Source organism: Pseudomonas sp. TWR2-1-1 (assembly GCF_049897045.1).
GTDB classification, from domain to species: Bacteria; Pseudomonadota; Gammaproteobacteria; order Pseudomonadales; family Pseudomonadaceae; genus Aquipseudomonas; species Aquipseudomonas versuta.
The window spans coordinates 580,076-690,015 of sequence record NZ_JAFCVM010000002.1; the positions used below are offsets into that span (position 1 = coordinate 580,076).

The window sequence follows — 109,940 nt, forward strand, 5'->3', positions numbered from 1 at the left end:
CCCCCCCGTGCGCCCTGCGTCCCCCGCTTTTCTTTCAAACCCCGCCCCCCCCACCCCCCGCTCCTACAGGGGGTTCAGGGTTCAGGCCAGCTTTGCGGCCATCGGTACCGGCCGGGGTTTGCGAAACACCAGCACGTTGCCCAGCATCACCAGTACCAGCCCGGCCAAAGCCGGTGCCGTCCATTGGTAACCCTCGGCAAAGGCCGACACGTTGAGTGCCACCAGCGGAAACAATACCGTGCAATACGCCGCACGCTCCGGGCCCATGCGCCCGACCAGGGTCAGGTAAGCGGTAAAACCGATCACCGAACCCGGAATCACCAGATACAACAACGAGCCGATATAACGCGTGTTCCATTCCATGTTGAACGGGATGCCGCTGAACGCGCAGTACATCGCCAGCATGCTGGCGCCATAGAGCATGCCCCAGGCGTTTGTGGTCAGCGGTTTGAGCCCGGCTTTTTGCTGCAGGCTCGAGAGCATGTTGCCCGCCGAAAAACACAGGGTGCCAATCAATGCCAGGCCCAGACCGAGCAGGATTTGCGGGGTTGCGGTATGCCCGCTCAACTCCGGCCAGAACAGCAGCCCCAGCCCGAACAGGCCCAGAGCTCCGCCGGCGATAACGTTGCGGGCGATTTTCTGCTTGAAGAAGATCCGCGCGTTCAGCGCGTTCCATAGCGTGGCGGTGGAAAACACCACGGCGATCAAACCGGTGGTCACCCACTGGCTGGCGGTCAAGAAACACATGAAGTTCACGCAGAACAAACACAAACCCTGTGCCAGGCAAATCAGATGCCCGCGCCGGTTCATGGTTTGCAGCCGCCGCGTCAGCAGCAATAACCCGAACAGCACCAGCGCCGCCAGGCCAAAGCGATACACGATGGACACCGGAATCGCTACCACCCCCAATTGCAGCTTGAGGGCGATCCAGGTCGTGCCCCAGATCAACACGGTCAATAAGTACAGGGATAGGTTCATGGCAAGCTCCTGGAGTTGGCTTGCAGTCTGCGATGCAATGCCGGAGCGCACTTGCAGATTCTTGCGCTTTTGTGGGTTCGGGGCTGGCAGCGGTGATGTGACGGAGTAGGATGCAAAGCGTTGGAGTAATCACCATGTCTGCATTCGATACCCTGCAAGTTTTTCAATCCATGAGCCGCTCGCCCAATGCCCGTCTGGAGCACAGTGCCGAGCTCGGTGACGGCATGGCCGCAGCCTTGTGGACCAACCATCACGATGCCCGCGACTATCAAGCGCCGACTCACCACACCCTGTCGTGCTACATCTCGGGCGGCACCGGGACCTTTCGCCGTGAGCAACCGGGAGCAACGGGGGCGCCGGGCAAACTCTGCGTGCTGCCCGCCGATCATCAGTCGGCATGGGTGATCAATGGCGCCATTCGCCTGGCCCACGTGTATGTCAGCCAGGAGCAATTCGCTCTGGGTTGCGTGACCTTGCTCGACCGCGAACCTCGCGAGCTGCAATTGCGCGAAATCACCTTTTTCGATGACGAGCAGCAAACCCGGCGTTTTCATCAGTTGATCAACCTGAACTGGAACGAGCCCGGCGAACGGCTGCTGACCAGCAGCCTGGCCTGCGAGTTGCTCGATCATGCGTTGCTCAACCAGGTGGGCCTGCGCAGCGGGCTGCAGCTCAAGGGCGGGCTGGCGGCGTATCAACGGCGCCAGTTGGTGGACATGATTGAGCAGCAACTGGCCGATCCGTTGAACATTGGCCAACTGGCCGCGCACTGCGCATTGTCGCCTTACCACTTTGCCCGCATGTTTCGCCAAAGCTTCGGCCTGCCGCCCCATCAATATTTGCTGGCGCGCCGCCTGGCGCGAGCCCGCGACTTGCTGCGCAATAGCGCGCTGGGGCTGGGTGATATTGCGTTGGCCTGCGGTTTTGCCAGCGCCAGCCACTTCGCCAACCGGTTCAAACAGACCGTGGGCGCGACGCCCGGGGAGTATCGGGCGGCGTTCAGGCCTTGAAGCACATGAACCCCGCAACCCATAACTCTGTAGGAGCGAGCTTGCCTCGCGAGCTCTGTGTCATCCGCAAGATTGCTGAAGAGCTCGCGAGCAAGCTCGCTCCTACAGGGGTGGCGTGTCATCCGGGAGAATGTTGAAGAGCTCGCTCCTGCAGGGGGTTGGGCCGGGTTAGAACTCCAGGGTGGTGGAGACGCTCACTTGCCGCGCATCACCCATGGAGACAAACATCCGGCTGGCCGCCGAGGTGTAGTACACGCGGTCGAAGAGGTTTTTGACGTTGAGCTGAACCTTAAGCTTTTGCCCTTCGACGTGGGTGTCGTAGGTGGCAAAGGCGTCGGCCACGGTGTACGACGGCAAGTCGAAATCGTTGAGGGCGTCGCCCGCACGTTCACCGACATAGCGCGCCCCGCCTCCGACCCGCAATTTGTCACCACCCACGATGCTGCCAAAGTCATAAACCGCCGACAGCGATCCGCTGTTTTTGGCCACGTTCTGCAAGCGCATGCCTTGATAAGTCGTGTCTTTGGTGACCTCGGCATCGGTGTAGGCGTAGCTGCCGATCAGGCTCCACTGCTCGCTCAACTGGCCGCTGACATCCAGTTCCAGACCGCGGGAGCTGACCTGGCCCGCTGTCGAGTAGAGGGTGTCATCCCCCACGGTGGTGGACACCAAAACGTTGCGCTTTTTGATGTCGAACAACGCCGCACTGGCGGTGATGCGCCCCGGGATATCCAGTTTGGCCCCCAGTTCCCAGGATTTGGACTGTTCCGGGGCGATGGCCGAGTCCAGCACCACGCCTCCGGTCAGGGGGGCAATGCTGGAGTTGGGTTTGAATGATTCGGTGTAGCTGCCGTAGAACGACAATTCATCGCTGTAGCGATACACCAGACCCGCACGCGGTATCCATTTGACGCCGTTGGTATCGGTGTTGGCCTTGAACGGGATGCCCTTGCCCGCGAGCTGGTCGTACTTCTGGAAACGGGCGCCGGCCACCAGAATCCATTGATCGGTCAGGTGGATGGAGTCTTGTGCGAACAGTGAATCACTGCGCAGCAAGTCAGTCTGGTTGCTGTCACTGGCGCTGACCGTGGTGCCCGCCACTTCGCGGCCATAAACCGGGTCGAGGTAGCTGAAGGGGTATTTGCTGTTCTGGCGAATCAGTTCGGCGCGATAGATTTTGCGGTACTCGTCATCCAGCCCGAACACCAGATCATGCTGCATGCCCGCAGCCTGGACCTTGCCTTGCAGGCTGACCGTGGAAAAGCGGTCAGTGGTGATGGCGCCCCGGGTGCCGTCCATTTTGCGGGTCAGGGTGCCGGTAGACGGGTCGACGGCGGTCACGCGAACCTGGCTGGCGTCGTAGGTTTCGCGGTTCCAGCTGTAGCCGAAATGGGCTTTCCAGTCGTCGTTGAGGTCGTGATCGACTTCAAGGCGGTACAGGTCAGAGCGCCCTTCCATGTTATTGAACGGTTCGTCGAGACGGCGTGTGGCCGGGATATCCAGCGGGTGGTTGGTGGCCGGGTTGATCGCCGTGCCCCGGTCAAAGGGGGTCAGAAACTCGCGGTGTTCGTAGGCCAGCAGCACTTGGGTGTTATCGCCGTACCAGGCCAGAGACGGCGCAATCAGGGTCTCGCGGTGCAGGCCAAAGTTGCGCCAGTAATCTTCATCGTCATGATCGATGATCATCCGGTACGCCAGCCCCGAATCACCCAGCGCGCCGGTGCTGTCCAGCGTCCCGCCGCTACCGTTTTTGCCTGCACCGTAGCTGGAGCCTTTTACGGTCAGTGCGTTGTACTGCTCCAGTTGCGGCTTTTTGCTGACCACGTTGACGACACCGCCCGGGTCCTGGATTCCATAGAGCAAGGACGCCGGCCCCTTGAGCACTTCGACCCGTTCGGTGGCCGCATTCAGCGCCCGGCCCTGCACCAGCGGCATGCCATCGCGCATGATCGAGCCGTCACGGTTGTCGCCAAAGCCGCGTTTCATCACCGAGTCCTGGGTACCGCCCAGGGTGTTGCCCTGGGTGATACCGCTGATGTTGGTCAGCGCATCGTCCAGATTGCGCGGGGTCTGGTCGCGGATGACCTGGGCGGCGACCACGTTGATGGTCTGCGGGATCTCCATCGACGTGCCCGTGCCGCGCATCACCGAGGTGCTGGCCGGGGGTTGATAGCTGGTGTCACTGACGGCCTGCGAGGTGATGCTGGTGGCCCCCAGGCTGAGGGTGCCGGCCTCGGGCCGGGGCTCGAGGGCAAAGGTGTTGGCATCGGTACGGCGGGCATTGAAGCCCGTTTGCGCGAGCATCCGTTGCAAGGCCTGGTCGGCCGGCATGCGGCCCTTGATCGCCGGGGCTTGCAGGCCCAGGGGGGCTTCGTCGGTGTAGACCACGCTCAAGCCGGTCAGGCGGCTGAAGTCGTTGAGGGCCCGGGGCAGCGGCTCGGCGGGCAGATTGAAATCAAACAGTGCGCCGGTTTGCTGCGCAGTGGCCTCGGCGGCCATGGCGACAGACAAAGGCGTTAACACCAGACCGGCCATCAAAGCCGAAACGCTCAACCACTGTTTAACCGAACCGCCTGCCGCTGACGTGGACTTCATGCTCATGACCTGTGTGCCAACCTGATACGGAATGCGAATTTTTCGCATTTTCAAGCACTACACGGATGGCCCCGGGGTTTACCTCACCTGAAAGCAAAAATATTTTGCTGCTGTCGTCAGCCCACTTGTAGGAGCGAGCTTGCTCGCGAGCTTTTGCTTGAGATCAACAGCTCGCGAGCAAGCTCGCTCCTACAGTGATGGTGGTGTTCAACGCAACACTATCACCCGTCCAAACAAGGTGTGCTGTTCAAACCCGAGCACGCCTTGCAGGGAGGCAAGCACTGCTTGCGGGTCCTGGCTGGGGAAGCTGGCGCTGATGCGGCGTGTGCCCAACTGGCTATTGAGCAGCACGATTTGCCCGGGGTAGTAGCGCCTCAGATCGGCCACCACATCGGCCAGCGGCGTCTTGTAGTAGCTCAGCCAGCCGCTGCGCCACGCCAGTCGGGCCTGACTGTCGACCTGTTGCACCGCGTCGCTCACGGCACCATCGACATAGGCCACTTGCTGGTCTGCTGTAAGAATCTGCTGTGGCGCGTGCTCGCCTGCCTTGACGCCTACCCGCCCGGATAACACGGTGACTTGCGCGCCCGCAGGCTGCAGACGCACTTCAAATTCAGTGCCCAACACCCGCGCTTCGCCGCCACTGGCATCGACCACAAACGGCTCGCCGGTATGGGTGACGTGGAAAAACGCCACCCCGCGACGCAGTTCGACATGGCGTTCACCGCCGCTGAAATTCACCGCAATGGCACTGTCGGCATCCAGCGTGACCCGGGATTGATCGGCCAGGGTCAAGGTGCGTACCTGCCCCGGCGCACTGACGTAATCGGCGCCCAGATCATTGAACCAGCGCATGGGCTGCCAGCCCGCAAATACGCCAACCATCAACAGCAGGCACGCCGCAACGGCCAGCCCGCTGGACCAGTACCTCACTGTGCTGCGCCGCGAAACCTTCATCGCCGACAAGTAACGCTGCAACGTCAGCGCCTCTTCGTGCGCCAAGGTGCTGCCCGCCACTTCGCTCAACTCCCATATCACTTGCGCCCGGGCGTAGGCTTCAGCGTGGGCGGGATCGGCCTGCAGCCAACGGCTGAAGGTGGCCTGGTCACCGTTGTCGGGCTGATCGTGCAACACGGCGAGCCACGCCAGCGCAGTGCGTTCCTGTTCGTCAGTGACCGGGACAACCGCACGATTGATCACGGTGCGGTCCCTGCTGGCGGCTCACGCAAACTGGCTTTGCAGGCCTCGAGGGCGCGCATCATGTGTTTTTCGACGGCACTTTGCGACACGCCCATGACCCTGGCGATGTCGGCGTAGGTACGACCGTGAATCCGGTTGAGCAAAAAAATATGCCGGGTGCGCTCGGGCAAGCCACGCAAGGCGGCCTCGACCTGGCGCAGGTCATTGCCCGCCTCCAGTGCCGCCTGGGGCTCGCAGCTTCGGGCGTCCGGCTCGGGCTGCCAGTGCTGATTGACCCGCCCGCGAGCGCCTTCGCTGCGCAGATGGTCAATGGCGATATTGCCCGCGCTGCGCAGCAAGTAAGTGCTGAGTTCTTCGACCTGCACCAGCGGTCTGCGCCAAAAACGCAGGAACAAGTCCTGAACCAGATCGGCGGCCGTAGCCCGGCATCCGACACGGCGGCTGACCAGTGCTTCCATTTGTAAACGCTGAGATAAAAACACCTGCAGAAAATGCGCTCGCCCATGACGGGTTTCACTGCCGGGGCCTTCATTGAGTTCGGGAGAGGTCATGGGAATCGGTATGCAGGCCGCAAAGGAAAGCGATACTAATGATAAATATTCTCATATGCAAAATTAGAAGCCAGAGCCGGACCTCATCCCTGTAGGAGCGAGCTTGCTCGCGAGCTTTTAACCATGATTGCAAACGGCTCGCGAGCAAGCTCGCGCTTACGGAGTGGCGCTCTTTTACATAATCTGATCCGGCAGCCGCCTCCCGACTTCTGTCGCATTTGGATATAAATCGACCATAGCCTGCACACGCGGGCTTGTTCGTCTCATCAAAGACTGACGCCGGTCACGGCTGGGGAGGCTTCCTGAAAATAGTGCTTGAAATATTTGTTCATCGGCCCAAACACTGTAACTGAGGGATGACGATGAACCTTTGAATGCACGAGGCCGTCAGACCTCACACGAGCACGCTATATAAGGGAAGAATTATGCAAACTGAAGTCTTTTCCGATAAGAACATCGCCGTTGACGTACGTACCCAGAACTGGGTAACAGCGACAGTTGAAGTAACGCTCGAACGTCATTTGGAAGACCTGACTCGAGTCATCGTGCATGTCACCGATGAGAACGGTGGCAAGTCAGGTACTAAAGACAAACGTTGCAAAATGGAGGCTCGACCTAAAGGACACCAGCCATTTCTCGTCTCCCACGACGCTGACTCCCTGACAGAAGCGGTAGAAGGTGCCGCGACAAAACTGGAGCACAAGCTGGAACACCTGTTCGGCAAACTGCGTGGAAAGCACACCCCTAAACTGGCCGTTGAAGGCTTTGAAGAAAAAGAGCCAAAACAGAGTGCTGACGATTTGCTTGAAGAAGAGTTTTTGGAAAAAGAAAAAGAACTCGATAAAATCAGCTGATTCAGCGTCCAGAACGCACTAAAAAAGGCGGGCTTACTTCGGTAAGCCCGCCTTTTTTATGGTTTGAAGAAAGCGCAGTGACACACATCGGTGCAAGCCTGGCTTGCCGGCGACGCCATTTAACGGCCAGACCCCACCGATTCAATCGCAGGGAAAGCGGCCTGCTGCAGACTCTCGGTCCGATCTACAACTCGCCCTTCTCCACTTCCGGGTGTTCACCCGAACCTGCCCCGGTCTTGCGACGCGGGTTCTCGATCTTCACCGACGGGAACTGCGACGATGCATAGCGCACCACCAGAATCGCCAGCGCCAGTAACAGAATGGCTCCGGTCAGGTACACCACCCCCATGTCCGGCGGGTTGTGATGCGAGACGTTGGAAATCAGCAAACGGGTCAGGGCCGTTATCGCCACATAAATCAGGAAGCGCACCGGCATGTGGTTGGTCTTGAAATAAATCCCGACCATGGCGCCCAATTCGAGGTAGATGAATAGCAGCAGAATGTCATCGATAGAGATATTGCCCTTCTCCACCATCTGCAAAAATTCCATCACCGCCGCCCAGGCAGTGACGGCACCAATGGCAAACAACGCCATGTAGTGGAAGGTTTCGACGAACAGATTGCCCATCGATTCGGCCAGTTCATGAACCTGGCGACGTAGCTTCTCAGCTTTGTTAACTCTCACGATGCAGCTCCTTGAATCGACTCGAACGGATCATCCGCGATGCTCATGACACTTTCTGCATGCAGAAAAAAGGCCAGTCATTGCCAGTAAGATGATGGCCGACGGCTATTAGACACTTCAGACACCCGTTGCGCACACCAATTGCGGCTAGAGTAAAAAAGCCGCTATTCAAATCCCGGGGATTGGCTTATTCTTTTAGCTGTATATAAATACAGTAATCGTTAGATAATTTACGTGAAGGCATATGAGGTGGTAAATGGCCGTCGAAGTGGTATACCGCAGCAGCCGAGATCTGGAGCGTTTGTTCATGGATAAAGCCGAAGCTGACCGTCATGACAAAATGCTGGAACTTGCAGAGTTGCTGGCTGAGGTGTTGCAAAAGGCTGTGCCGTCACTGAGCGAGCAGCAAGTCGAAGAAGCCGGTATCTACATGGCGAAAAACCGCGATGTGTTTGCCAAGGCATTCAAGAGCCAGCCGGACGCCCTGTCCGAACTGCTGGTCGAGAGCGAGTAATTGCACCGGGTGCTCGCTTGACTCTCCCCCTTGGGGCAGACCCTATCCTGAAAGGCCGTCTTTCAGGTTGGTGTAATGATGAGCAAGCGAGTACTGGTAATTGTGGGTCACCCCTCTACCGACAGTTTTTGTGCAGCCCTGGCAGACAGCTATGTCGAGACGGCCATTGGCGCCGGCCAGGATGTTCGCGTTCTATATCTCGGCGACCTGTGCTTCGATCCGGTCCTTCACGAGGGGTATAACCGGATCCAGCCGCTGGAGCCCGACTTGCTCAAGGCCCAGGTTGATATCACCTGGGCAGAGCATCTGGTACTGATGTTTCCAGTCTGGTGGGGCGGCGTTCCGGCTTTGCTCAAAGGCTTTCTCGACCGCATCCTGCTGCCCGGTTTCGCCTTTTCCTACCGCAAGGGCAAAGCCTTTCCCGAGAAGCTGTTGCTCGGGCGCAGCGCATACCTGCTGGTGACAATGGACACCCCGCCCTGGTATTACAAGTGGGTTTACCGCATGCCGGCACTGCATCAAATGCGCAAAACCACTCTGGCCTTTTGTGGCATAAAGCCGGTCGCAACCATGACATTTGGCCCGATTCTGGATTCAACTGCCAAACAACGGGACAATTGGCTTGGGCAAGCCCGCAAGCTCGCCATCAAGTGAGTACCTGATAGGCGGGCGGCCATAAAAAAGGACTTTTCATGTATATCGGCAAAGCCGCCCAACTCTCGGGCACCACCATCAAAAGCATTCGTCACTATGAAGACATCGGCCTGCTCCCGGCGCCACAACGCCGTGGCAACTATCGCGTCTACTGCGAGCAGAGTGTCGAGCGGCTGATGTTCATCAAATGCGCGCAGCAATTGGGCTTCAAACTCAAGGAAATGCTGGCGATTCTTGATGATCACCGCGGGCAGACCCTGCCGTGGGAAGTGGTAAGGAACGCCGTCACTCATAAAAAACAGGCCGTGATGAATCAGATCCAGGCGCTGCAAAATCAGCACGCGGGCCTGGTCGAGTTTGAGACACGTTTTTTGGGCGCCCATGAACTCTGCCAGCTGCAAAACCTGTAGGCGCGCCGTTTTACGGGTACAACAAGCGCTGCGCCAGTTCGTCCGAGACCCTGGCCGGTGAGCGTTTTTCAGCCTGGGCGTGGGCGTAGATACCGGTCAGGCGCTGGCTGATGCGAAGCAACTGCTCGTTGATGGCCTCCGGCGTAGCCCCTTGATGAGTCAGGGCCATGTAAATCAAGCCGCCCGAATTGATCACGTAGTCAGGCGCATACAGGATTCCCCGGCGTTCTAGCTGGTCGGCCACTTGCAGGTTAGTCAGCTGATTGTTCGCACAGCCGGCCACCGCTGAGCAACGCAGTTGCGCCACGCTGTGCCAGTTCAGCACGCCTCCCAGGCCGCACGGCGCAAGAATGTCGCAGGGCGTACTGAGCAGAGCCTCACAGGCAACCGGGTGAGCCCCCAGCTGATCCATGGCCAGACGCACTTTACCGGGATCGGTATCGCACACCAGCAACTCGGCTCCGGCCGCATGCAGTTGCTCGGCCAGCGCGTAACCGACCTTGCCCAGGCCCTGCACGGCAACCCGCAGCCCTTCCAGGTTGTCACTGCCCAGACGCGACGACGCGGTGCTGCGAATACCGGCAAACACCCCCATGGCCGTATGCGGCGACGGGTCGCCTGCGGCCGTGGTGCTGGTAACGTGCCGGGTGCTCTGGGCAATACAATCCATATCGGCGGTGGAGGTGCCGCTGTCGATGGCAGTGATGTAGCGTCCATCCAGTTGTTCGACACAGCGACCAAAGGCTTCAAACAACGCCGCGCGACTTTCGACATGCGCCGCCCGCATGATCACGGCCTTGGCCCCCCCTACTGCCAGACCGGCCAGCGCAGCTTTATAGCTCATGTCCTGGGCCAGGCGGATGGCGTCATTCACGGCACTTTCATCGTTGGGGTAAGCCAGATATCGGCACCCTCCCAAGGCAGGCCCCAGGCGACTGCTATGAATGGCAATCACCGCCTTGAGCCCCGTAAGAGGATCAACACTGAGGTGCAACGACTCCACATGAGCACTTTGCATGAGAGCAAACATTAACCAGCCCTCGAACGATAAAAGGTAAACGGCAGTATAGGTTGCGTCGGAAAAATCGTCGGAGTGCGCAGGAATAAGCCTGAGCCGATTTCACGGTTTCGGACATAACCTGTCGGGAGCTGAGAGAAATTACCGGCGAATGCACGGAATCAGCAATTTTAAAACCCTGTAGCCGCTGCCGAAGGCGGCGGCCACAGGTTATTTTCAGGCCGGCGTATCGGGTTGCCGCGCCGGGTGCGCAGCGATGAACGCCGGGTGATTGTCTGCCAGGGCCGCGACCCGGGCAATCCGCGGGTACGGCACCAGTGACACCTTGAAACGTTCAGCCGCGTACAGCTGCGGGATCAGGTACACATCCGCCAACCCGGGCTCAGGCCCGAAGCAATAGCCGTTATCGCCAATCAGTTGCTCAATGGCGGCCAGGCCTTGGGTGATCCAGTGACCGATCCACTGCACCACCTGCTCTTCGGTCTGCCCCATCTGACGCAATTGATTGAGCACACTGACGTTGTGCAGCGGATGAATATCGCACGCGACCAAAGCGGCCACCGCCCGTTCATGGGCACGGGTGGCCAGGTCTGTGGACAGCAATGCCACCTGCGGATAGCGCTCTTCGAGGTATTCGATGATCGCCGCAGACTGGGTCAGCACGCTGCCCTCCTCCGTGCGCAAAGCGGGCACCCGGCCTTGGGGGTTGATCGCCAGATACCCCGCCTGCTTGTGCTCGCCGCCAGAGGCGGCAATCAGATTGACCGGCACCGCCTGATAATCCAGACCTTTAAGCGCCAGCGCGATCCGTACCCGGTAGGACGAAGTTGAGCGGTAATAGGTAAAGAGTTGCATGGCTCGCTCCTTTAGCGCGCAGCGACAACCTTGCCGCGGCATTCGCCAAAACCGATGGAGGCATAACCCTCACGCGTGCAACGGGCACGCAGAATGATTTCATCGCCATCCTCAAGGAACTTGCGAACCTCGCCCGAGGCCAGTTCGATCGGGTGTTTACCGCCTTCGGTGATTTCCAGCAGGCTGCCCAGTTGTGAGCGATCCGGACCAGACAGGGTGCCCGAGCCGAACAAGTCACCCGATTGCAGTTGGCAGCCGTTGACACTGTGATGGGCCACCAGCTGCGCGGCAGTCCAGTACATGTTCAGGCTGTTGCTCAAGCCCAGTCGATGGGCGGGCAGGTTCTGCTCGCGCATCGATTCGGTCAGCAGCAACACTTCGAGTTCGATGTCCAGCGCGCCGCCGGCCTGATCCTTTGGATCGAGCAAGTACGCCAATGGCTGCGGATCACCTTCAGGGCGTGCGGGCTGTGCACGGCGGAACGGCTCCAGGGCTTCGGCAGTCACCACCCAGGGGGAAATGCTGGTAATGAAGCTTTTCGACAGGAACGGCCCCAGCGGCTGATATTCCCAGGCCTGGATGTCACGCGCCGACCAATCGTTCAGCAGGCAGAAACCGGCAATATGATCGCCCGCTTCGCTGATCGCGATGGCATCCCCCAGGTCATTACCCTGACCGATCCAGATACCCAGCTCCAGCTCGTAATCCAGACGTGCACACGGACCAAAAGTCGGCTCGGTCTGACCGGCTGGCAAGGTTTGCCCTTTAGGACGACGCACCTCGGCACCCGAGGCGCGAATGGTTGAAGCACGGCCGTGGTAACCGATGGGCACGTATTTATAGTTGGGCAACAAAGGATTGTCAGGGCGAAACAGTTTACCGACGTTCTTCGCGTGTTCGATGCCGACATAAAAGTCGGTGTAATCACCAATCCTGGCGGGCAGGTGTAACTGACAGTCGGCCGCCAGCGGCAACAACTTTGCGCCCTGGGCTTCGATCTTGCCGCGCAGGGTACTGCCCTCGCCCAGCAGTTCCAGCAAGCGCTCACGCAAGGCCACCCGGGCACTGCGCCCCAACGCAAAATAGGCATTTAGAGCACCGCCCAGCGACGCTTCTACGGCGACCTTGGCCTGACCTTCAAACAGACCGCCAGCCAGGGCCGCCTCCAGATCAAAAATATGCTCGCCGATAGCGACACCGCTACGGGGCGCCGATCCATTAAGACTGAAGACCCCCATCGGCAGGTTTTGCAACGGGAAATCACTGTGACCGTTGGCGGAGGCGATCCAGCTGCGGGTTAGTGTGGACTGGGTCATGTTTATCTCCGATTCGGGTTGAAGGTTGCGGGCAGCGAGGCCCAGCAAGCGTCGTAACTGGATTGCAATTGCGGGCATTGAAGGGCGAACTGGCTGGGGCGCAACACCTGGCTGGTTTCAAACATGAAGGCCATGGTGTTGTCGATTTTGACCGGTTGCAGTTCAGCGGCAATGGCTTTGCTACAGGTTTCAGCGTCCGGGCCGTGGGCGCTCATGCAACTGTGCAGCGAAGCACCGCCGGGCAGGAAACCCTCGGCCTTGGCATCGTAGCTGCCCTGGATCAGGCCCATGAATTCGTTCATCAGGTTGCGGTGGAACCATGGCGGCCGGAAGGTGTTTTCAGCCACCATCCAGCGCGGCGGGAAGATCACAAAGTCGAGGTTGGCCATGCCCGGCACGCTGGTGGGCGAGGTCAATACCGTGAAAATCGACGGATCGGGATGATCGAAGCTGACGGTGCCAATAGTGTTGAAGCGGCGCAGGTCATATTTGTACGGCACGTTATTGCCATGCCAGGCGACCACATCGAGTGGCGAATGATCCAGCTCGCAGCCCCACAGCTCGCCGAGGAATTTCTGCACCAGCGTTGTCGGTTGCTGGTTATGTTCGTAATGAGCCACCGGGGCCAGGAAATCCCTCGGGTTGGCCAGGCCATTGCTGCCTATGGGGCCAAGATCGGGCAGACGCAGCGGCGCGCCATGGTTTTCAGCCACGTAGCCCCGGGCTTGCGGGTCGAGCAATTCAACCCGGAATTTAAGACCGCGCGGGATCACGGCAATTTCTAAAGGCCCGAGGTCAAGCACCCCCAACTCGGTCGCAATCCGCAGTCGCCCCTGCTCGGGCACCAGCAGCAATTCACCATCGGCATTGAAGAACACGCGCTGCATCGAGGTGTTCGCGCGGTAGGTGTAAATGCTGATACCCGCAGGCTTTTCCGGGCCGCTGTTGGCAGCCATGCGCACCAGACCGTCAATAAAGTCTGTGGCCTCGTCAGGGATTGGCAACGGGTTCCAGCGCAAGCGATTGGGGGTTACCGGGCCCGACTCGCAGCCGCTGAACTGGCGCTGCAGTTTGACGAACGCCGGGTGGTTGGCTGACGGCTTGATCCGGTACATCCAGGTGCGGCGCGACTCGCTACGCACCATGGTGAACGCGGTACCCGACAACAACTCGGCGTACAGACCATAGGGGACTTTTTGCGGGGAGTTCTGACCAACCGGCAAGGCGCCGGGCAAAGCTTCACTGCTGAATTCATTGCCAAACCCGGATTGATACACGAGATCGGACAAGGACGAGTCGAGGTTCATGGAGCCTCCAGAGTGGAGAATACAGTTGACTGCGCCCGGCCCGGAAACAGCGTGCGCGTCGCTGCGTTATTTTTATCGTAATTCGATTACGCATAACGTAATTTGATTGGTATTAAGCGTCAAGCTATAAAGACGCCCATTCGTCCCGAGACCCAGGCCCCCCATGGAAAAGCCCCGCAGCAGCAACGACAGCACCGGCAAGCAGAAAGTACGCTCCGCCGAGGTCGGTACTGACATCCTCAAGGCCCTGGCCGAACTGTCACCTTCAACGTCACTCTCGCGCTTGGCCGAACACGTACAAATGCCCGCCAGCAAGGTGCATCGCTACTTGCAGGCGTTGATAGCCAGTGGTTTTGCTGAACAGAATACGGCCACCAATCATTACGGGCTGGGGCGTGAGGCATTGCGCGTGGGGCTGGCGGCACTCAACAGCATGGATGTGCTGAAAGTCGCCGCCCTGCCCCTGGCCGAACTGCGTGATGACTTGAATGAAACCTGCTTCCTGGCGGTGTGGGGCAATCAGGGCGCGACCGTGGTGGCTATTGAAGCCGCGGTTCGCGCAGTCACGGTGGTGACCAAGCTGGGCTCGGTGCTGCCACTGCTGAGTTCGTCGACAGGGCTGGTGTTCAATGCCTTTCTGCCTGACCGGGAAACGGCCGCTTTGCGCGAGCTGGAGTTGCAAACCGATAACATTCATCCGCTGAAAAAGCCTGAAGCCTACGCCGCTACAGGCGCACAGATCCGTGAGCGCGGACTGCATTTTGTCCATGGTTTGCTGATGCCCGGCGTCGATGCGTTGTCGGCACCGGTGTTTGATGCCACCGGTCATGTAGCAGGTGTACTGACCGTGGTCGGGCCTGCGTCGCTGTTCCATGCCGATGAAAACGGACCCGCAGCCAAGCGACTGCTGGAAGCGAGCAAGGCCATCAGTTGGCGTATGGGCTATCAACCGGACTGAACCACGCCTGCCCGCGGAAAGCCGCAGCGCCGGCAAACCAGCTCCCACAGGTGAGCTGAGGGCGTGGTTCGGCTATCTACTATTGCCGAAGCTGTAATAGAGATTGTCCAATACCGCCCTTATTCCCCAAGCAGACAGCCCTTATCCTTATCGAACTTTCCGGCACCGGTGCCGGTCACACGCATTGAGTCGTATCGACTCTGCAAACCCCGATTTACCCTGACGTTGATTTGTTGCTCCTTGATGAACGTCTTCCCTTGGCCGCTGTTTTACAGCGGCCTTTTTTATGCCCGGGATTTACCGCCAGTCAGAGCATCATCATCAGCAAGGGCGCCGCAAACAGGTTGAGAATCCCGGTGAGAACCATGACCAGCCCTGCCACTGAGCCTTCCTCACTGCCGACCTCGCGGGCGCGGCTTACCCCCGCGCCATGAGCACCAATGCCAAACAGTGCCCCCCGCGCCAGGCTGCTGCGCAGCGGTAACCACTTGAGCAGAATACCGCCCAGCAATGCGCCAAATACGCCGGTGAACATCACAAACACCGCTGTAAGCTCGGGAACTCCGCCCAGGTGTTGCGCCAGCGGCATGGCAAACGGGGTGGTGATGGAACGCGGGACCAAAGACATCGCCAGCGATGTGTCGAGCGCCAGCGCCCTGGCCAGCCAGAATGAACTGCCGATGGACGCCACACTACCCGCCAGCATCCCCAGCAACAACGCTATCCAATGGCGTGCCAGCAACTTGCGCTGCTGCCAGATCGGTACCGCGAAGGCCACGGTCACCGGCCCCAATACCAGCATCAACCAATGGGTATCGCTTGAGTACTCGGCATAAGCGGTGTGCAGCGGCACGGCCACTGCAAGCAACAATGCCGGCACCAGAATCAGCGGTGACAGCACGTAGCGTCCGGTGCGCCGGTACAGCCAGCGGCTCAGGACGTAAGCGCCAAGGGTGAGGATCAGCCAGAACACAGGCATCCATTCAAACTTCATGACGCGACCTCCAACGGCATACCGCCTCGACGGTGAAGGCGGTCACCACCATGACCAATAAGGTACTGACCCCGATTACCAGCAGAATCCGCCACCCGTCATCGCGCACCAGTGCGCCGTAGTCGAGCAGACTCATCAGGGCCGGGATGAAGAACAGCAGCATCTCGGCCATCAACACCCCGGCGCCCAATTGCAGGGTCGCAGGTTTGATCAGGCCCAGAGCAAATGCCGACAGCAACAAGGCCATGCCAATCACGCCACCCGGTATTGGCAAATGCCACCATGCCGCGATCTGGCAACCGAGAAAGTAAATGGCCAGCAATACCGCAACTTCACTGACCAGACGGGCAAAGCGTTTTACATCAAAGCGTTTCATATGGGTTCCAGTGCAGACTGGACTTCATTTTAATGAGCGGCCTTCCATCCCGAAAACGAATTGTTAGACTGGCATCCATTCCAAAACGGAATCACACACATGGAATTCAAACAACTGCGCACTTTTGTAGAGGTGGCGCACCAGGGCGGGTTTACCCAGGCAGCGCACCTGCTGCATATCAGCCAGTCGGCGGTCAGCAAGCAGGTGGCACAACTGGAGCAAAACCTTGGCACGCCCCTGTTCGACCGTCTGGGTTCGCAGGTGCGCCTGACGGCAGCCGGAAATGTGGTGTTGCAACGCGCCGAAGGCATGCTGCGCTTGCACAAGGAGCTGCTCAGCGAGCTGGACGACCTGAGTCAATTGACCCGTGGCGAGTTGCGGGTCGGCCTGCCATTACTGGGCAGTAACGCACTCTTTGCCAGCCTGTTTGCCGAGTATCGGCGGCGCTACCCCAATATTCAGGTGCAACTGCTTGAAGGCGGCAGCATGCATATCGAGCAGGCGGTGATGAGTGGCGAACTGGAGCTGGGCGGCAGCTTGACCCCGAAAAATCCGCTGTTCGGCTATCAACCGTTTTGCGATGAACCGCTGGATGCGCTACTCCCGGCTGATCATCCGCTGGCGCAAGGAGGCAGCGTGCGCCTGGAGCAATTGGCCGACACGCCGTTTCTGCTGTATCAGCGCAGCTTCATGCTCAACGAGCGCTTATTGCAGGCGTGCCAGCAATTGGGCTTCACCCCCAAAGAGGGTGGCCGCAGCGGGCAATCGGACTTTTTAGTGGCGCTGGTGGCTGCCGGGCAAGGCGTGGTGCTGCTGCCCAGCGTGGTTGCCAGGGAGCTGATACGACCGGGAGTCGTACGTTTGAAGCTGGTCGCGCCGGATTACCTGCGTTGGGATATCGCCTTCATCTGGCGCGACGGCGCTTATTTGTCGCGAGCCGCCCAAGCCTGGCTGGAACTGCTGCGCGAGCGACCGGTTACTGCGTCAGTGCCTTGATAAAGTCTTGCAGCCACGGCTCGGAATCTTCTTCCGGAGTCACGGTGACGCTGGAGTCCAGACGCAACATTGGCAGCACCTCGCGCAGCCCCAGCTCTGCGAACAGTTCACGCATTTGCTCACCGCCGCCGCAGAAAGTGTCGCCATAACTTTCATCGCCCAGGGCGATCACGGCCCCGGGCAGACCACGCCAGGCAGCTGGCAGCAGATCACGGATCTGGCTGTACAACGGCATCAGGTTGTCAGGCAGCTCGCCCATGCCAGTGGTCGAGGTAACGGCCAACAAGGCTTCAGGGCCAAACGCCTGAATCTCGGCCAGCGAGGCGCGGGTATTGAGAAAAACCTCAAAACCGGCATCGGTCAGCAGTTGTCTGGCGTTGCGGGCGACTTCTTCAGCGGTGCCGTACACCGAGCCGGAAAGGATGGCGACTTTCATCAATCTGATCCTGTAACTGACTAAAAGGCCGGGATATTAGCAGGTGAGGCGCAGCTTTCGGTGATGGCCAGTAGACTGCATCTGCGCCAGCCTTAAAATGTATCCACCTTGCCCACTCTTTCCGGAGCCCCACGATGATCAACTCTCGCTTGTTACAACGCATGGTGGACGCGTCTCAGGACGGAATTGTGATCGCCGAACAGGAAGGCGAAGACAACATTCTTATTTACGTGAACAAAGCATTTGAAACGCTTACCGGTTACAGCAGCGACGATATTTTGTATCAGGACTGCCGCTTTTTGCAGGCCGGTGACCGAGATCAAATCGGCCTGCAACTGGTCCGTGAAGCCATTGCCAGCGGCCAGCCTACCCGCCAGGTACTGCGCAATTATCGAAAGGACGGCTCGCACTTCTGGAACGAACTGTCGATCACCCCCGTGTTTAACGAGAACGATCAACTCACCTACTTTATCGGTGTGCAAAAGGATGTCACTGCCCAGGTGAAGGCCCAGCAACGGGTTGCGCAGCTGGAGGCCGAGCTGGCCGAGGTGAAGGCCGAACTGCAGGCGTACAAGGCGACGAACGGATCTAACAAATCGTGTAAATAAAGGTCTCACATTGGCTTGAATGAATTTGTAACCCTAATTTACGAGCCAGATAATGTCGTACGAGACCCTTCTGACTCAGGACGAGTTGGATTTCATCCAGTCGATGCATGAAAGCCCGCTGCTCAATCAGCGGGAGACGTCATCGAGCCTTACGGTTAAAGGTGTCTCACAAATACGCGATCTGCTGACACGCCTGGCAGCACATGAGCAAGTCACGATTCAGGCGCACTTTGCCGACCAGAAAATGAGTTTTCCGCTGAGTCTGGTAGAAGACGAATTCCATACCCAGCATCTGCAGCTGGGAGCGCCCAGCATTTTTGAAGACGGCCCGCTTGGCCGCCCCTGGCGTTTGACCCTGGAAGAACCGGTGGCGCTGGAGAATATTCGGGCAAGGCCGGGCAACCTGTGGATTACCGAGGTGTCGTTCAAGGGCCTGCTGATCGAGGTGCGGAACGAAGGCCGCCCGCCGCGTCAATTTGCGCAATGGTTCAGCCCTGTTGGCTATGAGCGGATTGCGGTGCGCGGCACGCTGGAACGTAAAACCGAATCAGGGCTGTATGCCTACCGGCTGAGCCAAAGCGATAAAGGCGAAACCGAACGTTTGCGCCAATTCATCCTGCAACAACATCGCCTGACACATCCCGCCCTGCACGCTTGATACCACTCAGCTATCGCGATGGCCCAGGAGCTCGGCATCCAGACGCTGACTCACCTCCAGAGCTTCGCGCCCCAAACAGACAATCGATGTGCCCTTCAGCGCCTCATGTGCCATGGATTGGGTTTGCCCCGCCAAAAACGTCGGACAGTTCAGGGTCGGCACCAGCCGCACAAGCCGCCGATGATGCGCGGCTGCCAGGGTACGCTGAGCAAACAGCACAACCGCTGTGGGCCGGACCTTCTCGCAAATCAGCGCAAGCTCATCCAGAGGCTGTGCTGTGGGCAACACCCTGACCACCCGGTCGTGGCGGCTCAGGAGCAAGCCGGCAACCAGCAGCTCCAGCTCATGACACAACTCCGGCACCGCGACCATCAACACACACTGTGACGCCTGTGCTGCCTGCATCTGCAGACGGTGCTGGACCCGCGTGCGCAAGAACCCGTCCAGCAACAACCATTCACTGGTGCGGCCGAACTCATCCCGCGACCTGAACAACTGTTGATACAGCGGCAGGAAGATGTCGTGGAATACGGTTTCGGCCGGGTAACCGGAATAAATCTGCCCGTACAGGCGGTCCAGCTCAGGCTCGTTGAATGTACTCAGGGCGGCCCCTACCCGGGACTGCCACTCGCTGTGTTCAGTGGCAGCAGGTTGCGGGCGGTTATGTGCAGAGTCATTGGCGAGTAACTGCGCGACCTTGCTGACCGCAACTCCCCGCTCAAGCCAGCCCATGACCCGGCGCACTGTCTCAATATCGGTCACTGAGTACAGGCGATGCCCACTTATGGTGCGTATTGGCTGAATCAAGCCGTAGCGCCGCTCCCAGGCGCGCAGGGTCACCGGGTTGATGCCTGTGAGCCGGGCGACTTCCCTGATCGGATACAAGCCTTGCGACTCAGGGCAATCGGCAGACAACGCTACGGGCTCAAGTTCAGTAATCACGGGCATCGGAGGGCAAGGACCAAGAGGATATAGGGGGATTCTACGCCTCATAGCGTCATCTGGTGCTCAAACAGGAGCCGGGATTTTCACAATCAATTGTCGGAGCCGGCTTGCCGGCGATGCAAACGGCCGGATTGCGTAGAGACTGGCGCAAGGAGGAACAATCCTTGCTTGTTTTTCAGAACACGGCCCACCACCCCGGCGCTGCGTTTTGTGACTGCCCTACCCGGGCAGCATTAGCCTTATGGAGATACACAATGTCTACCTCCCCTGTCACCTTGCTGGTTGCGCGTCGCGTCGCTGACGGCCGCTATCAGGAACTGATCGCCTGGCTGCATGAAGGCGAGCAATTGGCCACCGACTTCCCCGGTTATCTGGGTTCCGGCGTACTGGCCCCGCCTGCGGGCGATGATGAATTTCAGATTATTTTCCGCTTTGCCGACGAAACCACCCTCCACGCATGGGAACACTCGGTGTCGCGCAAGTCATGGTTACTGCGCGGCAGTGACTTGTTTGCCCATCCTTCAGAGCGACGTGTCAGTGGCATCGATGGCTGGTTCGGTGCCGGCGGGCAGCGCCCGCCACGCTGGAAGCAAGCGGTGGCCATCTGGCTGGCATTCTTCCCGGTGTCGCTGTTGTTCAATTTTGTGCTGGGCCCGCTGCTTGGCGAGTTGAGCCTGCTGCCGCGAATATTTGTCAGCACCCTGGCCCTGACCCCGCTGATGGTTTTCTGGTTTATTCCGCTCTCGACTCATTTGCTGGCCGGCTGGCTTCACAGCCTGCCGGACAAACCTTTGGGCGGCACAATCGCCCAGCGCCACTAAACCCCGACTCGGGCTTGGCCGTTACGTCGCGGACGCTGGTATAGTTTTGCCATTACGCCGCGACTGTTTCCGGCCTTACTCCACCGAGTCCGCCATGCCCTCTCCTTCTGCACCGATTCTGATCACTGGCGCCGGCCAGCGCGTTGGTCTGCATTGCGCCAGGCAATTGCTGGCCGATGGGCATGCCGTGATCATCAGCTATCGCAGTGAAAAACCCGGGGTGCAAGCCTTGCGCGAACTGGGTGCGACGACGCTGTTTGCCGACTTTTCAAACGAAGACGGTATTCTCGACTTTATCCAGCGCCTCAAAAGCCATACTGATTCGTTGCGGGCCATTGTCCACAACGCCTCGGCCTGGCTTGGCGAGACTGCAGACACCGGCACCTGTGCATTCACACAAATGTTCAGTGTGCACATGCTGGCGCCGTACTTGATCAATCTGCATTGTGCCCAGTTGCTGGAGCGTTCAACGCCGGCGGACATCATTCATATCAGCGACGATGTCACGCGCAAGGGCAGCAGCAAGCATATTGCTTATTGCGCAACCAAGGCCGGGCTCGACAGCCTGACCCTGTCATTCGCCGCTAAACTGGCGCCACGCATCAAGGTCAACGGCATTGCCCCGGCCTTGCTGATGTTCAACCCCGACGACGACGCGGCGTACCGCGCCAAAACCCTGGCCAAGTCAGCACTGGGGATAGAGCCCGGCGCCGAGGTCATTTATCAGAGCCTGCGCTACCTGCTGGACAACCCGTATGTGACCGGCACAACCTTGACCGTCAATGGCGGCCGGCATCTCAAATAGCCGTCCCCGAGGAAGTACTTCATGAGCGCAACACTGCCTGAGCAATACCGCGAGATCCTCATAGGTCTGGGTGAAAACCCCGACCGCGAAGGCTTGCTCGACACCCCCAAACGCGCAGCCAAAGCCATGCAGTATCTGTGTCATGGTTACGAACAAAGCGTTGAAACCATCGTCAATGGCGCCCTGTTTGCCTCGGACAGCGATGAAATGGTGATCGTCGCCGACATCGAGCTGTACTCACTGTGCGAGCATCACCTGCTGCCGTTTATTGGCAAGGCACATGTCGCGTATATCCCGACCGGCAAAGTGCTGGGCCTGTCGAAGATTGCCCGTATCGTCGACATGTTTGCCCGCCGCCTGCAAATCCAGGAAAACCTCACCCGGGAAATCGCCGATGCCATTCAAGGCATTACCCAGGCCGCCGGCGTAGCCGTAGTGATTGAAGCCAGGCACATGTGCATGATGATGCGCGGCGTTGAAAAACAGAACTCGACCATGAACACCTCGGTCATGCTGGGCGCGTTTCGCGAACCAAGCACCCGCATGGAGTTCCTGCAATTGATAGGACGGAGCAAGTCTTAATGCCACAACTTCAGCCAGGAATGGCCCGCATTCGCGTCAAAGACCTGTGTCTGCGCACATACATCGGGATCAATGAGGAAGAAATCCTCAACAAGCAGGATGTACTGATCAACCTCACCATCCTGTATGCCGCCCAACAAGCCGTGCGTGACAACGATATCGATCACGCCCTCAATTACCGGACCATCACCAAGGCGGTGATCCAGCACGTCGAAGAAAACCGCTTCGCCCTGCTTGAGCGCCTGACCCAGGAACTGCTGGATCTGGTAATGGCCAATGGCGCCGTGCTGTACGCCGAAGTCGAAGTCGACAAGCCGCACGCACTGCGCTTTGCCGAATCGGTTTCGATTACGCTGGCGGCAAGCCGCCAGGCTCCCACCCTTTGAATGTCGGTGAACCCCATGACGCCCCAAGAACGCCTTGAACTCGAAGCCGCCGCCTTCCGTCGCCTTGTCGCGCATCTGGACAGCCGCAAGGACGTGCAAAACATTGACCTGATGAACCTCTCGGGCTTTTGCCGCAATTGCCTGTCCAAGTGGTACAAGGCGGCGGCAGACGAGCGCCAGATCGACCTCAGCCTCGATGACGCCCGTGAAGTGGTGTACGGCATGCCTTATGCCGAGTGGAAGTCCCAATACCAGAAAGAAGCCAGCGCCGAACAGGCCGCGGCCTTCGCAACAGGAAAAAAGCATGACTGATTTGAACACCCTGCGCGCCAGCCTCAACAGCGGCGAACACCTGTTCGCCGACACCCTGGCGTTTATCGCAGCGCACTACAATTACCAGCCACAAGCCTTCAACAACGGCGGCGTAGAGAATGCGGCCGGGCAAAATGAGGGTTCTTGCAAAACATTGGGCCTGGCCCTGCTGGAAGGTCTGAGCGATGACGAAGCGCTGCTCGCGTTTGGCGAACACTATCGCTCGGTCGTGGCGACCCCGGATGGCACCGACCACAGCAACATCCGCGCGTTGCTCGCCCATGGTCTGGCAGCGGTTGAGTTCACCGCCCTGCCGCTGACCCCCAAGGCCTGACACCTGCTGCAACTGTGGGAGCTGGCTTGCCAGCGATAGCATCACTTGGGTCTATCAGGTAATTCGTGTTGCCTGCGAGCTCTTCTTTGCTGCTCTGAAAATCTCGCGAGCAAGCTCGCTCCTACAGTTTGCCGCACACAAAAAAACCGGCCGAGGCCGGTTTTTTTTCATGTGCGGCAAACTATCAGAACGCAGCGTTCTGCAGGCCGTCCAGGTAGCGCTCAGCATCCAGTGCAGCCATGCAGCCGGCACCCGCCGAGGTGATGGCCTGACGGTAGACGTGGTCAGCCACGTCGCCTGCCGCAAACACACCTTCAATGCTGGTGGCGGTAGCGTTGCCTTCACGGCCACCTTGCACAACCATGTAACCGTCCTTGAGCTCCAGCTGGCCTTCAAACAACGAAGTGTTCGGCGTGTGGCCGATGGCGATGAATACGCCGTCGACTTTCAACTCGTCAAAGCTGCCGTCGTTGTTTTTCAGACGTGCGCCGGTCACACCCATGTTGTCGCCCAGCACTTCGTCCAGGGTGGCGTTGAGCTTGAGCTCGATCTTGCCTTCAGCCACACGAGCGTGCAGCTTGTCGATCAGGATCTTCTCGGCGCGGAAGGTTTCGCGGCGGTGAACCAGGGTTACTTTGCTGGCGATGTTGGCCAGATACAACGCTTCTTCAACAGCCGTGTTGCCACCACCGACCACAGCCACAGGCTTGTTGCGGTAGAAGAAACCGTCACAGGTCGCGCAGGCGGAAACGCCTTTGCCCATGAAGGCTTCCTCAGAAGGCAGGCCCAGGTAACGGGCGCTGGCGCCTGTCGCGATGATCAGCGCGTCACAGGTGTAAACACCGCTGTCGCCGGTGAGGCTGAACGGTTTGTTTTTCAAATCAACGGCGTTGATGTGATCAAACACGATCTCGGTTTCAAAACGCTCGGCATGTTCGCGCATGCGCTCCATCAGAACCGGACCGGTCAGGCCATGAACGTCGCCCGGCCAGTTGTCGACTTCAGTAGTGGTGGTCAATTGACCGCCAGCCTGCATGCCCGTGATCAGCAGTGGTTTGAGGTTGGCGCGGGCCGCGTAGACCGCGGCGCTGTAACCGGCAGGGCCGGAGCCCAGAATAATCACACGCGAATGACGTACTTCAGACATGACTCACTCCTATGACCGCCCGTGTCGAAACCGGGTCGGAACGCCGGTTCACCGGCTGGAATAAAAAGAAATCGCAAACCTGCTCAGGCAACGCCTGAAACGCGCAGGTCCTGAAAAATGTAGGTGTAGCGTATAGAGGCCGCAGAGAGTAAGGAAATACGCAATAACAATCCAGCTCATAGCAGGTCTCTATGTAGTCCAAGAGATGCCTGGACGTCTTTGTTACAGTAATTGTCGATTCTTAAGCAAGGCTATCGCCCTATAGATAAAGCCGTTAAGGTCGCCCGGTTTTCCACTGCTCGGAGCACACTATGCCCGCACCTGTTCTCTCTGGCCCGCAGTACCTGCGTGAAGGCCTCAAGTTGGTACTCAGCCCCGGCCTGCGCCTGTTCGTGCTGTTGCCACTGCTGATCAACCTGGTGCTGTTCGTCGGGTTGATTTATTTCGCCGGGCACCAGTTCAGCCTTTGGGTCGATACCCTGATGCCGTCGCTGCCCAGCTGGCTCAGCTTCCTGAATTACTTGTTGTGGCCGCTGTTCGTGGTGCTGGTGGCGTTGATGGTGTTTTTTACCTTCACCATGCTTGCCAATATTATTGCCGCCCCTTTTAACGGCTTTCTCGCGGAAAAAGTCGAAGCGGTGGTGCGCGGGGTCGACAACTCACCGCCTTTTAGCTGGGGTGAGCTGATCGCCATGGTGCCCCGCACCCTGGCCCGTGAAATGCGCAAGCTGGGCTATTTTCTGCCGCGCGCGATTGCCCTGCTGATTCTGTCGTTCGTGCCGGTACTCAACTTGATAGCCGCGCCGTTGTGGCTGATTTTCGGGGTCTGGATGATGGCCATCCAGTACATCGACTACCCGGCGGACAACCACAAACTGGGCTGGAACGAAATGCTCGCCTGGCTGCGCGAAAAGCGCTGGCAGAGCCTGAGTTTTGGCGGGATTGTGTATCTGGTGTTGCTGATACCTGTGGTCAATATCCTGATGATGCCGGCCGCTGTCGCAGGCGCGACCCTGTTCTGGGTGCGGGAGCGTGGTGACGAAGCGCTGGCCAAAAGCAGAGCCTGATCATTGCAGGTGCCTCGCGATGGCAGGCCGCGAGGTACCTGCGGGTATTTTTACGCCAGCGTCATAAATCCAACATGGCACTGACACATTGACGACATCGCGCTGGTTAACACTGATGTCATGACAACAGCCCTGCATATCGCCCTGATCACTGAAACCTTCCCGCCCGAAATCAATGGAGTGGCCAATACCCTCGGCCATTTGAGTGAAGGGCTGCGCGCGCGCAATCATCGGGTGGAAGTGGTGCGCCCGCGCCAGACTGACGATGCAAACCAGCGCAGCACCGATGTCCTGATGCTGTGTCGAGGCTGGCCGTTACCGGGGCATCCGGGTTTGCAATGGGGCATGACCTCCACCCACCGGCTGACCAGACGCTGGCAGCAACAGCGCCCGGACGTGGTCTATATCGCGACTGAAGGACCTCTGGGCCTGTGCGCCCTGCGCGTTGCCCGACGTTTGGGGATCCCGGTGGTCAGTGGCTTTCACACCAATTTCCAGCAGTACTTCAATCAATATGGCCTGAGCCTGTTCACTCGCGCCATGACCCGCTATTTGCGCTGGTTTCATAACCGCTCCAACCTGACTCTGGTGCCCAGTGCCAGCCAGCGCCTGGAGCTCACGCGCAGGCATTTTGAACGTCTGGAGTTGCTCGCCCGCGGCGTCGACAGTCAGTTGTTCAACCCGTCAAAACGGCAAACGTCCTTGCGCCAGAGTTGGGGCCTGAGAGAAAACGATATTGCGCTGTTGCATGTCGGTCGGCTGGCCCCGGAAAAAAATCTGGGCGCACTCAAACACTGCCTTGATGCGTTGCAGGCACGCTACCCGGCACGGCGCTTCAAGTTGATTGTGGTAGGTGACGGTCAAAAGCGTGCGGCACTCGAGGCGTCGTTGCCCGAGGCAGTGTTTTGCGGGGTTCAGTGCGCAGAGGCCCTGGCCAGCCACTACGCCAGCGGGGATGTATTTTTATTTCCGAGCCTGTCAGAGACCTTTGGCAACGTGGTGCTTGAAGCCCTGGCTTCGGGACTGGGCGTGGTGGCCTATGACGAGGCCGCTGCCGGCCAGCATATTCGCCATGGCTACAGCGGTGTGCTGGCCATGCCCGGAGATGAATATGCCTGGATCGAAGCGGCCTGCTGGCTGCTCGAAGCCCCCGAAACCCTGCGCACCATTCGCCTGAATGCCCGTTGCCATGCCAGCCGTCAACGTTGGGCCGCGATAGTCGAACAGTTCGAAGGCCAGCTGCTGCGGGCCTTCCATGGCTGCACCGGGAGCGTCGAAGTGCCGGGCTGACGGCATTACGGTTTAAGACAGGGCTTTCTCAATCGCCTGAATCACTGCTGCATCATCCGGTGCGGTACGCGGCGAAAAGCGCTCAAGCACCCGGCCATCCGGCCCGACCAGAAACTTTTCAAAATTCCAGCTGATGTCACCCGGAAACTCGGCGCCTTCACCTGCCAGCAAACGGTAAAGCTGATGGCGCTGCGGGCCATTGACCTCCAGTTTGCTGCTCAGGGGGAAAGTCACCCCATAGTTCAGGCTGCAAAATGCCTGGATTTGCTCTTCAGTGCCCGGCTCTTGCCCGGCGAACTGGTTGCAGGGCACACCCAGCACGCTGAAACCTTGAGCCTTGTATTGCTGATACAGGTTTTCCAGCGCGGCATATTGCGGGGTCAACCCGCATTTCGAGGCAACGTTGACTACCAGCACCACTTGGTCCTTGAAGGCTTCCAAGGGCAGCGGGCTGCCGTCCAGCGCGTCTAGGGTAAGGTCGTGAAAAGCGCTCATGACGAACTCCAAAATTCCCGGCTACATCCAGGCAATCGTTCAAAGTACCGATTGCCATATTATTCAAAAAGCAAAAAGGCGCCCGTAGGCGCCTTTTTCTGGCTAGCTCGCAAGTGAGCGTAGCAGCTGTTATCAGTGCTGATGACCGCCTTCACCGTGAACGTGGCCGTGAGCAACTTCTTCTTCGCTCGCGTCACGCACAGCAACAACCTTGACCTTGAAGGTCAGGCGCTGGCCTGCCAACGGGTGGTTGCCGTCGACAGTTACGTCGTCGCCGTCCAGATCACGGATAGTCACGATCTGCATCTGGCCGTCCGGTGCGGAAGCGTGGAACTGCATGCCCACTTCCAGTTGGTCAACGCCTTCGAACATGCTGGCGCTCAAGGTGCTGACCAGTTCAGCGGAGTACTCGCCGTAAGCGTCTTCAGGTTCAACGGTTACCGTCAGTTCTTCGCCAACGGCCTTGCCTTCAAGAGCCTTTTCCAGACCTGGAATGATGTTACCTGCGCCTTGCAGGTAAACCAGCGGTGCGCCGCCGGTAGAGCTGTCGATGACATCGCCATCGTCGTTGGTCAGGGTATATTCGATGGAGACTGCCTTGTTGGCGGCGATCGTCATGGGGCGAGACCTTTTGCAAAAAAATAAATGAGTTCGCAAGTCTAACCAAGCAAACGCCTGAAAGCGAACACAACAAAGACCAACGGATAACTTTGAAAACTTCAACGATCATTGGCTGGCGTCAAGATGAAGAGGAGCACTGGGTCGCAGTGCTGTCCTGTGGCCATACCCAGCATCATCGTCACCAGCCGCCCTGGCAATCCAGGGCCTGGGTCCTTGATCCTCAGCAACGCCAGAAAAAAATAGGTCAGCCCTTTACCTGTGGCTGGTGTGCTCAAGACGCAGATAGCGCTAATCTTGGCAATTGATTCAGGCACACGTCCCGTTCATCGGACATTGCCCTGCACTGCCACGTCAGGAAGCCCGCATGCAAACTTTCTTTATAGCCCCCACCGATTTTGGTGTGGGCCTGACATCTATTAGCCTCGGACTGGTTCGCACGCTGGAGCGCGCGGGGTTGAAAGTCGGCTTTTTCAAACCCATTGCCCAGCCGCACCCGGGCGATATCGGCCCAGAGCGCTCGACTGAACTGATCGCTCGGACCCATGGCCTCAAGCCGCCAACCCCTTTGGGGCTGGCGCATGTGGAGCGCATGCTCGGTGACGGCCAGCTGGATGAACTGCTCGAAGAAATCATCAGCCTTTATCAGCAAGCAGCCATTGGTAAAGATGTACTGATCGTTGAAGGCATGGTGCCGACCCGCACTGCCAGTTATGCCGCCCGGGTCAACCTGCATCTGGCCAAGAGCCTGGATGCTGAGGTGATACTGGTTTCGGCCCCCGAAAACGAAGTACTGACCGAACTCTCCGGCCGTGTCGAATTGCAGGCGCAGCTGTTTGGTGGCCCCAAGGATCCAAAAGTGCTGGGTGTGATCCTCAACAAGGTGCGCACCGACGAAAGCATGGAGGTATTTTCGGCGCGCCTCAAAGAGCATTCGCCGTTACTGCGCAGTGGTGATTTCAAGCTGCTGGGTTGCATTCCCTATCAGCCCGAGCTCAACGCTCCCCGCACCCGCGACGTGGCCGACCTGCTCGGTGCCCAGGTGCTCAATGCCGGGGACTACGAAACCCGGCGCATGTCGAAAATCATCCTGTGTGCCCGCACCGTACTCAACACCTTGCAACTGCTCAAACCCGGCGTGCTGGTGGTCACCCCCGGCGATCGCGATGACATTATCCTGGCCGTCAGCCTGGCGGCCATGAATGGCGTGCCATTGGCCGGCTTGCTGCTGACCAGCGACACCAAGCCCGACCCCCGCCTGATGGAGCTGTGCCGCGGCGCGCTGCAGGCCGGGCTGCCGGTGCTGTCCGTGAGCACCGGTTCCTACGACACGGCCAACCAGCTAAACCAGTTGAACAAGGAAATCCCGATTGATGACCGCGAGCGCGCGCAAATCATCACCGACTTTGTTGCCAGCCATCTGGATGCCGACTGGCTGCACCAACGCTGCGGTACCCCGCGGGAAATGCGCCTGACCCCTGCAGTGTTTCGCTATCAACTGATCCAGCGGGCCCAGCAAGCCAACAAGCGAATCGTTCTGCCCGAGGGCAGCGAGCCGCTGACCGTGCAGGCTGCAGCTATTTGCCATGCCCGCGGGATTGCCCGCTGTGTATTGCTGGCCAAACCTGAAGAGGTTCTGGCAGTGGCCAAGGCCCACGGTTTCGAACTGCCTGAAGGGCTGGAGATTCTGGACCCGGATCTGATTCGCGGGCGTTACGTGGAACCGATGGTGGCGCTGCGCAAAACCAAAAGCATCAATGCGCCGATGGCCGAGCAACAACTGGAGGACACCGTGGTGATCGGTACCATGATGCTGGCGCTGGACGAAGTGGACGGGCTGGTTTCCGGGGTTATTCACTCGACCGCCAACACCATCCGCCCTGCTCTGCAGCTGATCAAAACGGCGCCGGGCTGCACCCTGGTGTCATCGGTGTTCTTCATGCTGTTTCCCGAGCAGGTGCTGGTATATGGCGACTGCGTGATGAACCCGCACCCGTCCGCCTCCGAGCTGGCCGAAATTGCCCTGCAAAGCGCCGACTCGGCCGCAGCCTTCGGCATCACGCCGCGCGTGGCAATGATCAGTTACTCCAGTGGTGAATCGGCCAGTGGCGAAGAGGTCGAAAAAGTTCGCGAAGCCACCTTGCTGGCCCATGAGGCCCAGCATTCGTTGCTGATCGACGGGCCCCTGCAATACGACGCCGCCGCCAATGAAGCGGTCGCCAGACAACTGGCCCCCGACAGCAAGGTGGCCGGCCGGGCGACGGTCTTTGTGTTCCCTGACCTGAACACCGGCAACACCACGCACAAGGCGGTACAACGCAGCGCCGATTGCGTCAGCCTCGGGCCGATGCTGCAAGGCCTGCGTAAACCGGTCAACGATCTGCCTCGCGGCGCGCAAGTTGACGACATCGTCTACACCATCGCCCTCACGGCGATTCAAGCCGCCAACCGACCTATGGATGTGTAAATGCTGGATTTCTTGCCTGCGCCGTTACGCGGTGTCATCGCTTCATTGCTGCTGGCGATCAACACCATCGTGTGTTGCACGCCGCTGTTCGTGGTTGCCATCTTCAAACTGTGCCTGCCATTTCCGGCAGCGCAGCGTGTCACCGACGAGTTGATGCGGCGGATCCACGAAGCCTGGGTCAGCAACAACTCGCGCTGGATGGATTTACTGCGCAAGACCCGCTGGCACATCGAAGGCCTTGAGGGGCTGGACTACCAGCACTCCTACCTGATCACCAGCAACCACCAGAGCTGGGTCGACATCATGGTGCTGCAATACGTGCTCAATAAACGTATTCGTCCGCTCAAGTTTTTCCTCAAGCAGGAGCTGATCTGGGTGCCGGTGATTGGTCTGGCGTGGTGGGCCCTGGGCTTCCCGTTCATGAAGCGCTACACCAAGGCTTACCTGGCCAAACACCCGGAGAAAAAAGGCGCGGACCTGGCCACCACCCGTAAAACCTGCGCCAAGTTTAAAAACCAGTCGGTAGCGATTTTTAATTTCGTCGAAGGCACGCGCTTTACCGAGGCTAAACACGCGCAGCAGAACTCACCGTTTCGCTACCTGCTCAAGCCTAAGGCCGGCGGCATTGCCTTTGTGCTGGATGCGATGGGCGAACAACTGCAATCAATCATCAACGTGACCATCCACTACCCTGGTGGCAGGCCGGGGTATTGGGACTTGCTGTGCGGCAATGTGCGCGAGGTGGTGGTGGACTTCGAAGAGCTGAAAATCCCGGCCGGGTTTATCGGTAAAAACTACGACCAGGACCCTGAGTACAAGCGGGCGTTTCAGAGCTGGATCAACACCTTGTGGGAAAACAAGGACCGGCTGCTGGACGAGTTGCATCGCAAATACCCCGGAGCCTGAGGCGCCTACAGAGGGGAAATACACGCGCATAAAAAAGCCCGCCACCGAGCACTCGGTGGCGGGCTTTTTCGTACGGCTTAAATCGCGCCGCGTTGACGCAACAGGTCCAGCACCAACTTCACGCTCTCATCCAGCGACAGCGATTGAGTGTTGACCACCAGGTCTGCATTCAACGGCACGTCATACGGGAAGGACTCTCCCGGGATGTTATCGCCGCCGGCTGCATACAGGCCTTGCGGGTCACGCTCGGCACATACGGCCGGCGATGCCTGTACATAAACAGTCAGCAGGCGATCTTCACCGATCAATGCCTTGGCCTCTTCACGGCCCAGGGCATCCGGAGCCACGAACGCAGCCAGGGTCAACAAACCGGCTTCGTTGAACTGACGCGCCACATGAGCGGCGCGGCGCCAGTTTTCGGTACGACCGGCACGGTCCTGGGGCAAGCCCTTGTTCAGGTCGTGACGCAGGTTCTGGCCGTCCAGTACGAACACCGCACGCCCCATATCGAACAGCTTGCGCTCAACGGCGTAGGCCAGGGTGCTTTTGCCCGCGCCGGACAGACCGCTGAACAGCACGGTGGCAGGTTGCTGGCCAAAGCGCTGGGCACGCTCTTCGGTGGTCACGTGGGCCAGTTCGCCATGATGGGTCGCGCTGCCATGACTCAGGGGTTGGGCGACAATCATGCCCGCGCCGACTGTGCCGTTGGTCAGGCGATCGATAATGATGAACGAACCCGTAGTGCGGTTGCTGGCATAACCATCGAGCGCAATCGGTGCGTCGAGGCTGATCTTGACCTTGCCGATCTCATTGAGCTGCAAGGCGCTGGCCGGACCTTCTTCCAGCGTGTTGACATCGACTTTGTTGACGATGCTGGCGATTGAGCCCGGCACATAGCTGGTAGCGCGTTTGATGTCGTACTTCTTGCCCGGCAGCATCGGCTCTTCAGCCATCCACACCAGCATGGCCTCGAAGTTGTCGGTGACCAGCGGCTGGTTGTCGGCATGCACCAACAGGTCGCCACGGGAGATATCGATCTCGTCTTCCATGGTCAACGTCACCGCCTGACCCGGACCCGCGTGTTCCAGCTCACCTTCAAAGGTGACGATGGATTTGACGCGGCTGCTTTTGCCCGACGGCAACACCACGATTTCGTCGCCCTTGCGCACGATGCCGCTGGCCAGCGTACCGGCAAAGCCACGGAAGTTCAGGTTGGGCCGGTTCACGTACTGCACAGGGAAGCGCAGGTCGGTGAGGTTGCGATCGGCCGCCACTTCCACGGTTTCGAGAATTTCCATCAGCGACTGGCCGGTGTACCACGGCGAGCGCTCGCTTTTGTTCACCACGTTGTCGCCCTTGAGGGCGGACATCGGCACAAAGTGCATGCTGGTGGGCTTCATCTTCAAGCCTTCGGCGAACTTCAGGTAATCGGCCTTGATCGACTCGAAAACACCCTCATCGAAGTCCTTGAGGTCCATCTTGTTGATGGCCACCACGATGTGCTTGATGCCCAGCAACGAAGCAATGAAGCTGTGGCGACGGGTCTGGGTCTGCACGCCGTAACGGGCGTCAACCAGGATGATCGCCAGGTCACAGGTCGAAGCCCCGGTGGCCATGTTGCGGGTGTACTGCTCATGGCCCGGAGTATCGGCAATGATGAATTTGCGCTTGGCGGTCGAGAAATAACGGTACGCCACGTCAATGGTGATGCCCTGCTCGCGCTCGGCTTGCAGACCGTCTACCAGCAGCGCCAGATCGATATCGTCACCGGTGGTGCCGCTCTTTTTCGAGTCGCGGGTGATGGCTTCCAGATGGTCTTCATAGATCATCTTGGAGTCGTGCAGCAGGCGCCCGATCAGGGTGCTCTTGCCGTCGTCGACGTTGCCGCAGGTCAGAAAGCGCAACATCTCTTTGCGCTCGTGCTGGCCCAGGTAGGCGAGGATGTCCTCGCTGATCAAATCAGATACATGCGACATGACAACCCCTTAGAAATAACCCTGACGTTTTTTATCTTCCATTGAGCCGGCACCATCGTGATCGATGACTCGGCCCTGGCGCTCGGAAGTTCGCGTCAAGAGCATTTCCTGGATGATGTCGGTCAGGGTTTCAGCCTCAGACTCCACCGCGCCGGTCAGCGGGTAGCAGCCCAGGGTACGGAAACGGACCTTTTTCTTGACGATGCGAGCCTTGTCTTCGTCAGACAGGTGCTCAAGGATGCGTTCGTCGTCGATCATGATCAGCGTGCCGTTCTTCTCGATCACATCGCGTTCGGCCGCGAAGTACAGGGGCACAATCGGGATGCCTTCGAGGTAGATGTACTGCCAGATATCGAGTTCGGTCCAGTTCGACAGCGGGAACACGCGAATCGATTCGCCCTTGTTGACGTTGCCGTTGTAGACGTTCCACAGCTCGGGACGCTGGTTTTTCGGGTCCCAGCGGTGCTTGCTGTCGCGGAAGGAGTACACGCGCTCTTTGGCACGGGACTTCTCTTCGTCGCGGCGCGCGCCACCGAAGGCCGCATCGAAACCGTATTTGTCCAGAGCCTGCTTGAGGCCCTCGGTTTTCATGATATCGGTGTGCTTGGCACTGCCGTGGGTGAAGGGGTTGATCCCTTGCGCCACGCCGTCCGGGTTGACGTGTGTGATCAGGTCCAGGCCCAGCTCGGCAACCATCTTGTCGCGAAAGCGGTACATCTCCTGGAATTTCCACTGGGTATCGACATGCATCACCGGAAACGGCAGCTTGCCAGGGAAAAACGCCTTGCGTGCAAGGTGCAGCATCACGGCGGAATCTTTACCGATCGAGTACAGCATTACCGGGTTATCAAACTCGGCTGCCACCTCGCGGATAATGTGGATGCTTTCCGCCTCCAGCTGTTTCAGGTGCGTCAGTTTGTCGACCATGGCTACTCACGAAAGCTATCTTATGAACGGCCTGCGGGCCGAGTTCGAGGGTCGAATGCTAGCACAGCGCCCTCTTCTATTGAGGGCGCCAACTAGATCGAAACGGTCTAAGAATAGATCGGCGAGTTTGGCTGCCCGGCGAGGGTTATATCGGGCATTACAACTTGTAAAACGACTTAAATCCTGTGGGAGTCTGGCTTGCCAGCGATGGCATGATACGGGCCTTCAGACGATCCGCATCGCTGGCAAGCCAGCTGCCACAGGTTATCCAGCTGACGGTTAAATCGGGTTCGGGCAATCGATGAACAAATGCTCAAGGGCAAAGCGACGGGCCAGGTAGTCACCCAGGGCTTGCACGCCATATCGCTCGGTGGCGTGGTGGCCGGCAGCAATGAAACTGATGTCGTTTTCCCGGGCACTGTGGAAGGTCTGCTCCGACGCTTCACCGCTCAGATACAAATCAACCCCGGCCAGTACGGCCTGATCGATGTAGCCCTGACCGCCACCGGTACACCAGCCCACGCGGCGGATCATTTCGCTGCCTTCAATCAGCAACGGTTCACGCCCCAGGGCTTCTTGCACACGGCGGGCAAAATCACGCGCCGTCACAGGCTCGGCCAATGACCCCACCAGCCCCACCACTTTGGCGTTACTCGGGTCAAGCGGGCCTTCAACAGTGATGTCCAGCTGTCGCGCCAGCTGCACGTTATTGCCAACTTCGGGGTGCAGGTCCAGTGGCAGGTGATACGCCAGCAGGCTGATATCGTGTTTGAGCAACGTTTTGAGGCGGCGCTGCTTCATACCGGTGATGCAAGGGTCTTCGCCCTTCCAGAAATAACCGTGGTGTACCAGCACCAGATCCGCCTGGGCCTCCACCGCCGCATCCAGCAACGCCTGACTGGCGGTCACGCCGCTGACGATTCGCAGCACTTGCGGGCGGCCTTCAACCTGCAGCCCGTTAGGGCAGTAATCGCTGATTGCAGCGCAGTTCAGATAACGATTTGCTTCTTCTACCAGTGTGCTCAGAGCGACAGCCATAAAAGACTCCTAAATATAGCGTTCAGAGGCCTTCGGCCCTCGTATAATGGCCGCCATTATGGGCCGTCAAGATGGCTCTGCAACCTTCAGGACTGAGTTCAATGTTTAAGGCTTTGCGTTATTCCGGCTGGCCACTACTGGCGGGCGTGCTTGTCGCCATGCTGATTATTCAGCGATACCCACAGTGGGTCGGGCTGCCGAGCCAGGACGTTAATCTGCAGCAGGCCCCGCAAACCACTTACGTGCAGCAGGGGCCGGTCACCTATGCCGACGCCGTGACCCGCGCGGCGCCAGCAGTGGCCAACCTGTACACCACCAAAGTGGTGAACAAAAACGCCAAGCCCCTGTTCGAAGATCCGCAGTTCCGGCACTTCTTCGGCAATAACGCGCCCAAGCAAAAACGTATGGAGTCCAGCCTCGGTTCGGCGGTCATCATGAGCCCCGAGGGCTATTTGCTGACCAACAACCACGTGGTGACAGGCGCCGACCAGATTGTGGTGGCGCTCAAGGACGGTCGCGAAACACTGGCCCGGGTGATTGGCAGCGATCCGGAAACAGACCTGGCGGTACTCAAGATCGATTTGAAAAACCTGCCAGCGATCACCATCGGCCGCTCGGACACCCTGCGCATCGGCGATATCGCACTGGCGATCGGCAACCCGTTCGGGGTCGGCCAGACCACCACCATGGGCATCATCAGTGCCACCGGCCGCAATCAGTTGGGGCTGAACAACTATGAAGACTTCATTCAGACGGACGCCGCGATCAACCCCGGCAACTCCGGTGGCGCGCTGGTGGATGCCAATGGCAACCTGACCGGCATCAACACTGCAATTTTCTCCAAGTCCGGTGGTTCACAAGGCATAGGCTTTGCGATCCCGATCAACCTGGCGATGGAAGTCATGAAGTCGATTATCGAACACGGGCAAGTGATTCGAGGCTGGCTGGGCATTGAGGTGCAGCCGTTGACTGCGGAGCTGGCCGAGTCGTTCGGGCTGGGTACACGCCCGGGGATTGTGGTGGCGGGGATTTTCCGTGACGGTCCGGCGCAAAAAGCCGGCCTGCAATTGGGCGATGTGATCTTGAGCATTGACGGTGCACCGGCAAGCGATGGCCGCCGCTCAATGAATCAAGTGGCTCGCATCAAGCCTTCGGACAAAGTGTCGATTGTTGTGATGCGCAATGGCAAAGAGCTGAAGCTCACTGCCGAGGTTGGCCTGCGTCCACCGCAAGAGCAGCCGCCGCAGCAAGAGGAATAACCTGTATTACCTGTATTACCTGTAGGAGCGAGCTTGCTCGCGATCTTTTAGAAGCTCGCGAGCACTCGAGCGTCGACCGGCTGCTCCTACAGAGTGGTGGCGGTGTTTACAGGTCGGACAGGCCTTCAATCAGCGCCGCATTCTGCTCCGGCGTGCCGATGGTTATGCGCAGGAACTGGGCAATGCGCAGTTGTTTGAAGTGACGCACGATCACCCCCTGCCCCCGCAATTTTGCCGCCAGCGCAGCTGCATCATGTTCCGGATGACGGGCGAAGATGAAGTTCGCCGCCGATGGCAGCACCTCGAACCCCAGCGCCTTTAGCTGCCCGACCACTTGCTCGCGGCTGTCGATCACCACTTTGCAGGTGTGTTCGAAATACTCGCGATCCTCGAACGCCGCGGCAGCACCGGCAATTGCCATGCGATCCAGCGGGTAGGAGTTGAAGCTGTTTTTGATCCGCTCCAGCGCCTCGATCAGGTCGGGATGCCCCACTGCCAGGCCCACACGCAAACCGGCCAGCGAGCGGGACTTGGACAGGGTTTGGGTCACCAGCAGGTTCGGGTAGCGATCTACCAGGCTGATGGCCGTCTCGCCACCAAAGTCGATATAGGCCTCATCCACCACCACCACTGAATCCGGGCTGGCCTGGAGTATCTGCTCAATGGCATCCAGCGCCAGCAGGCAGCCGGTCGGTGCATTCGGGTTAGGGAAGATGATCCCGCCATTAGGTCTGGCGTAATCCGCAGGCTGGATCTGGAACTGCTCATCCAGTGGCACTGCGTCGAATTCGATGCCATACAGGCCGCAGTAAACCGGGTAGAAGCTGTAGCTGATGTCCGGAAACAGCAACGGCTTGTCGTGCTGGAACAGACCGTTGAAAACGTGGGCCAATACTTCGTCGGACCCGTTACCCACAAACACCTGGCCGGTCTGCACGCCGTAATACTCGGCCACCGCCAGCTTGAGCTGGTCGCTGTTGGGGTCCGGGTACAAACGCAGGTTGTCGTTTATCTGCGCCTGCATCGCCGCCAGTGCTTTTGGCGAAGGCCCGTAGGGGTTTTCATTGGTATTGAGCTTGACCAGCCTGGCCAGTTTCGGTTGTTCGCCCGGTACGTAGGGCACCAGTTCTTTAACGAACGGACTCCAGAATTTACTCATGCTTATTGCCCCTGTTCACTATCAGCAATGATCCGGTATTCGGCACTACGGGCGTGGCCGGTCAGTGACTCTCCGCGGGCGAGAATCGAAGCCGTCTTGCCCAGGTCGGAAGCGCCCTGCTCAGAACAGAAGATGATCGAGGAGCGCTTCTGGAAGTCATACACACCCAGGGGCGATGAGAAACGCGCGGTACCGGACGTAGGCAATACGTGGTTAGGACCGGCGCAATAGTCGCCAAGAGCCTCAGAGGTGTGACGGCCCATGAAGATCGCACCGGCGTGGCGGATCTGCGGCAGCCAGGCTTGCGGGTCGGCAACCGACAATTCAAGGTGTTCCGGGGCGATGCGGTTGGCAACGTCGATGGCTTGCTGCATGTCATTGACCAGAATCAGCGCACCACGACCATTGATCGAGGTGTTGATGATTTCAGCACGCTCCATGGTTGGCAGCAGTTTGGCGATGCTGGCCGCCACTTTGTCGAGGAACTCGGCGTCGGGGCTGACCAGAATGGCTTGGGCGTCTTCGTCGTGTTCGGCCTGCGAGAACAGGTCCATGGCGATCCAGTCCGGATCAGTCTGGCCATCGCACACCACCAGGATCTCCGAAGGGCCGGCGATCATGTCGATACCGACCTGACCGAACACGTGCCGCTTGGCAGTGGCAACGTAGATGTTGCCGGGACCGACCACCTTGTCGACTTTTGGCACGCTTTCGGTGCCGTAAGCCAATGCCGCAACCGCCTGCGCGCCACCGATGGTGAACACCCGGTCAACCCCTGCGATGCAGGCAGCGGCCAGCACCAACTCGTTAAGTTCGCCACGGGGCGTCGGCACGACCATTACCACTTCGGTAACGCCTGCCACCTTGGCCGGAATCGCGTTCATCAATACCGAAGACGGGTACGAAGCCTTGCCGCCGGGAACGTACAGGCCTGCACGATCCAGCGGTGTGACTTTCTGGCCCAGCACCGTGCCGTCGGCCTCGGTGTAGCTCCAGGAGTCCTGTTTCTGTTTTTCGTGGTAGCTGCGAACCCGCTGCGCGGCTTTTTCCAGCGCTTCACGCTGAGGGGCCGTGATGCGGGTCAAAGCCAGCTCAAGGCGTTCGCGCGGCAGGATCAAGTCTGCCATCGAGTTAACGCTCAGCCCGTCAAAACGCTGAGTGAACTCAACCAGTGCAGCGTCGCCGCGTTCGCGCACGGCTTTGATGATGTCGAGCACACGCTGGTTGACCGAGTCGTCAGACACACTTTCCCAGCTCAGCAGATGATCCAGATGCTGCGCGAAGTCCGGGTCAGCAGCGTTGAGTCGGCGAATTGCAGTGGGAGCGGTCATAGCGAGGGCCTCGGAAATTGGCGAATGCTTAGAGTTTATGGTTTTGCACAGCACAGGCACCGCAAGACTACCAAGCCATCCGCGCGGGTACCTGAGATTTCTGGCTATTACACGGATGGATGGGCGCGACTCAAGGTCGCGCAGGTGAGTCAGCCGCGGTGTCGCGACTCCACTGCTTTGCGCAGGGTGTCGATCAGGGCTTGAATACGGGCGTGCTGCATTTTCATCGAAGCCTTGTTGACCACCAGGCGGGAGCTGATGGCGGCAATGAAGTCCTGAGGTTCCAGGCCATTGGCACGCAAGGTGTTACCGGTATCGACCACGTCGATGATCTTGTCGGCCAGGCCAATCAGCGGAGCCAGTTCCATCGAGCCGTACAGCTTGATGATGTCGACCTGACGGCCTTGCTCGGCGTAATAGCGCTTGGCGACATTGACGAACTTGGTGGCTACGCGCAGGCGGCCTTTGGGCTCGGCGACACCGATGGCACCGGCAGTCATCAGTTTGCACTGGGCAATCTGAAGGTCCAGAGGCTCGTAGAGGCCTTGGCCACCGTATTCCATCAACACGTCTTTACCGGCCACACCGAGGTCGGCAGCGCCATGCTCTACATAGGTAGGCACGTCGGTGGCACGTACGATCAGCAGGCGAACGTCGGGCTGGGAAGTCGGGATGATCAGCTTGCGGCTTTTGTCCGGATTCTCGGTCGGCACAATACCCGCTTCAGCCAGAAGCGGCAGGGTGTCGTCAAGGATACGGCCCTTGGACAGTGCAATGGTCAACATGGGAAACGTAAGTCCTTATCAGGGTACTTATGTCCGGTCACAAGCGGTGCCGGACATGCATCGAGCCTGATAATCAGGCTCGACTTGAACGATTCGAGGCCAGGTAAGGTAACGCTTGCAAGCCATTACGTCACCTGGCGGCTGGACACTATCCCTGTGCCCATGATGCCAGACAGCAAAAACTAGCCCGGAACGCGGCGGATTTTGGCACCCAGCATTTGCAGTTTTTCTTCGATGCACTCGTAGCCACGGTCTATGTGGTAGATGCGATCGATCAGGGTGTCGCCCTCAGCTACCAGTGCCGAGATCACCAGGCTGGCCGAAGCCCGCAGGTCGGTCGCCATGACTGGCGCACCCTTGAGGGTTTCAGTACCGGTGACGATGGCAGTGTTGCCTTCGACCTGGATCTTGGCGCCCATGCGGTGCAGTTCGTACACGTGCATGAAGCGGTTTTCGAAGATGGTTTCGATCACCGCACCAGTGCCTTCGGCAATGGCGTTAAGCGAAATGAACTGCGCCTGCATGTCGGTCGGGAACGCCGGGTACGGTGCTGTACGCACGTTCACCGCTTTAGGGCGCTTGCCGTGCATGTTCAGCTCGATCCAGTCTTCACCGGTGGTGATCTCGGCGCCAGCTTCCTTGAGTTTTTCAAGAACGGCTTCGAGGATGGTCGGATCGGTATCCTTGACCTTGACCCGGCCACCGGTCACTGCCGCCGCTACCAGGTAAGTACCGGTCTCGATACGGTCCGGCATGACCTTGTAAGTGGTCGGGTGCAGCTTCTCGACGCCATCGATGATGATGGTGTCAGTGCCAGCACCACTGACCTTGGCGCCCATGGCGTTCAGGAAGTTGGCCAGGTCGACGACTTCAGGCTCGCGAGCAGAGTTCTGCAAAACACTGCGGCCTTTGGCCAGGGCTGCGGCCATCATGATGTTTTCGGTACCGGTCACACTGACGGTATCGAAGAAGAAGTTGGCACCGCGCAAGCCGCCTTCTGGGGCCTTGGCTTTAATGTAGCCGCCTTCAACGTCGATCTCTGCGCCCATGGCTTCAAGGCCACGGATGTGCAGGTCAACTGGACGCGAACCAATTGCGCAACCGCCTGGCAATGCAACTTCAGCGTAACCAAAACGCGCAACCATCGGCCCCAGTACCAGGATCGACGCACGCATGGTTTTAACCAGCTCGTACGGTGCCACCAGGGTTTTGATGGTATTCGGGTTGATTTCAACACTGAGCTTTTCATCGATCACGGGCTCAATGCCCATACGACCGAACAGTTCGATCATGGTGGTGATGTCGTGCAAGTGCGGCAGGTTGGCAACGGTTACCGGGCCATCGCACAGCAAGGTTGCAGCCAGAATCGGCAGAGCGGAGTTTTTCGCCCCGGAAATGCGGATTTCGCCATCAAGACGAACACCACCAGTAATAATCAATTTATCCATAACAATCTCGACGCCAATGGGCTCAGGGGGCTCAGGTGCGCTCGGCCCAGGCCGCGCTGCTGAAGAATTTCATAGTGACCGCGTGGATGCTGCCATCAGCGATCCAGGGGTTCAAATGGGCATAGATGCTTTGTTGACGCTTAACCGGGCTCAAGGCCACCAGTTCGTCACTAATCACGTTCAGCTGAAAGTTGCAGCCTTCGCCCTCAACTTCTACCTGGGTTCCAGGCAGCTTTCCTTCAAGAAAGCTCTTCACTTCTACGGCCTGCATGCTCAACCTCAATCGGCGCCTAACGCGCGCGGGTCGGCCATCATACAAAAAAGCCCCGCGCCTGCGAACCCCATATCACAGGGCTCTGACGGAGGGCTTTTCTATAAATGGCTATTAATGATTTGCCAGCAATTCGGTCAAACCCGAAACCTGAGCGATTTCGCGCATGTCTTCGGGCATTGCCCGAATGCTCAATGGCTTGTTCTGGGCTTGTGCATCACGGATGTAACAGAGCAGCAATGACAAACCGACGCTGCTTGATTTAGTGACCGCCGAGCAATCCACGACCAAAGCCTTGGCCAGCGCCTTTTTGATCAGGGCCTGGCCTTCCTTGCGCAAGCGAGGACCGGTCTGATAGTCGAGCACGCCGCTCAGGCGCAGCTCGCTTTCGCCGGCCAGTGTCACAGCCGCTTCACTCATTGGCCGGCAGCCTTGGGAGCTGCTTGATCGGTCACTTCCTTGGCCTTGGCAACTTCGCCGGCCCAGTTATCAATGGTCTTGTCCAGATTGTTGCCATTGCGCTGCATGGCGTCGGCGAACTGATCACGGAACAGCTTGCCAATGTTGATGCCATTGATAATCACGTTACGTACTTTCCACTCGCCATTGACCTTGTTAAGGGTGTAGGACAGCGGATAAATCGCGCCATTGTCGCCCGTCACAATCATGTCGACGCTGGTGCGATCGCCACTTTCATCCTTGGCCGGCTTAACTTCGATGCCTTTATTCTTGAACTCGAGCAAGGCATTGCCATAGAACTGCATCAGGCTGCGTTTGAAGTTTTCCTGGAATCGCTGCATTTGCGCCGGTGTGGCGTTGCGCGAGTACTTCACGGTCATGATGCTTTTGGAAATACCGTCGACATCCACCACAGGCCCGACAATGCCATTCAGGGCATCGTAGAACTTGCTCGGATTGGTCTTGTACAGATCTTTATTAGCAGACAGGTCTGCCAATAAACGGGTAGTCGTATCTGAAACGATGTCGTGGGCAGATTGCCCCGGAGCAGCATTTGCCACAATAGGAAGGGCTGCTGCCAGAATTACCAGCAGGCCACGGCGCAAGAGAGAAATCATCTAAAAGCTCCTTATTTGGCTTCTTTGCTAACGGTATTCATCAAAAACTTGCCGATCAGGTCTTCAAGGACCAGTGACGATTGCGTGTCGTGAATGGTTCCACCGTCCTTGAGTACGGTGTCTTCGCCGCCAACGCTGATACCGATGTATTTCTCGCCCAGTAAGCCCGCGGTGAGAATAGACGCTGTCGAATCGGTCGGCAGGTTATCCACGCGCTTTTCCAGTTGCAGGGTGACCCGGGCAGTGTAGTTGTCACGGTCCAGATCAACTGCAGTGACCTTGCCGATGGTCACGCCCGCCATGGTGACTTTGGCACGCACAGTCAGACCGGCAATATTGTCAAAGTAGGCGTAGAGCTTATAGGTATCGGTGCTGGCGGTCGGGGACAGTCCACTGACTCGCAGGGCAAGCAACAATAAAGCCAGGATGCCAGCCAGCAAAAACAGGCCGACACCGATTTCCATGGTGCGGTTTTGCATCAGAAATCTCCAAACATCAAGGCAGTCAAAATAAAGTCCAGCCCGAGGACTGCCAGCGAGGCATACACCACGGTCTTGGTAGTGGCACGGCTGATCCCCTCTGAAGTGGGCTCACAGTCATAACCTTGGAACACGGCAATCCAGGTCACCACAAAGGCAAAAACGATGCTTTTGATGATCCCGTTAAGTACGTCACCACTGAAGGTTACGCTGTTTTGCATGTTGGCCCAGTATGAGCCGTCATAGACGCCCAGCCAGTCAACAGCTACCCAGGAACCGCCCCAGATCCCGACCACACTGAAAATCATCGCCAGTATTGGCAAAGAAATGAAGCCGGCCCACAAACGTGGCGCAATGATGTATTTGAGCGGGTCGACCCCGATCATTTCCAGGCTGGACAGCTGCTCGCTGGATTTCATGTTGCCAATCTCGGCGGTCAAGGCAGACCCCGCCCGCCCGGCAAACAACAGTGCAGTGACCACCGGCCCCAGCTCGCGCAGAAGCGTCAGGGCAACCATCTGCCCGACCGCCTGCTCGGAGCCGTAGCTGGACAGGATACTGAAGCCTTGCAGCGCCAGGACCATGCCGATAAACACACCGGACACCACGATAATCACCAGCGACATGACGCCTACGGAGTGCAATTGTTTGAGCAACAATCCGAAACCGCCACCAATGCCGCCCCGCCCCAGCAATGAATGAAACAGGAATATCGCCGAACGCCCCAGTACCGAGACAATGTCGATCCCGGCCCGGCCGAACAATCCGACGCGGTCCATAATTGAATGCTTGCGCATCAGCGCTTCCCCAGAAGATCGGTTCGGTAGTCCGAGGCCGGAAAGTGGAACGGAACCGGGCCATCCGGATCGCCATTCATGAACTGGCGAATGCGCGGGTTATCGGCGTTCATCAGTTCTTCAGGCGTACCCTGACCCAGCACCTGGCCATCACCGACTACATACAGATAGTCAGCAATGCTCGCTGTTTCAGCCAGATCGTGAGAGACCACGATACTGGTGATGCCCAACGCATCATTGAGCAGGCGAATCAGGCGTACCAAAACCCCCATCGCGATCGGATCCTGCCCGACAAAGGGTTCGTCATACATCAGGATTTGCGGGTCCAAAGCAATCGCCCGTGCCAGGGCAACCCGGCGCTTCATGCCACCGGACAACTCATCGGGCATCAGGTCAATGGCTCCGCGCAGTCCCACCGCCTGCAATTTAAGCAGCACGATGTCGCGAATCATTTCTTCCGGCAACTGGGTGTGAACCCGCAGCGGGAAGGCCACGTTCTCGAACACGTCCAGGTCAGTGAACAGCGCCCCGCTCTGAAACAACACCCCCATGTGCTTGCGGGCATCGAACAGATCGCTGCGCGACAGCGTCGGCAGGTTCTGACCGTTGACCCACACCTCTCCGCTGTTGGGACGCAGTTGCATTCCCATCAAACGTAAAAGGGTGGTCTTGCCGCAGCCGGAAGGCCCCATGATTCCCGTGACCTTGCCACGCGGAATCAGAATATCGACATTATTGAAGATGCTGCGCGTACCGCGCTTGAAGGACACTCCCTTCAGCTCGACCGCGTAGGCGTTATCGGCGCTCATCTAAACTCCTTGCGATGCAGCCTCTGCCTCTCACCCGGACACTTTGCTCCTTGATATAAGGAGCGCGTTCCCTGAGCGGGCCGAACTGGCGGCGAACTATACCACTGCTCATAGTGACCGCCCAAGGCCGAAGGAGTGCCGTATCAGGTTCCAGACAGCGAAATAAAGTCGATTCAGGCAGGAGTTTGTAGCAAGTGACAACAAAGCACGACGATCTAGCGTGAGGGAATGGCGCATAACCGCTATAATCTTTGCCTTTTCTCAGGCTATCCGACTTCAAACATGAGCCAATCCAGCGACCTGATCCAATCTGCCCAACGCACCATCCGCCTCGAACTGGAAGCCGTAGAAGGTTTACTGGCTCATATCGACGCTGATTTTGTACGCGCTTGCGAGATGATTTTGGCCAGTAAGGGCCGGGTAGTCGTGGTCGGCATGGGCAAGTCCGGGCACATCGGCAACAAAATTGCTGCAACCCTGGCCAGTACCGGCACCACCGCCTTTTTCGTCCACCCGGCGGAAGCCAGCCATGGCGACATGGGCATGATTACCCGCGACGACATCATCCTCGCGCTGTCCAACTCGGGATCGACGGCTGAAATTGTCACCCTGCTGCCGCTGATCAAGCGTTTGGGCATCCAGTTGATCAGCATGACCGGCAACCCCGAGTCGCCACTGGCGAAGGCCGCCGATGTCAGCCTCGACGCCCGCGTGGCCCAGGAGGCCTGCCCGCTAAATCTGGCGCCGACCTCCTCCACCACAGCAACCTTGGTGCTGGGTGATGCCCTGGCCATAGCACTGCTCGAGGCGCGCGGCTTTACCGCTGAAGACTTTGCCTTTTCGCATCCGGGTGGAGCCCTGGGCCGTCGCCTGCTATTGAAAGTCGAAAACGTCATGCATTCGGGCGAAGAGCTGCCGCAGGTTGTACGCGGTACATTGCTCAAGGAGGCATTGATGGAGATGACTCACAAAGGCCTCGGCATGACCGTAGTTATAGAAGAAGATGGTCGCCTGGCCGGCATCTTCACTGACGGTGACTTGCGCCGCACTCTGGATCGCGAAATCGATATCCGCAATGCCAGCATCGATGCTGTCATGACCCCGCACGGCAAAACCGCCCGGGCCGACATGCTTGCCGCCGAAGCCTTGAAAATTATGGAAGACCACAAAATCAGCGCGCTGGTTGTTGTCGACAAGGAAGACCGCCCGGTTGGCGCCTTGAACATGCACGACTTGCTACGCGCAGGAGTGATGTAATGACCCTCGAACTACTTAAGCGTGGCAAAGACATCAAACTGGCAATCTTCGACGTTGATGGTGTTTTGACTGACGGTCGCCTGTACTTCCTCGAAGACGGCAGCGAGTTCAAGACTTTCAACACACTCGACGGCCAGGGCATCAAGATGCTGATGGCTGCTGGAGTTCAGACCGCAATTATCAGCGGCCGAAAAACACCCGTGGTTGAACGACGCGCACAAAATCTGGGCATCGGGCACCTGTACCAGGGCCGTGAAGACAAGTTGGTGGTATTGGACGAACTTCTTGGCCAACTCAACCTAAGCTATGAACAGGTCGCCTATTTAGGCGATGATCTGCCTGATTTGCCAGTTATCCGCCGGGTTGGCCTGGGCATGGCAGTAGCCAATGCTGCCAGCTTTGTTCGCGAGCACGCCCATGGCGTCACTCAGGCACGTGGCGGTGAAGGTGCCGCACGCGAATTCTGCGAATTGATTTTGCGCGCTCAAGGCCGCTTAGACGCAGCCCACGCAGCCTACCTATAGAGTTTTCCATGCTGAGCAAAAAGATCCGGAACATCCTGTTATTCACGGTCATTGCTGCGCTGTTCGCATCAGTTGGCTACTGGAATATCAGCCCCGAACGTTTTCTCGATACCCCTAAAGCGGCCGTCGATGAAACCGCTATCGATTATTACGCCCTTAACGCGCGCAGCCTGCAATTCTTGCCGGACGGCAAACTGCAGTATGAAATGACATCCGACAAGATTGAGCATCTGCAGGCATCCGAGGTCACCCTGATGACCAAGCCCGACCTGCAAATGTACCGCGGCACAGCTTTCCCGTGGCACGTACAGAGTGAGCGCGGAGAAGTTAACCCGGACGGCACCGAAGTCGAGTTGATCGACTCGGTACGCGTGGCCCGTACAGATGAAAAAAATCGCACTACGATTATTACCAGTTCCCGCATGACTGTATTCCCCCAGAAGCAATATGCGCAGACCGAGCAAGACGTTAGAATTGACGGCGCTGGCGGCGTAACAACTGGCAAGGGCATGAAAGCATATTTGAAAGACGGCAGGATGGACCTGCTGTCCAACGTAAGAGGACAGTATGAGTCTCGTTAAAACCCTCCCTTTATTGCTCAGCCTGAGCGCAGCACTGGGAAGCGTGAGCGCCTGGGCCCTGCCGAACGATAACGAACAGCCAATCCGCATCCAGGCCAATGAAGCACAGCTGGATGACAAACAAGGTGTCGCGACCTACAAGGGCGATGTGATCATCACCCAGGGTTCGATGAAGATCACCGGCAACACGGTCACTATCACTCGCAACGCTGCGGGTGAAATTGACATCGTGACCTCGGTCGGCAACCTGGCGTATTTCGAGCAGTTGCAAAAAGCCACCGACCCCAAGCCGGTTCAGGCTTATGCCGTAACCATTCAATACCATGCGCCACAAAACCGCATTGTGCTGATCGACAAAGCCAAAGTGATCAACGACGGCAACACCACCGAAGGCGAGAAAATCGTCTATGACACGGTGAAACAGGTCGCAAATGCCGGGCGTGCGAACGGTACCAACGTAACTGCACCGCGCCCACGTATCGACATGGTGATCCAGCCGAAGAAGAAAACCGACCAGCAGAAGGCCCAGTAATGGCAACTCTGAAAGCCCAGCATTTGGCCAAAAGCTACAAGAGTCGCCAAGTGGTGCGTGATGTCAGCCTGTCAATCGACAGCGGGCAAATCGTAGGTTTGCTCGGCCCTAACGGTGCCGGCAAAACCACATGCTTCTACATGATTGTCGGCCTGGTTCAGGCTGACCAGGGACGCGTACTGATCGACGACCTGGATGTCAGCCATCAGCCCATGCACGGCCGCGCGCGCGCCGGCATTGGCTACTTGCCGCAAGAAGCCTCCATCTTCCGCAAGCTGTCGGTCGCCGATAACATCATGGCGATCCTGGAGACCCGCAAGGAGCTCGACAAGGCCGGTCGCCGCAAAGAGCTGGAAAGCCTGCTTCAGGAATTCCACATCAGCCACATCCGCGACAACCTGGGCATGAGCCTGTCCGGCGGTGAACGTCGCCGGGTCGAAATTGCCCGGGCACTGGCAACCGCCCCCAAGTTCATCCTCCTTGACGAACCTTTTGCAGGCGTTGACCCGATATCCGTGGGCGACATCAAGCAAATCATTCATCACCTCAAGGCCAAGGGCATTGGCGTACTGATCACCGATCACAACGTCCGTGAAACCCTCGATATCTGCGAAACCGCCTATATCGTCAATGACGGACAACTGATCGCTGAAGGTGATGCTGAAACGATTCTGGCCAACGAGTTGGTAAGAGAAGTTTACCTGGGCCACGAGTTCCGCCTGTAAAGCCTGCTACATCGCGAACTCCGGGGCGCCAAGGCAGCAGAAAGTCCGCATGATTTTTATTATCTTGGCGCTCTAGGCAAACGCACCGGTTTCAGGCATATAATTTGCTTATGTTTGGCGCTCACGCGCCTTGGTAGTGGATGGCGCCATGCGCGCCGGCGAATAAGGTCTTAAGCCCCAGCCATGAAACCATCGCTAGTCCTGAGAATGGGCCAGCAGCTGACGATGACACCGCAGCTGCAACAGGCCATCCGCCTGCTCCAATTGTCGACCCTGGACCTGCAACAGGAAATCCAGGAGGCCCTGGAATCCAATCCGATGCTCGAACGCCAGGAAGACGGCGACGACTTCGATAATTCAGATCCCCTGGCCGACAATATCGAGCAAAAACCCAACAGCGACATTCAGGAACCTTCCTACCAGGAATCCGCACCGACTGTGGATAACCTGGAGGAAGGCGACTGGAACGAACGCATTCCCAATGAGCTTCCCGTCGACACTGCCTGGGAAGACGTTTATCAAACCAGCGCCAGCAGCCTGCCCAGCAACGATGATGACGAGTGGGACTTCACCACGCGCACCTCTGCCGGCGAGAGCCTGCAAAGCCACCTGTTGTGGCAACTGAACCTGGCCCCGATGTCTGACACCGACCGACTGATCGGCGTGACCCTCATCGACTGCATCAACAATCAGGGCTATCTCGACGAAAGCCTGGAAGAGATCCTTGAAGCATTCGATCCAGAGCTGGATATTGAACTTGATGAGATCGAAGCCGTTCTGCACCGTATTCAGCAGTTCGAACCGGCCGGCATTGGTGCACGCAACCTGAGCGAGTGCCTGCTGTTGCAATTACGTCAGCTGCCTGCAAACACCCCTTGGCTGAACGAAGCCAAACGCTTGGTGAGTGATTACATCGACCTGCTGGGTGCCCGCGACTACAGCCAGCTCATGCGCCGCATGAAGCTCAAAGAAGACGAACTGCGCCAGGTCATCGAACGGGTACAAAGCCTTAATCCCCGCCCTGGATCGCAGATCGAATCCGGCGAAGCCGAATACGTCGTACCCGATGTGATCGTTCGCAAAGACAACGAGCGCTGGCTGGTGGAGCTCAACCAGGAATCAGTGCCGCGCCTGCGGGTCAACCCGCAGTACGCAGGCTTCGTACGGCGTGCCGACACCAGCGCCGACAACACCTTCATGCGCAATCAGCTGCAGGAAGCGCGCTGGTTCATCAAAAGCCTGCAAAGCCGCAACGAAACCCTGATGAAAGTGGCGACCCAGATCGTCGAGCATCAACGCGGTTTTCTGGAGTATGGCGACGAAGCAATGAAGCCACTGGTGCTGCATGACATTGCAGAAGCGGTCGGCATGCACGAGTCCACCATCTCCCGCGTTACGACACAGAAATTCATGCATACCCCACGCGGTATTTATGAATTGAAGTACTTTTTCTCCAGCCATGTCAGCACCTCGGAAGGCGGTGAATGCTCGTCCACTGCAATACGTGCCATCATCAAAAAACTGGTAGCGGCTGAAAATCAGAAAAAGCCGTTGAGTGACAGCAAGATCGCTGGTTTACTGGAGGCACAAGGTATTCAGGTGGCCCGTCGCACCGTCGCCAAGTACCGCGAATCCCTCGGGATAGCGCCTTCGAGCGAACGCAAGCGTTTGATGTAAGCCACGGGTCACAGCGTTTCAGTGGCAGGTAGCTCGGCCTGCCACTTTATGCAATGGCAACAGAAGGAGAAACTGCATGCAAGTCAACATCAGTGGACAACATCTGGAAGTCACCCAAGCGCTCCGCGACTCGATCAATGAAAAATTCGCACGACTGGAACGTCACTTCGACAAAATCACCAATGTGCAGGTGATTCTCTCTGTTGAAAAACTTCAACAGAAAATCGAGGCCACACTCAATATTCACGGTGGCGAAGTTGTCGGTAATGCCGTAAATGAAGACATGTACGCGGCCATCGACAGCCTTTACGAGAAGCTTGATCGCCAACTGAAAAAGCATAAGGAAAAGACCCTAAGCCTGCTCCAGGGCGCAACGGGTCGTTAATACCCCCTACCCATGATTCGACTTGAAAATATCCTGACCCCCGGCCGTTCTTTGGTGAACGCGCCGGGTGGCAGTAAAAAGCGCGCACTCGAACAAATTGCCACCCTGATCAGCCGCGAAGTGCCGGGTCTGGAAATGCAAGATGTCTTCGAGAGCCTTATTGCACGTGAAAAACTCGGATCTACGGGTTTTGGTAACGGCATCGCCATCCCTCATTGCCGCCTCAAGGGCTGCGAGTCGCCTGTTAGCGCCTTGCTGCATCTTGAAGCTCCCATAGATTTCGACGCCATCGATGGCGCGCCGGTCGACCTGCTGTTCGTTTTACTGGTGCCAGAAGCGGCAACCGATGCACACCTGGAACTGCTCCGGCAGATCGCCAGCATGCTCGATCGCAAAGAAGTGCGTGAGAGATTACGCAATGCACCCAGTAACGAAGCGCTGTATCAGGTTGTTCTGGACGTACAGAACGGTTAACTATCATGCGCTTAGTCATTGTCAGCGGACGCTCCGGCTCCGGAAAAAGTACCGCCCTCGCCGTCCTCGAAGATAACGGTTTCTATTGTATCGACAACTTGCCAGCCGGCTTGCTGCCGGAGTTGGCGGAACGTGCACTGATTCATACTGAACTGGCACAACCGCTGGTGGCGGTATCGATTGATGCGCGAAACCTGCCAAGCCACTTGTCACGCTTTCCGCAGTTGCTTGAAGAAGTACGCAACCGGCATATCCAGTGTGATGTGTTGTTCCTCGACGCCGACGAAGAGACCTTGCTCAAGCGCTTCTCGGAAACACGACGGCGTCATCCGCTCAGCAGCGCAAGCCGTTCGCTGGCCGAGGCCATTCGAGACGAGACCCAATTGCTCGGACCGATTGCCGACCTTGCAGACCTGACCATCAACACCACTAACCTGAACCTGTATCAGCTGCGCGATACCATCAAACTGCGCCTGCTGAACAAGCCTGAACCCGGCACCGCCTTTTTGGTCGAGTCGTTTGGCTTCAAGCGCGGCATGCCGGTCGATGCCGATCTGGTTTTTGATGTGCGCTGCTTGCCCAACCCGTACTGGAAGCCTGAACTGCGCGAGTTGTCAGGGCTGGATCAACCCGTCGCGGATTATCTGGCAGCACAACCTGATGTCGAAGAGATGTTCCAGGACATCTCCAGCTACCTGCTTAAGTGGCTACCCCGCTTCGCCGCCAGCAACCGCGCATATGTCACCATCGGCATCGGCTGCACGGGTGGTCATCACCGCTCTGTTTACCTCACCGAACGGCTCGGTCAATGCCTGCAACAAACTCTGAAGAATGTCCAGGTTCGCCACCGCGACCTTACTTGAAAGGATCAACCCCGCAATGCCTGCACTGGAAATTGAAATCATCAACAAGCTGGGCCTGCACGCTCGGGCATCCGCCAAGTTCGTCGGCATTGCAGGACAGTTTCCATGCCAGATCAGAGCAGGACGCACCCCGGAGTCAATGGTAGACGGCAAAAGCATCATGGCCATGATGATGCTTGCCGCCGGCAAGGGCACAAAAATCCATCTCAAGACTGAAGGCGAGCAAGAACAGGAAGCACTGGATGCGCTGGTCAAACTCATCAACAACTACTTTGATGAGGGCGAGTAACCATAGCGGGAATGTTGACCGACCTCCCACTGCCGTTTTCAGCGCCCTACCCCAAGGCCGTATCCATCACCATCATCAAGCAAAACCCGACGCACAATCCCAGGCTTGCCAGCTTCTCGTGACCGTTGCGCCGCGACTCGGGAATCACTTCTTGTGTCACCACCAACAGCATTGCCCCTGCTGCCAGTGCCAGCCCCAATGGCAACAACACCTCGGCCAAATTAACCAGCCAGGCGCAGAGCACCGCAAATACAGGCTCGACCAGCCCTGAGGCTGCACCAATCAGGAACGCCTTGACCCGCGACATCCCGGCACCCGCCAACACTAATGCGATCACCAGCCCTTCCGGAACATCCTGCAGGGCGATGCCCATCGCCAGGCTGTCGGCATCCGGCATACCACCACCCGCCGACACCCCGACCGCCATCCCCTCAGGGATGTTGTGCGCCACAATCGCAATGATAAACAACCAGATACGCGGAGCAATCGCCGGCTCCCCCGGGCGATTGAGAAGCATTTCAGGTCCGGCTGCGCAGACTTTACGGTCAACCAGAAACAGGCTGAACGCACCCAGCATGATACCCGCACTGACCAGCCCACTTGCCCCCCAGGATGACAACCCCAGGCCTTGAGCCGCCGCAATGCCGGGCACAATCAACGAGAACGCTGTGGCCGCCAGCATCACGCCGGCGCCAAAGCCCAACAAGGTATCACTCACCGCCACCGGCATTTTGCGGATCACCAGTACCGGCACCGCGCCCAGAGCTGTGCCCAACGCACAGAGTGATCCGCCTTGAAGTGCCCGTAACATTCTTGGCTCAAGGTCCAGCCAGACCAGTCCTTTGGCCACCAGCAAGGCCGTGCCCGCCAACAGCAAGAGCGTGCCGAGGGCATAACGGAACATCCGCACACCACCGACCGCTAATAGTTGCGTGCCCATAATCGACCTGAATCCTTTTCAGCGTTATCAGGCAACCGCTGCCTGATAACGGCGCGCCACTTCCGGCCAGTTGATCACGTTGTAAAACGCATTAATGTATTCCGGGCGACGGTTTTGATAGCGCAGATAGTAAGCGTGCTCCCACACGTCCAGCCCCAGAATCGGCGTGTTGCCATTCATCAACGGGCTGTCCTGATTACCACTGCTCTCGACCACCAGCGTTTTTTGCGGGGTCACGCTCAACCATGCCCAGCCGCTGCCGAAACGGGTCAGGGCGGCCTTGGTAAAGTTATCCTTGAACACCTCAAGCCCACCCAGCTGCTCATCAATTGCCTTGGCCAATACGCCGTCCGGGCGCCCGCCGCCCTGAGGGCTCATGACTTCCCAAAACAGCGAGTGGTTGGCATGCCCGCCGCCTTGATTGATGACCGCAGCCCGCAGTTTTTCGGGAAGTTGCTGAACACCGGCGACCAGTTTTTCTACTGGCCATTGCGCCCACTCAGTCCCGTCAACGGCGGCGTTGAGATTATTGATGTAGGTCTGGTGATGCTTGGTGTAGTGAATTTCCATGGTTTGCGCATCAATATGCGGCTCAAGTGCATCGTAGGCATAAGGCAACGCAGGCAAGGTAAAAGTCATATCAATGTGCTCCTGAATGATGGCCGCTGACGGTTGAGAACTCGTGACCGGTCTGAGCCACGTTACTTTTGAGCAACAGACTGGACCGCGGGTATTCGCCGTGATCACTGATGAAGTTCAAAAGCTCGACATAGGTTTTGCTGCTCTGGCGCAGCGCGGCTTCGCGCAACGCAGAGGTCAGACGAGGGTTCTGCATGGTTTGCAGCAAGCGCTGGTGAATCGCACAGAGGTACTCGACGCTCTCCTCTGGCTGGTTAAGGCGTAAATGCAGATCCGCCAGGTTGTGGTGTGAAATAACGCAGGCTGCCACTGCTTCGTCGGCATCACTCCAGCGCTCGAACAGTACCTGGGCCAGCGCGAGAGCCTGCAAGTAGTGCTCTCGAGCATCGACCAGCTCGCCCACAGCGAAACAGCGATTGGCTCTTTCGATCGTGCGTCTCCAGTGCTCCATGTGAACCTCCAAAGCAGTGTCCAGGGTTAAACGCCGCCGGCAGTCAGTTTCTCGGGGTCTAGCAAGACCTCAAGCTGACTGCGCGACAGGTCTGTGTATTCAAGGGCAACGTCAATCACCGGCCGCCCCTGTTGATAGGCGGCCTTGGCAATTTCAGCGGCCTTTTGATAACCAATGATCGGATTCAGGGCCGTCACCAGGATCGGATTGCGCGACAGCGCTTCCTTAAGCTTGGCGTCGTTAACTTTGAAGCTGGCGATCGCCTTGTCAGCCAGTAAACGACTGGAATTGGCCAGCAATTCGATGCTGCTCAGCAGGTTCTGGGCAATCACCGGCAGCATCACATTCAGTTCGAAGTTGCCGGATTGACCGGCGATGGTGATCACCGCGTCGTTGCCAATCACCTGTGCTGCGACCATGGCCGTGGCTTCAGGAATCACCGGATTGACCTTGCCCGGCATGATCGAAGACCCCGGCTGCAAGGCCTCAAGCTCGATTTCACCCAAGCCGGCCAGCGGGCCGGAGTTCATCCAGCGCAGGTCATTGGCGATCTTCATCAGCGATACGGCCGTGGCCTTGAGCTGGCCCGAGACGCAAACAGCGGTGTCCTGGGAACCGATCAAGGCAAACAGGTCTTGGCCTGGCGTGAACGGTACATTGGTCAATGCACTGAGCTGCTGACTGAACAAACCTGCGAACTGCGGATGGGCGTTGATCCCGGTACCCACGGCAGTGCCGCCCTGGGCCAGCGATTGCAGCGCAGGCTGCAGGTTGTGCAAGTGCCCGATATTGGCCTTGAGCTGTTGTGCCCAGCCATTGAGGACCTGGCTCATGCGCACGGGCATGGCGTCCATCAAGTGCGTTCGGCCGGTTTTGACATAGACGTGAACCTGTTCAGCCTTATGCTCAATCACCTGCACCAGATGGGTCAGCGCGGGCAGCAGTTGCTCATGCAGGCCCAGCGCCGCGCTGACATGGATGGTGGTGGGAATGATGTCGTTGCTGCTTTGCCCGCAGTTGACATGATCATTCGGATTAACCGCCTCTCCCAATACCCGGGTGGCCAGCGTGGCAATCACTTCGTTGGCATTCATGTTGGAACTGGTGCCCGAACCGGTCTGGAAAATATCCACCGGGAAGTGTTCCATGAAGTCTGCGGCCAAAAGGATTTGCACAGCCTCGACAATGGCGTTGCCCTGCGCCTCGCTGATCTGCTCGAGTTCAACGTTGGCCCTGGCAGCAGCAGCTTTGGCCAGGATCAGGGCGCGAATGAATTGCGCGGGCATACGCTGATGACTGATCGGGAAGTTATCCACCGCACGCTGGGTCTGGGCGCCATACAGCGCGGCCTCAGGTACGTGCAATTGGCCCATGCTGTCACGTTCTATACGCGTATTACTCATCAGGAAATCCTTGCAGCAGTTCTGTTAAAGAAATTGATGGCTCGAGCTCGCAGGTTGCCAATTGCCAGGCAAAGCTTTGCCAGCGCTTGAGGCGGCAGGTACACAGGGCTTGAGTTTCGATATCGCGCAACGGGCGCCACGCGTGGTCCAGGCACAGGGTGCGCCACTGCCAGGGCAGCGCGGTGTCGCTTGCCGTGTCCAGCAGCAGCCGGAAAGTGGTCACGGCAATCGTCCAGGGTGACGTTGACGTGCAGGCGGCCAGATAACGGCCTTCGGCCAGGTAATGCTCAATCAGGCGCGGTTCGTCAGGCGCCAGCCCGCAACGGATCTGACGGCTCATCCAGCGCCAGCTTTCCAGATAAGGCCCTTCATGCAAGGCAGAACTCATGACCCGGGCTCACTCGATAATGAGACTCATTATTAAGCGATATTGATTATCAAAACAAGCCTGCTTGAGGATGTGCCGCACAAGCCTGTTCCTGCGGGTAAAAAAAAGGCGTATCACCGAATAAGTGATACGCCCTGATTAGCAGCACACAGCGTTAACTGCCAGCCACCATCATTCGCTCAATGAGTACTGAACCGGTGCGGATGTTGCTGCGCAACTCCAGGTCATTACCCACGGCAACGATCTGCTTGAACATGTCGCGCATGTTGCCGGCAATGGTCACTTCCTGAACCGGGAACTGGATCTCGCCGTTTTCGACCCAGAAACCTGCGGCGCCACGGGAATAATCGCCCGTAACCATGTTCAGCCCGCTGCCCATCAGCTCGGTGACGAACAGGCCGCGCCCCATGCGCCGGATCAGCGCGGCCTGGTCTTCATCACCATGGGTCACGAACAGGTTGTGCACGCCGCCCGCGTTGGCGGTGCTTGGCAGGCCCAGCTTGCGTCCGGAATAGGTGCTGAGGATGTAGGACACCAGCTCGCCGTCTTTGATGAACGGTTTGGCGTAGGTAGCCAGGCCATCGTTATCAAACGACGAGCTGCCCATGGCACGCATCAAGTGCGGACGCTCATCCAGGGTCAACCATTCAGGGAAAATCTGCTGGCCCATGGCATCCAGCAAGAAGGACGACTTGCGGTACAGGTTGCCCCCCGAGATCGCCCCCAGGAAGCTGCCGAACAAACCACCGGCCAGTTCGGCCGAGAACAGCACCGGCACTTCGCAGGTAGGCACCGGGCGCGAGCCCAAACGACGGGCCGCGCGTTCTGCAGCGCGCTGACCGATGGTTGCCGCATCCATCAACAGCTCGCCCTGGCAGTTAACGTCATACCAGTAGTCGCGCTGCATCTGGCCGTCGCCTTCAGCAATCATCACGCAGCTCAGGCTGTGCCGGGTCGAAGCCGAACCACCGGTAAACCCGTTGCTGTTGCCGTACACACGGCAGCCCTGGTGGGTGCTGAGGGTCGTGCCATCGGCATTTTTGATCCGGCTGTCGGCATCGAATGCCGCAGCTTCACAAGCCAGCGCCTTCTCGATGGCTTGTTCGGGGGTGATGTCCCAGGTATGAAAAACATCAAAGTCTTTCAGGTCACGCGCCATCAGGCTGGCGTCTGCCAGGCCCGAACTTTCATCTTCTGATGTGTGCTTGGCGATGGCCAGGGCTGCAGCAACCGTTTCGCGGATAGCATCAGGGCCGGTAGCCGAGGTGCTGGCCGAACCCTTGCGCTGCCCCACGTAGAGCGTGATACCAAAACCCTGGTCACGATTGAACTCAACGGTTTCAACTTCACGCTGGCGTACAGAGGTCGACAGGCCCTGCTCCAGCGACACTGCAACTTCACAGGCACTGGCACCCTGGCGCTTTGCTTCAGCGATGATTTGCTCGACCTGCTCTTGCAGTGCCGGCAAGGCCTGCGGGCCGACGCTTTGTACTGCACTCATGGTTTTCTCCACTCAAATTCTGTTTTCGGCAGGGCCGCCGAGCGACCGGGCCGGACAAGCGGCCCCCGACTGGTTATCATGGCGGCGTTTCTTTGCGGACTGCCACCATGGTTGATTCTTACGACGACGCCTTCGACGGCGAAAAAAGCAAAACACAGGTCAAAAAAGAGCTGCATGCTCTGGTTGATCTGGGCGAGCGTCTCACGACACTCAAGCCTGATTTGCTGAAAAAACTGCCTTTGACCGACGCCTTGCGCAAGGCTCTGGCAGATGCTCCAAAACACACGGCCAATATTGCGCGCAAGCGCCATATGATGTTCATCGGCAAGCTGATGCGCGATCAACCGATCGACGAAATCCTTGCATTGATTGATCAAGTAGATGCCTCTTCTCGCCAATACAACGAACGTTTCCACGGACTCGAACGCTGGCGTGACCGCTTGATCGCGGGCTCCGACGACGTACTTGAAAAGTTCGTTGCCGATTTCCCCGAGACCGACCGCCAGCAATTGCGTTCGCTCGTACGTCAGGCTCAACACGAACTTGCCCATAACAAGGCGCCGGCCGCAAGCCGCAAATTGTTCAAGTACATTCGTGACCTGGACGAGGTTCAACGCGGTCTGCGTTGATCCCCGACCAATGGGTGGGTTGCATTGCAGCCCACCCAGTCTTTATCACCCGCCCGTACCGCCGACGGTGATCGCGTCAATCTTCAAGGTTGGCTGGCCAACACCCACCGGCACCGACTGTCCATCCTTGCCACAGGTTCCCACGCCGCTGTCCAGCGCCAGATCGTTACCGACCATCGACACCTTGCTCATCGCTTCCGGCCCGTTGCCAATCAGGGTCGCGCCTTTGATCGGGTAAGTGATTTTGCCGTCCTCGATCATGTACGCCTCACTGGTGGAGAACACGAACTTGCCGCTGGTGATATCCACCTGTCCGCCGCCCAGATTCGCGCAATAAATGCCTTTCTTCACCGATGCGATGATTTCTGCCGGATCACTTTCGCCACCCAGCATGTAAGTGTTGGTCATGCGCGGCATCGGCAAATGCGCGTAAGACTCGCGACGACCGTTGCCAGTGCGGGCCACACCCATCAGTCGTGCATTGAGCTTGTCCTGCATGTAACCCTTGAGCACACCATTTTCGATCAGCGTCGTGCACTCGGTAGGGGTGCCTTCGTCATCCACGCTCAACGAGCCACGACGACCCGCCAGGGTGCCGTCATCGACGATGGTGCACAGCTTGGAGGCGACCATCTCGCCCATGCGCCCGCTGTAGGCCGAACTGCCCTTACGGTTGAAATCGCCTTCCAGACCATGGCCAACGGCTTCGTGCAGCAGTACGCCGGACCAGCCGGAACCCAGTACCACCGGCATGGTGCCCGCCGGAGCCGGCACGGCCTCAAGGTTGACCAGTGCCTGACGCAGCGCCTCACGGGCATACCCCATGGCACGGTCTTCAGTAAGGAAGTAGCGGTAATCGGTACGCCCCCCGCCGCCATGGCCGCCGCGCTCGCGACGGCCATTTTGCTCGACGATCACACTCACGTTGAAGCGCACCAAAGGCCGTACATCCGCAGCCAGGCCGCCGTCGGTGGATGCCACCAGAATGCGTTCCCAGACCCCGGCCATACTCACGGTGACCTGTTGAATACGAGGGTCGAGCGCCCGGGTGGCAGCATCGACACGCTTGAGCAGCTCGACTTTTTCTGCGCGGCTGATGACCTCAAGCGGGTTATCCGGCGCATACAGCTGAGCGACATCTTGCGTGGTGAAGGCTTGAACGGTGCCGTTTTGCCCGGCACGCGAGATCGATCGCGCAGCACGTGCAGCCAGACCCAGTGCATCCAGGGTGATGGCGTTGCTGTAGGCAAATCCGGTTTTTTCGCCGGATTGCGCACGTACGCCTACACCCTGGTCAAGGTTGAAGCTGCCTTCTTTGACAATGCCGTCTTCCAGGGCCCAGGACTCGGATATCTGGCCCTGGAAATACAAATCTGCCGCATCAATGCCTGGCCCGGCCAGATCACCCAAAACGCTTTGCAGGCTTTCAATGGTGACACCGCCCGGTGCCAACAGATGTTCGCTGACTGAGGTCAACAAGTCGCTCATATTCACTCCGTCTTGGCCCCTGCTTCAGCATCTTTGAGCGCTGAACCCACGGGCCTGAAAATTACTGCGGGAGCCAGCTTGCTGGCGATGCAGACAACTGGATCTGTCTGGCGCACTGCCGTGCTGCTATCGCTGGCAAGTCAGCTCCCACAAAAAATGCATCTAACCGAAACGGCTCTAAACTTGCTTCTGTGCGCCCTGCGAAAAAAAACGCCGATGGTTCACCACCGGCATGCGGGCCCTGATGGCCGCTTGTTCTACGCTGTCACGCTCGGCCAGCAACACCCCTTCGCCTTTGGCCTGCTCTGCCAGCACCCGCCCCCAAGGGTCGATTATTGCGGCATGCCCCCAGGTTTCACGCGGCCCGGGATGTTCCCCACCCTGGGCTGCGGCCAACAGGTAGCATTGAGTTTCTATAGCCCGCGCACGAATCAGTACATCCCAGTGCGCCTCGCCGGTAACCGCGGTAAAAGCCGAAGGCGCGCTAATCAATTCAGCGCCAGCTGCCCTTAACTCGCTATACAGCTCCGGAAAACGCAGGTCGTAGCAGACGCTAAGGCCCAGTTTGCCTACCGGGGTATCGGCTACTACTACCCGGGTGCCCGGCGCATAGTCATCGGATTCACGGTAACGACCACGACTGTCAGACACGTCCACATCAAACAGGTGCAGTTTGTCGTATCGCGCTGCCTGCTCGCCATCGGCATTGATCAACAATGAACAGGCGTTGACCTTAGCGTTTGGTTGCCCCTCGGGCGGCAGCGGTAAAGTGCCTGCCACTATCCATAAGTTGAGGTCACGAGCAGTCTGTTTCAACCATGGCAGGATCGGCCCCTGCCCCATGGCCTCGGCGCGACCGATATCGACGACATCGCGCCGGCCCATCGCCGCGAAATTTTCCGGCAGTACGGCCAGCTGCGCGCCGCGCTCTGCGGCCTGCTCCAGCAGACGCCGGGCCTGGGCCAGATTGGCCAGCACGTCGCTCTGACTGACCATTTGAATCACTGCAAGCGACATGGCGCACTCCTTGAAATGTCTGACGCCATGCTACTCCTAGTTTTTCTCAAAAGGCTTGTCGAACGTGATCTTCGGATCGATCCACGGGCCCTGGATGCTGTATTGCACACTGGCGAAGCGCGACACCTGATCGCCGATCAGTTTGTTGAGCAAGAACATGGCTCCACCTGCCGCCGGCCCGCCCACCAGCAGGGCCGCCAGTGGCAGGTTGTTGGTCACAGGCAGGGTCACCAGCAGTTTGGCGTTGACCTGGTCGGTGATCATATTCAGCGTGCCACTGAGTTCAAGGTTCGTGGACGGCCCGGTCATCAGCACCGGCCGGGATGTGCTGTAAACACCACTGCTGGCATTGAGCACGCCTTTGACCCGGTCATAGCTCAAGCCTTTGCCGAACAGATCCGAGAAATCCAGACGCAAGCGGCGGCCGATGGCGTTGAAGTTCAACAGGCCAAAAATACGCAACACCTGAGCGCTGCCATCGACCTCGACAAACTGGCCTTTATTCAACGAAGCATCCAGGGTGCCCGAGAAACGCTTGAGGCCGATCCAGGCAGGAGAACCCGGCCAGCGCCCATCAACGTCCACATGGAAATTGTCACTGGTTACACTCGGCGCAAAGCCCCAGTTCTTCAATACGTCAGCCAGATTACGCCCGCCGATACGCCCCCTGTACCAACTGTTGCTCGCACCCGCGACCCCATCCCAACCGCCCGAACCTTCGAGCAGCAAACCCTTGAGCCCCAGGTTCAGATCGTTAAGGTTGATTCCGCGGCTGGTAGGACGCACTTTCAGCGACCATGCGCCCAGCAGGTCCGGCCCTTGATAAAGCTGGCGAATAATGATGTCCAGCGCAGGTATTTTGCGTGGATCGACTGAAGCCAGCGGGTCCGGGGAATTGTCGTCAGTCACGGCCTTGGGATCAGGCGCCGGCAGGCGAATGGTCTGCATCGTGACCACAATCGGAGCGTTCTTGGCATCGGGCAAGGTCACAGAGCCCGTGGCCTGCTTGCTGTCAATCTGTAGCCCCCAGGACGCCGCACTGCGCTTCATCTGCAGGCTGACCTGATCCAGTTGCGTACCGAACGCGGTCAGCTTGCCTACCTTGAAGTCCGCACTGCTGAGCATCTGCTTGGCGCTGCCTCCCGGGTCCTTGCCCGCATAGCGTTCCACCAGAGCCTGCCATGGCGCAACGTCTAGCTCCGACAGTACGCCCCGAATGCGTAACCCTTTGGTGGGCGGCAACACTGGGTCGCCATCCCCCAGGAACAACTCGCCTCGCCCGTCTTCGAATTTGCCGTTGGGCGCAGCGAAGGTCAGGTTTGCCAGATCGCCGTAGTCAAACCAGTACCGGCGCTCGGCCCCCTGCAGGGTCATGCGGAATATGGTATTGCGGGTTTGGCTGGAGGTCAGGCCGAACGGTGCCGGCAGATCGACCACGGCGCCTTTTAGACTGGAACTGACCCGCAACTGGCTGTCGGCTCCATCCAGAGTGAGCTGCAGTTGATAAGGCAAATCCCCGGAGACAGGTATCGGCTGGTTGAACTTGAGCCAGTCAGTGAGTTTCTTGACCCCGACCTGACCGTTTGCCACAACACGGGTGCTCAGCCTGCCTGGTTTGCCATCAGCGAATATCTGCGCCGTAACCGGGCGATCAAAGACCCTTGCACTGATTCCTTTACCACTTAAGCCTTTGGCACTGTCAAAACGAAAGTCACCCTTGAGTTGAGTCAACTCAAGTTCGGGCTCGCTGAGTTTCAAGCGCGCCTTGTCGGTTTTGAAGTCCACCAGGATCTTCGGCTCTACGCTTTTTTCCAGAGGGATATCGAGGTCGACACGGCCTTTGAGCGAACCTTCGCCTTGCCATCCGGCAAAGGTGTCAGCGGTACCGATCGGTGCTTCCTGAAGGATTTTCAGACCGTCGCCCAGGCCACCGTCAAAATCGCCGTCCAGAAACAGGTGGCTGACCTTGCCCGCGGGCACATGGGGAATACTGACCGCGACATTGCGCACCTTGGTGTCGAGCAACTGACCTTGACTGGCCATGATGCGTACACCGCTGTCTTCGATGAATACATCACCCGACACATTGCGCACATGGGGCCAGCCGGGCTGGAAATCCAGCTCGGCTCCATGAACCTTGAAGAACAGGCTGATATTGCGCGCCGCTGCCACCGCATCGTGACTGAGCGAGCCCTGATACTGGAAGAAGCCTTCTTCAACCTTGCCTTTGATAATGGCCGTACTCAGCCATTCGGTGAGCGCCGGGCTCAATACCTCAGGCAAGTATTTGGGGGTAAAGCGCCCATCGCCATCGCTCAGACCTACGCGCAGGTCCATGTAGTCTTCTTCAGAATGATCCATATGAATACGGATCAAGAAGTCAGCGGCAATCTTGCCTTCCTCCCCCAGCACTTTGATGGCAGGCGCTATCAGGGTGAAGCTGTTTTTATCCAGCTTCCAGGTGAGCAAGGCGTTGGCCTGCAGGTATTGCCAGGGCTTGGCAAAAATCGGCTCCAGGTGCAGCGAGAAGTCTTTGCTGTCCAGGCGCAGCTCGCCCTTGCCCAGATCCCCGCTGATCAGACCGCTGACATTACGTGCCGCAGGCGCGCCATGGGTGGCATTGAAACCCACTTGTTGCAGGTTGGCAGCAAAGCTGAGCTTTTGATCGTCGGTTGCATCGGGCCGATAGTCGACCAGCACATTGCGTAATGCCCCGGTCACTTTCAGTTGGTCGATGACTTTAGCGGCGGCCTCTGGTACTGGCGCGAGGGAATCCATCAACGGGGTGATCGGAGTCAGATCCAGGTGATCGGCCTGTAAGTGCCAGCGTTCCTGCTCTTTGTCGGTAGCGGCGAACTGCTGCAACTGCATCCGGGTTTCCCAGCGCTCCTTGCCCAGATTCATCGCCAGTGAATCCAGCACCACTTTGAAGCCTTGATCTGCACGCTGGACCCAGGCATGCAGCGCCAGGTCCTCAACGGCCTCAGGCTTTCGCTCTGCGTAAGCACCGCGCAGTGATGGCGCATTCAAGCGCGCAACGGCACTTTGCACCGAGCCCTTGCTCCAGTTAAACCAGAATTCACCGCCGGCTTTTAGCTCGGACACTTTCCAGGGCTTGATCAGGCTGGCGGGCAACCACTTGGCCCAATCACTTTGCGGCAGGCTCAGATAGGCTTGAACCGCACCGTCGCGCCAGTGGCTGGCCTGGACCTGTGCCTTGAGGCTCATCGCCACAGGCTGGCCATCAGGCAGGGTGAAGCGGGCATCGAGCCGCTGATCAGAGGCTCCCGCATCAAGAGAGAGCCCCACATAGGTCAGGGTCATCGGGGCGTGCGCCCACGGTTCCAGAGTCACCTGGCTATCAAGCAGCGATACCCGGGCCACACGCTGCAATTGATTCAACAGCTGCTCAGGGTCCAGCGGCTGATCGTCCTGTACCGGCAACCCTTCAAGCGCCCAATGACCATTCTGGTCCTGACGCAAGCTCAGTTGCAGGCCATCAAGTTGCACATGGGCAAGACGAATTTCGCGGTTCAGCAGGCTGGCCCACATATCGGGAACCACCTGCACTTGATCCAGACGCAGGGCACTGTTGCCCTCCCCGACCATGACATCGTGGGCCAACAGCACTGGCCTCATGCCACTCCAGCGCCCTTCAAGGCTGCCAATGGTCAGCGGCATATCCAGGGCTTCGCGGGCTTTGTTCTGGACTTCTACGCGATACTCGGCGATCAGGGGTGTCAGTTCACGACCCAGGCTGACGTACAGCGCCGTGAGCACCAGAATCAAGGCGACCGACCCTAGCCCCCAACGGGTCAACGCGGCAAAAAAGCGTTTTAGACGCTCCATGTCAGGCGGCCCCTTCAATGATGATCAAAGGGGCAGGAGTGAGCCCCTTTTTAATGCGGCATGCAGGATACTTCAGAGCAGCACCACGTCGTATTGTTCCTGGGAATACATTGTTTCAACTTGAAAGCGGATCGTACGCCCGATAAATCCTTCCAGTTCGGCGACGTTGCCCGACTCTTCGTCCAGCAAGCGATCGACTACTTTCTGATTGGCCAATACACGATAGCCAACAGCCTGATAAGCGCGTGCTTCCCGGAGAATTTCACGGAAAATCTCGTAGCAGATGGTTTCCGCAGTTTTCAGCTTGCCACGGCCCTGACAGCATACGCAGGGCTCACACAGCACCTGCTCCAGACTCTCGCGGGTGCGCTTGCGGGTCATCTGCACCAGGCCCAGCTCAGTGATACCGATGATGTTGGTCTTGGCGTGATCACGCTCAAGTTGTTTTTCGAGGGTGCGCAATACCTGACGCTGGTGCTCTTCATCTTCCATGTCGATGAAATCGATGATGATGATCCCGCCCAGGTTGCGCAGGCGCAGTTGCCGGGCGATGGCGGTGGCGGCTTCGAGGTTGGTCTTGAAGATGGTTTCTTCGAGGTTGCGGTGCCCCACAAACGCGCCGGTGTTAACGTCGATAGTGGTCATGGCTTCCGCCGGATCAACCACCAGATAACCACCGGACTTGAGCGGCACCTTGCGATCCAGCGCTTTCTGGATCTCGTCTTCGACACCATAGAGATCAAAAATCGGCCGCTCGCCCGGGTAGTGCTCAAGGCGATCCGCAATTTCCGGCATCAGCTCGGCAACAAACTGCGTGGTCCGTTGAAAGGTTTCACGTGAATCGATGCGGATTTTTTCGATCTTGGGGCTGACCAGGTCACGCAATGTGCGCAACGCCAGACCCAAGTCCTCATAGATCACGCTCGGGGCGCCGACGGTTTTGATCTGCGAGCCAATCTGGTCCCACAGGCGCCGCAGGTAACGAATGTCCATGAGGATTTCTTCGGCCCCGGCACCCTCGGCCGCCGTACGCAGAATGAAGCCACCGGCTTCCTTGATCCCCTCTTTGGCCACGCAATCGCTGACCACCTGCTTGAGGCGGTCACGCTCGGCTTCGTCTTCGATTTTCAACGAAATGCCCACATGCGCGGTACGTGGCATATACACCAGATAGCGCGAAGGGATCGATAGTTGAGTGGTGAGGCGTGCGCCCTTGGAGGCAATCGGGTCTTTGGTGACTTGCACCACCAGGCTTTGGCCTTCATGCACCAGCGCACTGATGCTTTCTACGGCCTGGCCTTCGCGCAGGGAAATCTCGGAGGCGTGAATGAATGCCGCACGGTCCAGACCGATATCGACAAAGGCGGCCTGCATGCCGGGTAAAACCCTGACCACCTTGCCTTTATAAATATTGCCGACAATGCCCCGGCGCTGGGTACGCTCGACATGCACCTCTTGCAGAACACCGTTCTCTACCACCGCCACGCGCGATTCCATCGGCGTGATGTTGATCAGGATCTCTTCACTCATGGCTGGGTCTCGTTCAGGCGTCATCACATTAGTGCCACGTCTCGTAGGTGCGGTATTCAGCGCACGTTAAGGTTTTGCCAACAGGGTATGCCGAAATGCCCCAGCAGTTCTGCGGTTTCGCATACAGGTAACCCCACCACGCCCGAATAACTGCCATTAAGGCCTGCAACGAACACTGCGGCCAGCCCCTGAATGGCGTAACCACCTGCTTTGTCCCGAGGTTCACCGCTGGCCCAATACAGGCAGGCTTCTTGTTTACTGATGTTCCGAAAGCTGACCCGGCTTCTCACGACGCGAGTTTCACTGCGCTCGGCATCAATAAGCGCGACGGCAGTCAGTACTTCATGCTCGCGGCCAGATAACGCCATGAGCATAGCCAAGGCATCCACCTCGTCGACTGGCTTGCCAAGAATGTGACCATCAAGCACGACGGCCGTGTCAGCACCCAGCACGCAAAATGTGCTGCCGAGTATCGATTCGAGCAGCCGATCAAATCCCGCACGAGCCTTTTCCAGCGCCAGGCGCTCGACATAGGCCAAAGGGGATTCGTTTGCAAAAGGGGTTTCGTCAATGGCGGCACTGATTGTATTGAACGACACGCCGATTTGAGTCAGCAACTCGCGTCGACGTGGCGAACCAGAAGCCAGATAAAGCGAAAGCATCGTGACATCTCCCTGTCAAAGTGCACAAACCAGGAAATGGCTCGCGCTCCTGTTAATTGATTTTAAAACGCCTGCGCAAGCCGCGCAGACCGTAACTGACCCAAGGCCAAAGCAGTGCGCTGACCAGTGCAGGCAGTATCAGCGCCAGGGTTGGTTGTCGGTTGCCGGTCAAAGCACTTAGCCACAACTGAGCCAGCTGAGCGAGACCGAAGATCACCAGAATCACCAAGCTTTGCTGCCACATGGGGAACATCCGCAGACGCTGCTGCAGCGACAGCACCAGGAACGTAATGAGGGTCAGAATTAATGCGTTCTGCCCCAATAACGTGCCGTACAGCACATCTTCGGCCAGCCCCAGGCACCATGCCGTGACCATGCCCACCTTATGTGGCATGTAGAGCGCCCAGAAAGCCAGTAACAAGGCCAGCCAGAGCGGACGCAGGATTTCCATGAACTGCGGCATCGGCGAAATGCTGAGTAACAGGCCGATGGCGAACGTTAGCCAGATCATCCAGCCATTATTCGAACGGGTACTCGCCATTATTGCCTCTCCCGAGTCGTGGCCGGCGCAGCTGCTGGCGGGTTGGCTGCGGCGGGGGTTGGCGCTGGAGCAGATTTTTTCACCGCACCGGAATGGCTGGCAGCCGGGACCGGAGTAGCAACCGGTGCAGGTGCAGGTGCAACCGCAGGCACTACCGGTTTGGGCACAGTTGCCGGAATGACCGGAGGTGCTTCACCGTTCTGCTCGGCCTCCTGGGCCTTGGCTGCATCGTTGGCCCGCTCTTCCGGGGTGCGGCTGTCGCTGAATACCAGCAGTAAATAGCGACTGCGGTTCAAGGCGGCTGTCGGAACGGCACGCACAATGGCGAACGGCTGACCCGAGTCATGAATCACTTCTTTGACGGTTGCCACTGGATACCCGGCCGGGAAACGCTGGCCCAGGCCCGAGCTGACCAGCAAGTCACCCACCTTGATATCCGCGGTGTCGGCCACATGGCGCAATTCCAGACGCTCGGGATTACCCGTGCCGCTGGCAATGGCGCGCAAACCGTTACGGTTTACCTGCACCGGAATACTGTGGGTGGTATCGGTCAGCAACAAAACCCGTGAGGTATAGGGCATCAGCTCAACCACTTGCCCCATCAGGCCTCGAGCATCGAGCACCGGCTGCCCCAGCACTACGCCGTCGCGTTCACCCTTGTTGATGATGATGCGATGGGTAAAGGGGTTCGGGTCCATGCCGATCAACTCGGCCACTTCAACCTTCTCGTTAACCAGCGCAGAAGAGTTCAACAACTCGCGCAGGCGAACGTTCTGCTCGGTCAGGGCGGCCAGCTTTTGCATACGGCCCTGAAGCAGAAGGTTTTCGGTTTTGAGTTTTTCGTTATCCGCGACCAGCTCGGTACGGCTGCCGAATTGACTAGCCACACCCTGCCACAAGCGCTGAGGAAAATCGGTAATCCAATAGGACTGCATCAGCACCAGCGACATTTGACTGCGCACGGGCTTGAGCAATGTGAAGCGGGCATCCACTACCATTAGCGCGACCGATAGCACGACCAGCACCAACAAGCGCACGCCCAATGAGGGGCCTTTGGCGAAGAGCGGTTTAATAAGCCGCTCCTCCCGGGCAAGTGTTCAATTTATTCATACGGCTTCAAAGCGGCCTGGATGAAGATTGACAGAAGATAAACGCCAAAAGGCAGCACTGCAAAGTGCTACCTTCTGGTGATAACCATAGGACTGCACCACGCGATCTTATTCGCTGGAGAGCAAGTCCATCGTGTGTTTATCCATCATTTCCAGCGCACGGCCACCGCCACGCGCAACACAGGTCAGCGGGTCTTCGGCAACGATTACCGGCAGGCCAGTTTCCTGGGCCAGCAACTTGTCGAGGTCACGCAACAAGGCGCCACCACCGGTCAGCACCAGACCGCGCTCGGCGATGTCCGAAGCCAGCTCTGGCGGAGACTGCTCCAGCGCACTTTTCACGGCCTGAACGATGGTTGCCAGGGACTCTTGCAGAGCCTCAAGCACTTCATTGGAGTTCAGGGTGAAGGCACGTGGCACACCTTCAGCCAGGTTACGGCCACGCACGTCGACTTCACGCACTTCACCGCCCGGGAAAGCCGTACCGATTTCGGTCTTGATGCGCTCGGCCGTCGACTCGCCAATAAGGCTGCCGTAGTTACGACGCACATAAGTGATGATCGCTTCGTCGAAACGGTCGCCACCAACCCGCACGGATTCGGCGTAAACCACACCGTTCAGGGAGATCAGCGCGATTTCAGTGGTACCGCCACCGATATCGACAACCATCGAACCGCGCGCTTCCTCAACCGGCAAGCCGGCACCGATGGCAGCAGCCATTGGTTCTTCGATGAGGAACACTTCACGGGCACCGGCACCAAGTGCCGACTCACGAATGGCGCGACGCTCTACCTGAGTCGATTTGCAAGGAACGCAAATCAGGACCCGCGGGCTTGGTTGCAGAAAACTGTTTTCATGCACCTTGTTGATAAAATACTGCAGCATTTTTTCGCAAACGCTGAAGTCGGCGATAACGCCATCTTTCATCGGACGAATGGCTGCAATGTTGCCCGGTGTACGGCCGAGCATGCGCTTGGCCTCGGTGCCGACGGCAACGACACTTTTCTGATTACCGTGCGTCCGAATTGCCACAACCGACGGCTCATTCAGGACAATACCGCGCTCACGCACGTAAATAAGGGTGTTGGCAGTGCCCAGGTCGATGGAAAGATCGCTGGAAAACATGCCACGCAGTTTCTTGAACATGGGAAAGGGACCCTAGGCAACGCGTGGGTAAAAAAGTGCGGCAAACTCTAACAACGACAGGGATTTTGGGCAAGGCGCCAATATGTTAAATTGGCAGCTTTTCAGAGCACCAACCCCCACAATCGCGGCCATATGACCGTAGAAATGCGGTAGTGTTCCGACAATCTAACACACGGATAGCATCCGTCCTGTTTTCCACTGGAGAATCCCATGGCGCTTGAACGCTCCGACGTGGAAAAAATCGCTCATTTGGCCCGCCTGGGTCTCAATGATGCCGATATCCCACGCACCACCGAAGCCCTTAATAGCATTCTGGGGCTGATTGATCAGATGCAGGCTGTCGACACCACCGGTATCGAGCCTCTGGCCCACCCCCTGGAAGCCAGCCAGCGCCTGCGCGCAGACGTCGTGACTGAAAGTAATCATCGCGAGGCTTACCAGTCCATCGCACCAGCGGTCGAAAACGGCCTTTATCTGGTTCCGAAAGTCATCGAGTAAAGGGAAAGAGCCTGCATGCATCAATTGACTCTGGCCGAGATCGCCCGCGGACTCGCCGATAAAAAGTTTTCTTCCGAAGAACTGACCAAGACCTTGCTGGCGCGTATCGCCCAGCTCGATCCTCAGCTCAACAGCTTCATCACCCTCACCGAAGACCTCGCCCTGGAGCAGGCCAAGGCCGCTGACGCACGTCGCGCCAACGGTGAAACCGGCGCATTGCTGGGCGCACCGATCGGTCACAAAGACCTGTTCTGTACCCTGGGCGTGCGCACCAGCTGCGGCTCGAAGATGCTCGACAACTTCAAGGCTCCGTATGATGCCACCGTGGTCGCCAAACTGACCGCAGCAGGCGCCGTGACCCTGGGCAAGACCAACATGGACGAGTTCGCCATGGGGTCGGCCAACGAGTCGAGCTACTACGGCGCGGTGAAAAACCCGTGGAACCTGGAGCACGTGCCCGGCGGTTCGTCGGGTGGTTCGGCGGCGGCCGTTGCCGCTCGCCTGCTGCCTGCTGCAACCGGCACCGACACCGGCGGCTCGATCCGCCAGCCGGCGGCCCTGACCAACCTCACCGGCCTTAAACCGACCTACGGCCGTGTTTCGCGCTGGGGCATGATTGCGTACGCCTCCAGTCTTGACCAGGGCGGCCCGTTGGCTCGCACTGCAGAAGACTGCGCCATTCTGTTGCAAGGCATGGCCGGCTTCGATCCTCAAGACTCCACCAGCATCGACGAACCCGTGCCGGACTACAGCGCCAGCCTCAATGGCTCGCTGCAGGGCCTGCGTATCGGCGTGCCGAAAGAGTATTTCAGCGAAGGCCTGGACCCGCGTATCGCGCAGCTGATCCACACCAGCATCCAGGAGCTCGAAAAGCTGGGCGCCGTGATCAAGCACATCAGCCTGCCCAACATGCAGCACGCGATTCCTGCGTACTACGTGATCGCACCCGCCGAAGCCTCCTCCAACCTGTCGCGTTTTGACGGCGTGCGCTTTGGCCATCGCTGCGAAGACCCGAAAGACCTCACCGACCTGTACAAGCGCTCGCGCGCCGAGGGCTTTGGCCCCGAAGTACAGCGCCGGATCCTGGTAGGTGCCTACGCCCTGTCGGCTGGCTACTACGACGCTTACTACCTGCAAGCGCAAAAAATCCGTCGCCTGATCAAAAACGACTTCATGACCGCATTCAATGAAGTCGACATCATCCTCGGCCCGACCACACCTAACCCGGCCTGGAAAATCGGCGCTAAAAACAGCGATCCGGTTTCTGCCTATCTGGAAGACGTGTACACCATCACCGCCAACCTCGCGGGCCTGCCGGGCCTCTCGATGCCGGCCGGTTTTGTCGATGGCCTGCCGGTCGGCGTGCAGTTGCTTGCACCCTACTTCCAGGAAGGTCGCTTGCTCAACGTCGCGCATCAGTACCAGTTGAACACTGACTGGCACTTGCGCTCACCTGCCGGCTTCTGAGGAAACACACATGCAATGGGAAGTTGTGATCGGGCTGGAAATTCACTCCCAGCTCGCCACCCAATCGAAGATTTTCTCCGGTAGTGCCACCACCTTTGGTGCAGAACCGAACACCCAGGCCAGCCTGGTTGACCTGGGCATGCCTGGCGTATTGCCGGTGCTGAACCAGGAAGCCGTGCGCATGGCTGTCATGTTCGGCCTGGCCGTTGATGCTGAAATCGTTCAGCACAACGTGTTTGCCCGCAAAAACTACTTCTACCCCGACCTGCCCAAGGGCTACCAGATCAGCCAGATGGAGCTGCCGATCGTCGGCAAGGGCCACCTGGACATCACTCTGGAAGACGGCACCGTCAAACGTGTCGGCATCACCCGTGCGCACCTGGAAGAAGATGCCGGCAAAAGCCTGCATGAAGACTTCAGCGGTTCCACCGGCATTGACTTGAACCGTGCCGGTACGCCTCTGCTCGAGATCGTTTCCGAGCCGGACATGCGCAGTGCCAAAGAAGCAGTGGCCTACGTCAAGGCGATGCACGCGCTGGTGCGCTACCTGGGCATCTGCGACGGCAACATGGCCGAAGGCTCGCTGCGTTGCGACTGCAACGTGTCGATTCGCCCGGTAGGCCAGGCTGAGTTCGGTACCCGCTGCGAGATCAAGAACGTCAACTCGTTCCGCTTTATCGAAAAAGCGATCAACAGCGAAGTACAGCGCCAGATCGAGCTGATCGAAGATGGCGGCAAGGTTATTCAGCAAACTCGCCTGTATGACCCGAACAAGGACGAAACCCGCGCCATGCGCAGCAAGGAGGAAGCCAACGACTACCGTTACTTCCCCGATCCGGACCTGCTGCCGGTGGTGATCGAAGATTCGTTTATCGAAGACGTTCGCGCCACCCTGCCTGAACTGCCTCCGCAAAAGCGCGAGCGCTTCCAGTCGCAATTCGGCCTCTCGGCCTACGACGCCAGCGTCCTCGCTTCGAGCCGTGAACAGGCCGACTACTTCGAGAAAGTGGTCAGCATTGCTGGCGACGCCAAACTGGCGGCCAACTGGGTCATGGTCGAGCTGGGCAGCCTGCTCAACAAGCAAAGCCTGGATATCGACCAGTCCCCGGTCAGCGCCGAGCAACTGGGTGGCATGCTGTTGCGCATCACCGACAACACTATCTCCGGCAAAATCGCCAAGGTCGTGTTTGAAGCGATGGCCAATGGCGAAGGCAGCGCAGACGAAGTGATCGACAAGCGCGGCCTCAAGCAAGTGACCGACAGCGGCGCAATTGAAAAGGTGCTGGACGAAGTGCTGGCAGCCAATGCCGAGCAGGTCGAACAATACCGCGCAGCTGATGAAGCCAAACGCGCCAAGATGTTCGGCTTCTTCGTGGGCCAGGCAATGAAAGCCTCCAAAGGCAAAGCCAACCCGCAACAAGTCAACGAACTGCTGAAAAGCAAACTCGAAGGCTAAGCAAGATTCCCGCGGGAGATCTGTTGAACATGGACCTCTCGCGGGCGCTGGCTAATCACACACTGCAATAAAAGGATTCCCCCCATGAAGCGGCTACTCGGCGCCTGCGCCCTGCTCAGCTTGCTCGCCGGCTGTGCCAGCCATGACGTAGACCCTCGGGGCTATGACAAAACCGGCATTGCCTCGTATTACGGCGCTCGCCACCACGGTAAACGGACTGCCAGCGGCGAACCCTTCAACCAGCATGCCCTCACAGCCGCCCACCCCGGGCTGCCATTCGGCACTCGAGTGCTGGTCACCAACCTTCGCAACGACGAGTCTGTGGTAGTACGCATCAATGATCGCGGACCGCATACTCGAGGCCGGCTGATCGATCTTTCACGCGAAGCCGCCAAACAGTTGGATATGCTGGGCAGCGGTACAGCCAAGGTCCGGGTTCAGGGCCTGAGCGACTAATCGAGGAGTGGTCAACATTTTAGGGTTGAACGCGTTATCACCATGGAGTCTGCTGCAACTGCTCTGCGGCCTGGTTTTACTGATTGCCGGCGCCGAATTGCTGGTGCGCTGCGCCATGCGTATCGCCGCCAACCTGAAGATTCGCCCATTGCTCATCGGCTTGACCGTGGTTGCGCTGGGCAGCAGTGCGCCGCAAATGACGGTCAGCCTGCAAGCCGCGTTCAATGACACCCCGGACATTGCCGTCGGCAGCGTCATCGGCAGCAATATCTTCAACATCCTGGTCACTCTCGGGCTGTCGGCGCTGATTATTCCGCTGCGCGTGTCGCGCCAACTGGTGCGCCTGGATATTCCCCTGATGATCCTGGCCAGCGGCCTCGTGTTCGCCCTGGCATTGAACAAACAACTCGACCGCCTCGATGGCGTCATATTGTTGTGCGGCCTGCTGATCTATTTCGGTCTGCTGCTGCGCCAGTCACGCCACAGCGGCCATCATCACGCCAGCCACGAACTGCCCCCCACTTCAAGCCTGCACAATGGCTTACTGATGCTTGCGGCACTGGCGTTGCTGGGGCTGGCCGGACACTTGCTGCTGGGGGCTGCAGTCAACATCGCCACAGAGCTGGGGCTGTCCGAGCGCATCATCGGCCTGACCATCATCGCCGTCAGCACCTCACTGCCACAGCTGGCCACGTCACTGATCGCCGCCTTGCGCGGCCAGCGCGAGATAGCCGTCGGCAACGTGATTGGAAGTAACGTCTTCAACCTGCTCGGTGTGCTTGGCCTTACGGCCCTTGTGGCACCGCAGCCGCTGTCCGTCTCGCCCAATGCCCTGACGTTCGACCTGCCGGTAATGCTGGGTGTCGCAGCACTGTGCCTGCCGGTGTTCTATGCCGGGTACCGCGTGACCCGCGGCGAAGGTGTGTTGCTTCTGGGGCTGTACCTGGCCTACGGCCTGCACGTAGTGTCATTCACTACCGGCATGCCCTTGGCCGCAAAGCTCGAACACTTGATGCTGTTCTATATCTTGCCGGCGCTGCTGGTGTTTATTCTGTTCAGTACCCTGCGTGCATGGCGTCGGCAACACTGACGCTCCAGCCACCAGGGACTGGCTAAATCCAGCCGCCCCACTGCAACACAAAAATCCCGATATTGGTCGTGATCGCAGCCATCAGGGTGGTGATCACGATAATGGCTGCTGCCAGCTCATGGTTGCCGTTGGCAGCCCGGGCCATGACATAGCTGGCCGCCGCTGTCGGGCTGGCAAAGTACAAAAACAGCGTACCCAGCTCCGGCCCGCGAAAGCCACAAAGCCAGGCGCCCAGGGTCGTCAGCAGTGGCAGGCTGACCATTTTTACCAGACTCGCGCTCATTGCCAGCTCGCCACTTTTGCGCAAGCTGGCCAACGACAGCGTGCCGCCTATGCAAATCAATGCCAGCGGCAAAGTCATTGATGCCAAATATTCGCCCGAGGTTTGCAACCAGTGCGGCAGGCTGAGCTTGAACGCGGCAAACGGGGTCGCCACCAGCACACTGATGATCAGCGGGTTCTTGAACACACTTTTGCAGATGCTCCACGGATCGGACTTGATCACCGGGCTATATACCGCCAGCACGATCGTCGACAACGTGTTGTAGAGCAGAATCACCAGCGCCGCGAGCACTGCCCCCAGCGAAATGCCGTAATCGCCATACATGCTGGCCGCCAGGGCCAGACCGATGACCGCGTTGTTGCCGCGAAAAGCACCTTGAGTGTAAATACCGCGCTCTGCCGGCGGGCAGCGCCAGATCGACCAGCCCCAGGCCAGGGCAAAGCTGGCAAGAGTCGCCACGGTGAAATAACCGAGCACCTTGGGCTGCAAGGCGGCCCTGAGATCGGCATGCAAAATACCCAGAAACAACAACGCCGGCATGGTGACGTTGAACACCAGTGCCGACGCAGTGTGGATAAAGTTGTCATTGATCCAGCCCACGCGCTTGAGCACTACCCCCAGAAACAGCATGGCAAACACGGGAGCAGTGATCGTAAGCGTCTGAAGGAAGATAGCCAGCATGTCGGGTCAGCCTAGTGGCGATCGGAGGGAAGATCGTATGCGCGATCAAACGCGAGAGTAAGCCAGCGTCAACCTGCAGTTTAATCGAACTGGGCACGCATCCAGCGCTGATACTCGGCCACCCCGGGCTCCCCTTCGCGAGGTGCCCACGGTGCCAGTTCGCCATCCCCCACCGGCCGATAAGGACCTGCCTTGCACTCGAACATCAGGCTGTCGGCTTCAAGCACCACCAGGCCATGAAAAACGCCAGGCGGCAAATCAACCCCAAGACTCTCGCCAGCAGCTTGCAACACACGCTTGTCGAGCACCCGGCCTTGCTCATCAAAGATCAGGACCCCAAGCGTACCCTTGAGTACCAACAGGGTTTCAGCCTTGTCACTACCCAGGTGCCGGTGCGGCGGAACATAGGTTGAGGGTTGCAACCCCACCACCATGCGATGGCAGGGCTCTTCCATCTGATGCAAGTTGTGATGCTGGCGACCACGGGGGTTGCCGGCAGCTTTCTCTGCCAGGTCGTTGAAGAGCGATTGATCGAGAAAGCTGTGGCGGGTCATGGTTTCAACGTCCTTTATTACATGCCTTTAACGGCATAAATCCCGGCGGCATTGCGCCAGTAACCTTTGTAATCCATACCGTAACCGAAGAGGTAGCGGTCAATGCACGGCAGGCCAGCGTAGTTGGCTTTCAGGTCCGGACGCGCCTTGCGGTCGTGGTCCTTGTCGATCAGCACTGCAGTGTGCACCTGACGGGCGCCCGCATGTTTGCAGAAATCGACGATCGCACTCAGGGTGTGACCTTCATCGAGGATGTCATCAATGATCAGCACATGACGGTCAATGAACGACACTTCAGGCTTGGCTTTCCAGAACAGATCGCCGCCAGTGGTCTCATTGCGATAGCGCGTCGCGTGCAGATAAGACGCTTCAAGCGGGAACTTCAGATGGGTGAGCAGCTTGCCCGCAAAAATCAGGCCGCCGTTCATCACACAAAATACCACTGGATTGGTCTCGGCCATTTCGGCCGTGATTTGCGCGCCAACGCGGGCAATGGCGGCCTCTACTTCAGCTTCGGTATACAGGCAGTCAGCCTCTCGCATGATTTGACGGATATGCTCGAGATCAGCAGACATGACGCTCTCCAGGGGGGGTTGTGCAAGAAAAGCGGGCAAAGGTACGCACCCGCATGGCTCAGATCAAGCATTTATGGACTAACGTGCAGTAATGTTCTGTAGGACATAGCCCCGGATTAGATTAATCTAGGCCGCTTTTTTTGCCTGCCCACGGAGCCTTTCCCCATGCCCATTCGCGAGATACGCCACCCGCTGATTCGTCACAAGCTCGGCCTTATGCGCCGCGCAGACATTAGCACGAAGAACTTCCGCGAGCTTGCTCAGGAAGTCGGCGCGTTGCTGACCTATGAAGCCACCAAAGACCTGACCCTCGAAACCTACGAGATTGAAGGCTGGTGCGGCACTGTTCAAGTTGAAAAAATCGCCGGCAAGAAAATTACCGTCGTGCCGATTCTGCGTGCCGGCATCGGCATGCTTGAAGGCGTACTCAGCCTGATCCCGGGCGCCAAAGTCAGCGCTGTCGGTGTCGCCCGCAACGAAGAAACCCTTCAGGCCCATACCTACCTGGAAAAACTGGTACCGGAAATCAACGAGCGTCTGGCGATGATTATCGACCCGATGCTGGCCACCGGTTCGTCGATGGTTGCCACCATTGATCTGCTGAAGAAAGCCGGCTGCAAGGAAATCCGCGCCATGGTGCTGGTTGCCGCGCCAGAAGGCATTGCCGCCGTAGAAGCTGCACACCCGGATGTCATCATCTATACCGCTTCCATCGATGAGCGCCTGAACGAGCACGGCTACATCATTCCAGGCCTGGGCGACGCCGGCGACAAGATCTTCGGCACCAAGCAAAAGGACTCATAACATGCAGGACGAGTTCAACGACCCGCTCTGGCGCCAGATCATCTCTGGCGCGCAGATGCTCTTCGTGGCCTTTGGCGCGTTGGTCCTGATGCCTTTGATTACCGGCCTGGACCCTAACGTTGCGCTGTTCACGGCGGGTCTCGGGACTCTGTTGTTCCAGATCGTGACCCGGCGCCAGGTGCCGGTTTTTCTGGCTTCGAGTTTTGCGTTCATTACCCCGATCATTCTCGCCAAAGGCCAGTTCGGTCTTGCCGCGACCATGGGCGGCGTAATGGCAGCCGGTTTCGTGTACACCTTTCTCGGTTTCGCGGTAAAGCTCAAAGGCACCGGTTTTATTGACCGTCTGCTGCCGCCCGTAGTCATTGGCCCGGTCATTATCTCGATTGGTCTGGCGATGGCCCCAATTGCAGCGCACATGGCCATGGGCCGCGCTGAAGATGGCACGGAGTTGATCCACTACCAGACGGCCATGCTGATCTCGATGCCTGCCCTGCTGACTACCCTGATCGTAGCCGTGTTCGGCAAAGGCATTTTCCGCCTGGTACCGATCATTGCCGGGGTGCTGGTGGGTTTTGCGATGGCGTTTTACTTTGGCGTGGTCGACACGGCCAAGATTGCCGCAGCTCCATGGTTTGCCTTGCCACACTTCACTGCCCCCGAGTTCAACTGGCAGGCGATTCTGTTTATCGTCCCCGTGGCCCTGGCCCCGGCCATTGAACACATCGGCGGCGTCATTGCCGTGGGCAGCGTGACCGGTCGCGACTACCTGAAAAACCCTGGCCTGCATCGCACCCTGTTCGGTGACGGTATTGCCACCACCGCTGCCGGCCTGCTTGGCGGTCCACCCAACACCACCTACGCCGAAGTGACTGGCGCAGTGATGCTGACCAAGAACTACAACCCGAAAATAATGACCTGGGCGGCGATCTTCGCCATCAGCCTGGCATTTATCGGAAAGTTCGGCGCACTGCTGCAGAGTATTCCAGTACCGGTAATGGGCGGAATTCTGTGCCTGTTGTTCGGTTCAATTGCCGCGGTCGGGATGAACACCCTGATTCGCCATCAGGTCGACCTGAGCGAAGCCCGCAACCTGGTGATTGTTTCGGTGACCCTGGTATTCGGGATCGGCGGTGTGCTGATCGGCACCGGTATGGGCCCGGAAGACTTCGGTCTGAAAGGCATCGCTCTGTGTGCCATCGTCGCCATTGCGCTGAACTTGTTGTTGCCGGGCAATGACAGCTGGAAACACAAAAAGAAAGGTGACGAGCCGATTCTCTGAATCGACCCGCCACCCAGTCCTGCGGGAGCCTGGCAAGCCAGGCCCCCGCAGGAATCTTTACAGCGCCAGTGGCGCCCGCTCACACAAGGTGTTCAACGCTGCCGCCCACTCAGGGTTGTCATTGAGACACGGCACCAGCACCAACTCCTCGCCCCCCGCCGCAACAAACTGCTCGCGACCGCGATCGCCGATTTCTTCCAGGGTTTCAATGCAATCGGCCACAAACGCCGGGCACATGACCAGAATCTTCTTCACCCCGTCTTTGGCCAGAGCATCCAGCCGCGCTTCGGTATAGGGTTCGATCCATTTGGCCCGTCCCAATCGGGACTGGAACGCCACCGACCACTTGCCCTCAGGCAACCCCATGCGTTCGGCAAACGCTTGGGCAGTACGCAAGCACTGCGCGCGGTAGCAGGTAGCCAACACGGCTGCTGAAGCGTTCTGGCAGCAGTCGGCATTTTTAAAGCAGTGATTACCGGTTGGATCGAGCTTGTGCAGATGACGCTCGGGCAAACCGTGAAAGCTGAGCAACAAATGATCGTAATCCTGCTCCAGGTGCGGCCTGGCACTTGCCACCAATGCGTCAAGGTATTCGGGTTGATCGTAAAACGGCTGCACGATGGAGAATTGAATGGCCAGCTTTGCGGCTTTAACCACCCGCTTGGCTTCTTCAATCACCGTGGTCACCGTGCTGTCGGCAAACTGGGGATACAACGGCGCCAGCGTGACCTTTTGAATACCCTGCGCGGCCAGACGCTTGAGTACGGTTTCAATTGACGGTTCGCCATAGCGCATCGCCAGCTCAACCGGGCCCTTGGTCCACTCTTTGCTCATCGCCTGCTGCAAACGACGGCTGAGGACTACAAGCGGTGAGCCTTCATCCCACCAGATGGAGGCATAGGCATGCGCCGATTGCTCGGGGCGCTTGACCAGGATCAGCGACACGATCAGACGTCTCAATGGCCACGGCACATCGATCACATACGGGTCCATCAGAAACTGGTTCAGGTAACTGCGTACATCCGCTACCGAAGTAGACGCGGGCGACCCCAGGTTAACCAGCAATAGTGCGTGCTCGGTCATGCAACATCCTATTTCAGAGGCGGGTGGACAGATCATCCAGAGCCGCACGCAAATCGGTGAACTGAAAAGTGAAACCGGCTGCCAGCAATTTGGCCGGCGCTGCCCGTTGGCCGCCCAGCAATAACTGTGACAGTTCGCCCAGGCCAACGCGCAAGACAAAGGCGGGGACAGGAATAAACGCCGGACGGTGCAACACGCGACCCAGAGTTTTGGCGAACTCGGCATTGCGTACCGGATGCGGCGCGCAGGCATTATAGGGACCCGACGCGGCATTCTCATGTACAAGAAAATCAATCAGGGCAATTTGGTCCTTGATATGGACCCACGGCATCCATTGCCGACCATTACCTATCGGCCCACCCAGCGCCAGCTTGAAAGGCAGCACAAGGCGCGACAAAAAACCGCCTTCGGCCGCCAGCACCAGCCCCGTACGCACCAGCACCACGCGAATGCCCAAGGCTTGTGCGCGTTGCGCGGTTTCCTCCCAGGCAATACACAAATGGCTGGCGAAATCTTCGCTGACCGGCGGCGACTCTTCGGTCAACTCGCGCTCCCCCCCATCGCCATACCAGCCCACTGCCGAACCGGACACCAGCACCGACGGCTTTTGCTCACGAGTGCCGAGCCAGGTCACCAGGGTTTCCGTCAGGGTAATCCGGCTGCTCCACAGCAACGCCTTACGCTTGCGTGTCCACGGCCGTTCGGCAATCGGCGCACCGGCCAGGTTGATCACTGCGTCAATCGGCTCCTGGCCAAGCTCTTCGAGCGTGGCGATCCCTCTTGCGCCGGCACCGCATAACTCACTCACCCGATCAGGGCGACGACTCCACACACTCAGGCGGTGACCTTGCGCCAGCCAGTGGTGGCAGAGCTGGCGTCCTATCAAACCTGTACCGCCGGTCAGCAAAATATGCATGAGTTGAGCCTCGCTGGGAGTTTTATCGGGTGCACTGGTCTATTTTTAAGGAAAGCCCCCATTTCTTCGGGCCGTTGACCTTATAAAGAATAGGCCAGACTGGCCCGGCAAGCGCACTAAAACTTATACTAATAAATTAATTTGTACAGGTATTAGCGGCATCGTAGTCTGTGCAGCTGACCTTGCAACCAGGGATTGAGGCCAATATGACTGTACCTATCGCAATAATCGGGGCCGGCATCGCCGGGCTGTCTGCCGCACGCGCACTCCACAAGGCCGGGCACACCGTGCATCTGTTCGATAAAAGCCGGGGTAGCGGCGGACGCATGTCGAGCAAGCGCAGTGAAGCCGGATCACTGGACCTGGGGGCTCAGTACTTCACCGCCCGCGATCGCCGCTTTGTCGATGAAGTTCAGCAGTGGCAGGCTCTGGGCTGGGTGGCTGAATGGGAACCGCGCCTCTACAACCACAAGGACGGCCAGCTGACACCCTCGCCGGACGAACAGACCCGCTGGGTGGGCAGCCCGCGCATGAGCGCGATTACCCGCGGCATGCTCGGCCATCTCACGATCAACTTTGCATGCCGTATCACTGACTTGATACGCGGTGAAAAACACTGGCACCTGCTGGATGCCGACGAATGCAGTCACGGCCCGTTCAGCCACGTGATCGTTGCTACGCCAGCGCCCCAGGCGACTGCCCTGCTTGCCGGAGCACCGAAACTGGCGAGCACTGCGGCCGGGGTAAAAATGGACCCGACCTGGGCCGTTGCCCTGGCTTTCGAAACACCTCTGGAAACCAAAATGGATGGCTGCTTTGTACAAGACAGCCCGCTCGACTGGCTAGCCCGCAACAGCAGTAAACCAGGACGTGAACACAAACCCGACACCTGGGTGCTGCATGCCTCCAGTGCCTGGAGCAAACAAAACCTGGACCTGCCCAAAGAAGCAGTCATCGAGCAACTGCACGGTGCCTTTGCCGAACTGATGCACTTCCCGACTCCCGCGCCGATCTTCAGCCTGGCCCACCGCTGGCTCTATGCCCGCCCCTCCACTGCCCATGAATGGGGCGCCCTGGCTGATGCCGACCTGGGGCTGTATGCCTGCGGCGACTGGTGCCTGTCGGGGCGGGTCGAGGGCGCGTGGCTCAGCGGCCAGGAAGCAGCCCGACGCTTGATTGAGCATCTCCAATGAACCGCATCAACCCGCGCAAATTGCTGCTGTCAAAATGGACAGCAGCCACCGCGCACAACCGAGAGAAACACTTTCTGGTCACCGAACTGTTTTGCGACGAAGAAGGCAACGTGCTCGAACTCGAACTGCAAGCGGTGCTCACCCGGCGCAGCCAGCGGTTGCCCTGGCAAAGCCTGCAGGATGCAGCGGCCTGGAAAATGGGCTGGCTGTAGGAGCGAGCTTGCTCGCGAGCCGTTTTAAAAGATCGTGAGCAAGCTCCCTCCTGCAAAAGCACCACAAATACCTGTACAAGATAATTGACTTGTACAAGGCAAGGCCTAAGATGAACTCAAGTTGTACATCCAAACAAAGATGTACAAGTAATTCTTGGAGACTCATCCCATGGCCTGCGACATCTCAGCCCGTCAAAAACCGAAAATCGCCATCAGCGCCTGCTTGCTCGGGGCCGAAGTTCGCTTCAACGGCGGGCACAAAGAGTCGCGACTGTGCAGCCAGGCCCTGAGTGAACATTTCGACTTCGTCCCGCTGTGCCCCGAAGTCGCCATCGGGCTTGGCATTCCGCGCCAGCCCATCCGCCTGATCGGCGACCCTGCCCAACCGCAGGCCGTGGGCAGTGTCGACAGCTCTCTGGACGTAACCCGGCCTTTACACGATTACGGTGTGGCCATGGCCGCAGCGCACACAGACATTTGCGGCTACATCTTCATGCAAAAGTCGCCGTCTTGCGGACTCGAGCGAGTCAAGGTCTATCAGGACGGTGGACGCCCCGCAGAGCTGAGCGGACGGGGGATTTACGCACAAGCGTTTTGCGCGGCCCACCCCGACTTGCCCGTGGAAGAAGATGGCCGCCTCAACGACCCGGTATTGCGTGAAAACTTTCTGACCCGGGTTTACGCCTATAGCACCTGGCAGCAATTACTCAGAGCCGGCATCACCCGCCGTTCCCTGACCGAATTTCATGCCTGCTACAAATACCAGCTCATGGCCCACCACCCCGAACAGTACAAAATCCTGGGCAACATGCTCGGCAATCTGGGCAAAAATGATCCCCGCGAGATCGCCCCTCAGTACTTCAGCGAGTTGATGAAAGCCCTGAAAAAATGCGCCACGCGTCGCACTCACACCAATGTGCTGCAACACATCAGCGGCTATCTAAAGCAATCCATCAGCCCCGAAGACAAGCAAGAAGTGCAATACCTGATTGGCCAGTACCTGCACGGCATTGTGCCGCTGATCGTGCCGCTGACACTGCTCAAGCATCATTTTCGCCTGCATCCGGATCCCTACATATCGCGCCAGGTATACCTGCAACCGCACCCGGAAAACCTCAGCCTGCGCAATGCGATATGAACATGAGCAAAGACCTTTCGGTGACCGGTTCTCCAGCCCCTGACTACAACCAGGCCCTGGAAGCCGGCTGGCTGCCGATACGCGAAGTAGCCCGTATCACAGGCGTCAATGCCGTGACCCTGCGCGCCTGGGAACGTCGTTATGGCCTAATCGTCCCGCACCGTACCGCCAAGGGCCATCGCATGTTTTCGGACACGCATATCCAGCGGATCCAGCAGATTCTGACCTGGCTTAATCGCGGGGTCTCAGTCAGTCAGGTCATGCCGCTGCTCGACGCAGCCCCCGCCTGGCACGCCCCCGTCGACAACGACTGGCAGGCATGGCGCCAGACCCTGACGCTGGCGATCACTGAGCTGTCAGAGCGCAGGCTCGATGACAATTTTAATCAGGTCATGTCGCTGTATCCGGCCCACACACTGTGCGAACAACTGTTGATCCCGCTTTTAAACGAGCTGGAACAACGCTGGCAGGGCCAGTTCGGGGCACAACTGGAGCGGGTATTTTTCAACTCCTGGCTGCGCAGCAAACTGGGCGCCCGTATCTATCACAACAACCGCTCGCTCAAGGGCAAGCCCGTGCTGCTGATCAATCATTCGGCCCAGCCTTTTGAGGCACAGCTATGGCTCACGGCCTGGCTGGTCAGCAGCAGCCATTGCCCGGTTGAAGTCTTCGACGGGCCACTGCCCAGCGGTGAACTGGCCCTGGCGGTTGAGCGCCTCAATTGCCCCGCCGTGGTGCTCTATTCAAGCCAAACCCTCAACCCCCGGCAGTTGCCGAAGCTACTCGGTGGCATCAATTGCCCGGTCCTGATTGCCGGACCGACGGTATGCATCCATAGCGCCGAGTTGGCCGTAAGTACTACTGAAATCGCAGGATTGTCCCTGGCTGTTGATCCGCTTGAAGCCCATCAACGACTCAGCCAGCTCGGACTCTTCTAGCCCCAAGGAATAAACATGCAACTGATCTGGCTGCGCAGCGATTTGCGCCAAAGCGACAACACTGCCCTGAGCGCCGCTGCTGCACGCGGCCCCACTGTGGCCGTGTACCTCATAAGCCCCGAGCAATGGCTGGCCCATGATGACGCGCCATGCAAAGTCGACTTTTGGCTGCGTAACCTGAGCGCCCTGAGTGACAGCCTCGAGCAACTGCATATCCCGTTACTGATTCGCAGCGCACCCGCCTGGGACCAGGCCCCCGCGGTGCTTGTTGAACTGTGCCAACAACTGGGCATTCAGGATGTTCATGTAAATGATGAATACGGCATCCATGAAACCCGGCGCGATCAGGCCGTCGCCTGCGCACTCGACGCCCAAGGCATCGGCTTTCATCGCTACCTCGACCAACTGTTGTTTCAGCCCGGCAGCGTGCTGACCAAAACCGGGGGGTACTTTCAGGTCTTCAGCCAGTTCCGCAAGGTTTGCTATGAGCGCCTGCATACGGGACTGCCGGGCATCGTGGCCAAACCACAGACACAGGCGCCGCTGTCCATTGTCCGGGATGCCGTTCCTGAATCTGTTACCGGCTTTGCCCGGCCCGGCCAATCCTTGCGTGCACTGTGGCCGGCCGGGGAAGAAGAAGCCCGGGAGCGCCTGGCACGCTTCGCCGATGAGCAAATCCACTACTACAAAGAAGAACGCGACTTACCTGCCAAACCTGGCACCAGCCAGCTTTCGCCCTACCTGGCAGCAGGCGTTATCTCACCACGCCAATGCCTGCATGCCGCACTGCTCAGCAACAACGGCGAATTTGAAAGCGGCAGTGTCGGTGCCGCGACCTGGATCAGCGAACTGATCTGGCGCGAGTTTTATAAACACATTCTTGTGGGCTACCCACGGGTTTCACGGCACCGCGCATTCAGGCCTGCCACCGAGTTCCTGCCCTGGCGTGACGCCCCGCAGGAGCTGGCAGCCTGGAAAGAAGGCCGCACCGGCATCCCGATCATAGACGCGGCCATTCGCCAACTGCTCGAAACCGGCTGGATGCATAACCGCCTGCGGATGGTGGTGGCGATGTTTCTGACCAAAAACCTGTTGATCGACTGGCGCGAGGGTGAGCGCTTCTTTATGCAGCAGTTGATTGATGGTGACCTCGCAGCCAACAACGGTGGCTGGCAGTGGAGTTCATCCACCGGGACCGACTCGGTTCCCTACTTCAGAATTTTCAACCCGCTGAGCCAGTCCGAGCGCTTCGACCCCGAAGGACGCTTCATCAAGCACTGGCTGCCAGAGCTCGCAACGCTGAATAAAAAGGAAGTCCACAACCCGGCCAGTGCTGGCGGCCTGTTTGGCGTTGCCGACTACCCGCAGCCGATAGTCGACTTGAAACACAGCCGCGAGCGGGCCCTCAGCGCCTTCAAAAATCTGCCTACGCATCAGCTCTATGAGGTGTGTGATGACTGAGACCCGGCGTATCTGGCTGACCGGAGCCAGCAGCGGGATTGGCGCCCGCCTGGCTGAAGAACTGCTGAGCAGTGGGGCGCATGTGGCATTGAGTGCCCGTACCCTGCCCCCTCTGCAGGCTTTATCCGACCGTTATCCGGGCCAGGTCCTATTGGTGCCTGGTGACTTGACCGACAGCCTGCAAGTGCGCGAAATCGGCAAGCGCATCGCGCAAGCCTGGGGCGCGCTGGACACCGTGATTCTCAATGCCGGCTCCTGTGAATATGTCGATGTCCGGCACTTTGACGCAGCCCTGGTCGAGCGTGTCGTACGCACCAATTTACTGGCCAGCAGTTACTGCCTTGAAAGTGCACTGCCTTTGCTGCGCGCAGGTGTACGACCGCATCTGGTGGGAGTGGTCAGTTCCGTGACTTACTGGCCCCTGCCACGGGCCGAAGCTTATGGCGCCTCGAAAGCCGGGCTGCGTTACCTGCTGCAGTCGCTGCGCATCGATCTGGCCCATGAGGGCATAGATGTCACCCTGGTCAGCCCCGGTTTCGTTGATACCCCGCTGACTGAGAAAAACGACTTCCCCATGCCCATGCGCTGGCCGGTACTCAAAGCCGCGCGGCACATTAGCCAGCGTCTGGAAAAACGCCCGCTGGAAATCGCTTTCCCCTGGCTATTTATCCTCATCCTCAAGCTGATGTCTCGTCTGCCCGGCCGCCTGCAACTGGCCATTGGCAAGCGTCTGGCGCGCACTTCTGACGAGACTCCAACATGAAAATTGCAATCATCGGCAGCGGTATTTCCGGCCTGACCTGTGGCTATCTATTGCATAAGGAGCACGACATCAGCGTGTTCGAGGCCAGTAACTGGGTGGGGGGGCATACCCATACAGTGGATGTCAGCATCAAGGGACGTACCTATGGGATTGATACCGGCTTCATCGTGTTCAACGACTGGACCTATCCCAACTTCATCAAACTGATCAATCAACTGGGGGTGCGCTCAAAAGCCACTGAGATGAGCTTCTCGGTGCGCGATCCCCAGCGCAATTTCGAATACAACGGCAACACCCTCAACAGTTTGTTTGCCCAGCGCAGCAACCTGTTATCACCCGGGTTCTGGGGCATGCTGCGCGATATCCTGCGCTTCAATCGCCAGGCCGTTCGCGACCTGCATGAGCAACGCATTGCCAGCGACACCCGGTTGGGTGACTACCTGCAACAGCACGGTTATGGCACCCGGTTCATCGAGCACTACATTGTGCCGATGGGCGCAGCGATCTGGTCCATGCCACTGGCGGACATGCTGGAATTTCCGCTGCAGTCGTTTATTCGCTTCTTCAAGAACCACGGTTTGCTGAGCATTACCAATCGCCCGCAGTGGCGAGTGATCGAAGGCGGTTCGAGTGCTTATATACAGCCACTGAGTGCTGGTTTTTCAGAAAAAATCCGCCTCAACTGTCCGGTTACGGCGGTTGAACGTGACGCGCTCGGCGTACTTATCCACAGCCGTGCAGGCAGTGAGCGTTTCGATAAAGTGATCTTCGCCTGCCACAGCGATCAGGCATTAAAGCTACTGGCCCGGCCAACCGCCGCAGAACAGCAAATTCTCGGCGCCCTGCCCTACGCCGATAACGAAGTAGTACTGCATACCGATACCCGACTGTTGCCTGAGCGAAAACTGGCCTGGGCCAGCTGGAACTACCGACTGGGTGATGCCGGACAACGCGGTGCCGCAGTCACTTACGCCATGAACATCCTGCAGGGGATCGAGAGCGAGACAACGTTTTGCGTCAGTCTTAACCAGACCGCCGCCATTGATCCGCATAAAGTGCTGGCCACTTACACCTACTCGCACCCGCAATACAGCCTCGATGCCGTAGCCGCGCAAGCGCGCTGGAAAGAATTGCTGGGCACACAGCACAGCTATTTTTGCGGCGCTTACTGGGCCAATGGCTTCCACGAGGACGGGGTAGTCAGTGCATTACGTGTCGCATCAGCGTTCGGTCAGCACTTATGAACAGCGCCCTGTACAGCGGCTGGATCGCCCACCGGCGCTTTGCTCCCACCAGCCATGCGTTCCGCTATCAGATCGGCTTGATGTATCTGGATCTGGACGAACAGGACGCTGTATTCGGGCTGTCACCTCTGGCGGGCAAAAGCCGCTTTGCACCGTTCTCGTTTCGCGAAACCGATTACCTCAAGACCTACACCCGGACCGGCATGCGCCTGATCGATGCCGTGCGCCAACAAGTCGGCCAGGCCCTCGGACATACCCCGCAAGGGGCCATCTGCTTGCTGACTCAAGCTCGCAGCTGGGGCCTGTCCTTCAACCCGGTGAGCTTCTTTTATTGCCATGAGCCAGACGGAAAACTGGCCGCCATCTTGTGCGAAGTCAGCAACACCCCATGGCGCGAGCGCTATCACTACGTGCTCCCCGCCGAGGGCGACAGTCATCAGCACTTCGCGGTGGCCAAGGCCTTTCATGTGTCGCCCTTTCTGCCCCGCGATCTGGAATACCGCATGAGCTTCAGCCCGCCTGCGGCACGACTCGGGGTGCATATGGCGGACTGGCAGGGTGAACTGAAAATGTTCGATGCCACCCTCAATCTGCAGCGCAGCGCGCTCGATCGTGCCGGGTTGCATCGCTATTTGAGGCAATTTCCATGGATGACGGCAAAGACTTGCCTGGCCATCTACTGGCAAGCCTTACGCCTGTTTCTTAAACGCACGCCGATATTTTCCCATCAGGCCGCCGACGGCGCCTTTCGCATTGCCGCCCTGCAACCCAAGGATAAACGTCATGAAAAGCCCTAGCCTGGTGAGCAAAACCTCACGTCTGAGTACTTACAATCTGACCAGCGTACTGCTGCGGCGCGGGGTCATGCGTCAACTCAGCCAGCTGCAACACGGCCAACTGGTGGTGACTGAAAATGGCGAGCACCATCAGTTCGGCGACAGCAGCGCTGCGATGATCGGCGAAGTGCACGTCAGCGACCCCAGTGTCTGGGGGATGATCGCCAGCAACGGCTCTATTGGCGCTGGCGAAGCATTTATCCACGGATACTGGAGCTCGCCCGACCTGACCAAAGTGATCCGGGTACTGGTCAGCAATCTGCAAGTCCTGGACGCCATGGAAAGTGGCCTTGCCAGCCTCGGACGCCCGTTGATACGGGGCCTGCACTGGATCAATCGCAATACCCGCAAAGGCTCGCAAAAAAACATTGCGGCTCATTACGACCTTGGCAATGAGATGTTCGAGCAGTTCCTCGACCCCACCATGATGTATTCAGCGGCTCAATTCCTCAGCCCTGACGACAGCCTGGAACAAGCTCAACTGAATAAACTGCAACGCATTTGCCAGAAACTCGACCTCAAACCCGAAGACCACTTGCTGGAAATCGGCACAGGCTGGGGCAGCATGGCCATTTTTGCCGCGCAGCATTACCACTGCAAAGTGACCACCACCACACTCTCGAAGGAGCAATTCGATTACACCCGTGAGCGCATTGATGCATTGGGACTACAGAATCAGGTGACCTTGCTGCTGGAGGACTACCGGGATCTGACCGGGCAGTACGACAAACTGGTGTCCATCGAGATGATCGAAGCGGTCGGCCATCATTTTTTACCCAACTATTTCAAACAGTGTTCGCACTTGCTCAAGAACCAAGGGTTGATGCTGCTGCAAGCCATCACCATTCGCGACCAGCGTTACGAGCAAGCCAAGAACAGCGTGGACTTTATCCAGCGCTATATCTTCCCCGGCGGCGCATTGCCCAGCGTGCAGAAAATGCTCGAGATCGTCACCCGCGATACCGATATGAACCTGATGCACATGGAAGATTTTGGCCTGCACTACGCCAGGACCTTGCGTCTGTGGCATGAGAACTTTCGTCATGCCCACGGCCGCCTGACAGAGCTGGGCTATGACGAATACTTCCTGCGCCTGTGGGAATTTTATCTGTGCTACTGCGAAGGCGGTTTTCTCGAGCGCAGCATAGGTACCGCGCAATTGCTGCTGGCCAAGCCCGGTGCCATGCCGCAACCCTTGCTCGGTCGCTTTGATGCCTAGCCCTGCCCTTAAACGGCAACTGGCCAACGCCGTGCTGTTTCAGCTGGGCTGGTTTGCCTGTGTACTGGGCGGCAATAGCCTGTGGTTACTGGTAGCGGCAGGCGCATTGCTGGCAAACGGTCTGTGGATAAGTCGATCGTGGGCACAAGCCCGCTTGATCATCTACGTCTGCTTGCTCGGCACCCTGGTGGACAGCCTATTGCTCAATGCCGGGGTCTTTGAGTTCCGCCAAGAGGGGATTTTGATCCCGTTCTGGCTGGTGCTGCTCTGGGCATTACTGGCCACCACCTTGAACCATTGCCTGGCCTGGACCGCACGACCGCTGTGGCGGGCAATGCTGCTTGGCGCGGTTGGCGGGCCAATGTCGTATTACGCCGGACAACGACTGGGGGCGGTGCAATTCGGTTTCGGGCTGTGGCCGACCCTGGCAATGCTGGCCGTGATCTGGGCCGGATTGTTTCCGGCACTGCAATGGCTCGCGGGTAAACAGACACCCCCCCAGCAGGAGCGCACTTATCTGTAGGAACGAGCTGTCTGTAGGAGCGAGCTGTCTGTAGGAGCGAGCTTGCTCGCGAGCTTTTTCATCGCAGCAACAAAAAGCTCGCTCCTACAAGAGATCCAAGGCGGTTTGTCAGCGGTTTTACACCTGACAGCTGCTCTGCCTTACACTGCGCGCCTATGACCAACATCCCCCTGACCGAAATTACCGAACCCGCCGTCACCTGTTCGACGTGCGCGGCATGCTGCTGCCAACTGGAAGTGATGTTGATCACCGACACCGGCGTGCCCGAGCGCTTTATCGACACCGATGACTGGGGCGGCGAGGTCATGCTGCGCCTCGATGATGGCTGGTGCGCAGCGCTGGATCGCAACACCATGATGTGCACCATCTACGAAAAGCGTCCGTTGATTTGCCGCGAGTTCGAAATGGGTGATGTTGAATGCCTGAACGAGCGTCAAGGCATCACGACGGCCTATCGATAACGACTTGATCCCTTGTAGGAGCGAGCTTGCTCGCGAGCGGTTTGCGGTATTGGATATCGCGCTGAAAAGCTCGCGAGCAAGCTCGCTCCTACAGGGTGCGCCGGTTACAAAGGCATCGTGTAATGCAGGGCGTAGCTCTCTACACCGTCATTGGTGGTCGATAGCCCGGCATTGGAGTAATGAGTCGCCCGAATACCCACTTCATGCCCACCGGCAAAGCGCAGGCCAAAACCCAGGCGATCTTCGAACTGGAAAGCCGTGCCCAGCTTGTTGCCTTCAACTTCGGTACGGGAGAACAGTGCGAGCCCGATACCGGCCTCTACGTATGGCTTGACCGTTTCGCCGGCAAACTCGTACACAAATACAGGCGAGAACGACAAGCTGTTGCTCGAAGAGGACTTGTCACCGTCCCAATAGGTGTAAGCCCCATCCCAATACCCAGTCAGACGACCGACATCACTCTGCAGCCAGCTTTTATCCCAGTCGGACTTCAAGCCCAGACGATAGGTCATGGTCGATTCGCTGGTATGCCCGACCCCAAACTCGATACCGGCCGCTTGTGCCGTGTAGCTGTGCCCCAGAACAGTTGCTGCCAGCGCAGCCAGGCAAAAAAATCGCTTCATAAGAAAATCCCGCTTCCATATCCACAGATCATTGTTATGTGCCTCACAGGCAAGCGCTAAGAATCCAGTCAACGCCCGAAAGTTCAACTGCCTTGAACCTTTTCACACTTTTTTCACAAGCCGAAGCTTTGCACAGTCCCAGATTTATTCCACAACAGCGGCAAGATATTTTCCATGTGCTCTGGGGAGGCGCTGGTCCAGAACTGTGTTTGCCGGGCAGGGCCCGCTGCCAGCAGGCTTCTTTCACTCAATAACCGCTTGAGCTGACGGGCCACGGCGGCGCCGGTATCGATCAGGATGATCGAAGGCGGGAGGATCTGGCTCAGCAAGGGCTTAAGGAAGGGGTAATGGGTGCAGCCCAGAATAATGGTGTCGCAACCGGCCGCCACCAGCGGCTCAACATAGCTGCGCAATAGCGTTCGCAAGGCATCACTGTGCAAGTCACCGGTTTCAATCAGTTCCACCAGCCCCGGGCATGGCTGGGTGATTACCCGAACGTCGTTGGCAAAACGATCAAGCAAGGCGGCAAATTTGGCGCTCTGCAAGGTACCGGTGGTCGCAAGCACCCCCACCACACCACTGCGGGTGGCCGCCGCGGCCGGTTTGACCGCCGGTTCCATACCGACGATGGGCCAATCGGGATAACACTCACGCAACTGCGCAACGCCGGCCACGGTGGCCGTGTTACAGGCCAGCACCAGGGCTTTGGCACCCTGGCGCCGAAAAAAATCAGCCATTACGGCGCAGCGCTGGCGGATAAATTCGGGGCTTTTTTCTCCATAAGGGATGTGCCCGCAATCTGCGATGTACAGCAGCGACTCATCGGGCAGCAGCCCATGGATTTCTCGCAGTACCGACAAGCCGCCGACACCAGAGTCAAAAACACCAATCGGTGCTTCACTCATGGCCCGTACCGCATACGCTGCACGCCGGGTCACGCTTGACCCGCAACTCGCGAAACCGCGCACCCAAGGCGTCGATCAATAACAGTCGTCCCACCAGCGGCTCACCAAAACCTGCCAGTAATTTAAGGGCTTCGAGCGCCTGCAGACTGCCCACCAGCCCTACCAGCGGGCCAATTACTCCAGCTTCGCTGCAGGTCAGTTCATCTTCACTGCCGTGACCATACAAGCAGTGGTAGCAAGGGCTCGCAGGCTGGCGTGAATCAAACACCGACAGCTGCCCTTCCAGGCGAATTGCCGCGCCACTGACCAGAGGTTTGCGTGCCGCAACGCAGGCGACGTTCACGGCTTCACGCGTACCGAAGTTGTCGCAGCAATCGAGTACCAGATCCACCTCAGACACGGCATGGGCCAATGAGTCGGCATCCAGTGCCGAACGGTGTGCAACCAGTTTGATCTGCGGATTGATCGCCGCGAGGCGACTCAGGGCCGAGTCGACCTTGCTTTGGCCAATACTGGCGGTGTCATGAATGATCTGGCGCTGCAGGTTGGTCAGGTCGACGCTGTCGAAGTCTGCCAGATGCAACTCGCCAACCCCGGCTGCCGCCAGGTAGAGCGCAACCGGCGAACCCAGCCCGCCCAGGCCGATGATCAGCACACGGCTGTTTTTCAGCTTCAGCTGGCCTTCGATATCGACTTGTTGCAACAGGATCTGTCGGCTATAGCGCAACAGTTCCTCATCGGTCAGCACGGCAGGCGGCCCAACGTGATGCGTTCGTGGGTGCCCAGGTCCTTGCGGCTTTCTACCTGTTCAAAACCTGCGTCCAGCAATAGCTGGCGAACGGCCGCGGCCTGATCGTAACCGTGCTCAAGCATCAACTGCCCGCCTGCATTCAGGTGCTGCGGGGCGGCTTGAATAATTTCGCGTATGTCGTCCAGGCCGTCGACACCGGCGACCAGGGCGCTTTCAGGCTCGAAACGCACATCGCCCTGCCCCAAATGCACGTCGCCCGCAGCAATGTAAGGCGGGTTGCTGATAATCAGGTCAAAGCGCTGACCGTCCAACGCACTGAACCAGTGGCTGGTCAGTACATGGACGTTGTCGAGCTGCAAGCGCTGACGATTACGCTCAGCCAGCGCTACGGCTTCCAGCACCCGGTCTACCGCCGTGATATGCCACGCCGGGCGCTCACTGGCCAGGGCCAGGGCAATTGCCCCGCTGCCGGTACCCAAATCAAGCACCCTGGCAGGGCTGGCGGGAAGCAGGTCCAGTGCGGTCTCGACCAGCAGTTCGGTGTCAGGACGGGGAATCAGTGTGTGGGGCGCGACTTCAAGGTCCAGCTTCCAGAAACCCTGCTGCCCCAGAATGTAGGCCACGGGCTCACCGGCACGACGACGCAGCAGGTACTCGGCGAAGGTCAAGGCCGATTCGCTGCTGACAATTTTCTCGGGCCATGTGTGCAGGTAACTGCGCGACTTGCCCAGGGCTGCGGCCAGTAACAGTTCCGCATCCAGGCGGGCCGAGGGTGAATCCGGGAGTTCTGCGGCACGCAACAAGCTGGCAATAATGGTCATTTACTCACCCAGGGCTGTCAGTTGGTCAGCCTGAAATTCCGCTAATAACGGCTCAATAACGGCATCGACGCCGCCAGCCAGTACATCATCCAGCGAATACAAGGTCAGGTTGACACGATGGTCGGTCACCCGCCCTTGTGCAAAATTGTAAGTGCGGATGCGTTCAGAACGATCCCCCGAACCCACCAGCGATTTTCGTTCGCTGGCAATGGCGCTGGCCGCGGCACTGGTTTGCTGGTCATTCAATTTAGCCGAAAGCCAGGACATCGCCCGTGCCCGGTTTTTATGCTGGGAACGCTCTTCCTGACACTCAACCACGATGCCCGATGGCAAGTGAGTGATACGAATGGCCGAGTCGGTCTTGTTAACGTGCTGACCACCGGCGCCCGAAGAGCGATAGGTGTCGACACGCAAGTCGGACGGGTTGATCTCAATCGCTTCCTGCTCGTCCGGCTCCGGCAATACCGCCACAGTGCACGCGGAAGTGTGGATACGGCCCTGGGATTCTGTCGCCGGGACCCGCTGTACACGGTGTACGCCCGACTCGAACTTCAGCTTGCCGTAAACATTCTCACCTTCAACCCGGGCGATGACTTCTTTGTAGCCGCCATGCTCCCCGCTGTTTTCCGACAGGATTTCCAGTTTCCAGCCACGACGCTCGGCGTAACGCGAGTACATGCGAAACAGGTCACCGGCAAAAATTGCCGCTTCATCACCGCCGGTTCCGGCGCGAATCTCAAGGAATACGTTGCGCCCGTCATTCGGGTCCTTGGGCAACAGCATGCGCTGCAGGTCTTGCTCCAGCTCGAGCAGCCGGTCTTTGGCTTCGCGGACTTCTTCAACCGCCATTTCGCGCATGTCAGGGTCGTTATCTTTGAGCAACGCCTGGGCGCCCTCAAGGTCGGCCTGGACTTTGAGCCACGTCCCGTAAGTTGTGACAATGGGCTCTACTTCCGAGTATTCCTTGGAATAGGCACGAAATTTGGTCTGATCAGAGATGACTTCGCCATCGCCAAGCAACGCGGTCAGTTCTTCAAAACGGTCCTGGAGGATGTCCAGCTTATTCAGCAGTGACGCTTTCATTACTATTTTTTATCCGCAGAGCTATCCGATGAGCCCTCACCGAGGGCAAAAAGTTCTTGGGCCATGGCCAGCGCATCGAGGCGGCCTTCGGCGGAAAGCTTTTTCAGCTGCACGCTGGGTGCGTGCAGCAATTTATTGGTCAGGCCACGTGCCAGTTGTACCAGCACGTCTTCAGGGTTGCTGCCATTGGCGAGCATCCGCTGGGCTTTTTGCAGTTCTTCATCACGCAGGCGCTCGCTTTGCTGGCGGTAGGCCTTGAGCACATCCACTGCCGCCAGCTCGCGCAAACGCACCATGAACTCATCAGCGCCAATGCTGACCAGCTCTTCCGCCGCCTGGGCTGCGCCCTGACGGCTTTTCAGGTTTTCAGCGACCACTTCGTGCAAGTCATCTACGGTGTAAAGGTAAACGTCGTCGAGCTCGCCGACTTCTGGTTCGATATCGCGGGGAACGGCGATATCCACCATGAAAATGGGTTTGTGCTTGCGCAGTTTCAAGGCGCTTTCAACCGCGCCCTTGCCCAAAATCGGCAGCTGGCTGGCCGTAGAGCTGATGACGATATCGCTGTGCACCAACTCCTGGGGGATGTCCGACAACAACACCGCGTGCGCCCCGAACTGTGCGGCCAGCGTGCTGGCGCGCTCCAGCGTACGGTTAGCCACGACGATGCGCTTTACCCCCAGGTCATGCAGGTGACGGGCGACCAGGGTGATGGTCTCGCCCGCGCCAATCAGCAAGGCCTGACTGCGCTGCAAGTCGCTGAAAATCTGCTTGGCCAGGCTCACGGCGGCAAAGGCTACCGATACCGGGTTTTCGCCGATCGCGGTGTCGGTGCGCACTTGCTTGGCCGAATTGAACGTCGCCTGAAACAGCCGCCCCAACAAAGGTCCGACCGTGCCAGCCTCACGCGCCACGGCATAGGCCGACTTCATTTGGCCGAGAATCTGCGGTTCGCCCAACACCAGCGAATCCAGACCTGAAGCCACACGCATCATGTGACGAACGGCAGCGTCGTCTTCATGGACATAGGCACAAGCGCGCAACTCTTCGAGGCTCAGATTGTGATAGTCGGCCAGCCACTTCAGCACCGAATCTGCCGAGAGGTGGTCCTGTTCTATATATAGCTCGCTGCGATTGCAGGTGGAGAGGATCGCAGCTTCGCGGCTGTCGGTGTGTCGGCAGAGTTGCTGCAAGGCCTCAACCAACTGCTCGGGAGTAAAAGCCACGCGCTCGCGGACGTCTACTGAAGCAGTCTTGTGGTTAATACCGAGTGCGAGGAAGGCCATTCAAGATCGCTGATGATGACGAGAAGCCGGCAATTGTCCTACTTCGCCAGATTGAGAACAACCATTGCTGACTATTGTCTCTATAGTTAAGGTCTCTTGAAGCCCAGTTATCCCGCATCAATTGACTCTGATATCGATAGTCGCAGCTGTTAGGGTTTGCCCTATCGCATGTGTCATGATGCCCAGACCGCAGGTAAGTCGCCCTTCTCCTATATGAATAGATCCTCCGCGTTGCTCCTCTCTCTCGTCCTTCTCAGTGGCTGCCAGGCTTTGGCCCCCACGTCACCGGATGATTCATCGCCGGCTGAAGAGGCTACTTCCACTCCGGAAAAACCCACGGTTTATGGCTCGTTCAGCGAAGAAACGCTGTACAGCCTGCTGGGCGCGGAGCTGGCCGGCCAACGTAACCGTCTGGATATCGCTCTCGACAACTACGTCACCCAGGCGATCAATACGCAAGATCCCGGCATTGCCGAGCGCGCCTTGCGGATTGCCGAGTACCTGGGCGCCGATCAGGCCGCTCTCGATACATCGCTGATCTGGGCTAAAAACGCGCCGGACGATCTTGAGGCCCAACGTGCGGCTGCCATTCAACTGGCGCGCAATGGTCGCTATGACGATGCCATGGTGTACATGGAGAAAGTCCTGCAGGCCAAAGGCGATACACACTTCGACTTTTTAGCCCTGTCGGCGTCAGAAACAGATGCCGATACCCGTGCAGGCCTGCAGAAAAGCTTTGATCGCCTGCTGGTCAAGCACCCGGACAATGGCCAGCTGATTTTCGGCAAGGCCTTGCTGATGCAACAGGACGGTGACGCTGAAGGCGCCCTCAAGTTGCTGGAAAAGAATCCGCCTCAGGATGGTGAAGTTGCCCCGGTGTTATTGCGGGCCCGTTTGCTGCAAAGCCTCAATCGCGGTGACGAAGCCCTGCCGCTGCTGAAAAAAAGCATTCGCCAGTACCCCGATGACAAACGTTTGGGGCTGACCTACGCGCGCACCCTGATCGAACAGAACCGCATGGATGAGGCCAAAGCCCAGTTCACCAGCCTGGCCGAGCAGTACCCGGAAGACGATGAGCTGCGCTTTTCTCTGGCCCTGATTGCCCTGGAAGGTAAAAAGTGGGACGAAGCCCAAGGCTATCTGGAAGAGTTGATTGAGCGCGACAGCCATGTCGACTCCGCCCATTTGAATCTGGGCCGCATTGCCGAAGAGCGTAATGACCCCCAGGGTGCACTCGCCGAATATGCCCTGGTTGGCCCGGGCAATGACTACTTGCCGGCACAAATGCGCCAGGCCGACATTCTTGTCAGTCACGGCCGTGGGGCTGAAGCCTCGAAAAAACTGGCCGCGGCCCGTGATGCCCAGCCGGACTACGGCATTCAGCTGTTCTTGATAGAGGCCGAGACCCTGGCTGCAAACAATCAGACTGATCGCGCCTGGAATGTCCTGCAACAAGCACTCAAACAGTATCCCGACGATCTGAACCTGCTCTATTCACGCGCCATGCTGGCCGAGAAACGTAACGATCTGGAGCAAATGGAGCGCGATCTGCGCGCAATCATCAAGCGCGAACCGGACAATGCAATGGCATTGAACGCGCTGGGCTATACGCTTTCAGATCGAACCACCCGCTATGCCGAAGCCAAAGTGCTGATCCAGCAAGCTTACGACTTGAACCCGGACGACCCAGCAGTGCTCGACAGCCTGGGCTGGGTGAATTTCCGCCTTGGCAATCTGGATGAAGCTGAACGATTGCTGCGCCAGGCCCTCGAACGTTTCCCGGACCAGGAAGTGGCTGCGCATCTGGGCGAAGTACTGTGGGCCAATGGCAAACAGCGCGAGGCCAAGCAGATCTGGGGCAAGTTCCTTAAAGAAAACCCTGAAAGCCCAATCCTGCGCAAAACCGTATTGCGCCTGACCGGATCGGAGAATCTTTAAATCATGTTTTTTCGTCATCTGCGCCATCTTATTGCCTTTGGCCTGATCGCCCTGCTCGCCGGTTGCGCGGGTTTTGGTGCCCGCGAATCGGTTGAAGGCCATGGCAGCCCGGCCTTGTGGTCGGAACATAAACAGCAACTGACCCAACTCGACGGCTGGCAAATCAACGGCAAGGTCGGGATTCGCGCACCTAAAGACTCGGGCAGCGCCACCCTGTTCTGGCTGCAGCGTCAGGATTATTACGACATCCGCCTCTCGGGGCCGCTGGGCCGGGGCGCTGCCCGCCTGACCGGCCGCCCCGGAAAAGTCAGCCTGGAAGTCGCCAATCAGGGACGCTATGAAGCACCAACCCCGGAAGAATTACTGGGCGAACAACTGGGCTGGAGCCTGCCAGTGTCGCACCTGGTCTGGTGGGTACGCGGCTTGCCTGCCCCCGGCAGTAAAAGCCGTGTGACCTTGAATGCCGACAGTCGCCTGGCGAACCTGGAACAGGACGGCTGGAAAATTGAGTATTTGAGCTACGTCGAGCAGAACGGTTTCTGGCTGCCCGAGCGGGTCAAGCTACATGGCCCGGAGCTGGACGTCACATTGGTGGTTAAAGATTGGCAACCCCGTCAGTTAGGTCAATGACATGCAAAAAGATGCTCTGGTTTTGCCCTCCCCGGCAAAACTCAATTTGATGCTGCACATTCTCGGCCGTCGTGAAGATGGCTATCACGAACTGCAAACGTTGTTTCAATTCCTCGACTACGGCGACGAGATGACGTTTTCGGTACGTGATGATGGCGTTATTTGCCTGCACACCGATTTCCCCGGAGTCCCGCACGATGCAAACCTGATCGTGAAGGCGGCAAGAAAACTTCAGGAACAATCCGGCTGCCCCCTGGGGATCGACATCTGGATCAAAAAAGTTTTGCCCATGGGCGGCGGCATCGGTGGTGGCAGTTCGAATGCAGCCACGACTTTGCTGGGGCTCAACCATCTCTGGCACCTGGACTGGAGTGAAGACCGACTCGCCGCACTGGGCCTGGGTTTAGGGGCGGACGTCCCGGTTTTCGTTCGCGGCCACGCCGCTTTCGCCGAAGGTATTGGCGAAATTCTTACGCCAGTCGATCCGGAAGAACCCTGGTATTTGGTACTTGTCCCGCAAGTATCTGTAAGTACTGCAGAAATATTTTCAGATCCTTTGTTGACACGTGACTCTTTGCCCATTAAAGTGCGCCCCGTTCCCAAGGGAAACAGCCGAAACGACTGCGAAGCAGTAGTTAAGGAGCGTTATCCAGAAGTACGTAACGCTTTGAATTTGTTAGGTAAATATACCGAAGCAAAATTGACTGGAACTGGAAGTTGTATATTTGGGGCCTTCCCAAACGAAGCAGATGCTGATAAAGTGCTGCACCTTCTGACAGACACCCTTACAGGGTTTGTAGCAAAAGGAAGCAACGTTTCGATGTTGCATCGCAAGCTACAAGATCTGGCAAAGGAAACGGGTACACGGTACTCGTAGCAACAGATACAGGGGCGTCGCCAAGCGGTAAGGCAGCAGGTTTTGATCCTGCCATGCGTTGGTTCGAATCCAGCCGCCCCTGCCATTTCTTATACTCATCCAGGTTACCCTCAGCCTTCAGGTACTGCGCGTGTCCAAGATGATGGTCTTTACGGGGAACGCTAACCCCGATCTGGCTCGGCGTGTCGTACGTCAGCTGCATATCCCACTCGGTGACATTTCTGTCGGAAAATTTTCTGACGGCGAGATTACCGCTGAGATTAATGAAAATGTCCGCGGTAAAGACGTTTTCATCATTCAGCCGACTTGTGCTCCGACCAACGATAACCTGATGGAACTCGTCGTGATGGCTGATGCCTTCCGCCGCTCCTCAGCTACTCGTATTACTGCTGTTATTCCTTACTTTGGTTATGCCCGTCAGGATCGCCGTCCGCGTTCCGCACGTGTGGCTATCAGCGCAAAAGTTGTTGCTGACATGCTTACCGTAGTCGGCATCGATCGTGTTCTCACGGTTGATTTGCATGCTGACCAGATTCAGGGTTTCTTCGATATTCCTGTAGATAACATCTATGGCTCCCCAGTTTTGGTGGATGACATCGAAGATCAGCGCTTTGAGAACCTTATGATTGTGTCCCCGGATATCGGTGGCGTCGTGCGTGCACGTGCTGTTGCCAAATCCCTGGGCGTTGATCTGGGTATCATCGACAAACGCCGTGAGAAAGCCAATCACTCGGAAGTGATGCATATCATTGGTGATGTCGAAGGGCGTACCTGTATTTTGGTTGATGACATGGTCGATACCGCCGGCACTCTGTGCCACGCGGCTAAAGCCTTGAAAGAGCATGGCGCTTCCAAAGTGTTCGCCTACTGCACACACCCTGTGCTGTCGGGTCGGGCAATCGAGAATATCGAAAATTCCATGCTGGATGAGCTGGTGGTGACTAACACCATTCCGCTGTCCGCTGCCGCACAAGCCTGTACGCGTATCCGTCAACTGGATATCGCACCGGTTGTGGCTGAAGCGGTTCGCCGCATCAGCAACGAAGAATCGATCAGCGCGATGTTCCGATAAGGGCCCTGCCCTTTTCAGATATCCCGCTGACGAAAAGCGCCCCGCCCCAGCAGCCTGTTGGGGCGGGGCTTTTTTGCCCATACCGTCCATAGCGCTGGTCGCAAACGCTAGGCCGGATGTGGTTATTTTGGAGATACAACATGAACGATTTTACTCTGAATGCTGAAGTGCGTTCCGACCTGGGGAAAGGTGCGAGCCGCCGCCTGCGTCGTCTCGCAAGCCTGGTTCCAGCTGTAGTTTACGGTGGCGAAAAAGCCCCTGAATCCATCAGCATGCTGGCTAAAGAAGTTGCCAAACTGCTCGAAAACGAAGCTGCTTACAGCCACGTTATCGAACTGACCGTTGGCGGCGTAAAGCAAAACGTAATCATCAAAGCTCTGCAGCGTCACCCGGCTAAAGGCCACGTGATGCACGCTGACTTCGTACGCGTTGTTGCTGGTCAGAAGCTGACTGCAATCGTACCGGTTCACTTCGTTGGTGAAGCGGCTCCGATCAAGAAAGGCGGCGAGATCTCGCACGTTGTTGCTGAAATCGAAGTTAGCTGCCTGCCAAAAGACCTGCCTGAATTCATCGAAGTTGACCTGGCTAACGCCGAAGTCGGCTCGATCATTCACCTGTCTGACATCACCGCCCCTAAAGGCGTTGAGTTCGTAGCTCTGGCTCACGGTAACGACCTGGCAGTAGCCAACGTTCACGCGCCACGCGTTGCACCAGAAGAAGCAGCTGAGTAATTCATTACTCTGTGTGCTGGAGTTATGAGAAACATCGCGAGCTAACACGCAGCGAGTAAAGCGGACAAGATCGCGAAGTTTACTCATGTAAACCCGCTTTTTTGTCCGCTTTCGCCGCTAACTGTCAGTGGCGATGTTATCCACAACTCCATAGAAGGGCCCTTGTCGTGACCGCCATAAAACTGATCGTTGGCCTGGGAAATCCAGGCACCGAATACGAACAGACCCGGCATAACGCAGGGGCCCTTTTTGTTGAGCGTCTCGCGTCGGCAAACGGGGTCAACCTCGTTGCAGACCGCAAGTATTTTGGCCTGACCGGGCGTTTCAGCCACCAGGGTCAGGACGTTCGTCTGTTGATTCCCACCACCTATATGAACCGAAGCGGCCAGGCCGTTGCGGCGCTTGCCGGTTTCTACCGCATTGCGCCGGAATCCATATTGGTGGCCCACGACGAACTCGATCTCCCACCCGGCGTTGCCAAGCTCAAACTGGGCGGCGGCCACGGAGGTCATAACGGATTGCGCGACATTATTGCGCAACTGGGAAACAACAATAATTTCTACCGTCTGCGGCTCGGCATTGGCCACCCAGGCGTCGCCAGCATGGTGTCCAATTTTGTTCTGGGTCGTGCGCCTCGCGCCGAACAGGAAAAACTGGACGCCAGCATCGATTTTGCCCTCGGCGTGCTGCCGGATATCCTCGCCGGGGAATGGAACCGTGCGATGAAAAACCTGCACAGCCAGAAGGCCTGACTCTTTATCCGAGGGGAAACACCATGGGATTTAACTGCGGCATCGTCGGCTTGCCTAACGTCGGCAAGTCCACCCTGTTCAACGCCCTGACCAAGTCTGGTATTGCGGCCGAGAACTTCCCCTTCTGCACGATCGAACCGAACACCGGTATCGTGCCGATGCCCGATCCACGCCTGGAAGCACTGGCTGCCATCGTTAAACCCCAGCGTGTATTGCCGACCACCATGGAGTTCGTCGACATCGCAGGCCTGGTGGCCGGCGCATCGAAAGGCGAAGGCCTGGGCAACAAGTTTTTGGCCAACATCCGCGAGACCGATGCAATCGCTCACGTGGTTCGCTGCTTCGAAGACGAAAACGTCATCCACGTCTCCAACAGCGTTGACCCTAAGCGCGACATCGAAATCATCGACCTCGAGCTGATCTTCGCCGACCTCGACAGCTGCGAAAAGCAACTGCAGAAAGTCGCACGTAACGCCAAAGGCGGTGACAAAGACGCAGTCGCTCAAAAAGCCCTGCTGGAGCAGCTGATTGCCCACTTCACTCTGGGCAAGCCGGCACGCAGCCTGATCAAGAACATGGATGCCGATGAGAAACAAATCATCAAAGGCTTCCATCTCCTGACCACCAAGCCGGTGATGTACATCGCCAACGTGGCTGAAGACGGCTTCGAAAATAACCCGCTGCTCGACGTAGTGCTGGCCATTGCCGAAGAAGAAGGCGCGATCGTGGTTCCGGTCTGCAACAAGATCGAAGCCGAGATTGCCGAGCTGGAAGACGGCGAAGAAAAGGACATGTTCCTTGAAGCACTGGGTCTTGAAGAGCCGGGCCTGAACCGCGTGATTCGTGCCGGTTACGAAATGCTTAACCTGCAAACCTACTTCACTGCCGGCGTACAAGAAGTACGCGCCTGGACCGTGAAAGTGGGCGCTACGGCTCCGCAGGCTGCCGGCGTAATCCACACCGACTTCGAAAAAGGCTTCATCCGTGCCGAAGTGATCGCATACGACGACTTCATCAAGTTCAACGGTGAAGCCGGTGCGAAAGAAGCCGGTAAGTGGCGTCTGGAAGGCAAGGAATACATCGTTAAAGACGGCGACGTATTGCACTTCCGCTTCAACGTGTAAAACACCACACGTATAAAAAAACCGCGCCCAGGCGCGGTTTTTTTTGGTCTTGTACCTGGTTGAGGCTGCATCCAGCACTCTGGTCCGCCGTGAGGGTCTATGGTTAACGCCATCCATTACCAAGATCGGGAGCATCGATGATCCCCAGCGCCAAATCCCTCAGTGACTTCGCAGACTCCATAACAGACAAAGTCAAAACACGCTGGGCGTCAGGCTGGCGCGACGCTCTGGCATCAGCCATCGCGGCTGCACTGGCCTGGATTCTCGCCAAATATTTCTTTGGCCATGCCCACCCCGTGTTTGCCGCCATCAGTGCCGTGGTCTGTCTGGCGCCCGGCCTGCCCAGCCATGGCAAACAGGCTGTAGGCCTGATGCTCGGAGTAGCCACCGGGATTATCGTGGGCGAGGCCGCCTTGTGGCTGCCGGACTCCTATCCCTTGCTGCGCATCGGCTTTGCGACGTTCTTTGCGATTGCCATTGCAGCCCTTTACGGACAGGGGGCCGTGGTGCCGATTCAAGCCGGGGTCTCTGCAGTTCTGATGCTGGCCGTCGGCCCTGAAAGCGCAGGCTTTGTGCGCATGCTGGATGTGGTGGTCGGTGCGTCCGTGGGCTTGATCTTCAGCCAGATATTGCTTACCCCCAACCCCATCGGAATCATTGATAGCTCGGCAAAAGACTTGCTGGAAAAACTCGCCTCGGGCTTCAGCAAAAGTCTTCAGGCCCTCGAAGCAAAGGACGCGGCCAGGGCTCAAAGTGCGGTGCAGATCTTCTCTCGCGCTCACGACAGCCTGATTGCCCTGGAAAACGGTATCAGCATGGCGCGCAACACCGCGCGCTGGACGCTGCGCGGGCGCTTTGTGTCACGAGAGGTAAAAGACATTGCCGGCCGTTACGAACGCCACGCCGTGCGGTTGTACGCCAGCTCCTTGCTGTTCGCCGAAGCCTTTGCCGATGCCTTGCGCAAGGAACAAGGACCACCGCCAGCCTCATTGCATGAACGGCTGAGCAACGTCGCCGCAGGGTGTGCATCCATCGCCAGGGATGATGAGCGACCACAGCTGGTGAAGGTCTCCGGCGATCAGTTGGCCGATGCGGTTTCCGCACCGTGGCAACTGTGCTTACAGCACATGAGTACCGTTGAAAGTGCCCTGCTGACGTTTGGCTTTACCACGCAAACAGACGAAAAAAGGGTCACTGAAAAAATCCGGTGACCCGCGACTCATCAAACCTTTTTGGTCCGTGGCAGCAGGATCGCCAGCACACCGAACAACGGCAGGTACGAACACAGCTTGTAGACATATTCGATGCCATGAATGTCAGCCAGATGACCGAGCAATGCAGCACCAATCCCGCCAAAGCCGAACATCAGGCCGAAGAAAATACCGGCGATCATGCCGACATTGCCCGGCACCAGTTCCTGCGCGTAGACCACGATGGCTGAAAACGCCGATGCCAGAATAAAGCCGATGACCACGCTCAGGACGCTGGTCCAGAACAGATCGGCATAGGGCAGCAGCAAGGTAAACGGCGCCACACCCAGAATCGAGAACCAGATCACGGCCTTGCGGCCGATCTTGTCACCAATCGGGCCGCCGAAGAACGTACCCGCGGCAACCGCCCCGAGGAACAGGAACAAATACATTTGCGAATTGGCGATCGACACGCCGAATTTTTCAATCAGGAAGAAGGTGTAATAGCTGGTCAGACTCGCCATGTAGAAATACTTGGAGAACACCAGCAGCCCCAATACCACCAGCGCCCCGATGACGCGCTGCTTTGACAGGCCGTGGGTGGCCTTCTGCCCGGCTTTGAGCTTGAACAGGTTCAGGTGATTGCGGTACCAGCGGCTGATGACGTACAGCAGCCCTACAGCGAACAGCGCAAACAGACCGAACCAGGCCACATTGCCCTGACCAAAAGGAATGATGATCGCCGCAGCCAGCAACGGACCGAAGGCCGACCCGGCATTACCGCCCACCTGAAAGGTCGATTGCGCCAGACCGTAGCGTCCGCCTGATGCCAGTCGCGCGACCCGGGAAGCCTCGGGATGGAAGGTTGACGAGCCGACACCGACCAAAGCCGCCGCGACCAGAATCAGCGGGAAGCTGCCCACCTGGGACAGCATCAAAATCCCGATCAGGGTACACACCATGCCCGAGGGCAGTAACAGCGGGTTGGGATGACGGTCGGTGTAATAGCCGACCCAGGGCTGCAATAGCGAAGCGGTGAGCTGGAACGTCAGGGTAATCAGACCGATCTGGGTAAATGTCAGGTCATATTTGGCCTTGAGCATCGGGTAGATCGACGGCAGTACCGCCTGGATCAGGTCATTGATCAGATGCGCCAGCGCCACGGCGCCAATAATGCGCATGACTAAAGGGCTGGATTGCGGGACTGAGGGGGAATCGGTTGTTTTTGTTTGAGCGTTGCTAAGGGACATTTTAGTTTCCGGACAACAGGTGAATGTGCACTTGCAGGTGCGTCAATGTGCCATTTTTTTACAGAAGATTTCCATCCCAGGCATGAAAACCTTAAGCAATTGATAGCACAGAGAAAAATTTCAGATATTTGCTTGACACATGTCCAGTACGAGGGAATAATGCGCGCCATTGGCTACATAGCTCAGTTGGTTAGAGCATAGCATTCATAATGCTGGGGTCCGGGGTTCAAGTCCCTGTGTAGCCACCAAACACCGGTTCAGGCTCATCGCAAGATGAAATCGAACCAACAAGAAGCCCGCCTAGTGCGGGCTTTCTTGTGTCTGGGGTATTAGTTTTGCCCTCGCTCTTCCAGACCGGAAAACGGCCCGCCTCCTCCCCTTTCAGCACACTCATCAACGGCACTGAAGTTGCTGGCCTGACATTCGAGCATCAAGCCTCAGGCAAAACTTTGCCCGGGTTCATCAGCGCAAACGGGTCCAGAGCCTGTTTGACCAGACGCATCACACCGACTGCCGCACCGTGCTCCAGGTCCATGTACTTGATCTTCCCCGAACCAATGCCGTGTTCACCGGTGCACGTGCCCTCCAATGCAATGGCGCGCTCCACCACACGCTCATTGAGCGCTTCGGCCTCGGCCATTTCTGCCTCGTTATCCGGATCGACCACCAGCGCCAGGTGGAAGTTGCCATCGCCCACATGCCCCACCACTCCCACGAAAAAAGAAAGCCTGGCGACATCTTCGGCGGTTTCGGTAATGCATTGGGTCAGCGCCGAGATCGGTACACATACGTCTGTACTCCAGATCCGCGCATTAGGGCGCATAGATTGCATCGCATAGTGCACATTGTGCCGGGCACGCCACAGGCTATTGCGCGCATCGGCATCCGCTGCTGCCTCAAACCCCAGCGCGCCATTGCTTTGGACAATCTCGCGAGTCAGTTCTACCTGCTCCGCCACACTGGCCGGGGTGCCGGCGAACTCGAAAAACAGGGTCGGGGTTTCGGCCAGCGCCATCTTCGAAAAGCGGTTAACCGCCTGCACCGTGCGCGCATCCAGCAGCTCAACGCGCGACACCGGGATACCGTACTGAATGATGGAGACCACCGAGCTCACCGCCGCTGCGATCGAGGGGAAGGTACAGACTGCCGCCGAAGTCGTTTCCGGAATGCCGTAAAGGCGCAGAGTGACTTCAGTGATGATCCCCAGCGTGCCTTCTGAACCGACAAACAAGCGGGTGAGGTCGTAGCCTGCCGCAGACTTGCGCGCGCGGCCGCCGGTCTTGATCACCTGGCCATCGGCGAGCACTACGGTGAGGTTCAATACGTTCTCGCGCATGGTGCCGTAGCGCACGGCATTGGTCCCTGATGCGCGGGTTGCCGCCATGCCGCCCAGGGTGCTTTCACCTCCGGGGTCGACCGGAAAGAACAGCCCGGTGGTGCGCAGTTCAGCATTGAGCTGCATGCGCGTGACGCCCGCTTCGACGGTCACATCCAGATCATCAGGGCGCACGGTAATGATTCGCTGCATGCGGCTCAGGTCTATGCAAACCCCGCCCCGGGTGGCGCCCACATGCCCTTCCAGAGAAGTACCGCCTCCAAAGGCGATGATCGGCACCCGCTGTGCGGCACAAAGCTTGACGATGGCCGCGACCTCGGCAGTGGTCTGGGCATAACACACCGCGTCCGGCGCCAAGGTCGGGTGGTAAGACTCACCACGGCCGTGCTGCTCGCACTCGGCACGGCTGGTGCTTAAACGCTCACCGAGCAGCTCGCGCAAGGCATCGAGCAAGGTGGGCAAAGAAGATGACGGAAGCGCTTGGGAAGTGGCCATTGAAACGTCCATATTATTGTTGGGGGGACGAATCTAAGGTACAACAACTAGTATACAAGTTTAAAGCTGATGTTCCGTTATCATGATGCCCCCACAGCCTTGAGCCATGGCTCGGCGAAAAAAACTGCGTAGATCCGATGAGCAAATCCGTAGAAAAATCCCTCGCCGTGCGTCTGGCCAATGAGATCCGTGAAGCCATTGTCTCGGCGCGTTTCGACCTGGGCGAGGCGCTGTCCGAAGAAAGTCTGGCCGCCGCCTTTGAGGTCAGCCGCACGCCGGTTCGCGAAGCTCTGGCACTCTTGCAGACCGAGGGGCTGGTGAACGTGGTGGCCAAATCCGGCAGCTACGTATTCAGTCCAACCGAAGACGACATTGTCGAGCTCTGCGAGCACCGTGTGACCCTGGAAGTCGAAGCCTCACGTCGTGCGCTTGAGCGTAACCCCGAGGCCACCCTGCAGGCACTGCGCGATGCCCTGGCGCAGATGATCAGGGCGCTGGAGCAGGATGACAGGCTGGCCTACGGCGCTGCCGACACCGAGTTCCACTTGAGTTTTTTCAAGTTCAGCGCCAACCGTTATCTGGTGGATGCCTACGAACGTAACCTGGGCCGTGTTGCGGCCTTGCGCACGCATCTGGCCCGGCGCGCCCGGCATGAACCGGACCGTTCATTCAACGATCACCGACAGATGATCGAGCTCGCTGAGGCGGGTAAGCATGGCGCGCTGGCGACACTGCTCAGCCGCCATATCCTGCGAACCCGCGAGAGCTACATTGCCACCCTGCGAGAGCGCCAGGAGCTGCTGGGCCCTAACAGTGACCGGGTGGAAAGAATCCGTCGCAAGCTGCGTTTGTAGCAAGCGGGCCGCACCCGCTCTCAACCTGCATCGCTAACCGCCGGGGTACAGCTCCCCTTCAACCATCCTCGCCACCGCGCCGTGCAAGCGTTTAAGCAATGCCTTGATCGCCACAGCTGACTCAGGGTTCAAGGACTCACGCAGCAAGGCGATTTCACACTCATTGCATGCCGCCGCCAGGTTGACCGCGCAGACCGTGGCAAATGAACCATTCATTCGATGCACATAACTGACCAGCTTCGATGTATCGCCTTGCTGCAGTGCCAGCCCGGCCTGGGCCAGGTCCTCCTGCATGGTGCTGATAAACAGGCGATGCATGGCCGGCGAAAGCGTAATCCAGCCTTCAAGGTCGTCTGTGTGCTCAACCCTGGCGGCGGACTCCAGCCCGGGCGCAGGGGCCTGCGTTGCCTGCGTTGCCTGCGGGCAATAAGCACACAAGGTCTGGCGCAAGGTGCTCAGGCTCAAGGGTTTGACCAGCCACGCATTCATCCCGACTTCCAGACAGTGCTCACCCTCCTCACGCATGGCATTGGCGGTCACACCGATAATCGGTACAGCCGGATCAAGCTCACGCAAGCGCCGGGTCAACTGATAACCATCGAGCCTGGGCATGTTCACATCGGTAATCACCAGATCGAACGAGCCCTCGCTCCAGCGCAACAAGGCTTGCTCGCCATCCTCTGCCAATGTCACCCGAACACCCAGAGCCTCAAGCTGTTCCTTGAGGATCTCGCGGTTGACCGGATTGTCCTCGGCCACCAACACATTCAACTCCAGACGTGCCTGCGGCTGCGGCACATTGGCACTCAGCTGTGGTGCAGTTCCCTGCGCCACCTGCATCAAGGTTCGGGCAATCGCCCGGATGTCATACGCATTGACCTCCCATCCCCGAGCCGTCCTTTGCGCCTGGCTGCGGCCCGACTCAGTCGCAATGACGCGCTCACCCGGGCCTTGCTGCGATTGCCCGGAACCCGCAACGATGTCCAGCAGGATCGCATCCCGGTCTTCAGCTTCCGACACCGGCAATAGCTGCGCCCGCGCGCCCCAGATGCTCAACCAGTCAACCAGGCTCTGGCCGATATCCTTAAGCGGCGCACGGACATGGATGTTCAGATTGCGCAGATCGATGTCTGCACTGTTGACCAGCGCGCCGGCAATCACGGGCAGGGACATTTGTAATGAGAAGCTGCTGCCAAGCCCCGGCTCACTGACCACCCGCAAGTTGGCGCCCATCATTTCACTCAACCGCGAGCAAATGGACAAACCCAGCCCTGCCCCGCCTGCCCGCTCGCTGCCACCGACCTGGGAAAAAGGCTTGAACAGGCGGGTCAGTTGCTGCTCGCTGATTCCGATACCGGTATCAGACACTTGCCACTGCAGCGACACATGGTCCGGTTCAATGCCGATCACTTTGAGCCTGAGAACAACCCGGCCTGAATCGGTGAACTTGATCGCGTTACTCAGCAAGTTATTAATGATTTGCCGGATGCGCACTGCATCCCCGCATACCAGTGGCGGCAAGTTCGCGTCCGCACAGGCAAACAGCTTCAACCCTTTATTGCTCGCTGCCGCCGAGTAACTGCGCACGCAATCTTCAAATAAATCCAGAGGGCAAAAGGGTTGGGCCTGCACCGCCATTTGCCCGGACTCGATCTTGGAGACGTCCAGCACATCGCTGATCAACTGAAACAGGACAGTGGATGAACGCTGAATGGTTTTCAGGTACTCATGCTGGCGCTCATTCAGGGGCGTGAGTTCCAGCAACTCAAGATTGCCCAGCACCCCGTACAGAGGGGTACGGATTTCATGGCTCATGGTGGCCAGAAACAGGGTCTTGGCCTTGCTGGCTTCATCGGCCGCGAGCTTTGCCTGCTCCATCAGGTTGGCGTCATCCACATGCCGGGTGATGTCGTTGAAACCGCACAGCACCACGTTTTTGCCCTTGTAACGAGTGGATGCAATACAGGCCTGAAGGTAGCGCCCTGCCAC

General features: G+C 58.2%; 115 protein-coding genes, 2 tRNA genes and 1 pseudogene (1 of these 118 cut by a window edge). 61 read left to right on the forward strand and 57 right to left on the reverse strand.

The window, feature by feature from the left end; genetic code table 11:
* Positions 1–81 precede the first annotated feature (81 nt).
* Complete coding sequence (locus tag ACP7BO_RS07585; RefSeq protein ID WP_426209390.1) at positions 82–978, reverse strand: DMT family transporter; 897 nt, start codon at positions 976–978, stop codon at positions 82–84.
* A gap of 134 nt (positions 979–1,112) precedes the next feature.
* On the opposite strand from ACP7BO_RS07585, the gene ACP7BO_RS07590 reads away from it, so the two are divergent.
* Positions 1,113–1,988, forward strand: coding sequence for a helix-turn-helix domain-containing protein (locus ACP7BO_RS07590; RefSeq protein WP_426209392.1), 876 nt, complete (start codon positions 1,113–1,115; stop codon positions 1,986–1,988).
* Between the two features lie 168 nt (positions 1,989–2,156).
* Here ACP7BO_RS07590 and ACP7BO_RS07595 read toward each other — a convergent pair whose 3' ends face one another.
* From ACP7BO_RS07595 to ACP7BO_RS07605, 3 genes are all read right to left on the reverse strand, one after another.
* Positions 2,157–4,583, reverse strand: coding sequence for a TonB-dependent siderophore receptor (locus ACP7BO_RS07595; RefSeq protein WP_426209395.1), 2,427 nt, complete (start codon positions 4,581–4,583; stop codon positions 2,157–2,159).
* A 207-nt stretch (positions 4,584–4,790) separates the two neighbouring features.
* Positions 4,791–5,783: a FecR family protein gene (locus tag ACP7BO_RS07600; RefSeq protein ID WP_426209397.1), complete on the reverse strand. Its 993-nt coding sequence runs from the start codon at positions 5,781–5,783 to the stop codon at positions 4,791–4,793.
* Entirely contained in the window at positions 5,780–6,334 is a 555-nt protein-coding gene (locus tag ACP7BO_RS07605; RefSeq protein WP_060695005.1) for an RNA polymerase sigma factor, read from the reverse strand. The genes ACP7BO_RS07600 and ACP7BO_RS07605 overlap by 4 nt, the downstream gene beginning before the upstream one ends.
* A 425-nt stretch (positions 6,335–6,759) precedes the next feature.
* On the opposite strand from ACP7BO_RS07605, the gene ACP7BO_RS07610 reads away from it, so the two are divergent.
* Complete coding sequence (locus ACP7BO_RS07610) at positions 6,760–7,188, forward strand: HPF/RaiA family ribosome-associated protein (protein WP_060695006.1); 429 nt, start codon at positions 6,760–6,762, stop codon at positions 7,186–7,188.
* Positions 7,189–7,372: 184 nt separating this feature from the next.
* On the opposite strand, the gene ACP7BO_RS07615 is transcribed toward ACP7BO_RS07610, so the two are convergent.
* Positions 7,373–7,873: a phosphate-starvation-inducible protein PsiE gene (locus tag ACP7BO_RS07615; RefSeq protein WP_003439989.1), complete on the reverse strand. Its 501-nt coding sequence runs from the start codon at positions 7,871–7,873 to the stop codon at positions 7,373–7,375.
* Between the two features lie 256 nt (positions 7,874–8,129).
* Between ACP7BO_RS07615 and ACP7BO_RS07620 the strand changes: the two genes are divergently transcribed.
* The 3 genes from ACP7BO_RS07620 (at position 8,130) to ACP7BO_RS07630 (ending at position 9,451) form a co-directional block, all read left to right on the forward strand.
* Positions 8,130–8,387, forward strand: a complete 258-nt coding sequence (locus ACP7BO_RS07620; RefSeq protein ID WP_003439988.1) for a YebG family protein — start codon at positions 8,130–8,132, stop codon at positions 8,385–8,387.
* Between the two features lie 78 nt (positions 8,388–8,465).
* Positions 8,466–9,041 carry an NAD(P)H-dependent oxidoreductase gene (locus tag ACP7BO_RS07625; protein WP_426209530.1) on the forward strand — a complete coding sequence of 192 codons (576 nt, stop codon included), beginning with the start codon at positions 8,466–8,468 and terminating at the stop codon, positions 9,039–9,041.
* A 38-nt stretch (positions 9,042–9,079) separates the two neighbouring features.
* A complete protein-coding gene (locus ACP7BO_RS07630; RefSeq protein ID WP_060695010.1) occupies positions 9,080–9,451 on the forward strand; it encodes a MerR family transcriptional regulator in 372 nt (123 codons plus the stop codon).
* Positions 9,452–9,461: 10 nt separating this feature from the next.
* On the opposite strand, the gene ACP7BO_RS07635 is transcribed toward ACP7BO_RS07630, so the two are convergent.
* The 4 genes from ACP7BO_RS07635 to hmgA all read right to left on the reverse strand — a co-directional run bounded on the left by ACP7BO_RS07635 (position 9,462) and on the right by hmgA (position 13,947).
* Positions 9,462–10,481: a Glu/Leu/Phe/Val dehydrogenase family protein gene (locus ACP7BO_RS07635; protein ID WP_060695012.1), complete on the reverse strand. Its 1,020-nt coding sequence runs from the start codon at positions 10,479–10,481 to the stop codon at positions 9,462–9,464.
* Positions 10,482–10,685: 204 nt separating this feature from the next.
* Positions 10,686–11,324, reverse strand: a complete 639-nt coding sequence (gene maiA, locus ACP7BO_RS07640; RefSeq protein WP_426209401.1) for a maleylacetoacetate isomerase — start codon at positions 11,322–11,324, stop codon at positions 10,686–10,688.
* 11 nt (positions 11,325–11,335) lie between these two features.
* Positions 11,336–12,640 carry a fumarylacetoacetase gene (gene fahA, locus ACP7BO_RS07645; protein WP_426209403.1) on the reverse strand — a complete coding sequence of 435 codons (1,305 nt, stop codon included), beginning with the start codon at positions 12,638–12,640 and terminating at the stop codon, positions 11,336–11,338.
* Positions 12,641–12,642: 2 nt separating this feature from the next.
* Positions 12,643–13,947, reverse strand: a complete 1,305-nt coding sequence (gene hmgA / locus ACP7BO_RS07650) for a homogentisate 1,2-dioxygenase (protein WP_426209405.1) — start codon at positions 13,945–13,947, stop codon at positions 12,643–12,645.
* Positions 13,948–14,110: 163 nt separating this feature from the next.
* Between hmgA and ACP7BO_RS07655 the strand changes: the two genes are divergently transcribed.
* Complete coding sequence (locus ACP7BO_RS07655) at positions 14,111–14,905, forward strand: IclR family transcriptional regulator (RefSeq protein WP_060695019.1); 795 nt, start codon at positions 14,111–14,113, stop codon at positions 14,903–14,905.
* Positions 14,906–15,212: 307 nt separating this feature from the next.
* Here ACP7BO_RS07655 and ACP7BO_RS07660 read toward each other — a convergent pair whose 3' ends face one another.
* Positions 15,213–15,899, reverse strand: a complete 687-nt coding sequence (locus ACP7BO_RS07660; protein WP_397454737.1) for an LrgB family protein — start codon at positions 15,897–15,899, stop codon at positions 15,213–15,215.
* Complete coding sequence (locus ACP7BO_RS07665) at positions 15,889–16,275, reverse strand: CidA/LrgA family protein (RefSeq protein WP_073509566.1); 387 nt, start codon at positions 16,273–16,275, stop codon at positions 15,889–15,891. Before ACP7BO_RS07665 ends, ACP7BO_RS07660 begins: the two co-directional genes overlap by 11 nt.
* A 99-nt stretch (positions 16,276–16,374) precedes the next feature.
* Here ACP7BO_RS07665 and ACP7BO_RS07670 point away from each other — a divergent pair, with 99 nt between their 5' ends.
* Positions 16,375–17,271 carry a LysR family transcriptional regulator gene (locus ACP7BO_RS07670; protein ID WP_060695024.1) on the forward strand — a complete coding sequence of 299 codons (897 nt, stop codon included), beginning with the start codon at positions 16,375–16,377 and terminating at the stop codon, positions 17,269–17,271.
* On the opposite strand, the gene ACP7BO_RS07675 is transcribed toward ACP7BO_RS07670, so the two are convergent.
* Positions 17,252–17,707, reverse strand: a complete 456-nt coding sequence (locus ACP7BO_RS07675; RefSeq protein WP_426209408.1) for a flavodoxin — start codon at positions 17,705–17,707, stop codon at positions 17,252–17,254. The genes ACP7BO_RS07670 and ACP7BO_RS07675 overlap by 20 nt on opposite strands.
* A gap of 134 nt (positions 17,708–17,841) precedes the next feature.
* Between ACP7BO_RS07675 and ACP7BO_RS07680 the strand changes: the two genes are divergently transcribed.
* Both ACP7BO_RS07680 and ACP7BO_RS07685 read left to right on the forward strand, forming a co-directional pair.
* A complete protein-coding gene (locus ACP7BO_RS07680) occupies positions 17,842–18,315 on the forward strand; it encodes a PAS domain-containing protein (protein ID WP_060695028.1) in 474 nt (157 codons plus the stop codon).
* 52 nt (positions 18,316–18,367) lie between these two features.
* Entirely contained in the window at positions 18,368–18,973 is a 606-nt protein-coding gene (locus ACP7BO_RS07685) for a hypothetical protein (RefSeq protein ID WP_397454741.1), read from the forward strand.
* A 6-nt stretch (positions 18,974–18,979) separates the two neighbouring features.
* On the opposite strand, the gene ACP7BO_RS07690 is transcribed toward ACP7BO_RS07685, so the two are convergent.
* Complete coding sequence (locus ACP7BO_RS07690) at positions 18,980–19,921, reverse strand: MerR family transcriptional regulator (RefSeq protein WP_426209411.1); 942 nt, start codon at positions 19,919–19,921, stop codon at positions 18,980–18,982.
* A gap of 251 nt (positions 19,922–20,172) precedes the next feature.
* On the opposite strand from ACP7BO_RS07690, the gene ACP7BO_RS07695 reads away from it, so the two are divergent.
* The 6 genes from ACP7BO_RS07695 to ACP7BO_RS07720 all read left to right on the forward strand — a co-directional run bounded on the left by ACP7BO_RS07695 (position 20,173) and on the right by ACP7BO_RS07720 (position 23,158).
* Positions 20,173–20,739, forward strand: coding sequence for an antibiotic biosynthesis monooxygenase (locus ACP7BO_RS07695; RefSeq protein WP_060695034.1), 567 nt, complete (start codon positions 20,173–20,175; stop codon positions 20,737–20,739).
* A 94-nt stretch (positions 20,740–20,833) separates the two neighbouring features.
* Positions 20,834–21,544 carry a dihydromonapterin reductase gene (gene folM / locus ACP7BO_RS07700; protein WP_426209413.1) on the forward strand — a complete coding sequence of 237 codons (711 nt, stop codon included), beginning with the start codon at positions 20,834–20,836 and terminating at the stop codon, positions 21,542–21,544.
* Between the two features lie 21 nt (positions 21,545–21,565).
* Positions 21,566–22,126: a GTP cyclohydrolase I FolE gene (gene folE / locus ACP7BO_RS07705; protein WP_397454745.1), complete on the forward strand. Its 561-nt coding sequence runs from the start codon at positions 21,566–21,568 to the stop codon at positions 22,124–22,126.
* Positions 22,126–22,512 (forward strand): dihydroneopterin triphosphate 2'-epimerase, encoded by a 387-nt coding sequence (gene folX, locus ACP7BO_RS07710; RefSeq protein WP_073509562.1) that lies wholly within the window; start codon positions 22,126–22,128, stop codon positions 22,510–22,512. The genes folE and folX overlap by 1 nt, the downstream gene beginning before the upstream one ends.
* A gap of 15 nt (positions 22,513–22,527) precedes the next feature.
* On the forward strand, positions 22,528–22,824 hold the full coding sequence (locus tag ACP7BO_RS07715) for a DUF1244 domain-containing protein (protein WP_003439952.1): 297 nt from the start codon (positions 22,528–22,530) through the stop codon (positions 22,822–22,824).
* On the forward strand, positions 22,817–23,158 hold the full coding sequence (locus ACP7BO_RS07720; protein WP_397454746.1) for a HopJ type III effector protein: 342 nt from the start codon (positions 22,817–22,819) through the stop codon (positions 23,156–23,158). The genes ACP7BO_RS07715 and ACP7BO_RS07720 overlap by 8 nt, the downstream gene beginning before the upstream one ends.
* A 184-nt stretch (positions 23,159–23,342) precedes the next feature.
* Here ACP7BO_RS07720 and trxB read toward each other — a convergent pair whose 3' ends face one another.
* Complete coding sequence (gene trxB, locus ACP7BO_RS07725; RefSeq protein ID WP_060695045.1) at positions 23,343–24,305, reverse strand: thioredoxin-disulfide reductase; 963 nt, start codon at positions 24,303–24,305, stop codon at positions 23,343–23,345.
* Positions 24,306–24,616: 311 nt separating this feature from the next.
* On the opposite strand from trxB, the gene cysZ reads away from it, so the two are divergent.
* Both cysZ and ACP7BO_RS07735 read left to right on the forward strand, forming a co-directional pair.
* Positions 24,617–25,372: a sulfate transporter CysZ gene (gene cysZ / locus ACP7BO_RS07730; RefSeq protein ID WP_426209417.1), complete on the forward strand. Its 756-nt coding sequence runs from the start codon at positions 24,617–24,619 to the stop codon at positions 25,370–25,372.
* 120 nt (positions 25,373–25,492) lie between these two features.
* Positions 25,493–26,662, forward strand: a complete 1,170-nt coding sequence (locus tag ACP7BO_RS07735) for a glycosyltransferase family 4 protein (RefSeq protein ID WP_397454750.1) — start codon at positions 25,493–25,495, stop codon at positions 26,660–26,662.
* A 12-nt stretch (positions 26,663–26,674) separates the two neighbouring features.
* Here the strand turns inward: ACP7BO_RS07735 and ACP7BO_RS07740 are convergent, their stop codons facing one another.
* The gene (locus tag ACP7BO_RS07740) at positions 26,675–27,157 is read right to left on the reverse strand and encodes a glutathione peroxidase (protein WP_397454752.1); all 483 of its coding nucleotides are present in this window, start codon (positions 27,155–27,157) and stop codon (positions 26,675–26,677) included.
* Between the two features lie 132 nt (positions 27,158–27,289).
* Positions 27,290–27,775: an FKBP-type peptidyl-prolyl cis-trans isomerase gene (locus ACP7BO_RS07745; RefSeq protein ID WP_426209420.1), complete on the reverse strand. Its 486-nt coding sequence runs from the start codon at positions 27,773–27,775 to the stop codon at positions 27,290–27,292.
* Between ACP7BO_RS07745 and ACP7BO_RS07750 the strand changes: the two are divergent.
* The 3 genes and pseudogenes from ACP7BO_RS07750 to ACP7BO_RS07760 all read left to right on the forward strand — a co-directional run bounded on the left by ACP7BO_RS07750 (position 27,744) and on the right by ACP7BO_RS07760 (position 31,148).
* Positions 27,744–28,083, forward strand: a pseudogene (locus ACP7BO_RS07750) (DUF3565 domain-containing protein). The gene ACP7BO_RS07745 and the pseudogene ACP7BO_RS07750 sit on opposite strands and share 32 nt — an antisense overlap.
* A 59-nt stretch (positions 28,084–28,142) precedes the next feature.
* The gene (pta, locus tag ACP7BO_RS07755) at positions 28,143–30,242 is read left to right on the forward strand and encodes a phosphate acetyltransferase (RefSeq protein WP_060695057.1); all 2,100 of its coding nucleotides are present in this window, start codon (positions 28,143–28,145) and stop codon (positions 30,240–30,242) included.
* The gene (locus ACP7BO_RS07760; RefSeq protein ID WP_060695059.1) at positions 30,243–31,148 is read left to right on the forward strand and encodes an acyltransferase; all 906 of its coding nucleotides are present in this window, start codon (positions 30,243–30,245) and stop codon (positions 31,146–31,148) included.
* 77 nt (positions 31,149–31,225) lie between these two features.
* Here ACP7BO_RS07760 and cysN read toward each other — a convergent pair whose 3' ends face one another.
* From cysN to ACP7BO_RS07775, 3 genes are all read right to left on the reverse strand, one after another.
* Positions 31,226–33,124: a sulfate adenylyltransferase subunit CysN gene (cysN, locus tag ACP7BO_RS07765; RefSeq protein ID WP_060695061.1), complete on the reverse strand. Its 1,899-nt coding sequence runs from the start codon at positions 33,122–33,124 to the stop codon at positions 31,226–31,228.
* A gap of 9 nt (positions 33,125–33,133) precedes the next feature.
* Positions 33,134–34,051 (reverse strand): sulfate adenylyltransferase subunit CysD, encoded by a 918-nt coding sequence (cysD, locus tag ACP7BO_RS07770; protein ID WP_003439932.1) that lies wholly within the window; start codon positions 34,049–34,051, stop codon positions 33,134–33,136.
* A 279-nt stretch (positions 34,052–34,330) separates the two neighbouring features.
* On the reverse strand, positions 34,331–35,089 hold the full coding sequence (locus ACP7BO_RS07775) for a Nif3-like dinuclear metal center hexameric protein (RefSeq protein WP_397454759.1): 759 nt from the start codon (positions 35,087–35,089) through the stop codon (positions 34,331–34,333).
* 101 nt (positions 35,090–35,190) lie between these two features.
* Here ACP7BO_RS07775 and algW point away from each other — a divergent pair, with 101 nt between their 5' ends.
* Positions 35,191–36,348 carry a Do family serine endopeptidase AlgW gene (gene algW, locus ACP7BO_RS07780; protein ID WP_060695065.1) on the forward strand — a complete coding sequence of 386 codons (1,158 nt, stop codon included), beginning with the start codon at positions 35,191–35,193 and terminating at the stop codon, positions 36,346–36,348.
* Between the two features lie 106 nt (positions 36,349–36,454).
* Here the strand turns inward: algW and hisC are convergent, their stop codons facing one another.
* The 10 genes from hisC to ACP7BO_RS07830 form a co-directional block, all read right to left on the reverse strand.
* Positions 36,455–37,507, reverse strand: coding sequence for a histidinol-phosphate transaminase (gene hisC, locus ACP7BO_RS07785; protein ID WP_426209424.1), 1,053 nt, complete (start codon positions 37,505–37,507; stop codon positions 36,455–36,457).
* Positions 37,508–37,509: 2 nt separating this feature from the next.
* Positions 37,510–38,838, reverse strand: a complete 1,329-nt coding sequence (hisD, locus tag ACP7BO_RS07790) for a histidinol dehydrogenase (protein WP_060695069.1) — start codon at positions 38,836–38,838, stop codon at positions 37,510–37,512.
* Between the two features lie 149 nt (positions 38,839–38,987).
* Positions 38,988–39,623, reverse strand: a complete 636-nt coding sequence (gene hisG / locus ACP7BO_RS07795; protein ID WP_060695071.1) for an ATP phosphoribosyltransferase — start codon at positions 39,621–39,623, stop codon at positions 38,988–38,990.
* 182 nt (positions 39,624–39,805) lie between these two features.
* On the reverse strand, positions 39,806–41,071 hold the full coding sequence (gene murA, locus ACP7BO_RS07800; protein WP_060695073.1) for a UDP-N-acetylglucosamine 1-carboxyvinyltransferase: 1,266 nt from the start codon (positions 41,069–41,071) through the stop codon (positions 39,806–39,808).
* A 31-nt stretch (positions 41,072–41,102) separates the two neighbouring features.
* Positions 41,103–41,342, reverse strand: a complete 240-nt coding sequence (locus ACP7BO_RS07805) for a BolA family protein (protein ID WP_003439919.1) — start codon at positions 41,340–41,342, stop codon at positions 41,103–41,105.
* Positions 41,343–41,456: 114 nt separating this feature from the next.
* Complete coding sequence (locus ACP7BO_RS07810) at positions 41,457–41,762, reverse strand: STAS domain-containing protein (RefSeq protein WP_073509557.1); 306 nt, start codon at positions 41,760–41,762, stop codon at positions 41,457–41,459.
* A complete protein-coding gene (locus tag ACP7BO_RS07815) occupies positions 41,759–42,418 on the reverse strand; it encodes an MlaC/ttg2D family ABC transporter substrate-binding protein (RefSeq protein WP_060695077.1) in 660 nt (219 codons plus the stop codon). Before ACP7BO_RS07815 ends, ACP7BO_RS07810 begins: the two co-directional genes overlap by 4 nt.
* Before the next feature lie 11 nt (positions 42,419–42,429).
* Positions 42,430–42,897, reverse strand: a complete 468-nt coding sequence (gene mlaD / locus ACP7BO_RS07820) for an outer membrane lipid asymmetry maintenance protein MlaD (RefSeq protein ID WP_060695079.1) — start codon at positions 42,895–42,897, stop codon at positions 42,430–42,432.
* Positions 42,897–43,694: a lipid asymmetry maintenance ABC transporter permease subunit MlaE gene (mlaE, locus tag ACP7BO_RS07825; protein ID WP_060695081.1), complete on the reverse strand. Its 798-nt coding sequence runs from the start codon at positions 43,692–43,694 to the stop codon at positions 42,897–42,899. The genes mlaD and mlaE overlap by 1 nt, the downstream gene beginning before the upstream one ends.
* Entirely contained in the window at positions 43,694–44,503 is an 810-nt protein-coding gene (locus ACP7BO_RS07830) for an ATP-binding cassette domain-containing protein (protein ID WP_060695083.1), read from the reverse strand. Before ACP7BO_RS07830 ends, mlaE begins: the two co-directional genes overlap by 1 nt.
* Before the next feature lie 282 nt (positions 44,504–44,785).
* Here ACP7BO_RS07830 and ACP7BO_RS07835 point away from each other — a divergent pair, with 282 nt between their 5' ends.
* The 10 genes from ACP7BO_RS07835 (at position 44,786) to ACP7BO_RS07880 (ending at position 51,810) form a co-directional block, all read left to right on the forward strand.
* Positions 44,786–45,760, forward strand: a complete 975-nt coding sequence (locus tag ACP7BO_RS07835; RefSeq protein ID WP_060695084.1) for a KpsF/GutQ family sugar-phosphate isomerase — start codon at positions 44,786–44,788, stop codon at positions 45,758–45,760.
* Positions 45,760–46,284: a KdsC family phosphatase gene (locus tag ACP7BO_RS07840; protein WP_060695086.1), complete on the forward strand. Its 525-nt coding sequence runs from the start codon at positions 45,760–45,762 to the stop codon at positions 46,282–46,284. Before ACP7BO_RS07835 ends, ACP7BO_RS07840 begins: the two co-directional genes overlap by 1 nt.
* A gap of 8 nt (positions 46,285–46,292) precedes the next feature.
* Positions 46,293–46,865: an LPS export ABC transporter periplasmic protein LptC gene (gene lptC, locus ACP7BO_RS07845; protein ID WP_060695088.1), complete on the forward strand. Its 573-nt coding sequence runs from the start codon at positions 46,293–46,295 to the stop codon at positions 46,863–46,865.
* Positions 46,852–47,397 (forward strand): lipopolysaccharide transport periplasmic protein LptA, encoded by a 546-nt coding sequence (lptA, locus tag ACP7BO_RS07850; RefSeq protein ID WP_060695089.1) that lies wholly within the window; start codon positions 46,852–46,854, stop codon positions 47,395–47,397. The genes lptC and lptA overlap by 14 nt, the downstream gene beginning before the upstream one ends.
* Positions 47,397–48,122 (forward strand): LPS export ABC transporter ATP-binding protein, encoded by a 726-nt coding sequence (lptB, locus tag ACP7BO_RS07855; RefSeq protein WP_060695091.1) that lies wholly within the window; start codon positions 47,397–47,399, stop codon positions 48,120–48,122. The genes lptA and lptB overlap by 1 nt, the downstream gene beginning before the upstream one ends.
* 183 nt (positions 48,123–48,305) lie before the next feature.
* Entirely contained in the window at positions 48,306–49,799 is a 1,494-nt protein-coding gene (locus ACP7BO_RS07860) for an RNA polymerase factor sigma-54 (RefSeq protein WP_397454767.1), read from the forward strand.
* Positions 49,800–49,875: 76 nt separating this feature from the next.
* Entirely contained in the window at positions 49,876–50,184 is a 309-nt protein-coding gene (gene hpf / locus ACP7BO_RS07865; protein ID WP_060695094.1) for a ribosome hibernation-promoting factor, HPF/YfiA family, read from the forward strand.
* Positions 50,185–50,196: 12 nt separating this feature from the next.
* Positions 50,197–50,658, forward strand: coding sequence for a PTS IIA-like nitrogen regulatory protein PtsN (gene ptsN, locus ACP7BO_RS07870; RefSeq protein WP_060695096.1), 462 nt, complete (start codon positions 50,197–50,199; stop codon positions 50,656–50,658).
* A 5-nt stretch (positions 50,659–50,663) separates the two neighbouring features.
* Entirely contained in the window at positions 50,664–51,521 is an 858-nt protein-coding gene (rapZ, locus tag ACP7BO_RS07875) for an RNase adapter RapZ (RefSeq protein WP_060695098.1), read from the forward strand.
* Between the two features lie 16 nt (positions 51,522–51,537).
* Positions 51,538–51,810 carry an HPr family phosphocarrier protein gene (locus ACP7BO_RS07880; RefSeq protein WP_073509554.1) on the forward strand — a complete coding sequence of 91 codons (273 nt, stop codon included), beginning with the start codon at positions 51,538–51,540 and terminating at the stop codon, positions 51,808–51,810.
* Positions 51,811–51,856: 46 nt separating this feature from the next.
* On the opposite strand, the gene ACP7BO_RS07885 is transcribed toward ACP7BO_RS07880, so the two are convergent.
* The 6 genes from ACP7BO_RS07885 to pmbA form a co-directional block, all read right to left on the reverse strand.
* Entirely contained in the window at positions 51,857–52,750 is an 894-nt protein-coding gene (locus ACP7BO_RS07885; protein WP_426209435.1) for a ZIP family metal transporter, read from the reverse strand.
* A gap of 27 nt (positions 52,751–52,777) precedes the next feature.
* Positions 52,778–53,389 (reverse strand): superoxide dismutase, encoded by a 612-nt coding sequence (locus ACP7BO_RS07890; RefSeq protein ID WP_397454770.1) that lies wholly within the window; start codon positions 53,387–53,389, stop codon positions 52,778–52,780.
* A 1-nt stretch (position 53,390) separates the two neighbouring features.
* Positions 53,391–53,840: a hypothetical protein gene (locus ACP7BO_RS07895; RefSeq protein ID WP_060695107.1), complete on the reverse strand. Its 450-nt coding sequence runs from the start codon at positions 53,838–53,840 to the stop codon at positions 53,391–53,393.
* Positions 53,841–53,866: 26 nt separating this feature from the next.
* Positions 53,867–55,243 (reverse strand): class II fumarate hydratase, encoded by a 1,377-nt coding sequence (locus ACP7BO_RS07900; RefSeq protein WP_397454772.1) that lies wholly within the window; start codon positions 55,241–55,243, stop codon positions 53,867–53,869.
* Positions 55,236–55,631 (reverse strand): hypothetical protein, encoded by a 396-nt coding sequence (locus tag ACP7BO_RS07905; RefSeq protein ID WP_060695112.1) that lies wholly within the window; start codon positions 55,629–55,631, stop codon positions 55,236–55,238. Before ACP7BO_RS07905 ends, ACP7BO_RS07900 begins: the two co-directional genes overlap by 8 nt.
* A gap of 154 nt (positions 55,632–55,785) precedes the next feature.
* Positions 55,786–57,132, reverse strand: a complete 1,347-nt coding sequence (gene pmbA, locus ACP7BO_RS07910; protein ID WP_426209438.1) for a metalloprotease PmbA — start codon at positions 57,130–57,132, stop codon at positions 55,786–55,788.
* A gap of 107 nt (positions 57,133–57,239) precedes the next feature.
* On the opposite strand from pmbA, the gene yjgA reads away from it, so the two are divergent.
* On the forward strand, positions 57,240–57,761 hold the full coding sequence (yjgA, locus tag ACP7BO_RS07915; protein WP_003439877.1) for a ribosome biogenesis factor YjgA: 522 nt from the start codon (positions 57,240–57,242) through the stop codon (positions 57,759–57,761).
* Between the two features lie 45 nt (positions 57,762–57,806).
* Here yjgA and tldD read toward each other — a convergent pair whose 3' ends face one another.
* The 8 genes from tldD to mreB all read right to left on the reverse strand — a co-directional run bounded on the left by tldD (position 57,807) and on the right by mreB (position 69,103).
* Positions 57,807–59,249 carry a metalloprotease TldD gene (tldD, locus tag ACP7BO_RS07920; RefSeq protein WP_426209440.1) on the reverse strand — a complete coding sequence of 481 codons (1,443 nt, stop codon included), beginning with the start codon at positions 59,247–59,249 and terminating at the stop codon, positions 57,807–57,809.
* 177 nt (positions 59,250–59,426) lie between these two features.
* Positions 59,427–60,266, reverse strand: coding sequence for a carbon-nitrogen hydrolase family protein (locus ACP7BO_RS07925; RefSeq protein ID WP_073509550.1), 840 nt, complete (start codon positions 60,264–60,266; stop codon positions 59,427–59,429).
* 36 nt (positions 60,267–60,302) lie between these two features.
* On the reverse strand, positions 60,303–64,115 hold the full coding sequence (locus ACP7BO_RS07930) for a YhdP family protein (RefSeq protein WP_426209442.1): 3,813 nt from the start codon (positions 64,113–64,115) through the stop codon (positions 60,303–60,305).
* A gap of 72 nt (positions 64,116–64,187) precedes the next feature.
* On the reverse strand, positions 64,188–65,645 hold the full coding sequence (rng, locus tag ACP7BO_RS07935) for a ribonuclease G (protein WP_060695120.1): 1,458 nt from the start codon (positions 65,643–65,645) through the stop codon (positions 64,188–64,190).
* 56 nt (positions 65,646–65,701) lie between these two features.
* Positions 65,702–66,307, reverse strand: a complete 606-nt coding sequence (locus ACP7BO_RS07940) for a Maf family protein (protein ID WP_426209444.1) — start codon at positions 66,305–66,307, stop codon at positions 65,702–65,704.
* Positions 66,308–66,359: 52 nt separating this feature from the next.
* The gene (gene mreD / locus ACP7BO_RS07945) at positions 66,360–66,848 is read right to left on the reverse strand and encodes a rod shape-determining protein MreD (protein WP_060695124.1); all 489 of its coding nucleotides are present in this window, start codon (positions 66,846–66,848) and stop codon (positions 66,360–66,362) included.
* The gene (gene mreC, locus ACP7BO_RS07950) at positions 66,848–67,921 is read right to left on the reverse strand and encodes a rod shape-determining protein MreC (RefSeq protein ID WP_426209532.1); all 1,074 of its coding nucleotides are present in this window, start codon (positions 67,919–67,921) and stop codon (positions 66,848–66,850) included. Before mreC ends, mreD begins: the two co-directional genes overlap by 1 nt.
* A gap of 144 nt (positions 67,922–68,065) precedes the next feature.
* Entirely contained in the window at positions 68,066–69,103 is a 1,038-nt protein-coding gene (gene mreB, locus ACP7BO_RS07955; RefSeq protein WP_003439856.1) for a rod shape-determining protein MreB, read from the reverse strand.
* 210 nt (positions 69,104–69,313) lie between these two features.
* On the opposite strand from mreB, the gene gatC reads away from it, so the two are divergent.
* The 5 genes from gatC (at position 69,314) to ACP7BO_RS07980 (ending at position 74,070) form a co-directional block, all read left to right on the forward strand.
* A complete protein-coding gene (gene gatC / locus ACP7BO_RS07960; protein WP_003439854.1) occupies positions 69,314–69,601 on the forward strand; it encodes an Asp-tRNA(Asn)/Glu-tRNA(Gln) amidotransferase subunit GatC in 288 nt (95 codons plus the stop codon).
* A 15-nt stretch (positions 69,602–69,616) separates the two neighbouring features.
* Positions 69,617–71,068 (forward strand): Asp-tRNA(Asn)/Glu-tRNA(Gln) amidotransferase subunit GatA, encoded by a 1,452-nt coding sequence (gene gatA / locus ACP7BO_RS07965; protein WP_426209448.1) that lies wholly within the window; start codon positions 69,617–69,619, stop codon positions 71,066–71,068.
* 10 nt (positions 71,069–71,078) lie between these two features.
* A complete protein-coding gene (gene gatB / locus ACP7BO_RS07970; RefSeq protein WP_060695130.1) occupies positions 71,079–72,524 on the forward strand; it encodes an Asp-tRNA(Asn)/Glu-tRNA(Gln) amidotransferase subunit GatB in 1,446 nt (481 codons plus the stop codon).
* An 84-nt stretch (positions 72,525–72,608) separates the two neighbouring features.
* The gene (locus ACP7BO_RS07975) at positions 72,609–72,980 is read left to right on the forward strand and encodes a septal ring lytic transglycosylase RlpA family protein (protein ID WP_060695134.1); all 372 of its coding nucleotides are present in this window, start codon (positions 72,609–72,611) and stop codon (positions 72,978–72,980) included.
* Positions 72,981–73,029: 49 nt separating this feature from the next.
* Positions 73,030–74,070: a calcium/sodium antiporter gene (locus tag ACP7BO_RS07980; protein WP_426209534.1), complete on the forward strand. Its 1,041-nt coding sequence runs from the start codon at positions 73,030–73,032 to the stop codon at positions 74,068–74,070.
* A gap of 22 nt (positions 74,071–74,092) precedes the next feature.
* Here ACP7BO_RS07980 and ACP7BO_RS07985 read toward each other — a convergent pair whose 3' ends face one another.
* The 3 genes from ACP7BO_RS07985 to ACP7BO_RS07995 form a co-directional block, all read right to left on the reverse strand.
* On the reverse strand, positions 74,093–75,034 hold the full coding sequence (locus ACP7BO_RS07985; RefSeq protein ID WP_060695135.1) for an AEC family transporter: 942 nt from the start codon (positions 75,032–75,034) through the stop codon (positions 74,093–74,095).
* A gap of 80 nt (positions 75,035–75,114) precedes the next feature.
* Positions 75,115–75,588 carry a WbuC family cupin fold metalloprotein gene (locus tag ACP7BO_RS07990; protein WP_426209450.1) on the reverse strand — a complete coding sequence of 158 codons (474 nt, stop codon included), beginning with the start codon at positions 75,586–75,588 and terminating at the stop codon, positions 75,115–75,117.
* A gap of 17 nt (positions 75,589–75,605) precedes the next feature.
* The gene (locus ACP7BO_RS07995; RefSeq protein WP_060695139.1) at positions 75,606–76,163 is read right to left on the reverse strand and encodes a hypoxanthine-guanine phosphoribosyltransferase; all 558 of its coding nucleotides are present in this window, start codon (positions 76,161–76,163) and stop codon (positions 75,606–75,608) included.
* A gap of 165 nt (positions 76,164–76,328) precedes the next feature.
* Here ACP7BO_RS07995 and upp point away from each other — a divergent pair, with 165 nt between their 5' ends.
* A complete protein-coding gene (upp, locus tag ACP7BO_RS08000; protein WP_060695140.1) occupies positions 76,329–76,967 on the forward strand; it encodes a uracil phosphoribosyltransferase in 639 nt (212 codons plus the stop codon).
* Position 76,968: 1 nt separating this feature from the next.
* On the forward strand, positions 76,969–78,246 hold the full coding sequence (locus tag ACP7BO_RS08005; protein ID WP_073509547.1) for a uracil-xanthine permease family protein: 1,278 nt from the start codon (positions 76,969–76,971) through the stop codon (positions 78,244–78,246).
* A 57-nt stretch (positions 78,247–78,303) separates the two neighbouring features.
* On the opposite strand, the gene hemH is transcribed toward ACP7BO_RS08005, so the two are convergent.
* Together hemH and ACP7BO_RS08015 are read right to left on the reverse strand one after the other, a co-directional pair.
* Positions 78,304–79,329 (reverse strand): ferrochelatase, encoded by a 1,026-nt coding sequence (gene hemH / locus ACP7BO_RS08010; RefSeq protein ID WP_397454779.1) that lies wholly within the window; start codon positions 79,327–79,329, stop codon positions 78,304–78,306.
* Between the two features lie 13 nt (positions 79,330–79,342).
* The gene (locus ACP7BO_RS08015; RefSeq protein WP_397454781.1) at positions 79,343–80,245 is read right to left on the reverse strand and encodes a TIGR01777 family oxidoreductase; all 903 of its coding nucleotides are present in this window, start codon (positions 80,243–80,245) and stop codon (positions 79,343–79,345) included.
* A 206-nt stretch (positions 80,246–80,451) separates the two neighbouring features.
* Between ACP7BO_RS08015 and ACP7BO_RS08020 the strand changes: the two genes are divergently transcribed.
* The 11 genes from ACP7BO_RS08020 (at position 80,452) to ACP7BO_RS08070 (ending at position 90,233) form a co-directional block, all read left to right on the forward strand.
* A complete protein-coding gene (locus ACP7BO_RS08020) occupies positions 80,452–81,438 on the forward strand; it encodes an NAD(P)/FAD-dependent oxidoreductase (RefSeq protein WP_060695148.1) in 987 nt (328 codons plus the stop codon).
* A complete protein-coding gene (locus tag ACP7BO_RS08025; protein WP_397454782.1) occupies positions 81,435–81,650 on the forward strand; it encodes a TIGR02450 family Trp-rich protein in 216 nt (71 codons plus the stop codon). The genes ACP7BO_RS08020 and ACP7BO_RS08025 overlap by 4 nt, the downstream gene beginning before the upstream one ends.
* Before the next feature lie 169 nt (positions 81,651–81,819).
* Positions 81,820–82,788, forward strand: coding sequence for a YbgA family protein (locus ACP7BO_RS08030; RefSeq protein WP_397454784.1), 969 nt, complete (start codon positions 81,820–81,822; stop codon positions 82,786–82,788).
* A 2-nt stretch (positions 82,789–82,790) separates the two neighbouring features.
* A complete protein-coding gene (locus ACP7BO_RS08035; RefSeq protein ID WP_426209455.1) occupies positions 82,791–83,726 on the forward strand; it encodes a MerR family transcriptional regulator in 936 nt (311 codons plus the stop codon).
* A 15-nt stretch (positions 83,727–83,741) separates the two neighbouring features.
* Positions 83,742–85,187 (forward strand): deoxyribodipyrimidine photo-lyase, encoded by a 1,446-nt coding sequence (phrB, locus tag ACP7BO_RS08040; RefSeq protein WP_426209457.1) that lies wholly within the window; start codon positions 83,742–83,744, stop codon positions 85,185–85,187.
* Positions 85,180–85,950 (forward strand): SDR family NAD(P)-dependent oxidoreductase, encoded by a 771-nt coding sequence (locus ACP7BO_RS08045; protein WP_426209459.1) that lies wholly within the window; start codon positions 85,180–85,182, stop codon positions 85,948–85,950. The genes phrB and ACP7BO_RS08045 overlap by 8 nt, the downstream gene beginning before the upstream one ends.
* Positions 85,947–87,194, forward strand: coding sequence for an NAD(P)/FAD-dependent oxidoreductase (locus tag ACP7BO_RS08050; RefSeq protein ID WP_426209461.1), 1,248 nt, complete (start codon positions 85,947–85,949; stop codon positions 87,192–87,194). The genes ACP7BO_RS08045 and ACP7BO_RS08050 overlap by 4 nt, the downstream gene beginning before the upstream one ends.
* Positions 87,191–87,991, forward strand: a complete 801-nt coding sequence (locus ACP7BO_RS08055) for a DUF1365 domain-containing protein (protein WP_397454791.1) — start codon at positions 87,191–87,193, stop codon at positions 87,989–87,991. The genes ACP7BO_RS08050 and ACP7BO_RS08055 overlap by 4 nt, the downstream gene beginning before the upstream one ends.
* A complete protein-coding gene (locus ACP7BO_RS08060; protein ID WP_426209463.1) occupies positions 87,978–89,249 on the forward strand; it encodes a class I SAM-dependent methyltransferase in 1,272 nt (423 codons plus the stop codon). Before ACP7BO_RS08055 ends, ACP7BO_RS08060 begins: the two co-directional genes overlap by 14 nt.
* A complete protein-coding gene (locus tag ACP7BO_RS08065) occupies positions 89,242–89,772 on the forward strand; it encodes a DUF2878 domain-containing protein (RefSeq protein WP_426209465.1) in 531 nt (176 codons plus the stop codon). Before ACP7BO_RS08060 ends, ACP7BO_RS08065 begins: the two co-directional genes overlap by 8 nt.
* 155 nt (positions 89,773–89,927) lie before the next feature.
* On the forward strand, positions 89,928–90,233 hold the full coding sequence (locus tag ACP7BO_RS08070) for a YkgJ family cysteine cluster protein (protein ID WP_003439808.1): 306 nt from the start codon (positions 89,928–89,930) through the stop codon (positions 90,231–90,233).
* 104 nt (positions 90,234–90,337) lie between these two features.
* On the opposite strand, the gene ACP7BO_RS08075 is transcribed toward ACP7BO_RS08070, so the two are convergent.
* The 6 genes from ACP7BO_RS08075 to hemA all read right to left on the reverse strand — a co-directional run bounded on the left by ACP7BO_RS08075 (position 90,338) and on the right by hemA (position 95,702).
* Positions 90,338–90,856 (reverse strand): acyloxyacyl hydrolase, encoded by a 519-nt coding sequence (locus tag ACP7BO_RS08075; protein ID WP_426209467.1) that lies wholly within the window; start codon positions 90,854–90,856, stop codon positions 90,338–90,340.
* A 113-nt stretch (positions 90,857–90,969) separates the two neighbouring features.
* Positions 90,970–91,761, reverse strand: coding sequence for a glutamate racemase (gene murI / locus ACP7BO_RS08080; RefSeq protein WP_426209469.1), 792 nt, complete (start codon positions 91,759–91,761; stop codon positions 90,970–90,972).
* The gene (locus ACP7BO_RS08085) at positions 91,754–92,509 is read right to left on the reverse strand and encodes a molybdopterin-synthase adenylyltransferase MoeB (RefSeq protein WP_397454796.1); all 756 of its coding nucleotides are present in this window, start codon (positions 92,507–92,509) and stop codon (positions 91,754–91,756) included. The genes murI and ACP7BO_RS08085 overlap by 8 nt, the downstream gene beginning before the upstream one ends.
* A complete protein-coding gene (gene prmC / locus ACP7BO_RS08090; RefSeq protein WP_426209471.1) occupies positions 92,503–93,333 on the reverse strand; it encodes a peptide chain release factor N(5)-glutamine methyltransferase in 831 nt (276 codons plus the stop codon). Before prmC ends, ACP7BO_RS08085 begins: the two co-directional genes overlap by 7 nt.
* Positions 93,334–94,416, reverse strand: coding sequence for a peptide chain release factor 1 (gene prfA / locus ACP7BO_RS08095; protein WP_397454799.1), 1,083 nt, complete (start codon positions 94,414–94,416; stop codon positions 93,334–93,336).
* 2 nt (positions 94,417–94,418) lie between these two features.
* Entirely contained in the window at positions 94,419–95,702 is a 1,284-nt protein-coding gene (hemA, locus tag ACP7BO_RS08100; protein ID WP_397454801.1) for a glutamyl-tRNA reductase, read from the reverse strand.
* Positions 95,703–95,915: 213 nt separating this feature from the next.
* Between hemA and ACP7BO_RS08105 the strand changes: the two genes are divergently transcribed.
* From ACP7BO_RS08105 to ACP7BO_RS08145, 9 genes are all read left to right on the forward strand, one after another.
* Positions 95,916–97,640 carry a tetratricopeptide repeat protein gene (locus ACP7BO_RS08105; RefSeq protein WP_073509537.1) on the forward strand — a complete coding sequence of 575 codons (1,725 nt, stop codon included), beginning with the start codon at positions 95,916–95,918 and terminating at the stop codon, positions 97,638–97,640.
* A 3-nt stretch (positions 97,641–97,643) separates the two neighbouring features.
* Complete coding sequence (gene lolB / locus ACP7BO_RS08110; RefSeq protein ID WP_060695184.1) at positions 97,644–98,270, forward strand: lipoprotein insertase outer membrane protein LolB; 627 nt, start codon at positions 97,644–97,646, stop codon at positions 98,268–98,270.
* A 1-nt stretch (position 98,271) separates the two neighbouring features.
* Positions 98,272–99,147: a 4-(cytidine 5'-diphospho)-2-C-methyl-D-erythritol kinase gene (ispE, locus tag ACP7BO_RS08115; RefSeq protein ID WP_060695185.1), complete on the forward strand. Its 876-nt coding sequence runs from the start codon at positions 98,272–98,274 to the stop codon at positions 99,145–99,147.
* Between the two features lie 10 nt (positions 99,148–99,157).
* Positions 99,158–99,232: transfer RNA gene (locus tag ACP7BO_RS08120), tRNA-Gln, on the forward strand.
* Positions 99,233–99,277: 45 nt separating this feature from the next.
* On the forward strand, positions 99,278–100,219 hold the full coding sequence (locus tag ACP7BO_RS08125; RefSeq protein ID WP_003439794.1) for a ribose-phosphate pyrophosphokinase: 942 nt from the start codon (positions 99,278–99,280) through the stop codon (positions 100,217–100,219).
* Between the two features lie 140 nt (positions 100,220–100,359).
* Positions 100,360–100,950, forward strand: a complete 591-nt coding sequence (locus ACP7BO_RS08130) for a 50S ribosomal protein L25/general stress protein Ctc (protein WP_060695187.1) — start codon at positions 100,360–100,362, stop codon at positions 100,948–100,950.
* A gap of 167 nt (positions 100,951–101,117) precedes the next feature.
* Complete coding sequence (gene pth, locus ACP7BO_RS08135) at positions 101,118–101,702, forward strand: aminoacyl-tRNA hydrolase (protein WP_003439790.1); 585 nt, start codon at positions 101,118–101,120, stop codon at positions 101,700–101,702.
* A 23-nt stretch (positions 101,703–101,725) separates the two neighbouring features.
* Positions 101,726–102,826 (forward strand): redox-regulated ATPase YchF, encoded by a 1,101-nt coding sequence (gene ychF / locus ACP7BO_RS08140; protein WP_397454802.1) that lies wholly within the window; start codon positions 101,726–101,728, stop codon positions 102,824–102,826.
* Between the two features lie 137 nt (positions 102,827–102,963).
* Positions 102,964–104,037, forward strand: coding sequence for an aromatic acid exporter family protein (locus tag ACP7BO_RS08145; RefSeq protein WP_397454803.1), 1,074 nt, complete (start codon positions 102,964–102,966; stop codon positions 104,035–104,037).
* 11 nt (positions 104,038–104,048) lie between these two features.
* Here the strand turns inward: ACP7BO_RS08145 and ACP7BO_RS08150 are convergent, their stop codons facing one another.
* Positions 104,049–105,266, reverse strand: a complete 1,218-nt coding sequence (locus ACP7BO_RS08150; protein ID WP_073509536.1) for an MFS transporter — start codon at positions 105,264–105,266, stop codon at positions 104,049–104,051.
* Positions 105,267–105,437: 171 nt separating this feature from the next.
* On the opposite strand from ACP7BO_RS08150, the gene ACP7BO_RS08155 reads away from it, so the two are divergent.
* Positions 105,438–105,514: transfer RNA gene (locus ACP7BO_RS08155), tRNA-Met, on the forward strand.
* A gap of 182 nt (positions 105,515–105,696) precedes the next feature.
* Here the strand turns inward: ACP7BO_RS08155 and ACP7BO_RS08160 are convergent.
* Positions 105,697–107,097 carry an FAD-binding oxidoreductase gene (locus tag ACP7BO_RS08160; RefSeq protein WP_426209478.1) on the reverse strand — a complete coding sequence of 467 codons (1,401 nt, stop codon included), beginning with the start codon at positions 107,095–107,097 and terminating at the stop codon, positions 105,697–105,699.
* Positions 107,098–107,234: 137 nt separating this feature from the next.
* On the opposite strand from ACP7BO_RS08160, the gene ACP7BO_RS08165 reads away from it, so the two are divergent.
* The gene (locus tag ACP7BO_RS08165; RefSeq protein ID WP_073509534.1) at positions 107,235–107,951 is read left to right on the forward strand and encodes a GntR family transcriptional regulator; all 717 of its coding nucleotides are present in this window, start codon (positions 107,235–107,237) and stop codon (positions 107,949–107,951) included.
* A 33-nt stretch (positions 107,952–107,984) separates the two neighbouring features.
* Here ACP7BO_RS08165 and ACP7BO_RS08170 read toward each other — a convergent pair whose 3' ends face one another.
* Positions 107,985–109,940, reverse strand: partial view of a response regulator gene (locus tag ACP7BO_RS08170; protein WP_426209480.1) — the 3' portion only. It continues 1,302 nt past the right edge of the window; only the last 1,956 of its 3,258 coding nucleotides appear in the window; its start codon lies off the right edge, out of view; the stop codon is at positions 107,985–107,987.

What these genes read in the sequence shown, in the direction of transcription:
- lptA (WP_060695089.1), top strand. Translation starts at nt 46,852, where the DNA reads ATGAGTCTCGTTAAAACCCTCCCTTTATTGCTCAGCCTGAGCGCAGCA.
- ACP7BO_RS08165 (WP_073509534.1), top strand. Translation starts at nt 107,235, where the DNA reads ATGAGCAAATCCGTAGAAAAATCCCTCGCCGTGCGTCTGGCCAATGAG.
- ACP7BO_RS07975 (WP_060695134.1), top strand. Translation starts at nt 72,609, where the DNA reads ATGAAGCGGCTACTCGGCGCCTGCGCCCTGCTCAGCTTGCTCGCCGGC.
- cysN (WP_060695061.1), bottom strand. Translation starts at nt 33,124, where the DNA reads ATGTCGCATGTATCTGATTTGATCAGCGAGGACATCCTCGCCTACCTG.
- ACP7BO_RS07690 (WP_426209411.1), bottom strand. Translation starts at nt 19,921, where the DNA reads ATGCCCGTGATTACTGAACTTGAGCCCGTAGCGTTGTCTGCCGATTGC.
- hisD (WP_060695069.1), bottom strand. Translation starts at nt 38,838, where the DNA reads ATGACCGCTCCCACTGCAATTCGCCGACTCAACGCTGCTGACCCGGAC.
- ACP7BO_RS07625 (WP_426209530.1), top strand. Translation starts at nt 8,466, where the DNA reads ATGAGCAAGCGAGTACTGGTAATTGTGGGTCACCCCTCTACCGACAGT.
- yjgA (WP_003439877.1), top strand. Translation starts at nt 57,240, where the DNA reads ATGGTTGATTCTTACGACGACGCCTTCGACGGCGAAAAAAGCAAAACA.
- folX (WP_073509562.1), top strand. Translation starts at nt 22,126, where the DNA reads ATGCCACAACTTCAGCCAGGAATGGCCCGCATTCGCGTCAAAGACCTG.
- folE (WP_397454745.1), top strand. Translation starts at nt 21,566, where the DNA reads ATGAGCGCAACACTGCCTGAGCAATACCGCGAGATCCTCATAGGTCTG.
- ACP7BO_RS07815 (WP_060695077.1), bottom strand. Translation starts at nt 42,418, where the DNA reads ATGATTTCTCTCTTGCGCCGTGGCCTGCTGGTAATTCTGGCAGCAGCC.
- ACP7BO_RS07775 (WP_397454759.1), bottom strand. Translation starts at nt 35,089, where the DNA reads ATGGCTGTCGCTCTGAGCACACTGGTAGAAGAAGCAAATCGTTATCTG.
- ACP7BO_RS08005 (WP_073509547.1), top strand. Translation starts at nt 76,969, where the DNA reads ATGCAGGACGAGTTCAACGACCCGCTCTGGCGCCAGATCATCTCTGGC.
- ACP7BO_RS07630 (WP_060695010.1), top strand. Translation starts at nt 9,080, where the DNA reads ATGTATATCGGCAAAGCCGCCCAACTCTCGGGCACCACCATCAAAAGC.
- ACP7BO_RS07680 (WP_060695028.1), top strand. Translation starts at nt 17,842, where the DNA reads ATGATCAACTCTCGCTTGTTACAACGCATGGTGGACGCGTCTCAGGAC.
- ACP7BO_RS08070 (WP_003439808.1), top strand. Translation starts at nt 89,928, where the DNA reads ATGACCAACATCCCCCTGACCGAAATTACCGAACCCGCCGTCACCTGT.
- ACP7BO_RS07990 (WP_426209450.1), bottom strand. Translation starts at nt 75,588, where the DNA reads ATGACCCGCCACAGCTTTCTCGATCAATCGCTCTTCAACGACCTGGCA.
- mreD (WP_060695124.1), bottom strand. Translation starts at nt 66,848, where the DNA reads ATGGCGAGTACCCGTTCGAATAATGGCTGGATGATCTGGCTAACGTTC.
- ACP7BO_RS08075 (WP_426209467.1), bottom strand. Translation starts at nt 90,856, where the DNA reads ATGAAGCGATTTTTTTGCCTGGCTGCGCTGGCAGCAACTGTTCTGGGG.
- lolB (WP_060695184.1), top strand. Translation starts at nt 97,644, where the DNA reads ATGTTTTTTCGTCATCTGCGCCATCTTATTGCCTTTGGCCTGATCGCC.
- ACP7BO_RS08015 (WP_397454781.1), bottom strand. Translation starts at nt 80,245, where the DNA reads ATGCATATTTTGCTGACCGGCGGTACAGGTTTGATAGGACGCCAGCTC.
- ACP7BO_RS08145 (WP_397454803.1), top strand. Translation starts at nt 102,964, where the DNA reads ATGATCCCCAGCGCCAAATCCCTCAGTGACTTCGCAGACTCCATAACA.
- fahA (WP_426209403.1), bottom strand. Translation starts at nt 12,640, where the DNA reads ATGACCCAGTCCACACTAACCCGCAGCTGGATCGCCTCCGCCAACGGT.
- lptB (WP_060695091.1), top strand. Translation starts at nt 47,397, where the DNA reads ATGGCAACTCTGAAAGCCCAGCATTTGGCCAAAAGCTACAAGAGTCGC.
- ACP7BO_RS08035 (WP_426209455.1), top strand. Translation starts at nt 82,791, where the DNA reads ATGAGCAAAGACCTTTCGGTGACCGGTTCTCCAGCCCCTGACTACAAC.
- ACP7BO_RS07695 (WP_060695034.1), top strand. Translation starts at nt 20,173, where the DNA reads ATGTCTACCTCCCCTGTCACCTTGCTGGTTGCGCGTCGCGTCGCTGAC.
- cysZ (WP_426209417.1), top strand. Translation starts at nt 24,617, where the DNA reads ATGCCCGCACCTGTTCTCTCTGGCCCGCAGTACCTGCGTGAAGGCCTC.
- ACP7BO_RS07590 (WP_426209392.1), top strand. Translation starts at nt 1,113, where the DNA reads ATGTCTGCATTCGATACCCTGCAAGTTTTTCAATCCATGAGCCGCTCG.
- hpf (WP_060695094.1), top strand. Translation starts at nt 49,876, where the DNA reads ATGCAAGTCAACATCAGTGGACAACATCTGGAAGTCACCCAAGCGCTC.
- ACP7BO_RS08030 (WP_397454784.1), top strand. Translation starts at nt 81,820, where the DNA reads ATGGCCTGCGACATCTCAGCCCGTCAAAAACCGAAAATCGCCATCAGC.
- ACP7BO_RS07925 (WP_073509550.1), bottom strand. Translation starts at nt 60,266, where the DNA reads ATGTCGCTTGCAGTGATTCAAATGGTCAGTCAGAGCGACGTGCTGGCC.
- ACP7BO_RS08055 (WP_397454791.1), top strand. Translation starts at nt 87,191, where the DNA reads ATGAACAGCGCCCTGTACAGCGGCTGGATCGCCCACCGGCGCTTTGCT.
- pta (WP_060695057.1), top strand. Translation starts at nt 28,143, where the DNA reads ATGCAAACTTTCTTTATAGCCCCCACCGATTTTGGTGTGGGCCTGACA.
- mreB (WP_003439856.1), bottom strand. Translation starts at nt 69,103, where the DNA reads ATGTTCAAGAAACTGCGTGGCATGTTTTCCAGCGATCTTTCCATCGAC.
- ACP7BO_RS07735 (WP_397454750.1), top strand. Translation starts at nt 25,493, where the DNA reads ATGACAACAGCCCTGCATATCGCCCTGATCACTGAAACCTTCCCGCCC.
- ACP7BO_RS07760 (WP_060695059.1), top strand. Translation starts at nt 30,243, where the DNA reads ATGCTGGATTTCTTGCCTGCGCCGTTACGCGGTGTCATCGCTTCATTG.
- ACP7BO_RS07740 (WP_397454752.1), bottom strand. Translation starts at nt 27,157, where the DNA reads ATGAGCGCTTTTCACGACCTTACCCTAGACGCGCTGGACGGCAGCCCG.
- pmbA (WP_426209438.1), bottom strand. Translation starts at nt 57,132, where the DNA reads ATGAGTGCAGTACAAAGCGTCGGCCCGCAGGCCTTGCCGGCACTGCAA.
- ACP7BO_RS07895 (WP_060695107.1), bottom strand. Translation starts at nt 53,840, where the DNA reads ATGGAGCACTGGAGACGCACGATCGAAAGAGCCAATCGCTGTTTCGCT.
- ACP7BO_RS07940 (WP_426209444.1), bottom strand. Translation starts at nt 66,307, where the DNA reads ATGCTTTCGCTTTATCTGGCTTCTGGTTCGCCACGTCGACGCGAGTTG.
- lptC (WP_060695088.1), top strand. Translation starts at nt 46,293, where the DNA reads ATGCTGAGCAAAAAGATCCGGAACATCCTGTTATTCACGGTCATTGCT.
- ACP7BO_RS07720 (WP_397454746.1), top strand. Translation starts at nt 22,817, where the DNA reads ATGACTGATTTGAACACCCTGCGCGCCAGCCTCAACAGCGGCGAACAC.
- rapZ (WP_060695098.1), top strand. Translation starts at nt 50,664, where the DNA reads ATGCGCTTAGTCATTGTCAGCGGACGCTCCGGCTCCGGAAAAAGTACC.
- ACP7BO_RS07835 (WP_060695084.1), top strand. Translation starts at nt 44,786, where the DNA reads ATGAGCCAATCCAGCGACCTGATCCAATCTGCCCAACGCACCATCCGC.
- ACP7BO_RS08150 (WP_073509536.1), bottom strand. Translation starts at nt 105,266, where the DNA reads ATGTCCCTTAGCAACGCTCAAACAAAAACAACCGATTCCCCCTCAGTC.
- ACP7BO_RS07675 (WP_426209408.1), bottom strand. Translation starts at nt 17,707, where the DNA reads ATGAAAGTCGCCATCCTTTCCGGCTCGGTGTACGGCACCGCTGAAGAA.
- hisG (WP_060695071.1), bottom strand. Translation starts at nt 39,623, where the DNA reads ATGTTGACCATTGCACTGTCCAAGGGCCGTATCCTTGACGACACCCTG.
- ACP7BO_RS08045 (WP_426209459.1), top strand. Translation starts at nt 85,180, where the DNA reads ATGACTGAGACCCGGCGTATCTGGCTGACCGGAGCCAGCAGCGGGATT.
- ptsN (WP_060695096.1), top strand. Translation starts at nt 50,197, where the DNA reads ATGATTCGACTTGAAAATATCCTGACCCCCGGCCGTTCTTTGGTGAAC.
- cysD (WP_003439932.1), bottom strand. Translation starts at nt 34,051, where the DNA reads ATGGTCGACAAACTGACGCACCTGAAACAGCTGGAGGCGGAAAGCATC.
- ACP7BO_RS07605 (WP_060695005.1), bottom strand. Translation starts at nt 6,334, where the DNA reads ATGACCTCTCCCGAACTCAATGAAGGCCCCGGCAGTGAAACCCGTCAT.
- ACP7BO_RS07890 (WP_397454770.1), bottom strand. Translation starts at nt 53,389, where the DNA reads ATGACTTTTACCTTGCCTGCGTTGCCTTATGCCTACGATGCACTTGAG.
- hmgA (WP_426209405.1), bottom strand. Translation starts at nt 13,947, where the DNA reads ATGAACCTCGACTCGTCCTTGTCCGATCTCGTGTATCAATCCGGGTTT.
- ACP7BO_RS07805 (WP_003439919.1), bottom strand. Translation starts at nt 41,342, where the DNA reads ATGCAGGCCGTAGAAGTGAAGAGCTTTCTTGAAGGAAAGCTGCCTGGA.
- hemH (WP_397454779.1), bottom strand. Translation starts at nt 79,329, where the DNA reads ATGACCGAGCACGCACTATTGCTGGTTAACCTGGGGTCGCCCGCGTCT.
- ACP7BO_RS07620 (WP_003439988.1), top strand. Translation starts at nt 8,130, where the DNA reads ATGGCCGTCGAAGTGGTATACCGCAGCAGCCGAGATCTGGAGCGTTTG.
- ACP7BO_RS07595 (WP_426209395.1), bottom strand. Translation starts at nt 4,583, where the DNA reads ATGAAGTCCACGTCAGCGGCAGGCGGTTCGGTTAAACAGTGGTTGAGC.
- murI (WP_426209469.1), bottom strand. Translation starts at nt 91,761, where the DNA reads ATGAGTGAAGCACCGATTGGTGTTTTTGACTCTGGTGTCGGCGGCTTG.
- ACP7BO_RS07840 (WP_060695086.1), top strand. Translation starts at nt 45,760, where the DNA reads ATGACCCTCGAACTACTTAAGCGTGGCAAAGACATCAAACTGGCAATC.
- tldD (WP_426209440.1), bottom strand. Translation starts at nt 59,249, where the DNA reads ATGAGCGACTTGTTGACCTCAGTCAGCGAACATCTGTTGGCACCGGGC.
- ACP7BO_RS08130 (WP_060695187.1), top strand. Translation starts at nt 100,360, where the DNA reads ATGAACGATTTTACTCTGAATGCTGAAGTGCGTTCCGACCTGGGGAAA.
- prmC (WP_426209471.1), bottom strand. Translation starts at nt 93,333, where the DNA reads ATGACCATTATTGCCAGCTTGTTGCGTGCCGCAGAACTCCCGGATTCA.
- ACP7BO_RS07635 (WP_060695012.1), bottom strand. Translation starts at nt 10,481, where the DNA reads ATGTTTGCTCTCATGCAAAGTGCTCATGTGGAGTCGTTGCACCTCAGT.
- rng (WP_060695120.1), bottom strand. Translation starts at nt 65,645, where the DNA reads ATGAGTGAAGAGATCCTGATCAACATCACGCCGATGGAATCGCGCGTG.
- folM (WP_426209413.1), top strand. Translation starts at nt 20,834, where the DNA reads ATGCCCTCTCCTTCTGCACCGATTCTGATCACTGGCGCCGGCCAGCGC.
- ACP7BO_RS07905 (WP_060695112.1), bottom strand. Translation starts at nt 55,631, where the DNA reads ATGAGTTCTGCCTTGCATGAAGGGCCTTATCTGGAAAGCTGGCGCTGG.
- ACP7BO_RS07665 (WP_073509566.1), bottom strand. Translation starts at nt 16,275, where the DNA reads ATGAAACGCTTTGATGTAAAACGCTTTGCCCGTCTGGTCAGTGAAGTT.
- ACP7BO_RS08020 (WP_060695148.1), top strand. Translation starts at nt 80,452, where the DNA reads ATGACTGTACCTATCGCAATAATCGGGGCCGGCATCGCCGGGCTGTCT.
- ACP7BO_RS07900 (WP_397454772.1), bottom strand. Translation starts at nt 55,243, where the DNA reads ATGAGTAATACGCGTATAGAACGTGACAGCATGGGCCAATTGCACGTA.
- ispE (WP_060695185.1), top strand. Translation starts at nt 98,272, where the DNA reads ATGCAAAAAGATGCTCTGGTTTTGCCCTCCCCGGCAAAACTCAATTTG.
- trxB (WP_060695045.1), bottom strand. Translation starts at nt 24,305, where the DNA reads ATGTCTGAAGTACGTCATTCGCGTGTGATTATTCTGGGCTCCGGCCCT.
- ACP7BO_RS07880 (WP_073509554.1), top strand. Translation starts at nt 51,538, where the DNA reads ATGCCTGCACTGGAAATTGAAATCATCAACAAGCTGGGCCTGCACGCT.
- mlaE (WP_060695081.1), bottom strand. Translation starts at nt 43,694, where the DNA reads ATGCGCAAGCATTCAATTATGGACCGCGTCGGATTGTTCGGCCGGGCC.
- ACP7BO_RS07745 (WP_426209420.1), bottom strand. Translation starts at nt 27,775, where the DNA reads ATGACGATCGCCGCCAACAAGGCAGTCTCCATCGAATATACCCTGACC.
- prfA (WP_397454799.1), bottom strand. Translation starts at nt 94,416, where the DNA reads ATGAAAGCGTCACTGCTGAATAAGCTGGACATCCTCCAGGACCGTTTT.
- gatC (WP_003439854.1), top strand. Translation starts at nt 69,314, where the DNA reads ATGGCGCTTGAACGCTCCGACGTGGAAAAAATCGCTCATTTGGCCCGC.
- ACP7BO_RS07985 (WP_060695135.1), bottom strand. Translation starts at nt 75,034, where the DNA reads ATGCTGGCTATCTTCCTTCAGACGCTTACGATCACTGCTCCCGTGTTT.
- ACP7BO_RS08050 (WP_426209461.1), top strand. Translation starts at nt 85,947, where the DNA reads ATGAAAATTGCAATCATCGGCAGCGGTATTTCCGGCCTGACCTGTGGC.
- ACP7BO_RS07715 (WP_003439952.1), top strand. Translation starts at nt 22,528, where the DNA reads ATGACGCCCCAAGAACGCCTTGAACTCGAAGCCGCCGCCTTCCGTCGC.
- upp (WP_060695140.1), top strand. Translation starts at nt 76,329, where the DNA reads ATGCCCATTCGCGAGATACGCCACCCGCTGATTCGTCACAAGCTCGGC.
- gatB (WP_060695130.1), top strand. Translation starts at nt 71,079, where the DNA reads ATGCAATGGGAAGTTGTGATCGGGCTGGAAATTCACTCCCAGCTCGCC.
- algW (WP_060695065.1), top strand. Translation starts at nt 35,191, where the DNA reads ATGTTTAAGGCTTTGCGTTATTCCGGCTGGCCACTACTGGCGGGCGTG.
- ACP7BO_RS08065 (WP_426209465.1), top strand. Translation starts at nt 89,242, where the DNA reads ATGCCTAGCCCTGCCCTTAAACGGCAACTGGCCAACGCCGTGCTGTTT.
- hemA (WP_397454801.1), bottom strand. Translation starts at nt 95,702, where the DNA reads ATGGCCTTCCTCGCACTCGGTATTAACCACAAGACTGCTTCAGTAGAC.
- ACP7BO_RS08060 (WP_426209463.1), top strand. Translation starts at nt 87,978, where the DNA reads ATGAAAAGCCCTAGCCTGGTGAGCAAAACCTCACGTCTGAGTACTTAC.
- ACP7BO_RS07610 (WP_060695006.1), top strand. Translation starts at nt 6,760, where the DNA reads ATGCAAACTGAAGTCTTTTCCGATAAGAACATCGCCGTTGACGTACGT.
- hisC (WP_426209424.1), bottom strand. Translation starts at nt 37,507, where the DNA reads ATGAGTAAATTCTGGAGTCCGTTCGTTAAAGAACTGGTGCCCTACGTA.
- ychF (WP_397454802.1), top strand. Translation starts at nt 101,726, where the DNA reads ATGGGATTTAACTGCGGCATCGTCGGCTTGCCTAACGTCGGCAAGTCC.
- ACP7BO_RS07830 (WP_060695083.1), bottom strand. Translation starts at nt 44,503, where the DNA reads ATGAGCGCCGATAACGCCTACGCGGTCGAGCTGAAGGGAGTGTCCTTC.
- ACP7BO_RS07655 (WP_060695019.1), top strand. Translation starts at nt 14,111, where the DNA reads ATGGAAAAGCCCCGCAGCAGCAACGACAGCACCGGCAAGCAGAAAGTA.
- ACP7BO_RS07585 (WP_426209390.1), bottom strand. Translation starts at nt 978, where the DNA reads ATGAACCTATCCCTGTACTTATTGACCGTGTTGATCTGGGGCACGACC.
- ACP7BO_RS07810 (WP_073509557.1), bottom strand. Translation starts at nt 41,762, where the DNA reads ATGAGTGAAGCGGCTGTGACACTGGCCGGCGAAAGCGAGCTGCGCCTG.
- maiA (WP_426209401.1), bottom strand. Translation starts at nt 11,324, where the DNA reads ATGCAACTCTTTACCTATTACCGCTCAACTTCGTCCTACCGGGTACGG.
- murA (WP_060695073.1), bottom strand. Translation starts at nt 41,071, where the DNA reads ATGGATAAATTGATTATTACTGGTGGTGTTCGTCTTGATGGCGAAATC.
- phrB (WP_426209457.1), top strand. Translation starts at nt 83,742, where the DNA reads ATGCAACTGATCTGGCTGCGCAGCGATTTGCGCCAAAGCGACAACACT.
- ACP7BO_RS07885 (WP_426209435.1), bottom strand. Translation starts at nt 52,750, where the DNA reads ATGGGCACGCAACTATTAGCGGTCGGTGGTGTGCGGATGTTCCGTTAT.
- ACP7BO_RS08160 (WP_426209478.1), bottom strand. Translation starts at nt 107,097, where the DNA reads ATGGCCACTTCCCAAGCGCTTCCGTCATCTTCTTTGCCCACCTTGCTC.
- ACP7BO_RS07860 (WP_397454767.1), top strand. Translation starts at nt 48,306, where the DNA reads ATGAAACCATCGCTAGTCCTGAGAATGGGCCAGCAGCTGACGATGACA.
- gatA (WP_426209448.1), top strand. Translation starts at nt 69,617, where the DNA reads ATGCATCAATTGACTCTGGCCGAGATCGCCCGCGGACTCGCCGATAAA.
- ACP7BO_RS07660 (WP_397454737.1), bottom strand. Translation starts at nt 15,899, where the DNA reads ATGAAGTTTGAATGGATGCCTGTGTTCTGGCTGATCCTCACCCTTGGC.
- mlaD (WP_060695079.1), bottom strand. Translation starts at nt 42,897, where the DNA reads ATGCAAAACCGCACCATGGAAATCGGTGTCGGCCTGTTTTTGCTGGCT.
- ACP7BO_RS08025 (WP_397454782.1), top strand. Translation starts at nt 81,435, where the DNA reads ATGAACCGCATCAACCCGCGCAAATTGCTGCTGTCAAAATGGACAGCA.
- ACP7BO_RS07685 (WP_397454741.1), top strand. Translation starts at nt 18,368, where the DNA reads ATGTCGTACGAGACCCTTCTGACTCAGGACGAGTTGGATTTCATCCAG.
- ACP7BO_RS07930 (WP_426209442.1), bottom strand. Translation starts at nt 64,115, where the DNA reads ATGGAGCGTCTAAAACGCTTTTTTGCCGCGTTGACCCGTTGGGGGCTA.
- ACP7BO_RS08105 (WP_073509537.1), top strand. Translation starts at nt 95,916, where the DNA reads ATGAATAGATCCTCCGCGTTGCTCCTCTCTCTCGTCCTTCTCAGTGGC.
- ACP7BO_RS07670 (WP_060695024.1), top strand. Translation starts at nt 16,375, where the DNA reads ATGGAATTCAAACAACTGCGCACTTTTGTAGAGGTGGCGCACCAGGGC.
- ACP7BO_RS07995 (WP_060695139.1), bottom strand. Translation starts at nt 76,163, where the DNA reads ATGTCTGCTGATCTCGAGCATATCCGTCAAATCATGCGAGAGGCTGAC.